Consider the following 115,343-nt stretch of genomic DNA (forward strand, 5'->3'; position numbering starts at 1 on the left):
CGGGGACTAAAATCACGGGCAACGAAGTGGTCGGGGAGGTTGAATCCACCAAAAGCGTTAGTGATATCTATGCTCCGGTTACGGGCGAGGTCACAGAGCGCAATGACGCCCTGGACTCTGATCCCGCACTCATTAACTCGGACCCGTACGGAGAAGGTTGGCTTATTGAAATAAAGCTGGCGGAGGCTGACGCAATGGAGTCGCTGCTCAGTGCATCGGAGTACGAACAACAGGTAGGCTAAAGTTATCTGGCCCGCCAGGCTGTTTTCCCATATCAGGAAAGGGTGCGGCGGGCCAGCAACCGATTTGCCCGGCGGTACCGGGAGGTGGACGTGGCCGGCGGGGTTTGGAACTGCCGGCAGATGAGGAGGAAATCCCATGGTTGGCGATGAACAGGATCAAGCCAATGTCGGAAACGGCGCGGAGGAACAGCCGACGTCGGAGACCACCTCCATCAGCATCACCCCAACTTGGGACGAGCCAAGCATCACCCCGAGGCTCGGTGCCGAAGAGCGGGCGTCCGTGGATGCGCTCCCGCCGAACTCTGCGTTGCTCATCGCGCACAGCGGACCGAACGCGGGAGCACGGTTCTTGCTGGATGCGGACACCACCACGGCCGGCCGTCACCCCGATGCCGATATCTTCCTCGATGACGTCACGGTGTCGCGCAAGCATGTGCAGTTCAACCGGTCGGGAACCGGCTTCGAGCTGGTGGACATGGGGAGCCTCAACGGCACCTACGTGAACCATGACCGGGTGGACCGCGTGCAGCTGAAAAGCGGTAACGAAGTCCAGATCGGCAAGTTCCGCCTCACTTACTACCTGAGCCCTGCTCGCGCAGCAGGCCAAGTCTGACCCCGGGGATTCTTCCTGTGGCTATGGCCCAGCCGGACCGTCGCGGACCACAAGTCCTCAACATCGGGGAGGTCCTCGCACAACTCAGCGAGGACTTCCCTGGGATGACTGCGTCCAAGATCCGCTTTCTTGAGGAAAAGGGACTCATCAATCCCAAGCGGACTCCTGCCGGGTACCGGCAGTACGCGGACAGCGACGTCGAACGGCTGCGGTTTGTCCTCGGGCTGCAACGGGACCAGTATCTCCCGTTGAAAGTGATCAAGGACTACCTCGATGCCATTGACCGTGGCGAGCGTCCTGAAAACCTGCCCCCCGGGGTCACTGTATCCCCTAGGGTGGTTTCCGCGGAGATGGCCGCCGAGATCCAAGGCCGTGCGCGTGCGTTGACGGAAGAACAGCTCCGTGCCGAGTCGGGAGCGAGTGTTCCACTGTTGGAATCTTTGCTCAGTTTCGGACTCATCAGCCACGTGGGCGGCAAGTTCGATGAGCATGCACTCCAGGTGGCCCGGGCATGCGTGCAACTGGAAGGTCACGGCCTTGAGCCACGGCATTTGCGTCCCTTCCAAGCGGCAGCCGAGCGGGAGTTCGGGCTCGTTGAACGGGCTGTTGCACCGTTGGCATCCCGCCGGGACGCGGCATCCCAAGCGCGCGCAGCGGAGGCTGCGCGTGAAATCAGCGAGCTCTGCCTGACCTTGCATCGAGCGCTTGTTCATGACCGGATCGCGCGGATGGACAGCTGATGATCGAAGTTGAAATTGTAGGCGTTCGAATCGAACTGCCGTCCAATCAGCCGTTGGTCCTGCTCAGGGAGATTAAAGGCGAGCGTCACGTTCCCATCTGGATTGGAACCCCCGAGGCCAGCGCCATCGCTTTGGCCCAACAAGGAGTGGTCCCACCCCGGCCGATGACCCATGACCTGTTGGTGGATGTGATTGAGTCGCTCGGGCACTCCATCATCAGCGTCAATATCGTCGCGGTGGAAGACAACATTTTTTACGGCCAGTTGCAGTTCGACGACGGCACCGTGGTGAGTTCACGGGCCTCGGATGCCTTGGCCCTGGCTTTGCGGGCGAAATGCCGAATCTGGTGCGCCGATGCTGTCATGGAAGAGGCCGGCGTCCGCATCACTGAACATGACGAAGGCGAAGATTCGGAGCCGGATCCCGTGGATGAAGAGCGGGAAATGCGCCGTTTCAGGGAGTTTTTGGACGATGTAGAGCCCGAAGATTTCGAAGGCTGAAGCACTTAAGCTTGAAGTTGAGGGTGAAACTTTCGACACGACTGGAATTTGCTGTCAACGTCTTTGACCTCGCCGCTTTGCGGGCCTAACGTCAGAGGTATCGAGTTCCCGTTGCATACCCTGCCTGCGCAAGTCACACTGAGAGTGCGGACTTGCGGGAATGACGCTGCTGCGTTCGGCGTTTTGACCAGGGTAGGCACCGTCCCCAAGGGAACTGAGAACAAGGAGGTCACGTGAGTCCGAAAGGCGAAGCAGGCGAGCTGAAGCATGCCTCGACCGGCATTGCTGCGCCCGCATCCGGCGCCCAAGGTCTACTCTTCACGGAGGACCTTCCGGTACTGGACGAGGACGCGGGATACCGCGGCCCTACCGCCTGTAAAGCGGCAGGAATCACCTACCGGCAACTGGACTATTGGGCCCGCACTGGCCTGGTGGAGCCGGCGGTTCGCGGCGCGGCCGGTTCCGGCTCGCAGCGACTCTACGGCTTCCGCGACATCTTGGTACTCAAAGTGGTCAAGCGTCTTTTGGATACCGGAGTTTCCCTGCAACAGATCCGCACCGCCGTCGAACACCTCCGCGAGCGTGGAGTTGAAGACCTGGCGCAAATCACGCTGATGAGCGATGGCGCAAGTGTCTACGAATGTACCTCTGCTGACGAGGTGATCGATCTCGTTCAAGGCGGTCAAGGCGTCTTCGGCATAGCCGTGGGCCGGGTATGGAGGGAAGTCGAGGGGAGCCTGGCCGCACTGCCAAGCGAACATGCAGCGGAGCAGTCCTTTCCCGACGACGAACTGACCAAGCGTCGCGCAGCGCGCCGCATCAGCTAGGGCCCGCGCCATAAAGTTGTGAAAAAAGCCTCTTCCCATCAGGGAGGAGGCTTTTCACGTCAGGCCATGCTTATCCGGAGATTCCTTAGCGTTGCCGACGGTCCCGGAGAGCCGGCTGATGGGCCAAGAGTTTCTGGAGCAGGGCGTCGAACAGCTTGGCTGAGTTCTTGGCTGAGTCTCCGGGCCAGTGATGCACTGAATGGGCTGCGCCCTGGATTTGTTGCCAGTTGGCTTGCTCCGGAATGTGCGGTGAAAGCAGGAGTTCGCCGAACATGGACTCCATCTCGGCGAGCCGATAGGCGTGCTCAGCTGATCCGGATCGGACCCGGTTCGCAATGATTCCGGCAGGGGCCAGATTGGGCGCAAACTCCTGCCGAAACAGTTGGATGGCCCGCATGGTCCGTTCCGTACCGGCAACGGAGAACAGGCCGGGCTCCGCGACGAGGACAACCCTGTCGCTGGCACTCCACGCCATACGGGTCAACCCGTTCAGGGAAGGAGGGCAATCTATGAGGACCAACTCGTAATTGGTGGTGGTGCCCCCCAAGACCGTGGTGAGCCGCCGAAGGTCCCGGCGGCCAAGGTCGGGGCGATCGTAGATCCCGGTGAACGCAGAACCGATAGCGACATCCAAAGTGCCGTTGCTGGACCCGTTGGACACCCAGCTGCTGCCGGCCACGTTTTCCTGGATCCGGGCCTTCCTGGGGTTCTTGAGCATCCTGCCGATGTCCAGTTGGGACTCAGGCTGCACGCCGAGCGCCGTGGTGGCGTCGGCATGCGGATCGAGGTCCACAACGAGAGTAGGAATGCCTGCCGCGAGGGCGGCCGACGCCAGACCGGTAGTCACGGACGTCTTGCCCACTCCACCTTTGAGGCTGCTGATGCTCACTACTTGCACTTGAAAACCCAAAACCTTACGCCGATTGCCGTATCGCGCTGATTCGGCTCCGGGAGCACCGGAGCCGGGGCTTGCCGAAGCCCCCTCAACATCATATGGTGCCGGGCCTGGGTTTCCCGCTTTCTACGCGCCAGCCGCGGGGCCTCGGCAGCAATAGCATGGTGTTGGATCGCGCGTACGCATATACAGCCCAGATGACGTTTCCATTGTGATGGTTGCCACAAAGATTTGTGTTTGATGCTGGCGGCACTACACACTGTGACCACCGACCGATCCACCCGCAATGATGCAGGAGAAGTATGTTTTCGAAAATTCTGGTGGCCAATCGCGGCGAGATCGCGATCAGGGCGTTTCGCGCTGGTTATGAACTGGGCGCCAAGACAGTAGCTGTCTTTCCGCATGAGGATCGCAACTCGATCCACCGGCAGAAGGCTGACGAAGCTTATTTGATCGGCGAGGCGGGCCACCCCGTCCGCGCCTACCTGGACGTAGAGGAGGTTGTCCGCGTCGCCAAGGAAGCCGGCGCGGACGCCATTTACCCCGGCTATGGATTCCTCTCCGAAAACCCTGACTTGGCACGCGCAGCGAAAGCAGCAGGAATCACGTTTGTGGGCCCGCCCGCAGAGGTGCTGGAGCTCGCGGGCAATAAAGTCGCAGCCCTTGAGGCAGCCCGTAAGGCCGGCGTCCCCGTCCTGAAGTCGAGCCAACCCTCCAAGGACATCGACGAACTGATTGCCGCTGCAGACGAGATTGGCTTTCCTATCTTCGCCAAGGCCGTTGCCGGTGGTGGTGGTCGTGGCATGCGCCGTGTCGAGACACGCGAAGCCCTCCCCGAGGCACTGCAGTCCGCGATGCGGGAAGCCGATGCCGCTTTCGGTGACCCCACGATGTTCCTTGAACAGGCAGTACTGCGCCCGCGCCACATTGAGGTCCAGATCCTGGCTGATGCCGAGGGCAACGTCATGCACCTCTTCGAGCGCGACTGTTCGCTCCAGCGGCGCCACCAGAAAGTCATCGAGATTGCTCCTGCGCCGAACTTGGATGAGAACATCCGGCAGGCGCTATACCGCGATGCCGTCGCTTTCGCCAAGGCCTTGAACTACGTGAACGCGGGAACGGTAGAGTTCCTCGTGGACACCGAGGGAGAACGAGCCGGCCAGCACGTCTTCATTGAGATGAATCCGCGCATCCAGGTGGAGCACACCGTCACGGAAGAGATCACCGACGTCGACCTCGTCCAGGCGCAGATGCGGATCGCCTCGGGCGAGACGCTGGCGGACCTCGGACTGAGCCAGGAATCGGTCGCCATCAAGGGCGCGGCCCTTCAGTGCCGTATCACCACCGAGGATCCTGCGAACGGATTCCGCCCTGACGTTGGAAAGATCACGGGTTACCGTTCCGCCGGTGGTGCCGGTGTCAGGCTCGACGGCGGTACGGTCTACTCGGGCGCCGAGATCAGCCCGCACTTTGACTCCATGCTGGTGAAGCTCACCTGCCGCGGCCGTGATTACCCTGCTGCTGTAGCCCGCGCGCGCCGTGGTTTGGCTGAGTTCCGTATCCGTGGCGTGTCCACCAACATCCCGTTCCTCCAGGCTGTCCTGGCCGATCCGGACTTCAACGCCGGCAACGTGGCAACGGACTTCATCGACAAGCGCCCCGAGCTGCTGACGTCCCACATCTCTGCTGACCGCGGCACCAAGCTGCTCACGTGGCTTGCAGACGTTACCGTCAACAAACCGAACGGCGAGCTCAAGGTCCACTCCGACCCGGCAAGCAAGCTTCCCGTCATCGAAGGTCCTGTCCCGACGTCGGGTTCCCGCCAGAAGCTGCGGGAGCTCGGTCCCGAAGGTTTCGCGAAGGCGCTGCGCGAGCAGCAGGCCGTCGCAGTCACGGACACGACGTTCCGCGACGCCCATCAGTCGCTGCTGGCTACCCGGGTCCGCACCCGCGACCTCGTGGCTGCCGGTCCGGCCGTCACGGCGCTCTTGCCGGAGTTGCTCTCGGTGGAAGCCTGGGGCGGTGCGACGTACGATGTGGCGCTGCGGTTCCTCGGCGAAGATCCGTGGGATCGTTTGGCCGCGCTGCGCCAGGCCCTGCCGAATACCTGTATCCAAATGCTCCTGCGAGGACGCAACACCGTTGGTTACACTCCGTACCCGGAAGAGGTGACCGAGGCTTTCGTCAATGAAGCAGCGGCAACGGGTATCGACATCTTCCGTATCTTCGATGCGTTGAACGACGTCAACCAGATGGCGCCTGCGATCCGCGCGGTTCGTGCAACCGGTACCGCCGTGGCCGAAGTCGCTTTGTGCTACACCGGCAACCTCCTGGACCCCAACGAGGACCTCTACACGCTCGATTACTACCTGGACCTCGCCCAGAAGATCGTCGACGCCGGAGCGCACATCCTCGCCATCAAGGACATGGCGGGCCTCTTGCGTCCTGCGGCCGCCGCAAAGCTGGTGTCGGCCCTGCGTGAGCGCTTCGACCTGCCTGTTCACCTGCACACCCACGACACCGCCGGCGGCCAACTCGCCACCTTGCTGGCTGCCGTAGACGCAGGAGTCGACGCCGTCGACGTCGCCGCAGCATCGCTGGCCGGCACCACCAGCCAGCCAGCAGCGTCCGCGCTTGTCGCCGCCTTGGCCAACACGCCTCGGGACACTGGCCTCAGCCTGACAAATGTGGGTGCCTTGGAGCCCTACTGGGAAGCTGTTCGCCGAGTGTACGCACCGTTCGAATCCGGCCTGCCGGGCCCCACAGGGCGCGTCTACCAGCACGAAATCCCCGGCGGCCAGCTATCCAACCTTCGCCAGCAGGCAATCGCCTTGGGGCTGGGGGAGCAGTTTGAGGCCATCGAGGACATGTACACCGCTGCGGACCGCATCCTCGGCCGCTTGGTCAAGGTGACGCCGTCCTCCAAGGTGGTGGGCGACCTCGCATTGCACCTCGTAGGGCTCAATGCCGATCCGGCCGACTTCAACGAGAACCCGCAGAACTACGACATCCCGGACTCCGTCATCGGCTTCCTCTCGGGCGAGCTCGGTGATCCTCCCGGAGGCTGGCCGGAGCCGTTCCGCACCAAGGCCCTGCAGGGCCGCAGCGTGAAGGTGCGCGACGTCGAGATCAGTGCAGAGGATAGTGCGGCGCTCAAGGGTGACTCCAAGACACGTCAGCACACGTTGAACCGCCTGCTCTTTGCTGGCCCTACCAAGGACTACCTGAAGAGCGTCGACACTTACGGAAACATCTCGGTGCTCGACACCCGTGACTACCTTTACGGCTTGCAGCGCGGGTCCGAGCATGTGATCGAACTGGAGAAGGGCGTGCGCCTTATCGCCCAGCTCGAAGCCGTTTCCGAACCGGACGAGAAGGGCATGCGCACGGTCATGTGCACGCTCAACGGACAGTCACGCCCGGTGGTGGTCCGTGACCGCTCGGTTGTCAGCAATGTCAAAGCCGCGGAGAAGGCGGATTCTGCGCAGCCGGGCCAGATCGCCGCACCATTCGCTGGTGCCGTCACGGTGGTCGTCAAGGCCGGCGACGAGGTCAAAGCCGGAGACACAGTTGCAACCATTGAGGCCATGAAGATGGAGGCGTCCATCACGACGCCGGTGGCCGGCACTGTCTCACGTTTGGCGATCTCATCGGTTGAGCAAGTCCAGGGTGGGGATTTGCTGCTGGTGGTCGGCTAGCGGTCCCTGAGGGCCAGATGTAATAGGAGGACCCCGTCCGGATGTTTCCGGACGGGGTCCTCCTTGGTTAGCGGGAGCTAGGACGCGCGGGGCGCTGTATACATTTCCTCGATGACGGCGTCGAAGTCTTTCATCACTTGGGCTCTCTTGACCTTCAGCGACGGAGTGAGGTGCCCGGAAGCTTCCGTGAAGTCTGCCGGGACGATGCGGAACGACTTGATGGACTCCGCCTGGGACACCGTTTGGTTCGCTTTGTTGATGAGATCCTGGACCGCTGCCTTTACTGCCGGGTGGTCGGAGGCCTCTTTGAGGGTGGTCTTGGGAGGCAGTCCGTGGCGTTCCAGCCAACCGGGGAGGGCTTCGTCGTCCAAGGTCACGAGGGCGCCAATGAATGGACGGTTATCGCCCACCACCAGGACTTGGGACACAAGTGCGTCCGCGCGGATCTGGTCTTCAAGCAGGGCCGGAACCACGTTCTTTCCGCCGGCAGTGACAATGATTTCCTTTTTCCTGCCGGTGATCTTGAGGAAGCCGTTGGAGTCGAGTTCCCCGATATCACCCGTGCGGAACCAGCCGTCCACGAAGGTATCGGCGGTGAGGTCTTCGCGCTTATAGTAGCCGCGCATCACGCAGACACCCTTGGCGAGGATTTCGCCGTCGTCCGCTATCTTGACTGAGTTACCGGGCAGCGGAGCGCCCACGGTGCCGATCCTGATCATCGACGGCGTGTTCACGGAAATCGGTGCCGTGGTCTCGGTCAGTCCGTACCCTTCAAGGATCTGCAGGCCGATTCCTTGGAAGAAGTGCCCCAGGCGTTCGCCCAGGGGGCCGCCGCCGGAAACGGCGTGCGAGACATGGCCGCCCATGGCAGCACGCAGCTTGCCGTAGACGAGCTTGTCGAACACGGCGTGCTTGACCTTCAGTCCGATGCCCAGCGTTCCCGATTGCCGGGCCTTGGAGTACGCGATGGCCGTCTCGGCAGCCCGGTGGAAGATGGCCCCCTTGCCGCCATCTTCCGCCTTGGTCAGCGCCGAGTTGTACACCTTCTCGAACACGCGGGGCACGGCAAGGATGAAGCTCGGCTGGAAGCTTTGGAGGTCACCGAGCAGGTTCTTGATGTCTGGTGTGTGGGCAACCTTGACGCCCCCTGCAACCGCCAGCACGGAGATGAAGCGGGCAAAGACGTGGGCCAGCGGCAGGAACATGATGGTGGTTGCTGATTCGTTAATGATCTCCGCCAGCGACGCGCGGGCGTTCTCGGACAGTTCCACGAAATTGCCGTGGGTCAGCTCGCAACCCTTAGGGCGACCCGTGGTGCCTGAGGTGTAGATAATGGTTGCCACATCCGTGAGACCGGCCAGCGTCCGGCGGCCCTCGAGCTCTTCATCCGAGACATTTGCTCCTGCTGCGCGCAGGGCGTCCAAGCCCGCACCTTCGAGCTGCCAGACGTTGGCTACGGAGCCGAGGTCCTCGGTTTGCACGGCCTGGCGGATGACGGACTCGTGGTGGGCCTGCTCACCGAAGGCCGCTACCGCTCCGGAGTCGCCCAGGTTCCATGCAACCTGGGACGGGGAGGAAGTCTCGTAGATGGGGACCGAGACCGCGCCGGCGCACCAGATGGCGAAATCCACGAGGGACCATTCATAGCGTGTGCGGGACATGATGGCTACGCGATCGCCCGGGCCTACCCCGCTGGCTATGAGCCCCTTGGCCAAGGCATTGACATCGGCGAGGAAATCCCTGGCGCTAATGTCCTGCCAGACGCCGCTGCTGTCCCGCTTTGCAAACAAGGGTGGGTTGGACGCCTTGGCGGCTTCGCGGATCAGGAGGTCCGTGATGTTGGTTTCGGGGGCGACGTTTACGAGGGGAGGAACACTGAATTCGCGCAAGGTAGCTCCTTTGATATCCACGGGCCGCGAGGGGCTGGTTCCACTCTAGTATGCTCACTCGCGGGGGTGCGCTGCATTAACCTACTGGCGAGTAACTTTACGGAGTTTGCGGCTCTTCGGGCAACTCCGGGCGGTACTGGCAGCTTCAATACCGTCTTGCGGCGGCCCGATGCTGGCGGGAATCGGTAGTCCGAATACGATGGTGGGATGCCCACCATCCGGTTCAGCTCCCAGCCCCGTCGCCGGCCCCCGGGCTCCGTGCGGAAGGACCTTCCATGGGTTCCGCGGCGAAGCCATCTGGGCAGGCGCGGCCTGGCCATTGGTATCGACATCGGCGGAACCAAAGTGGCCGCCGGTGTGGTGGATGCCGAAGGCAGGGTGCTCGCCGACGCGCGCCGCTCCACCCCCGGCGCGGACCCGCGGGCCGTGGAGCAGACCATAGTGGAGCTGGTGCAAGAACTCAGCGCCGGCCATCGTGTCTCCTCCGTCGGCATTGGGGCCGCAGGGTGGATGGACCTCGACGGCGGGACCGTGCTGTTCAGTCCGCACCTTGCCTGGCGTCATGAGCCGCTGCGCGAGAGCCTTGAGAAGCTGCTTCGGAGACCGGTCCTGTTGACCAACGATGCCGACGCCGCCGCCTGGGCCGAGTGGCGATTCGGAGCCGGCCAAGGTGAAAGCCGCCTAGTGTGCATCACATTGGGCACGGGAATCGGCGGCGCCATGGTCATGGATGGCCGTGTGGAGCGGGGGCGGTACGGGGTGGCCGGCGAATTCGGGCACCAGATCATCGTCCCCGGCGGGCACCGCTGCGAATGCGGCAACCGCGGTTGCTGGGAACAATATGCCTCGGGCAACGCCTTGGGCCGCGAAGCGCGTCAATTGGTCCGCACCAATTCGCCTGAGGGCCGTGGGCTCCTTGAAAAGTCCGGCGGGGTTGAAAGCGACATCACTGGGGCCACCGTAACGGCTCTGGCACTCGCCGGGGACGCCACGTCGCAGGAACTCCTTGCCGATCAGGGCGAATGGCTGGGTCTGGGACTCGCCAACCTCGCTGCGGCCCTGGACCCAGGACTCTTCGTGATCGGTGGCGGGCTCTGCGATGCGGGAGACTTGCTCGCAGAACCGGCGCGCGCCACGTTTGCCAAGAACCTGACCGGCAGGGGATTCCGCCCCATGGCGCGGATCGAGTTGGCTGCACTGGGCCCGCGGGCCGGCATGATCGGCGCGGCGGACCTCTCACGGGTCAGCGGCAGGGCGTACAGCTAGGGCGATAGCGCCGAGGCTCAGATGCGTGCGCCGTCGTCGTCGTCATCCTTTTCTTGCGGCAGGCGCATGATCAGGTAGATGACTGAGGCGACGAACACGGCAACGATGCCCAGGATTGCCGTGAGCGGCGCGGAACGCCAGAACATTGCGGTGAAAAGCAAAGCGACGGGGCCACCGACGGCTCCGATCCACGACAACATGGTCAGGGGTTCAGTGCCAGCCAGGCTCGGCGGCTCCTCGGGCACGAAAGGCTCGTCGTCAGGGCCTTCATAGTCGCGCGGTCCCGTGGGCGGTTCGTCAGTGGACGGACGGTCAGTGATGCCACCAGGGGAGGCGGGCTCCACGGGCGGGTTGGCGAGTCCTAAGGGATCGAAGTCCTTGAACGATGGGCCGGGTTCGGCTTGGCCGGGTTCCGATCCCTCCGACTCCGATGGTTCGGCCTGCGCGGACGAATCTGTAGCTTCCAAGCGCGCCACCAGATCCAACCACACGGCGTCGTCATCCTTGTTGGCGCTTTGATCGGGTGAGTTGGGATCAGGCCTGTTCATCGGCTGCATCCTTTTCGGAGGAACGTCCATCGTCGGAAGAAAGTCCATCGCCGGAAGAAAGTCCATCGCCGGCCATTGCAGCCAGAGTACGTTGGATGAACTCAACGGTCCCGGCGAAAATCTCCGGCGCATCGTTGTCCATGGTTGCCACGTGATAGCTATTCCTGAGGTATCTGACATCCACCGGTGCCTGGACTTTGGCGCGCAGGAAATCCAGGCTGGCGTTGGATATTACGTTGTCCACGGTTGATCGGTACACACGCACCGGGGTGCTGATGCGGGGGAGAAGGCCGGCGGTGTCCCGGTACATTTTCTTGAGCTCGTGGGCTGCCGCCACCGGCGTGCGCGAGTAGGCACCTTCGTCCTGGTCCGGTTTGAGGATGTCGTTGGCAATCGCAGGTGTTGATTTCAGAACGTACTTGAGTGCCGCCACCATGACAGCCCGCGGGTCATCCAGCACGAGTCCCGGATTGACGACAACCGTTCCTGCCACCGGCCTCGTAGCCGCGATGCGCAACGCCAAGGTCCCGCCCATGGACAACCCGGTGGCGAAGACGAAATCACACTCGGAGGCAAGCTCCCTGTAGGCGTCGTCCACGGCTTGGTGCCATTCGCGCCACGAACGCTTGGACATGTCCTGCCACGTGGTTCCATGGCCGGGCAGGAGCGGCACCCTCACCGCATATCCCGCCGCAGCCAGGTGTTCGGCCCAAGGCCTCACGCTGTGCGGACTCCCGGTAAATCCATGGGACATGACGACGCCGACGCGCGGCCCGGTTCCATTCCAACTGCTAAGGAACGGCGAGAAGTCGGGAAGGATTTTCATGATGACTCTGAGGCTACCGTGTAGCTGGCGTGCTGGCGGAAAAACCCGGCAGATTCTTCGAAAATGGTGGGGGCGTCCGCATCCAACGTTGCCACATGGCCGCTGTGCGGAAGCGTGACGACTTTGAGCCTCCGCGCTCCGATGTGCCGGGTGATGCTTTCCACTGAAGTTGGCGGGACCACGGCATCCTCGGTGGACTTGAAGATCAGGGTAGGGGCCAGCACCTCGGGCAGGGCGCGTGTGGCGGAACGGAAGAGTTTCTTCAGCTCGTGGACCGACGCCAGCGGGGTCTGCGAATAGTCGCCGTCTTCGGTGGAAACCGGCGTCGGGCGGTCCTCGACAATAGGAGTGGTGGTGCGTTTGAAGTATTTCAGCGCAGCCACGTACTTTACACGCCGGTCGTAGAAACTCAGTCCCGGGTTCACCAGCACCACGCCGGGAACATCATGCAGGGCCGCCACTCGGAGAGCTACCGCACCACCCATGGACAAGCCGGCCACAAAGCAAGACCGGGTTCGCCTTGCCAAGTCCACATAACTGCCTTCGAACGTGGTGTACCAGTCCTGCCACTTGGTGGCTGAGAGATCATGCCAACTGGTTCCGTGGCCCGGGAGCAGCGGCACGGAGACGGCGAATCCCTGACCGGCGAGGTACTCCGCCCATGGCATTAAGCTCAACGGGCTGCCAGTGAACCCGTGGCAGATGGCCACTCCGATGGACGCGTTGCTTCCATGCCCGGGGTAGTGGAAAGCCAGCGGTGCCTTGGGTTCCGTCATGGCTCCATCGTGTCACTGTTCCGGACATTTCTCACTGGAGTAGGGTTGCTGATGAGTGCCGGCGGGGCAGTCCCGAAGCACGCCATGGATCCACCGCGGGAGGACAAGCGTGTTCTATTGGGTCATGAAACGGATCTTTCTAGGTCCCTTGGTGAAGCTCATCTTCAGGCCCTGGGTCAAGGGCTTGGATAACGTGCCGGAAAATGGTGCGGCAATATTGGCGTCGAACCACCTGTCCTTTTCCGATTCGATTTTCCTTCCCTTGATGTTGCCGCGGAAGGTGGTTTTCCTCGCCAAGGCTGAATACTTCACCGGCACCGGGCTCAAGGGCCGTCTCACAGCACTGTTCTTCAGGCTGAGCAGCCAGCTGCCTATGGACAGATCCGGAGGCGCCGCCTCCGAAACGTCCCTCCGGGCCGGCAAGGAGATCCTGGCCGCTGGCGGTCTCCTGGGTATCTACCCTGAAGGCACCCGCAGCCCGGATGCGCGTTTGTACCGGGGCAAGGTGGGCGTTGCCCGGATCGCGCTCCAAGCACGCGTCCCCGTGATACCCGTTGCGATGATCGGAACGGAGAAGGTGCAGCCGATCGGGAAGCGCCTGCCCAGCATTCGGCGCATAGGGATCATCTTTGGGCAGCCGCTGGACTTCAGCGAATACTACGCGCAGGAGGACGACCGCGACGTGCAGAGGGAGGTCACGGACCGGATTATGTACGAGCTCATGCGCCTGTCCGGCCAAGAATACGTCGATGAATACGCTGCCGTGGTGAAGGCCCGGTTGGCGGCCAAAGGCCCCATTCCCACAGCAGGCCCCATTCCGAAAGCAGCTGGTCCGGAGGCGGCCCCGGCTGAGTTCGGCAACGGAGCGGCTGAGTTCGGCAACGGTGCGGCCGACGATGGCCAGGACCCCGCCGCGACACTGTGACGCCTCCGCCGTCGAGGGTTACGGCAGCACTCTCGCAACCGCACCGAAGGCTACTAGTCTTGTAGGGTGACTGAGCTAACCGCGAACACCGCACCTTTCGTAGCAGATCCCCTCACGAGCACCGCCCAGAGCGGGGCTGCCGACTACCCGGGGCTCGATGCCTGGCGGGACTTGCCGGTCTCCCAGCAGCCCACGTGGTCTGACCAGAACGTCTTCAAGGCGTCCGTCAAGGAGCTCTCCGCGGTTCCGCCACTGGTTTTTGCCGGAGAGGTTGACGTTCTCCGTGAGCGCCTCGCCGCTGCTGCCCAGGGGAAAGCCTTCCTGCTGCAGGGAGGCGACTGTGCCGAGACCTTTGAAGCGGCAACGGCGGACAAGATCAGCGCTCGCGTCAAGACCATCCTGCAGATGGCCGTGGTCCTCACCTATGGCGCCGCCATGCCCGTCATCAAGATGGGGCGCATGGCCGGCCAGTTCGCGAAGCCCCGTTCGTCCAATGATGAAACGCGCGACGGCGTGACGCTTCCGGCCTACCGCGGTGACATCGTCAACGGTTACGACTTCACACCAGAGTCCCGGGCGCACGATGCCGGCCGGATGCTGAAGGCCTATCACACCTCGGCTTCAACGCTGAACCTCATCCGTGCCTTCACGCAAGGCGGTTTCGCCGACCTTCGGCTGGTCCACCAATGGAATAAAGGCTTCACGGAAAACCCGGCGCACGCGCGCTATGAGTCATTGGCCCGCGATATCGATCGCGCGATCAAGTTCATGGACTCATGCGGGGCTGACTTTGAAGCCCTCAAGCGGGTGGAGTTCTTTGCCAGCCACGAGGCTTTGCTGCTCGACTACGAACGTGCGCTGACCCGCATCGATTCCCGGACCGGCCTTCCCTACGACACGTCAGCGCACTTCCTCTGGATAGGGGAGCGGACCCGGGATCTCGATCATGCCCACGTGGACTTCCTTTCGCGCGTCCGGAACCCGATCGGCGTCAAGCTGGGCCCGACCACCAGCGGGGACGATGCCCTCCGGTTGATCGACAAACTCGATCCCAACCGCGAACCTGGCCGTCTGACATTCATCACCCGCATGGGCGCCAAGAACATCAGGGAAAAGCTGCCCGCCGTCGTCGAGCGCGTCACAGCCTCAGGTGCCCAGGTCCTGTGGGTGACGGACCCCATGCACGGCAATACCGTTACCTCGCCGAACGGCTACAAAACGCGGAACTTCGACGACGTGATCGATGAGGTCCGCGGGTTCTTCGAAGTGCATCATTCTTTGGGAACGGTGCCAGGCGGCCTCCACGTCGAGATGACGGGCGACGACGTCGCCGAGTGCCTTGGCGGTGCCGACCCTATCGACCAGGATGCCTTCCTTGACCGGTACGAGTCCGTTTGCGATCCGCGGCTGAATCACATGCAGTCCCTCGAGATGGCATTCCTGGTGGCCGGCGCACTCTCCAAGCGGTAGTGCTCCCTGGGCTCACACCACGGGCTCACAGTAACGCTCACACCACCGCTCACACCACCGTGAGCGTTACTGTGGAGCCCTCGGGAGCCTCAGTGTTCACAGGGTCCTGGTCGCGGACTGTGTTGAAGAATCCGCCCAGGACCTTGTTCAGCCGCACATCAAAGCCGAGCGCGCGGAGCTCCTTCTCGGCGGCGTTGGCTTGCTTGCCGATGAAGCTCGGAACCTTGACCATCTTGGGGCCCTTGGACACCGTAAGGGTCACTGTGCCGCCCTTGGCCAGCGTTCCATTGGCCGGGGACTGTGACACGACGGAGCCTTGCGGGACCTTTTTGTCGTTGACTGTTTCCGGAGCGACCACGGGCGTCAATCCTGCGTCCTTGAGCGCCTTAACGGCCTCATCCTGAGTGAGGTTGCGGACGTCCGGGACCGGGATAGGTTGCGGACCTTTGGAAACCACCAACGCCACAGGAGTTCCATGCCGCACAGCCGTGCCCTGCGCAGGATCCTGGGAGAGGACCGTGCCCGCAGGGGCATGATCATCGAAGGCTTCAGTGATGTTACCCAGCGTCATCCGGGCGGCGTTCAGGGCCGTCTTGGCGTCGGCCAAACTGGACCCGCTGAGCCCCGGAAGCGGGAAGAGTTGCGCGCCCTTGGAAACGAAGAGCTCTATGGGCTGGAACTTCCGAACCGTTTGACCCGATTCAGGCTTTGTCCCCACGGCAAGGCCGCTTGAGACGTCGTCGTCATAGACGTCCTCGGGCTCCGACTGGAACCCGGCCGTGCGCAGTAATTGCTGGGCTTCGGCCACTGTCTTGTTCTTGACATCCGGGACGGTTCCAGGCGAGCCCGGTCCCATGCCAAAAAACCAGCCGGCAGTCGCAGCGAGCAGTGCCAGGACCACGATGATGATGATCCAGATGACGGCTCGACGGCGTGGATTACCCTCCCGCAACTGACGAACGGGAGTTGCCGCCAACCGCGCCTGGTCCTTGGCCTCCTGGCGTTCGAGCCGTTTCAGCTGCCGTTTGCCGGGTGGACGAAGGTCTTTGTCCGCATCGATTTCCGCGAGTGAACCAAGCCCGGCATGCCGGCTCGGGCTGCCTGCAGGTGAGAGAACGGTGGTCGGGTTGCTCTGGCGCGGAATGAATTCGGTTGCCGAAGGCAGGTCCCGGGGTAGGGCTCGGGTGTGGTTGGTCCCTTCATTGGCCAATACCACCGTGGCGCCCGCTGGTGCCGACGCCTCCTGTGATGCAGGCCTGTGGTCCAATTGTTCGTCAGTCAGGGAGGTGCGGATGTGTCGGAGTTCGGTGAGGAGGGCTGTTCCGTCAACGGGCCTGTTCTCGGCTTCCGTTGCCGTGCACCACTGCACCAACTCATCGAGGTCCTCGGCGAGGCCCGGCGTCACCTCGGAGGGGCGGCCAACGGTCGAATTGACATGCTGGTATGCAACCTGGATGGGGGTATCACCCGCATACGGCTGCGTGCCGGTCAGCATCTCGTAGAGCATGATGCCCGTTGAGTAGATGTCGCTACGGGCATCTGCGGGCTGGCCAAGCACAAGCTCCGGGGCCAGGTAGGCGACAGTGCCGATCAGTGCGCCAGTGCTCGTATTAGCTGAGACTGCCCGCGCGAGGCCGAAGTCTCCGACTTTGATACGACCATCGGCAGCTATGAGGACATTCTCAGGTTTGACATCGCGGTGGATCAGCCCTGCGGCATGCGCGGCAGCCAGTCCCTCGATGAGCGGGTCGATGAGGGCGAGGGCCAGTCGGGGAGTGAGGGCGCCTTGCTCGGTCAGCACGTCGCGAAGGGTGTGCCCCTTGACGTACTCCATCACAAGGTACGCAAGGTGGCCGTCTTGGCCTTGGTCCAGGACTCCCACGATGTGCGGGTGGGACAAGCTTGCGGCCGCTTTTGCTTCCTGGCTCAGTCTTTGCAGGAAAACGGGGTCATCAGCCAGGTGCGGATGCAGCACCTTGAGGGCTACGTCACGTTCAAGCCGCCGGTCGGTGGCCAAATAAACCGTGGACATTCCGCCTCTGGCCACACGGGAGCGGACTTCGTAGCGGCCGTCCACGGTGGTCCCGATGAGGTGGTCCTGCGTTGCTTCTTGCACCATATGATCCTAAACGAGGCAGGGAAGGGACCCGAATCCCTCCGGATCCAGACCCCTTCCGGGTGCAGGGCAGTGCTTAGGCAAAAGTGCGCTGGCGCGCCTTGATTGACGCGACGTAGCGTTTGGTGTCGTCATACATTCCGTACTTGCTCACGGAATACGCGCCTTGGTAGTAGCCCGCGATCGCGGTGTCGACGTCCTTGCTGGTTGCGACCAAGGCCCGGATGATGGCCACCCCGGCCGTGGCGTTGTCGTAAGGATCGAGAAGGTTGAGCTTACGTCCCACCAGATCTGAGGCCCATTGTCCGGAGGACGGGATGACCTGCATGGTGCCAATGGCGTTGGCAGGGGAAACTGCCCGCTGGTCAAAGCCTGATTCCTGCTCGGCGAAGGCCAGGGCCAGCGAGGGGGTAACTCCCATGCGAACAGCGGTATCCCGCACGATGGTCTTCATCTCGGCCCGGGTAGGCACGGGGGCCGCATTGAGCAGGGCCTTGTTGGCGTTGGCGGAGCTGACAACCGCCGGCGGATAGGTGTAGCCCAGGAAGGTGCTGGGAACCAAGGGCTTGGTGTTTACTGCCGGCGGCGTGGCAGTGCCGGGAATGGTCAATTTCTGGCCAGGGTAGATGACGGTGGTGGCCGTGACGTTGTTAGCGGACATCAACGCTGCCAGGGAGACGCCGTTCCGCGAAGCGATGGAGCTCAGGGTGTCGCCGGCCTTGATGGTGTAGGAACCACCCGCCGTCGTCGTGGCCGGTGCCTGCGGGGCTGCTGGAGCCGCTGGTGCGGCTGGCGCCGCTGGAGCGGAGGAGCCTGCGCTGACGATAATCTTCTGCCCCGGGTAAATGATGGAGCTTCCATTGAGCCCGTTCCACCGGAAGACGTCGGACAGCGGGACACCGTACTTATAGGCGATCCCGCCCAGGGTATCGCCCGAAACCACTGTGTAGGTGGTCGCTCCGGTTGCGCCGCTGCTCGGAGCTGCCGGCGCGGCGGGCTGTGCCGGCGCCGCGGGCGCGGTTCCTGTGAGCTTGATGGTCTGGCCCGGGTAGATGAGCGTCGTGGCCGTCAGGTTGTTCAACCGCAGAACAGTGGAAGTGTCCAGGTTGAACCGTCGCGCAATGGCACTGATGGTATCGCCGCGGACGATCGTGTAGCTGCTCGGGACCGTCGGGGCCATGGGACGCAAGGCCGCGGGAATAGTCGAAGCAACCTCTTGTGCCGGGATGAAGGTTCCCAAGGCAGCTGCTTGCGCCTTCATGGCGGCCGCGAGGGTAGCCGGAATCTTGTTCACCTGGGGGGCAGGCATGGCCACGGACGGCTGGGCCAAGGCAAGGGAGGACAGGACAACGGCTGGGAGCGCAGCCGTTGTAGCCGCAATAACGGGCATGCTCATGGGTCTTTTTGGCGAGCGGGGCGTCGTCATGAAGGGGTTCCTCATCTCGAACAGCGGCGGGATTGTTATCGCTGTTATCAGTGTTATCAACGTTATCAGTGTTATCAATGTTACCGATGTTACAAATGTGATCTCTGCGAATCTCTCACACTTATGCACGCGGCACAACAATTCCGCACGTTCGGAAAGCCTTGCCTCATTTAGTGCAAAGAAAATGCTGCTTTTGTGCGCCGTATGAGCTCGCCCGCCGCCCCTCGGCTAGGCGCCAGGCCGGGCGACATGGCAACCTTGGTCTGTGAGTAATGTAGAAAGCCTTGTTTCCGAATGGCTGCCACTGCCGGATGTGGCTGAGCAACTGGACGTTTCCATCACCAAAGTTCACGGACTGTTGGACGAGCGCGCCATCGTCGCCGTCAGGCTGGGGGAGCGAAAGATACGCTCCGTCCCGGCACTGTTCTTACAGGACGGACACGTTGTGGACAGCTTGAAGGGGACTATCGCGGTTCTCGGCGACGCCGGTTACACCGACGAAGAGCTGATCACGTGGCTGTTTACAGCCGACGAATCATTGCGGGGACGGCCGATTGACGCCCTGCGCGAGGGGCGGAAGACCGAAATCCGGCGCCGGGCCCAGTCTTTGGCCTGGTAACTCTTTGGCCTGGTAACAGAAACGAGCGACGACGGCGGCCCCGGCCGCCGTCGTCGTCATCTCTAACTGGTGGGGTACTGACCCGTGATGCCTTAGGCCGCCCGGCTGACCGCCGCTTCGGCGAGTGCCCGCAACGCCGTCAACGGTAGTTCCTCCAGCGGGAGCCGGCCCAGCGCTTCGAAGGCCTGATCGCTCAACTCAGCAATGAGGGTCTCCGTGGCATCGAGCGCGCCGCTGTCCACGATGATGCTGCGGATCCGGGCAATGTCGTCCTCACCCAGGTCCGGGTTGCCCAGCTCGCGGTCGAGGTAGGCAGCCTGCTCCTCAGGGGCCCGATTGAGGGCAAAGCCCACTAACACAGTACGTTTGCCCTCCCGAAGGTCGTCACCGGCCGGCTTGCCGGTGGTCTCAGGGTCGCCAAAAACGCCGAGGATGTCGTCGCGCAATTGGAACGCTTCGCCAAGGGGCAGCGAGAATTCCGAATACCCCGCCAGCAAATCGGGCGACGCCCCAGCCAGTGCACCGCCCATGGCCAGCGGATGCTCCGTGGAGTATTTTGCCGACTTGTACCGAATGATCGACTTGGCCCTGTCAACGGCGCCCGCACGTTGGCGTACCGGGCCGGCTACCTCTTCCAAAATGTCGAGATACTGCCCGGCCATGACTTCTGCCCGCATGACGTTGAAGATCGCACGCGCGCTGGTCCCGGACCCGGCCCGCTGGCCGATCTCGGTGAAGGATTGCTCGCTGAAGGACAAGCAGAGATCTCCAGTGAGAATTGCTGCTGCGTGCCCGAACCTTTCGTTGTCCAATGCCCAGCCGCTGTCCTCGTGCAGCTGGCCGAATAGCCTATGCACGCTGGGTCCTCCCCGGCGCGTATCGGATCGGTCGATAATGTCATCGTGGATCAATGCAGCGGCCTGGAAGAGCTCCAAAGCGCACCCCGCTGTGACGATCGATGGGTCATTGGCAGATCCACCTGCCCCTCTCCACCCCCAGTAGCACATCAGTGCGCGCAGCCGCTTCCCGCCAGTTACCAACGTGGAGATGGACTCGATGAGCGGTGCGGCGTCCGGGGAGATTCCGGACATCAGGTTTTGCTGTTCCTGGAGGAAGCCCGTGAGTTTTTCGGCGACCCCTGCCCTGAATCGGTCCTGCTCGGATGCGACGAGGGGATTCAGTGTCACTTGAGAGACCCGGCGGCTACGTTCGCACCAATGGTGAACGTTGAGACGCCCTCCTTTTGCCTGATCGAGACGTTGACGGTCTCGTTGTCGCCGCGGATGAAGTTAATCGAGGTGACCGCTCCCACGGCCTCGGGGCCGGGTACCACCTTGAATCCCTGGGCCTCCAGGGAAGTCTTGTAGTAGTCCACCACACTCTCCGGGGGCGCCTTGACCGCACCAACCAGCGCCACCGTGGCGGGGGAGTTGGTCTTATCAAAGCTGCTGGAGCGGACGCTTGTGGCCGGCATCACGGGAATGAGTTGCTGGGGGAACCCTGCAACCAGGGCGCCGACAGTGGCCGTGGCACTTGGCACGGGCGAACCGGACGACGACGAACCCGGCGACGCCGAGCTGCTCGGGCTTGCCGACGCTGACGCTGAACCCGACGTCGTGCTCTTTGGAGAAGGCGATGACGTCGTCGCGCCCGCAGAGGAGGGTGCTGCTGAACCGCTGGGCTGGGGGGTGCAAGCAGCGACTGCCACCGCGAGGCTCGCTGCGAGCAGGGCAAACCCTCGCGCTTGAGGAGTTCCGAAGAGCTTCACAGGGGGTATCCTTCCTTGGGCTTTCGCCGGATCGTGCCTCCAGTTTAGTCAGTGGCCGGGCATAGTATTGCCGGTGTGAGTCAGGAAGCATCCAGCAGCGCCCCGGGCACCGGCGTCGTGCCCCCAAGCAGCGCCGGTGATGTCCTGCAAAAATGGCGGCGAACCAGCATTCTCCATGTGGATATGGACGCCTTTTTCGTTTCCGTGGAACTCCGCACCAGGCCCGAACTGATCGGCAAGCCCGTGATCGTGGGGTTCCCTGCTGAACGGTCCGTTGTCCTCTCTGCGTCTTATGAAGCCCGGGCCACCGGGGTGAAATCTGCGATGCCCATGGCCATTGCCATGCGCAGGTGTCCCTCCGCGATCATTATTAACCCGCGCCACTCAGAGTACTACGAGGTTTCAGCCCAGCTCATGGGGATTTTTGCCTCCATTACCGATCTCGTCGAGCCACTGAGCGTTGATGAAGCGTTCCTCGACGTCGGTGGTGCTATCCGGCGCTTGGGGTCGCCGCTGGACATTGGTCACCTCATCCGCCGCCGGGTGCGTGCCGAACTGGGAATCACGGCTTCAGTAGGGATTGCCAGTACCAAGTTCGTTGCCAAGATCGCATCCACCCGCTGCAAGCCCAACGGGATTCTGCAAATTGATGCCGAAGATACCATCGCGTACCTGCACAGCCTCCCGGTCAACGCTTTGTGGGGTGTTGGCGGCAAAACCGGCGAGGTCCTTGCCCGCTTGGGGATCCGTACTGTGGCGGACGTGGCGGCCACTCCCGTTGCCACGCTGAAACGAGTCCTGGGCGCAAGTGGAGAGCACGTGCACAGGCTCTCCATGGGTATTGATCCGCGGCCGGTGACGCCCACGAGGCTGGAAAAGAGCATCGGGGCGGAAGAGACATTTTCCTCGGATACAGCTGATGACGCAGTGTTGCGCAGGGAACTGCTGCGGCTTTCGCACCGGACCGCCGCCCGGTTGCGGAGTTCCGGCATGGTGGCCAGGACGGTGGCTTTAAAACTTCGGTATGCGGACTTTTCAACGGTGACGCGGAGCCGGACCGTCCACGTGGCGGTCGACAGCGCTCAACTGATCTACCAAGTCGCCGTGCAACTGATGGAGTCACTGGGCGCGCGGCCCATGTCTGTCCGCCTGGTGGGGATACGCGCGGAACAGCTTGAACCTGCCGAGGAGACCTCGCTCCAGTTAAGCCTTGACCGCCGGGACGACAACTGGCGGGCGGCTGAGCAGGCCTTGGACAGGGTCTCTGAGCGCTTCGGATCCAAGAAACTCCTGCCAGCCAGGCTCCTCGAGTCAGGGAAGCCGCCGGCCGAACAGTGACTTTCGGCCAAAGCGCCCAAGCCTTGGCGTGTCTTTCAGAACGGGGCCGGACAAACTATCCTATTTATTACAGAGATTTGATCGTCTGGACAAACTGCTTCCGGAACAGACGGCCCGGGTTCCACTGAAACCGTGCGGGTTTTTGGGGAACAAATCCGAAGGACCGATCGTTTTGGTTACAGATGCACAGGACGCGTTATGTCCAGACGCTGGCTGACTAAAGGAGGTCGCGATGCCCCTCTCGGAGCACGAACAGAAGCTGCTTGAGCAATTGGAGAAGCAACTTCACGAGGACGACCCAAAGTTCGCCAACACCATGGGATCGGACCCCATTCGGAGTTGGTCCACCAGACACGTGATCATAGGAATCCTCGGTGCCATCGCGGGCATCCTCTTGTTGCTTTTCGGAGTAACCGTCCAGGCGATCCCCGTGGGAGTTCTGGGATTCGTTGTGATGGGCGCAGGGGTCTATTTCGCCACGCTTCGAGGGTCAGCCTTCAGTAAGGGCCGCAAGGCAAAATCCGGAAAGACCAAGTCCAAGAGTTCGTTCATGAGCAGCTTGGAAGAACGCTGGGACGAACGTCGCCGGGACGAGAACTAAGTCCTTCCCGGGCCGGACCTTCATTCCCATAAACACGCGGCTCGTAGGTAGCCCGCTCCTCCCAGTGGCAGCGCTCCTTAGGAACCGCCGTCGCCACGCGTGAGCGTCAATCGTCGAACACGCTGTAGCCATCAAGACCCGCCTTGGCGGGTCTTTTCGGGTTTAAAGGGCAGGCGGCGTCTTGAAGCACACCACCCGCTCCCAGGGCCGGGCCCGGGCCACCGCATCTGGTGATTTCCCTCCACTTTCCACCCCGCGCCACTGATTCGGGACTATTCAGCGCTATGCCGGACCGAATCGAAGCGACTGAAAACTCAAAGTGGTGGAGAAACGGCCCGCTATGCGTTGACTGTGGGGTGTTGTGGAGTAAAGTGGAGCGCATAAGAGGGTAGTGGCAGCGTTGGGTATGTGAGGCACCTTTACTGAGGGGCGGTGGGCAGGTGTTTCTTGGCACTCACTCTCCGCGTCTGGACGAAAAGGGGCGGATCATCCTGCCAGCCAAATTCCGCGAGGAACTCGCGGAAGGCCTGGTGCTTACAAGGGGCCAGGAACGCTGTATCTACGTCTTCAGCCAGAAAGAATTCGAGCGTATTCACGAGTCCATGCGGGAGGCTCCACTTTCCTCCAAGCAGGCTCGGGACTACATGCGGGTCTTCCTGTCTGGGGCCTCTGATGAGGTACCTGACAAGCAAGGGCGCGTGACGATTCCGCCAGCGCTCCGTTCGTATGCAGGGCTCGGCAGGGAACTGGCAGTGATTGGTGCCGGCACCCGCGCGGAGATCTGGGACGCCGAGGCTTGGGATACGTACCTCAGCGAGAAGGAAGCAGCCTTCTCGGAAACGGATGACGACAATCTGCCCGGTTTCATCTAACCGGTCAGTGGGGCAGCAGCCCCGGTTCTTGGATGGGATCTCCAGCCGCCCATTGAACTGTCTTCCTGGCTCAACTTCCCCTGAGCCAGGCCGGCGGTCCGATAGGCGCGGATGGGGATCCGATCCAAGGAACAGCGCGAAGAAACTGAGGAAAGAGGAGGCAGTGTGGAAGAGCAGGACGCGGCAAAGCCCACATCCGAGCGCCACGTACCCGTCCTGAAGGACCGCTGCATCAACCTCCTCGCGCCAGGTTTCGAGGCTGCTCGCAGCCGCGGTGAAACTCCCGTGGCAATCGACGCCACGCTCGGCATGGGCGGACACTCGGAGGCGATGCTGCAGCGCTTTCCGGACCTGCATCTGGTGGGCATAGACCGGGACGAGGAAGCACTTGCCCTGGCCGGCGCCCGACTCGAGGCCTTCTCCAGCAGGACTGATTTGGTCCACGCGGTGTATGACGAAATTGAGGACGTCCTGGCGGACCTCGGTATCCGTGAAGTCCATGGAATCCTCATGGACCTGGGCGTCTCCTCGCTGCAGTTGGACGAACGCGAGCGGGGTTTCGCATATTCCTATGACGCTCCGCTGGACATGCGCATGGACACCAGCCGGGGTCAAACAGCTGCAGATGTGGTCAACAACTACAGCGAAGAGGAATTGGTACGGATCATCCGGAAGTGGGGCGAGGAGAAGTTCGCCGGGCGCATTGCCCACCGTATTGTCAGTGCCCGTGCCCAAAAGCCTTTCGCCACCACCGGTGAACTCGTGGAACAGATTCGGAGCGTCGTTCCAGCCGCCGCGGCGAAGAGCGGGGGACATCCGGCCAAACGCACTTTCCAAGCCCTCAGGATCGAAGTCAATGAAGAGCTTGAGGTGCTGGAGCGCGCAGTTCCCGCTGCGGTAGCTGCCACCGCACTGGGCGGACGGGTGGTCGTGATGTCGTATCACTCGCTTGAGGACAAGATCGTGAAGTCGGTTTTCCAGTCCGGCTCCAAATCCTCGGCACCGCTCGGATTCCCGGTGGAACTCGAGGAACACAAGGCCGAGTTGAAGACCATCACGAAGGGCACCGAAGTCCCAACAGCAGCAGAAATTGCTGAAAATCCCCGCGCGGCGTCAGCCCGATTGAGGGCCGTGGAGCGCATCAAACCAAGGAGACAAGCATGAGCAACGCCGCAGCGACCACACGGCCCTCCGTAGTGGGGCATTCTGTTGTGGGCAATACTGCCAGGCAACTCCCGCTCCCGGGCGGGAAGCCCGACGTCGACCGTAAGGCCCGCACGCCCCTCTCCTTGGTGCGCAGTGTCCCGGTCCGCCGTCGGACGCCGTTTGTGGTCCTATGCTTCGCCGCGATGGCTGCTGCACTCCTCACGGTTCTTGTCTTGAACATCTCCGTGTCCACAGCCCAGTACCAGTTGGTCCAGCTCAAGGCCCAGGCTGCGACCCTGGACAAAGAAAACCAGGATCTGACACAGCAGAAGCAAAGCTTCGAAGCTCCACAGAATTTGGCCGCCAAAGCTGCAGAATTGGGAATGGTAGCTTCCACGGTCAAAGGCCAGATTGATGTGAATACGATGACGGTGACCGGCAAGGCAGTTCCTGCGGTTAAGGGAGACGCTCCGGGAGCGGTTATCGCTCCTCCTGCACTCTCAGGGCAAGCGCCGTCGGCGGCCGCCAAGGATGCCACGGCAGCTGCCTCGACGGCAACGACGTCCAAATCTTCAGCGGCCGCGACGCCGGCACCCGCAACCTCGCAGGCTGCGACACCCAGCCCCGCGCCGACGGCATCCGTGCCTGCCGCCGCGCCTCCGGTCGACCTCAACGGGGGATCCGTCCCGGCGCCTTTGCAGAAGGTACCGGGGCAGTAGCCAACCCGTCCACTGAAGCAAGTCCAGCAGCAAGGAAATAACGTGGCGCAGAACCCCGGCAAATCGAACAAGGCGAAGGTGCCGGTAGCCAGGAAACGGCTGCGGCTTGGTCTCGGCATCATGTTGACGCTTCTGCTGGTGGTGGGCGGCAAGCTCTTCATGGTGCAAGGGCTCGACGTCGGCGGCATGGCCGAAGCCGCGCTGGCGAAACGCCTGACTCCCATGGTTCTGCCCGCTCAGCGGGGGAAGATCCTTGATGCCAATGGCGCCGTCCTGGCCAGCAGCATCATCGCGTACAACATCGTGGTAGATCAGACGGTCAATACGAATACGGCAACGTTCCACCGGTACGACGACGCCACCGGAAAGCTTAATGAGATCTCCCGGGACCAAGGCATCACGGAACTTGCCGGACTCCTGGGTATGGACGTGAACCAAGTGCGGGCATCCCTGACCGGCGAAAAGAAGTACTTCGTTGTGGCCAAAGACATCAAGCCGGAGCTTGAGGACCGAATCTCCAAGCTCTACATTCCCGGCCTTAGCTCCGAGGGAGTCAGCAAACGCGTTTATCCCAACGGGAGCGTAGCCGGAGGGGTGATCGGCTTCCTGCAGGACGGCACCACGGGCCAGGCGGGCATCGAACAAACACAGGACCAGATCCTCCGCGGAACGGCAGGAAAGCGTGTGTTCGAGATTGGTGCCGATGGCCTGAGGATTCCAGTGGCTACCGACGAGCTGACCCCAGCCGTGGACGGCAGCGACGTCAAGTTGACCCTCAACACCGACATCCAGTACTTCGCGCAGCAGGCCATTCAAAGCCAGGTCAACAAGCTCAACGCCGAGTGGGGATCAATCGTGGTGATGGACACCAAGACCGGCAACCTGGTTGCCATGGCGGATACCAATGCGCCCGATCCCAATGACCCAGGCAAAGTCGATGCCAAGGACCGTGGTGTCCGCTCCGTGACGGCAGCGTACGAACCGGGCTCGGTGGAGAAGATGATTACGGCTGCGGCCGTTATCCAAGAGGGCAAGTCGAGCCCACTGGACCACTTCACTGTTCCGCCAGCACTGACCATCGATGGCCAGACCTTCACCGACGCTTTTGAGCACGGCACCGAGGAGCGTACCTTGGCAGGCATCGTGGGCTGGTCCATGAACACCGGAACGGTGATGGCAGGCAGCAGGCTTACCAAAGAACAGCGGTACAACTGGTTGAAGAACTTCGGCATTGGCGAACAGCCTGACATCGGCCTGCCGGGTGAAGCCACGGGAATCCTGGCCACGCCGGACAAGTGGGATGACCGCCAGCAGTACACGGTGCTGTTCGGCCAAGGCGTATCGCAGTCCACGCTGCAAACCGTCCGCGCCTATCAGAGTATTGCCAACGACGGACTCATGCTCCAGCCCCGGCTGATTGACTCGTACATCAACCCCAAGGGCGAAGAGCAAAAAGTGCCCGCAAAGGACTCCCGTCAGGTGGTGTCGAAGGAAACTGCCCAGCAGGTACGCGACATCCTGGAGAGCGCGGTGACCGAAGGCGAAATCAAGGACGCTGGCATCGATGGCTATCGGGTGGGCGCGAAGACCGGAACCTCCGAGGCGCCGCGGGAGGATGGACTGCCTGGATTCGACGGCTACACCGCCTCCATGGTGGGCATGGCTCCCATGGATAACCCGCGTTTCATCGTGCAGGTGGTGGTGCAGCGGCCCAAGGGGAACATCTATGGAATCACCAACGGTCCGGTCTTCCGGTCCGTGATGTCGCAGGTCCTCAGGGCCTACAACGTGGCTCCCTCCACGGGAACCGCCGCGCACCTACCGCAATTCGTCAAGTAAGCTTTTTGGGCGTCTGTTTCGGCGAAACCAAGATTTACCCATACCGGCCCAGGACGACGCAAGCCCCGGCCGGGTCGTTCCACGAGCACCAACGGAGAACCACGTGTCAGAGCACCATCAGGCAGTTTCCCATGCCGCGCAGCCAGGGGCAGTGCGTTCCGGCTTCCGGCCTGAGTCCGTGGCGGCCGTGCCTTTGGCCAGCATCGCCAAAGCTTTAGGAATATCCCTGCCCAGCGATGAGCATGCGACGGGGGTGACCGGAATTACGCTCAATTCCAAGGCAGTGGAGCCGGGTGATCTCTACGTCGCTTTGCCAGGGTCTTCCCGCCACGGAGCAGATTTTGTGCCCCAGGCTGTGGATGCCGGAGCCGTCGCCATCGTGACGGACGACGCCGGTGCCCGCCAGCTTGCCCTGGCCGGTGACCAGGCTGTCCCGGTGCTGATCGTGGAGAACCCACGAGCCGTCGTCGGGCGTTTGGCCTCCCTGATTTACCGAAGCCAGCCAGCCGACGGCGGTTCGCCCTCCCTGTTCGGCGTCACCGGAACCAACGGCAAGACCACAACTACCTACTTCGTTAACTCGTTGCTGCGGGCTTTGGGCAAGAAACCCGGGCTTATTGGAACCATCGAGATCCTGGCCGGCGGTGAGCCGATCCCGAGCGTGCTCACGACGCCGGAGTCGACTGATGTCCATGCACTGCTGGCCCTCATGCGTGAGCGTGGGCTGGATGCGGCGTCCATGGAAGTTTCCTCCCACGCACTTTCCTACCACCGTGTGGACGGGGTGATGTTCGACGTCGTGGGGTTCACCAACCTCACACAGGACCATCTGGATCTGCACGGCAGCATGGAGGAGTACTTCCAGACCAAGGCGGAGCTCTTCACCTCCGGAAGGGCACGCCGCGCCGTTGTCACAGTGGACGACGAGTGGGGTCGGCGTCTTGCCGGGCAGGCCGATATCCCTGTCACGACACTGTCCACCACCACGCCGTCCACCACTGCGCCCTCTAATGCCGACTGGGAGGTGGCCTCGACGTCACCGCGTGGGCTTGGTACCGAATTTGAGTTGAAGCACAGGGACGGGCGTAGCCTGCGCGTCCATACCGGCCTCCCCGGGGACTTCAATGTGGCCAATGCGGCGCTGGCCGTCGTCATGCTCTTGACGTCCGGTGTGGCCCCGGAAGCGGTACAAGAGGCGTTGGACGCCAAGGACCCATTGACGGTGGCTGTTCCCGGACGTATGCAATTGATCTCCACTGAACCTGCCGCGGTTGTTGATTTTGCCCACAATCCGGATGCCTTGGCACGCGCACTGGAGGCAGTCCGTTCACCCCAAGAGGGGTCCCGCGTGATTGTCGTCTTTGGCGCCACGGGGCAGCGCGACCAAAGCAAGCGTCCCACCATGGGCGCGATCGCTGCCCGCTTGGCTGATGTGGTGATCGTCAGCGATGATGATCCCCACGACGAGGACGCGGCCGCTATCCGTGCCGACGTCCTGCGGGGGGCACAGGCGGCCCGGGAGAGCGAAAACCTCCCCTGCGAGATCATTGAGTCGCATCCAAGGGACGTGGCCATCAGGCTGGCGGTGGACCTGGCCACCGCGAAGGACACCATCCTCGTTGCGGGCCGGGGCCACGAGGTGTGGCAAGAGGTCCAAGGGGTGAACCTGGCGCTCGACGACAGGGTGGAGTTGCGTGCGGCCTTGACATCCAAGGGATTCAGCGTTTCAACGGACCAGCGGATAGAGTCCTAAACCGAGATGATTTCATTGACTGCGGCGGAGATCGCCGACCTTACCCATGGCCGACTGACCGTACAAACGGACGTCGTGCCCAGCTCTGTCGTCACTGATTCGCGGGAAGTTTCCCCCGGTTCGCTGTACGTCGCCAAGCGCGGCGAGTACGCTGACGGCCACGACTTCGTAGCTGCCGCGTTCGAACGCGGCGCCGTGCTTGTCCTGGCTGAACGCGAAGTGACCGATGCGGACGGAAACCCGTACCCCGCCGTCGTCGTGAAAGACGCCGTGCTGGCGATGGGCGCCTTGGCAGCGGAATGCGTTCGGCGCATCCGTTCAGGCCGTGAGCAGCGCGGCGAGGACTTCACGGTGGTCGGTATCACCGGCTCCGCCGGCAAGACAACCACCAAAGACCTCCTGGCCGGAGTCTTCTCCGCCGCCGGGAATACCATTGCCCCCCAAGGCTCCTACAACGGCGAGGTCGGCGTCCCGCTCACTGTTTTTTCCGCTGACGAGGACACGCGTTTCCTCGTCATCGAGATGGGTGCCACCGGGATCGGCCACATCAAGTACCTCGCGGACCTGGTCAAGCCGGACATCGGGGTGGTCCTGATGGTGGGTACCGCCCATGCCGGCGAGTTTGGCGGCGTGGAGAACATCGCCAAAACCAAGGGTGAACTCGTTGAGGCCCTCAGTGAGCAGGGCACGGCCGTGATCAATCTTGACGACGGCCGCGTGGCTGCCATGCGCACCCGCACCAAGGCCAAGGTCCTCGGCTTTACTGCTGCCCCTGCCACCACCGAAGAGGTGGAGGCGCGCAACGTCGTCGTGACCGATGAGGGACACCCCACCTTCGATCTCGTATTGCCCGACGGCGGTCCGTCCGTTCGCGTCCGCAGTCGCCTGATCGGTGGTCACCACGTCACCAACCTCTTGGCCGCAGCGGCCGCCGCGTTCGCAGCAGGCATACCGGCCGACGACATTGCAACGGCATTGAGCTCCCAGTCGGCCGCCAGTCGCTGGCGGATGGAACGCATTGAGCGCGAAGATGGCGTGACCATCATCAATGATGCGTTCAACGCCAACCCCGAATCCATGAGGGCCGCGCTGCGTACACTTGCCGATCTTGGCCAGGGAAGACGCACCTGGGCTGTCCTGGGCGCCATGCTGGAACTCGGCAAAGACTCGATCCGCGAGCACACCGCCGTGGGTACCCAGGTTGTCCGATTGAACATTTCCAGGCTCGTGGTGGTGGGCCGCGAAGCCCGTGCACTCTATGTATCAGCCATCCAGGAAGGCTCCTGGGGTGACGAGTGTTCCTTCACGAAGACCGTGGATGAAGCCTATGAGCTGCTGCAGAATGAGCTCCGGCCAGGTGATCTTGTTTTGTTCAAGTCCTCCAAAGCAGTGGGGCTGCGGCATTTGGGTGATCGGATAGCATTACCCCCACGGGCTGGCTCCGCAGGGGACAGTGCGGCAGGAGATGCCGCAAACGAAGGGAACGATCTGCAGTGATTGCACTTTTGATCGGCGCAGGCGTCGCCCTTCTGGTGGCCTTGACAGGCACCCCTGTGTTTATCAGGTTTCTCGTTGCCAAGAGCTATGGGCAATTCATCCGGGATGACGGGCCCACCTCCCATCACACGAAGCGAGGTACGCCCACCATGGGCGGCGCTGTTGTGGTGGTGGCGGTCCTCCTCAGCTATTTCCTGACGCACCTGGTGATGTGGATGTTGAATCCGCATTCGCCCGGTCCCTCCGCTTCAGGACTCCTGCTGCTCTTCCTCATGGTCGGCATGGGTTTTGTTGGGTTCCTGGACGATTTCATCAAGATTTCGAACAAGCGAAGCCTCGGCCTGAACGCCCGTGCGAAGCTGATCCTGCAGGCCGCCGTCGGCATCATTTTCGCCGTGCTGGTCCTGCAGTTCCCTAACAACGACGGCTTGCGTCCTGCGTCCACGCAAATCTCGCTGGTTCGCGACATTCCTTGGCTCAACCTTGCCTTTGGCGGTACGGTCCTGGGCGCGATTCTCTTCATCGTGTGGTCCAACCTGATCATCACGGCGGCCACCAATGGCGTTAACCTCACAGACGGCTTGGACGGTCTGGCCGCAGGTGCGTCCGTCATGGTCTTCGGTGCCTACACCATCATGGGAATCTGGCAGAACAACCAGGCCTGCGGCTCTCCCCGGGAAGCAGGCAGCGGGTGCTACCAGGTGCGCGATCCCTTGGATTTGGCACTCCTGGCAGCAATCCTGAGCGCGGCTTTGGTGGGTTTCCTGTGGTGGAACACGTCGCCGGCGAAGATTTTCATGGGGGACACGGGGTCCTTGGCCATCGGCGGTGCGGTGGCAGGATTCGCCATCCTTTCCCGGACGGAACTGCTCCTTGCGTTCATCGGTGGTCTCTTTGTCCTGATCACCCTGTCAGTGATTATCCAGGTGGGCTTTTTCAAACTCAGCGGCGGCAAACGTGTCTTCAAGATGGCGCCGCTGCAACATCACTTCGAACTAAAAGGCTGGGCCGAGGTCACGGTGGTGGTCCGCTTCTGGATCCTGGCGGGGCTGTTCGTGGCTGCGGGCCTGGGAATCTTCTACGCTGAATGGGTGGTGCTGCTGTGAACGGGAGTCCCGGGAACGATCCCCAAGCCGGTGACCGGCTCAAGGACCTGAACAGTTGGGACTCCGACTGGAGCGGATTGCGCGTTGTGGTTACCGGGATCGGGGTCTCCGGCTTCGCGGCCGCGGACACCTTGATCGAACTCGGCGCCAAAGTGGTGGTTGTCGATGCTGCGACCACTTCCAAGGCCCAAGCCCAGGCAGACACACTGAAGATCGTGGGCGCCGTGGACGTTCTCCTCGGGGCGGAAGCCGTTGAAGCCCTGCCCCTCATTGAAGGAAACCTCCCCGAATTGGTGGTGACCTCGCCTGGGTGGCGTCCGGACCAAGCTCTGCTGGCCGCGGCAAAGCGCAAGCGCATCCCGGTGTGGGGCGACGTTGAATTGGCGTGGCGTCTCAGGGTAAGGGCCGGCCGCAAGACTGCCGACTGGCTGGCGATCACGGGCACCAATGGCAAGACCACTACGGTTGGAATGACCGAGTCCATGTTGCAGGCGGCGGGCCTGAAGGCAATCGCCGTCGGGAACGTCGGCACACCAATCCTTGACGCGCTGCGCGACCCCGTGGACTACGATGCCTTCGCCGTGGAGCTTTCCAGCTTCCAGTTGCACTGGAGCCACTCGTTATCGCCCGTGGCCAGCGTGTGCCTCAACGTCGCAGAGGACCACGTGGATTGGCACGGGTCCTATGCCTCGTATTTGGCTGACAAGGCCAAGGTGTACCAAAACACCCAGCGCGCGGCAATTTACAACGCGGAACAGATCGAAACCGAACGCATGGTGGAGAACGCGGACGTCGTCGAAGGTTGCCGGGCCATTGGTTTCACCACCAACACACCGGCGATCAGCATGGTGGGGGTGGTGGATGGTTTGCTCGTTGACCGTGCTTTCATTGCGGAGCGCAAGGACTCCGCAGCCGAACTCGCTTCCATGACGGATCTCGGACCTGTGGCCCCGCGCCACATGGTCGCCAACGCCTTGGCCGCTGCGGCTTTGGTTCGGGCATATGGAGTTGAGCCATCAGCCGTGAAGCAGGGCCTGGCCAATTACCTTCCGGGCGCGCACCGCATCCAGTTGGTGGCCAAGCATGAGGACATCCTGTGGGTCAATGACTCCAAAGCGACCAATCCGCATGCAGCCTCTGCAGCCCTTTCCGCCTTCCAGCAGGTGATCTGGATTGCCGGCGGCCTGTCCAAAGGTGTCCATTACGACGACCTCGTGAAGGAGCATGCGGCCCGCCTGAAAGCTGTTGTCCTCATCGGCACGGATACTGCGGATCTGGAGTCGGCCCTCCAACGACACGCGCCCAATGTCCCCGTGATCGCACAAGCGAAGGGTGACACTGAAGAGGTGGACAACGCAGCCGCTGATGTCGCTTCGCCGCTTTCCGGTGAGGCCGTCATGGCGCAAGCAGTGGCATCGGCTGCCCGGCTGGCATCGGGCGGGGACACCGTGCTCATGGCCCCGGCTGCCGCATCCATGGATCAGTTCTCTTCCTACGCTCACCGTGGCGACGCTTTCGTCCAGGCGGTACGCGAGCTTGTGGAAGGGCAGGCACAGACCGCCAAGGAGTAGCAATGGTCAGCACGCCCACCCGCGGCACGATACCGCGGGCGTCCAAGCGTCCGTCGCCACCTCCAGGTCACGACGGCGGCGGTCTCCGTAGCCGCCTCCGTCGCCTTTGGGACTACATCGAAGGCAAAGACAAGGCCCCCAACAGCTCCACCTACTACCTGATTCTGGGTTGTGCCGTGGCGCTTACGGCCATTGGCGTCATGATGGTGCTCTCGGCGTCGAGCGTTGAAGCGATCTCGGTTGGCAAGTCGCCGTACGGTGATGCGCTCAAGCAGGCCATGTTCGGCGTGTTCGGGCTGATTGCCATGTACGTGATCTCCAGGACCAATGTCATCTGGATGAAGAAGTTGTCATGGTGGGCGATGGGCGTCGTCATCATGCTGCTGGCACTAGTCCCGGTGTTGGGCCGCAGCGCATTGGGCAACCAAAACTGGCTGGATATCGGTGGCATCAGCATCCAGCCATCCGAGATTTCCAAGTTGGTGCTGTGCGTCTGGATTGCCGCCGTGCTGGCGCGCAAAGAGAAGTACCTCAACCGCTGGATGCACGTGATGATTCCCGTCTTCCCCGGGGCGGGGGCCGTTCTTGGGCTGATCTTGGTGGGAAACGACTTGGGTACCGCCATCGTCGTGATGTCCATCGTGGCGGCAGGGCTTTACTTTGCAGGGGTCCCTGGCAGGATGCTGGCGATCGTGGCTGCCATAGGGGCCATTGGGGCTACGGCGATGACGCTCATCAGCCCCAACCGCATTTGCCGCGTCACCGCTTGGCTGGGCATGGCCAACCCGTCCTGCACGGCTGATTCGGACTTCACCTACCAGTCGACGAATGGAATGTACGGGCTGGCGCAGGGAAGCTGGACAGGCTTGGGACTGGGCCAGAGCCGGCAAAAGTACAACTGGCTTCCCGAGGCGCACAACGACTTCATTTTTGCCATCATCGGCGAGGAACTGGGCCTCGTGGGCACAGTGGTGGTGTTGGTCCTGTTCGCCATCCTCGGCATCGCGATATTCCGTGTTGTGGTGCGGCAAACGGACCCGTTCCAGCGCACCCTCGCCGGTGGGATCATGGTGTGGCTACTGGGCCAAGCCAGCATGAACATGGCAGTGGTCACGCAGTTGTTGCCGGTGATCGGTGTACCGCTGCCCTTTATTTCGGCAGGTGGTTCAGCGCTTGTGATGTCGCTGTGCGGTGTGGGCGTAGTCTTGTCTTTGGCCCGCAGCCAACTGCCACCGCAGGAGCGTCCCAGGTTCCTCCCGCGCCGTTCTCCCAAGACCACACGAAAGCGTACATAGCACTTCATGACGTCTGCCTCTTCCCATGTCACCAAGCCCCTTTCAGTCGTCCTTGCCGGCGGCGGAACGGCCGGGCACGTCAGTCCGCTGCTGGCGATCGCCGACGCCATCAAGGAACAACGGCCGGATGCTGCCATCTTGACCGTTGGAACGTCCTCGGGCATGGAGACCCGGCTGGTGCCTGCTGCCGGCTACGAGCTTGTCACCATTGACCGCGTTCCGTTTCCGCGGCGGCCATCCGCCGATCTCCTCAGGCTTCCAGGGAGGCTGAGCGGCGCCGTCGCGCAAGCACGCAAGATCTTGCGGGAGGCAGACGCCGACGTCTTGATTGGAGTCGGCGGTTATGTGTGCACGCCCATGTACCTGGCTGCACGCCGGTTGCGGATCCCCATTGTTATCCACGAGGCAAACGCCCGGCCCGGTTTGGCCAACCGGGTGGGAGCGCGTTTCACCAACCGCGTGGCAGTGGCATTCCCGGGCACGCGGCTCCGGGGTGCCCGGCACGTAGGCATGCCTATGCGCCGGGCGGTCTCAGCCCTTGACCGCTCAGTTGCCGGTCCAGCTGCCAAGGCCGCCCTCGGGTTGGATGCGGACAAGCCGACCCTGATCGTCACTGGTGGGTCCTCGGGCGCGTTGAGCATCAACCGCTCCATCACTGCTGCCCTCCCGGCCTTGGCCGCAGCGGGCATTCAAACCTTGCACATCACCGGCCGCGGTAAAGCTGTCCACGATGGCGACGGCGGTGTACTCACGGCCGAGGGCTACCACCAGGTCGAATACGTGGACGGTATGGAGAACGTGTACGCAGCTGCCGACGTACTCCTGGCCCGCGCCGGCGCCGGTACGGTCAGCGAAGTCGCTGCAGTGGGTGTCCCGGCAGTGTTCGTGCCCCTGCCTATCGGCAATGGCGAGCAGGCACTGAACGCGGCCGCCCTCGTTGGAGCTGGAGGAGCACTCCTGGTGGACGACAGGGACCTGACCCCGCAATGGATCGAAACCCAGCTGATTCCGCTGTTGACGGACAGGGAAAGGCTTGCAGACATGGGCCGCCGTTCCGAAGCCCTTGGAGTGAGAAACGCCGATCAGCGAATGGCTGATCTTGTCTTGGAAGCGGTGTCCGCATGAACCAGAGCAGTGATTCCCTTCAAACCCTTGGCAGGGTCCATTTCATCGGTATCGGTGGTGTTGGGATGTCTGCCGTTGCCCGGATCATGGTCTCGCGCGGCGTGCCCGTGAGCGGCAGCGACGCCAAAGACCTGCCGGTGATGGGTGACCTTTCATCGGCCGGCGCGCGCATCGCCGTCGGATATGACGCCGCCAACCTCGGCGATGCGGAGACCGTCGTCGCCGGCTCTGCGATCCGTCCCGACAATCCGGAACTGTCCGCGGCGCGCGCCAAGGGTCTGCCCGTGTTGCACCGTTCCGAGGCGCTGGCGGCCGCCATGGCGGACCACCGCGTTGTCCTCGTCGCCGGTACGCACGGCAAGTCGACCACCACATCCATGGTGGCGGTCCTGTTGAAGGAATCGGGGGGAGATCCCACCTTCGCGATCGGCGCGAACGTCCCCGCGCTAGGGGTCAATGCAGCGCACGGGTCTTCTGACATTTTCGTGGCCGAAGCCGACGAATCCGATGGCTCCTTCCTGAACTACAAGCCGCTGGTTGCTGTCGTCACCAACGTGGAAGCCGACCACCTGGACCACTATGGGACCCCGGAGGCTGTGTTCGCCTCCTTCGATAACTTCGCTGCGCTACTTCCGTCCGAGGGCGTCCTGTTCGCATGCGCGGACGATGCGGGGGCGCGGGCATTGGCGGAGCGGACAGCGGCGAAGGGCACCACACGCGTGGTCACCTACGGCACAGCGGACGACGCCGACATCCGGCTCTACGACGACGGCCCGGGCAACGTGTCCGTGGCAATAGGGGAGGACCGGCACGCCCTGGATTTGCAGGTTCCGGGGCGCCACAATGCCCTCAATGCGACGGCGGCGTTCGCAGTTGCCGTGGAACTCGGTGTGCTGCCCGAGGTCGCAGCAGAAGCCCTTGCCCACTTCACAGGCGCATCGCGGCGCTTTGAGCTCAAGGGCCAAGCCAGGGGAGTGCGTGTCTATGACGATTATGCACACCACCCCACGGAGGTCCGGGCGGCCTTGTCTGCTGCCCGTTCGGTGGCCGCTGGCAAGAAAGTCCATGTCCTCTTCCAGCCCCACCTGTTCTCCAGGACACGTGAGTTCGCCCCCGAGTTTGCGGCAGCGCTGGACACCGCAGATACGGCACTGGTACTGGATATCTACCCCGCCCGCGAGGACCCCATTCCAGGAGTCACCAGCGCGCTGATCGCCGATCGGCTGGCCAAGGGTCGTTTGGTCAGCGGTAACGAAGCCGTTGACGCTATTGCGGCGGTGGCGAAGGACGGCGACGTCGTGCTGACCGTGGGCGCCGGTGACGTGACCGCATACGGTCCCGTGATCGTGGAGGCCCTGGGTGGCTAGCACACGCAAGCCGGGCCCCATTCGCGGTGGCGCCGACGTCATCAGTGCCCAACGCTCCGTGGAAGTTCCACGCCCTGCCGAACCGGGTGGCAAACAGGCTAAGGCGGAGGCGCCTGCCAACGTCATCGTCTTTCCGGAGCCAAAGGGCAAGCGAAAGCGGCGGCTCATCGGATGGACACTGGCGATCATCGTTGTGCTGGTGGCGGCTATTGTGGCTGGAGCCGTGTACTCGCCTGTCCTTGCGGTCCGTTCCATCGCCGTGGACGGCACCAAGCTCGTGACGCCGGACGCTGTTCAAAAAGCGTTGTCGGGCCTTCAGGGAAAGCCATTGCCGCAGGTCAGCGAACAGCAGGTCAACGATCTCTTGAAGCCGTTGGTTCAGGTCCGTTCGGCCACGGTGGAAGCACGGCCGCCGTCGGAATTGCTGGTCCACATCGATGAACGGGTACCCGTCGCGCTCTTGAAGCAAGGCGACGCATACGTGATGGTGGATGTCGACGGCGTCCAACTCGGGGTAACCAAGGACCCAGCGGGAGCTGCTCTGCCTCTGATCGACCCGGGCGCGGGAACGGTGAACACGGATCTGTTCAAGGCTATTGCGGCCGTTCTGGACACCCTGCCCGCAGACGTTTTGGCTAAAATGGCTACGGCCTCCGCAACCTCGCCGGATGCGGTGGAACTAAAACTCGTTGACGGAAAGACTGTAGTGTGGGGCAATGCTGAGGACAGGGAATTGAAGGCCAAAGCACTCCAGGCATTATTGAACATGCCGCCCAACCCGAAGGACCCGATCAACGTCTACGACGTCAGCGTCCCGAGGCACCCTTTCACAAAATAACTACTTCCACCCGTAACCCTCCAGCGACGGGACACGACTTTCCGACTCGGAACAGGACATTCGGACGACACGCGCAAGCGGTCATTGCATGTGCGAACCAGAGGAAATACCGTCGCAGTAGAGTTACTTGACATAACTATAACCTTCAACTAGAGGGTTAAGGTCCAAGGATTCACGTTGGACTCGATCAGTTTCGCTATAGGACACAAGCAAGGGGCACGAAACGTGGCAGCACCGCAGAATTACTTGGCCGTCATCAAGGTCGTCGGCATCGGCGGCGGTGGCGTGAACGCAGTCAACCGCATGATCGAGGTGGGTCTCCGGGGTGTCGAGTTCATCGCCATCAACACGGACGCGCAAGCCTTGCTGATGAGCGACGCTGACGTCAAGCTCGACGTCGGACGTGAACTCACCCGTGGCCTTGGCGCCGGCGCCAACCCCGAAGTTGGCAAGCAGGCCGCCGAGGATCACGCCGACGAGATCGAGGAAGTCCTGCGTGGTGCTGACATGGTCTTCGTCACGGCCGGCGAAGGCGGCGGTACGGGCACCGGCGGCGCTCCGGTCGTTGCCCGCATTGCCCGTTCCCTCGGTGCGCTGACCATCGGCGTCGTCACCCGCCCCTTCACCTTCGAAGGCCGGCGTCGCGCCGGCTCGGCTGAAGCCGGAATCGATGCGCTTCGTGACGAGGTGGACACGCTGATCGTCATCCCGAACGATCGCCTTCTGTCCATCAGCGACCGCAATGTCTCGGTTCTGGACGCTTTCCGCTCGGCGGACCAGGTCCTTCTTTCCGGTGTCCAGGGCATCACCGACCTCATCACCACGCCGGGCCTGATCAACCTGGACTTTGCGGACGTGAAGTCCGTCATGCAAGGGGCAGGGTCTGCCTTGATGGGTATCGGTTCGGCACGCGGTGAGGACCGCGCTGTCAAGGCCGCCGAACTCGCCATTGCCTCGCCCTTGCTGGAAGCCTCGATCGATGGTGCACACGGTGTGCTGCTCTCCATTCAGGGTGGCTCCGATCTCGGTTTGTTCGAAATCAACGAGGCAGCCCGCCTGGTGCAGGAAGTTGCGCACCCGGAGGCCAACATCATCTTCGGTGCAGTTATCGATGACGCCTTGGGCGATGAAGCCCGCGTCACCGTTATTGCCGCAGGCTTCGACGACGTCAAGGCTACGTCGCCGTCCATGGACCAGTCGCGCCCCGCGCAGCACCCGGCCACCCCGGACCGCCCGGCTCCCGGCGCGGCTCCCTCCAATGCTGCCGCACCGCAGCATGCGACGGCAGGTATCGGCGCTGCCGGCCTGAGCAACTGGGGCCAGCAGCGCCCGTCCGCGTTGCCTGCGGACTCAGGCTTCGACGTCGATCTTCCGGCAGTAGTGGAGCCTGACCTTTCGGGCAGCCGTTCGGACGACCTCGACGTTCCTGACTTCCTCAAGTAAGTCGCGTTCGGAGACTTAGCTCGGTGTTTTGGTGGCGCAATGAAGTGAGACCCGGCGTTTCTGTAGCCTTTACGGATACGGGCGCTGGGAATCTGGCCCTTCACGTAGGGGATGACCCCGCACAGGTGGCGGCTCGCCGGGCCCGTTTGGCCAGGGCGGCCGGCCTTGGCGCAGGCAACTTCCAATACGCGGGGAACTTCCAATATATGAATCAAGTCCACGGCAATACCGTGGCGCCCATCGACGCCTTGGGGCCTGGCCCCACTGCCGATGCCATGGTGTCCGGGGGGCTTCCAGTATCAGGGTTCTCCCGCCGTGCCCAGCCGCTTGCTGTCATGGTGGCCGACTGTGTCCCTGTGGTGCTCGTCGGTGACGGCGCCGATGGGAGCGTCGTCCTTGCTGTGGCGCATGCCGGACGCCCCGGCGTGGCCTCCGGCGTCGTTCCGTCGACTGTCGCCGAAATGCGCAACCGCGGAGCCGTCCGCATCCGTGCCTGGGTGGGGCCGTCCATTTGCGGCTCCTGCTATGAGGTCCCGGAGCAGCTTCGGGCGGAAGTCGCCGCGCAGGTACCGGGTACGTGGTCAACCACCTCGTGGGGTACGGCCGCCCTGGATCTTCCAGCAGGGGTACGCGAACAATTGACCGCCGCAGATGTTGCCGTGGAGTACTCGGGGGAGTGCACGTTGGAAAATGACGCGCTCTTCTCCTACCGACGGGACACACAGACTGGTCGGTTCGCTGGTTTGGTGTGGATGCATGACTGACGACGCGCGGACACGAACGCTTGCGGAACGCCTGGACACCGTTAGGCACCGGATTTCGGCTGCCGCCCTTGCTGCGGGGCGGGGCGACCAACCCAAGCTGATTGTGGTGACGAAGTTCCACCCTGCCGATGACGTCCGCCGACTGGTTTCCCTAGGTGTCACGGATGTTGGGGAGAACCGTGACCAGGAAGCGGCAGCCAAGTCGGCCGAGTTGGCAGATGTTGACGTCCGCTGGCACTTCATCGGGCAGCTTCAGAGCAACAAAGCAAAGTCGGTCGTCAAGTATGCAGCCTCCGTTCAGTCGATCGACAGGCCGCAACTCGTGGCGGCCTTGGAAAAGGCCATCGAACGGGAGCAAGACGCCACGGGACGCACCGACCTGCAGTGCTTCATCCAAGTCAGCCTTGACTCCGGCGCTGGAGGACATCGCGGCGGCGCTGACCCGTCCGACGTCGAAGATATCGCCGACAGGATCCAAGCCGCCCAGGGCCTGGGCCTCGCAGGAATCATGGCTGTGGCTCCGCTGGGTGCCGATCCGGAACGTTCGTTTGAAAAACTCGCCCGAATTTCCGAGGCCCTCCGCGCCGTGCACCCCGCAGCCACAGGTATATCTGCCGGCATGAGCCAGGACTTGGAAGCTGCCGTGAAGTTCGGGGCGACACACCTGAGAATTGGCTCCGATATTCTCGGATCACGTCCGGCCGTGGGGTAGCGTCGAATTATTGGAACGATGGGCCGGGGTTCTGATACTTGCATGTCATGGCGGCCCGCCTACTGCAAAAACGATAAGGAGTGCACCATGGCTGGCGCTCTGCGCAAGACAATGATCTATCTTGGGCTCGCCGACGGCGATGAACACTACCAATCTGAGCAGCCCGTGGCACAGCATGATGAAGAACGCCCCCAGGAGCAGGAGCGGGAAGAGCGCCGGGCGCCCGCTCCCGTCCGGGAAGTAGTCCGTGAATTGCCCGTTGTTGACGCCGAAGAGGAATACCGCGCACCCGTGACACCCATCAAGCGTGCGGCCTCCAGCCGCGAGGATGCCTCTGGCCTGAGGCAGATCACCACCGTTCATCCCCGTTCCTACAATGATGCCAAGCTCATCGGTGAAAGCTTCAGGGATGGCATTCCGGTCATCATGAACGTCACCGACATGGGTGAAGCCGATGCCAAGCGATTGGTTGACTTCTCTGCCGGCTTGGTCTTCGGACTCCATGGAAGCATTGAGAGGGTCACCAACAAAGTCTTCTTGTTGTCGCCGTCGTACGTTGAAGTCATCGGAGATGACAAGAAGGCCAGCGAAACGCAGGCCAGTTTCTTCAACCAAAGCTGACACTACCGGTTCGGGCAGATGCCAGGCGGGGAAACCTGCCTGGCATCTGTGTTGAAATGGTAGCGACGGCATTCGGAAGTATTCGGGAGATTTGAGCTAACCTGTGGGCATTGTTTTCGGCCTTATCTACATCGTGTTGTTGCTGTTTTTCATTGCCCTGATCATCCGCCTCATTTTTGACTGGGTGCAGATGTTTGCCCGGCAATGGCGGCCACGGGGTGCGGCCTTGGTAACTGCCCACGTGGTCTACTCCGTGACGGACCCACCGCTTGGGAGGCTCCGCAAGCTGATTCCGCCCCTGCAAATGGGTGGCGTGTCCTTGGACCTGGGCTTCCTGATCCTCATCATTGCAGTGAGCATCGCCATGGCAGTGACCAGCAGCTTGGCCTAGCCCGCCGGGTCACCGAGGGCTCCAACAGGGGCCTGACGTGCGCAAATTCTCCAAATCAACACGATGGTGTTGAATTAGAGTAACCAGATGATATTTAGGTACCGTAGTTTTGAACGGCCGGAAGGCCTACTGACTAACTAGACCAATGAGGTGACCAGATGGCTTTGACGCCAGAAGACGTTGTCAACAAGCGCTTTCAGCCGACCAAGTTCCGCGAAGGCTACGACCAAGACGAGGTCGATGACTTCCTTGACGAGATCGTTGTTGAACTCCGCCGCTTGAACCAGGAGAACGACGAACTTCGCAAGAAGCTTGGCGAGGCCGGTGCTGCCGTTCCTGCAGCCGCTGCTGCTGCCCCGGTCGTGGAGAAGGTTCCTGCTCCGGCTAAGGCTGATAAGGAAGCTGAAGCTAAGGCCGAAGCTGAAGCCAAGGCCGCGGAAGCTGCTAAGAAGAAGGCTGCCGACGACGCCGCCGCTGCCGCAGCGAAGGCTCCGGCGCCGAGCAACAACCTCACTCCTTCCGCTGAATCCGCTGCAGGCCTGCTGGCCATGGCCCAGCAGATGCACGACAAGCACGTCGCCGACGGTGCACAGCAGAAGGAAAAGATCATTGCTGAGGCACAGATCGAGGCCTCCAGCTTGGTCAACGACGCACAAGAGAAGTCCCGCAAGATCTTGGGCGCCCTGGAGCAGCAGCGTTCTGTCCTCGAACGCAAGGTCGAGCAGCTCCGTGGCTTCGAGCGTGACTACCGTTCACGCCTGAAGGCTTACATCGAAGGCCAGCTCCGCGATCTCGACGCCCGCGGCTCGGTTGCTGCCCCTGAGGTCGGCGAAGCAACCGCCGACGTTTAGCAAGTATTCTGAAAGCCGGTGGCTGGGGTTTCCTCGGTCACCGGCTTTTGCTGTTAACGCCTGACGGCAACGCACCAAGCCTCCCGAATGAAAGCACAATGACCGACGATCTTACCGATGACGCCCTGACGCCCATGCCTGCACGAGATCGCAAGTGGCGTCCGGCAAAGCTCTGGCTCTTCGCAGCCTTCGCTGCCTTCGCCTACGCCTTGGACCAATTCACCAAACTCTGGGTCACCAGCACCATGGAGGAAGGCGAACGGATTGCTGTCCTCCCGCCGCTGCTGCATTGGTATTACATCCGCAACTCGGGTGCAGCCTTCTCCATTGGAGAGAACGTTACGTGGATCTTCACCATCATCATGGCAGTGGTCGTCGTCGCTATCCTCTTCCAACTCCGCCGACTTGGGTCTGCGTGGTGGGCGCTGTCACTGGGCTTGCTGTTGGGAGGCGCGCTCGGTAACCTGACGGACCGTCTTTTCCGCGAACCGTCGTTCGGTATGGGGCACGTTGTGGACTTTATCCAGTTCCCCAACTTCGCGATCTTCAACATTGCGGATTCTGCGGTGGTGTCCGGGGTCGCGATCGTTTGTATCTTGACGCTGCGCGGCATAGCCATGGACGGTTCGCGCCACGGTGCACCGAGTGAGCGAACCGCTGACGCGGGCAACGCGCAAGGTCCCGCTCCGGAGGCGCCCGGTGAGTAGGGAGCTGAGCATTCCAGAGGAGTTGGGTGGAGTCCGGGCCGATGCAGGCATAGCGAAACTGCTGGATGTTTCCCGGTCGGCGGCCGCGTTGCTCCTCTCGGAGGGCAACGTCACCAGCGGGGGAGCAACGCTTGAGAAATCGGCCAAGCTTACAGCTGGCGCAGTTGTGCACGTCACGATTCCGGAACGCCGGGATCCATTGGAGGTGGTGGAGGAAGTCGTGGAAGGCCTGAATATCCTGCTCGATGATGAGGATTTCGTTGTCATCGACAAACCCGTGGGTGTTGCTGCCCATCCGTCGCCGGGATGGGTTGGGCCCACGGTGGTCGGTGGCTTGGCAGGTGCCGGTTTTAGGATTTCGACGTCGGGTGCTCCGGAGCGTGCAGGCATCGTGCACAGGCTCGACGTCGGCACCTCCGGCGTCATGGTGGTGGCGAAGACGGAGAACGCCTACACGGTGCTGAAACGGGCCTTCAAGGAACGAACGGTGGACAAGGTGTACCACGCAGTGGTTCAAGGGCTTCCCGATCCGCTGCAGGGAACCATCGACGCTCCGATTGGACGTCACCCAGGGCATGACTGGAGGTTCGCCGTTATCGAAGACGGTCGGCCGTCAGTGACGCACTACGAGGTGTTGGAAGCTTTCGGCAAGGCCACCTTGGTGGAGGTGCATCTGGAAACCGGGCGAACCCACCAGATCAGGGTCCACTTCTCCGCGTTGCGGCACCCCTGTGCCGGTGATCTAACCTACGGGGCGGATCCTCGCCTCGCTGCGACTTTGGGCCTCACACGTCAGTGGCTGCACGCCCGCCAGCTTGGCTTTACGCACCCGCGCACCGGCGAATGGGTGGAAGTCACCAGCGAGTATCCGGAAGATCTGCAGTTCGCTTTGGACCTGCTGGCAACCGGGGCGGCGTAGGAAGCACGTGCCTCGCACGTTCCTATCCTGTCGGACCCTGGACGGTAGACTGTCCGGGTGACTTCCAGCAATGATTCGTTCGTCCACCTGCACACCCACACCGAATACTCCATGCTGGATGGAGCAGCCAGGTTGGGTGAGTTGTTTGATGAAACGGAACGGCTCGGCATGCCCGCCCTGGCGACCACTGACCACGGGTACCTGTTCGGCGCATTCGACTTCTGGCGTAAAGCCACGGACAAAGGCATCAAGCCGATCATCGGCGTCGAAGCCTACGTAACTCCCGGAACCGCGCGCGGTGACAAGGAGCGTGTGCGTTGGGGCGATGAGAGCCAACGCAAGGACGACGTCTCCGGTGGTGGCTCGTACACACACATGACGCTCCTGAGCTACAACAACGTGGGCATGCGCAATTTGTTCCGGGCTTCATCGATTGCTTCCCTCGATTCCGTGTTCGGCAAATGGCCCCGGCTCGATCGTGAACTCCTCAATACCTACTCCGAAGGCTTGATTGCCACCACAGGGTGTCCTTCCGGGGAGGTTCAAACCAAGCTCCGGCTGGGACTGTACCGGGAGGCGGTCGAAGCGGCCGCCGAGTTCCGGGACATCTTCGGTGCGGAGAACTACTTCTGTGAGTTGATGGACCACGGACTGGATATTGAACGCCGCGTCACGGGCGACCTCCTGCGGTTGGCGAAGGAACTGAATCTTCCCCTCGTAGCCACCAATGACCTGCATTACACGCACGAGCACGACGCCAAGGCCCATGAGGCCCTGCTGGCGATCCAATCAGGCTCTACCCTGCTGGAGCCAACGTACGACAACGGCGGCTCCCGCTTTGCGTTCTCCGGCAGCGGCTACTACTTGAAGTCTCCCCAAGAGATGCGCGAATTGTTCCGCGACCACCCCGAGGCTTGCGACAACACTCTCCTGATCGCTGAACGTTGCGAGGTATCCTTCAACACCGGTGCCAACTACATGCCCAGGTTCCCTTGCCCGCCCGGGGAAGACGAGACCTCGTGGCTGGTTAAGGAAGTGGATACGGGTCTCAAGTACCGCTATCCGCAAGGCATTCCGGACAAGGTGCGCGCCCAGGCCGATTACGAACTCGGCGTCATCACATCCATGGGCTTCCCCGGCTACTTCCTGGTGGTGGCCGACTTCATCAACTGGGCAAAGAACAACGGAATCCGCGTGGGCCCCGGCCGTGGTTCCGGTGCAGGTTCCATGGTTGCCTATGCCATGCGCATTACGGATCTCGATCCCCTGCAGCACGGACTGATCTTCGAACGCTTCCTCAACCCGGACCGCGTTTCCATGCCTGACTTCGACGTCGATTTCGATGATCGGCGCCGCTCCGAGGTCATCGACTACGTCACCAAAAAGTACGGCGACGAGCGCGTAGCCATGATCGTCACCTACGGAACGATCAAGACCAAGCAGGCGCTGAAGGACTCCTCGCGCGTATTGGGTTACCCATTCAGCATGGGCGAGCAGTTGACCAAAGCCCTCCCGCCTGCTGTGATGGCCAAGGACATCCCGCTCGCGGACATCCAAAACCCGGAGTCCAAGCGCTACAGCGAAGCCGCGGACTTCCGCCAGCTCATCGCCACAGATCCCGAGGCCGCGAAGGTCTTCGAGACGGCATTGGGCATTGAGGGACTGAAACGCCAATGGGGTGTCCACGCCGCTGGTGTGATCATGTCCTCGGACCCCATCATCGATGTCATCCCCGTGATGCGCCGTTTCCAGGACGGCCAGGTCATCACGCAGTTCGATTACCCAACGTCCGAAGGCCTCGGCCTGATCAAGATGGACTTCCTGGGACTCCGGAACCTGACGATCATTTCTGATGCACTTGAGAACATCAAGATGAACCGCGGCGTGGACCTGGACCTGGAAAACCTGGAACTGGACGACGCGGCGTCGTACGAACTTCTGGCACGCGGCGACACCCTGGGCGTGTTCCAGCTCGACGGCGGCCCCATGCGCTCCCTGTTGAAGCTCATGAAGCCCGACAACTTCGAAGACATTTCGGCAGTTCTCGCGCTGTACCGCCCCGGGCCCATGGGCGCCAACGCCCACACCGACTACGCACTGCGGAAGAACGGGATCCAGGAAGTGATCCCCATCCACCCGGAGTTGGAAGAACCCCTGAGGGAGATCCTTGGCGGCACTTTCGGCCTGATCGTGTACCAAGAGCAAGTCATGGCCGTGGCGCAAAAGCTGGCCGGCTACTCACTTGGCCAGGCAGATATCCTTCGCCGCGCCATGGGTAAGAAAAAGAAATCCGAGCTGGACAAGCAATTTGCCGGCTTCTCCCAAGGCATGCAGGACAACGGTTACTCCATGGCCGCTGTCAAGACGCTGTGGGACATCCTGCTTCCGTTCTCCGACTACGCCTTCAACAAAGCGCACTCGGCTGCCTATGGCGTGATTTCGTACTGGACGGCCTACCTGAAGGCGCACTATGCGCCGGAGTACATGGCTGCCCTGCTGACATCGGTGGGTGACGATAAGGACAAATCCGCTATCTACCTCAACGAATGCCGGCGGATGGGCATCACGGTCCTGCCTCCGGATGTGAACGAATCATCGTTGAACTTCACGCCAGTGGGCCACGACATCCGCTTCGGCATGGGCGCTATCCGCAACGTTGGCGTCAACGTGGTGGACGCCATGGTCTCGGCCCGCACCACCGAGGGCAAATACACCTCTTTCAAGGACTTCCTACTGAAGGTGCCTGCCGTGGTGTGCAACAAGCGTACGATCGAGTCCTTGATCAAGGCTGGAGCGTTCGATTCGCTCGGGCATCACCGCCGCGCGCTGGCGATGATCCACGAGGAAGCCATCGATTCGGTCATCACCCTTAAGCGGAATGAGGCCATTGGCCAGTTCGACCTCTTTGCTGGCTTTGAAGACCAAGAACCTGAAGCGTCCTTGACCACTGAGATCCCGGACCTGCCGGAATGGGAAAAGAAGGACAAGTTGTCCTTTGAACGGGACATGCTGGGGCTCTACGTATCGGACCATCCGTTGCAGGGCCTCGAAGGCGTCCTCAACCAGCACGCGGAACAGTCCATTGCGTCGATTATCGCCGAGGATGGGCCGCACGACGGCGCGATAGTCACCATTGCGGGCATGATTACCTCCCTCAGCCGCAGGATCGCCAAGGCCAGCGGCAATGCCTATGCCCGCGCGGAGATCGAGGACCTTGGTGCGTCCATTGAGGTTATGTTCTTTGGCCAGGTATACGGTCCCATAGCTTCTGTGCTGGCCGAGGACCTGATCGTGGTTGTTAAAGGCCGCTTGCAGCGCCGGGACGATGGTGCGGTGACGCTGAACTGCATGGAACTATCGGTACCGGACCTGAGCGAAAGCGTGAACGGTCCGGTGGTCATCACTCTTCCCACCTATAAAGCCACAGAGACGGTGGTGACGGATTTGCGCGACGTTCTTCGAACGCACCGCGGAAATTCCGAGGTGCGCCTCAAGCTCACCGGTGATACCAAAGTCGAAGTCATGGGCCTGCCCGTACATCTGCGGGTAAATCCCAGCCCATCACTCTTTGGCGACCTCAAGGTCCTCCTGGGGCCGGCCTGCCTTGACACCTAGACGACAGCTGAGGAGTACTTGCTAGCTACACCTATTGCTAGCTAGCGTGTTCAGATCTCATAATCCAAGGGTGTTGGCTTGCTGTAGGCTCCGCCGTGGTACAGCAGGGGAGTGCCGTCCTCGCCCACTTGGCCGTCGATGACCTCTACCACCACCACGGCATTGTTCTCGAAGGAAAGCCGCATCTGTATCCGTCCCACCAGCCACCCGCTGACGTCTTTGAGGATCGGAACGTCGTGGGGACCGGGCTCCCAGTGGTCGCCCTCGAAGCGGTTGCGGGTCCTTGCGAAACGGTTGGCCAGAGCCTGGTTCTCAAGGCCCAACATGTGCACGCCGATGAATTCGGAGTTGGCCACAGCAGGCCATGAACTCGAGCTCCGGGCCATGTTGAACGTAAAGCGAGGCGGCTCAGCGGATAGCGAGGCCACTGACGTGGCGGTGAACCCGAACGGGTGCCCGTTGAGGTTGGCGGTGATAATCGCCACCCCTGCCGCGTGCCGGCGGAACATTTCCCTGAAGGTTTGCTGAAAGCCAGTCGGCTCGGTGGACACGGGGTGTTTCTCCTCCATGGTGCGGGTAGGTACTCCCTTCAGCGTATTCCCCTTCTGGTGCGGCTCCTTACTTTGTTGAGGTGGCATGAACCTTTGTTAATGTGGGAGCATGACCGATCCCACTGTAGAGATTTCCGCGGAAGCCACAGCCGGCCCCGCCTCCCACCGCCCAGGGCGGCGGGACATAGCCTGGCTGGTTCTCCCGGCGGCTTCGGGGATTGCTGTGGGCCTCCTCTGGTGGCTGTTGGCCCCGGGGGGAGGCAATCTGCTGTCCGGAAATCCGGCGTTGGCCAACCCCTCAGTTCCAGCATCGTGGTTGCCGCGTGACTTGGTCCTTGGCGGTTTGGCATTGGTTGCCGGAGTGGTGACGGGTTTCCTTTTGGACGGGAAACTGAACACACGGGGAGCAGGCCGGCGCTTTGCGTTTGCGCTCCTCGGTGGGGCCGCAGGTGCCGTTGTCTCCTGGTCGATCGGCCTGCTGGCCGCGCAGTTGTGGGGTCCCGCCGTGGATCCAGCGCTCGGGTCCGACTATGGATTCACGCTGCGCTCCTATTCGGTGCTGGCCTTATGGCCAGGTGCTACGGCATTTGTCACGTTCGTCCTTTCCTTGTTCGGGGTTCTTTCCGGGAAGCCCGTAAAATAGGGCGGTGACCACTTCTCCCGATACCTCCGCACCCGCCGTCTCCCTGGCCTTCCGAACCATTGATTTCCGGGGGCGCAGCCTTTCCCTGGCGGAATTGCGTGCGGCTGTGCCGAGGGCGAAGCATCAAACGATGGCGGACGCGGAACAAAAGGTCCTTGATATCATTTCCGCCGTACGCAGCCGCGGCTTTGAGGCGTTGTCAGCACTGGCAAAGACGTTCGACGGCGTGGAACAGTCCCATCCCAGGGTGCCTGCAGAGGCGCTCGCCCAAGCGCTGGCAGGCTTGGAGCCGAACGTCCGCGCTGCGCTGGAGGAATCGATCAGCAGGGCCAAGCAGTTCGCCCGGCAGCAACGGCCAGCCGACGTCGACGTCGCATTGGCGGACGGCGCCGTCGTCAGCCAAAACTGGATTCCCGTAGGCCGGGTTGGGTTGTATGTTCCTGGCGGTCTTGCGCCCCTTGCTTCTTCGGTGATCATGAATGTCGTGCCCGCAGCGGCTGCCGGCGTCGAATCCATCGCCTTGGCTTCGCCGCCACAGAAGGAATTCGGCGGCTTGCCACACCCAACCATCCTGGCGGCAGCGGCGCTGCTCGGTATAGAAGAGGTGTACGCCATTGGCGGAGCCCAAGCGATCGCTTCCTTTGCCTACGGAGTCCCCGGGGGTGACGGGCAATTACCGATCGAGCCCGTTGACGTTGTCACAGGGCCGGGCAACATCTTCGTAGCCACCGCCAAGAGGCTCGTCAGGGGAGTGGTAGGCATCGACTCGGAGGCGGGCACCACGGAGATCGCGATCTTGGCAGACTCCTCCGCACAGGCCCCCTTGGTGGCGGCGGACCTCATCAGCCAAGCAGAGCACGATCCCAAGGCTGCGTCCGTGTTGGTGACCGACTCAGCGGAACTCGCTGACGCCGTCGTGGGTGAATTGAAGAAGCAGGCGGCAGCGACCAAGCACAGCGAACGCGTGGTGGAGGCGCTGTCCGGGCCCCAGTCCGGCGTGGTGTTGGTGGATGACTTGGAACAGGGCATCGCGGTCTGCAACGCCTACGCCGCCGAGCACCTGGAAATCATGACCAAGGACGCAGCCTCCGTGGCGGCACGGATCCGAAATGCCGGAGCGATATTCGTTGGCGACTACAGCCCGGTCAGCCTGGGTGACTACTGTGCCGGGTCCAACCACGTGCTTCCGACCAGCGGGACGGCGGCTTTCTCGTCGGGGCTGAATGTGACCACGTTCTTGCGTGCAGTCCAAGTCATCAATTACAACCGTGCCGCCCTGGAGCAGGTCAGCAGCCATATCGTGAGCCTGTCCGGCGCGGAGAACCTTCCCGGGCACGGAGACGCTGTCAGGATCCGTTTCCAACCGGACGCCAACCACAACATGTAAGGGTTGCTGGCACTACATGTAGTAATGACAAGCTTGTCATTACGGTGCCCGCGACCGTAAACTGAAGTCGGAAGTGAATCCTCCGGCACGCTCGCGGCGCCCTGCCCACAGACGTCCGGAACTGTGGGGGAGGCCCAGCATGTATTGCCCGTTCTGCCGGAACCCCGACTCCCGCGTCGTGGACAGCCGTATGGCGGACGACGGTACTTCCATTCGACGTCGGCGGCAATGCCCTGAATGCGGCCGTCGGTTTACAACGGTGGAGACCACCAGCCTGTCCGTTATCAAACGCTCCGGTGTTGGCGAGCCCTTCAGTAGGATCAAGGTCATCAGTGGCGTCCGGAAGGCGTGCCAAGGGCGTCCCGTCACCGAAGACGATCTGGCCATGCTGGCCCAAGAGGTCGAAGAAAACATCCGCTCATCGGGTGCAGCCGAAATCGACGCGCACGAAGTAGGCCTGGCCATCCTGGGCCCGCTCCGGAAGCTCGATGAAGTCGCCTACCTCCGGTTCGCCAGCGTCTACCAGGCATTTGAGTCCTTGGAGGACTTTGAGTCGGCGATCTCCTTGTTGCGGCACGAGGCCCAAGACCATGCCAAAGCGGTGAACTCAGAAGCAAAAGGTACTGAGAAAAGCCAGCTTTAGCTCCGGGCGGCCGCGGACACGAATCCGCAGCCGCCGGAGAAGTATCCGAAGCCTACTTGGCGAGCTTGTGATGCAGGGCCACCTCGAGCGCTGCACCCACGATGCCGGCATCGTTTTTCAACTCTGCAGTGACGATCTTGGTCCGCAGATCCAAGTGCGGGAAGTACTCATCGGAGCGCTTGGAGATGCCGCCTCCAATGATGAAAAGCTCAGGGGAGAACAGGAACTCGACGTGCTGGAGGTACCGGTTCAGAAGAACTCCGTACTGGTCCCAGGTCAGCCCATCCCGCTCCCGGGCGACGGCGGATGCCTTGGTTTCGGCGTCGACACCGTCCACTTCGAGGTGGCCAAGCTCGGCGTTGGGAACCAGATGGCCATTGAAGATGAAGGCCGATCCAATGCCGGTGCCCAGCGTGATCACCAGGACCGTGCCGTCCACGCCTTCGCCGGCGCCATAGCGGGCCTCGGCCAGCCCGGCGGCGTCGGCGTCGTTAATCACCTCTACAGGGCGGCCAAGCCGCTTGGTGAACGCCTTGTCGATGTCGGCTTCAAGCCAGGACTTGTCCACGTTAGCCGCTGAGTGAACCACACCATGTTGGATGATGCCGGGAAAGGTGACTCCTACGGGTGATGAGGCGTCGGGTGCGTCGGGTCGGCTCGAGAGCTCGGCGACTATCTCGGCCACGACCTCCGCAACGGCCTCCGGCGTCGCCGGTTGAGGCGTCGGAACCCGGAACCGGTCACCGATCAGCTTGCCCTTTTTCAGGTCGACGATGCCGCCCTTGATTCCGGTGCCGCCGATGTCGATACCGATCAGCGGGGCGTGCTTGTGGTTTTTCTCATCCTTTTTGGACAATGCATTTCCGATCATGGCAGGAGGGATGGGCGGCGGCAGCCCCTGGGCTGCAGACACATTTCGGTAACTCAGGGAAGGGTTAAGATTTCCGCGCCGGTTTCAGTGACCAGCAGCGTGTGTTCGAATTGGGCCGTACGTTTGCGGTCTTTGGTAACCACTGTCCAGTCATCAGACCACATGTCCCATTCGATGCTGCCGAGCGTGAGCATGGGTTCGATGGTGAAAACCATGCCCGTTTCGATCACTGTGTTGTACGCCGGTGCGGCGTCGTAATGCGGAATGATGAGGCCTGTATGGAAGGCTTCACCTACACCGTGGCCAGTGAAATCCCGGACCACGCCGTAGCCGAAGCGTTTGGCGTACGACTGGATGGCTCGGCCGATTACGTTGATCTCGCGGCCCGGAGCCACGGCCTTGATGGCCCGGTTGAGCGACTCCTGCGTACGCTCAACCAACAGACGGGATTCTTCATCCACATCGCCAACAAGGAAGGTGTAGTTGGTGTCCCCATGCACCCCGCCGATGAAGGCCGTGATGTCGATGTTCACGATGTCGCCGTCTTGAACCACCGTTGAGTCCGGGATTCCATGGCAGATGACCTCGTTCAGGGACGAGCAAATCGACTTCGGAAAGCCGCGGTAGCCCAGCGTGGATGGGTAGGCCTTGTGATCGAGGAGGAACTCATGGCCAACCTCGTCCAACCGGTCCGTGGTGACGCCGGGGACAATGTACTTGCCAACTTCGACAATCGCCTGTGCGGCTATTTTGCTGGCAATCCGGATCTTCTCAATGGTCTCGGCGGACTTGACCTCGGAACCGGTGAACTTGCTGGGCGCCTTCTTGCCAACGTATTCGGGCCTGGCGATCGACGCCGGAACAGCTCGCTCAGGGCTGATGGTTCCAGGGGTGAGCGTGCCGGTAGGTGCAGTGGAAGCTGGAGAAGGCATAGATTGATCATATAAGGCCCAAGAGACGTAAGTAACAATGCCCGGCGGGGCTTCCACAGGTCCGCCGAACGTTACGCGTGCACCAACTACTGATGGAGGAGGAAAAGTGCCGGAGTACTGGTACAACGTCAACACCCACGAGATCGAAGAGGACGCCATGTCCGACTGGTCTCAGCTCATCGGCCCCTACAAAACCAGGGAAGAAGCCGAACACGCCCTGGAAAAGGTCAAGGCCCGCAATGATGCGTGGGACGCGCAGGACGAGGACTAGCCGAAACGAAGACGGGCGGGGCCCGGACTAGAAGGAGTGCTCGGGTCCAGGGAACTGGCCGGACCTTACGTCTTCCCCATAGGCCGCGGCGGCGTCGCTCAGCGTTGACCGCAGGTCCGCGTATTGCTTGACGAATTTTGCCATTTTGCCGCCGCGGAGACCGGCCATGTCCTGCCACACCAAAACTTGTCCCGTGGTGCTTTTGCCCGCGCCGATGCCAACCGTCGGCACCCGCAACGCAGCGTCGACGGCAGCGGCAGTGTCTGCCGGGACCATCTCCATGAGGACACTGAAAGCACCGGCGTCCTGCAACGCGATCGCGTCGTCAATCAGTCGCTGGGCGTCATCGCCACGTCCTTGGACGCGGTAGCCCCCGAGGGAATGCTCACTCTGGGGCGTGAATCCGATGTGCGCCATGACGGGGATGCCGGCCTGCACCATCGCAGTGACAGTATCAGCGTAGTAAGCGGTGCCCTCGATCTTAACGGCGTGGGCCAGGCCTTCCTTGAGGAACCGGACACCAGTGGCCACGGCCTGTTCGGCGGAAACTTCGTAGCTGCCGAATGGGAGATCCGCAACAATCAGCGCCCTCTTGGCCGAGCGGCTGACGGCCCTGCACAGCGGAAGGAGCTCGTCCACCGTGACGGGAAGGCTGGTCTCATTGCCGAAGACGTTATTCGAGGCTGAGTCGCCCACTAAGAGGACTTCAATGCCGGCTTGGTCGAAGATCTCGGCAGTGTACTGCTCGTACGCCGTCAGCATGGCAAAACGGGCACCGTTGTCCTTGGCCTGCTGAAGGTGGTGGATCCGGACCCGTCCGGCGGGCTTGGCGCTAGCCGCCGTCGAGCTGCTGCTTGTAGCGGCTGGGCCCGAACCGTAAGGTGCGGATACTTCGCTGGGCGTGCTGGATTCTGGAAAGTTGCTCGGGGCCATGGATAGAGCCTATGCCGTGCGTGCGGTGCCTGCCACCAGCGGGGACGCCGTCGTCGTATGTAAACGCTGTGTTACGCGAAGCCGCCAGCACCACATTGGCACTGAACTCTTAGTAGAGTGAAGGCTGAGCTGTCCTGGCTCCAATCACTGGAACCAGAGGCATGGACAATGAATTGGAAATGAGGCCCCATGGACCGCCAGCAAGAGTTCGTTCTGCGGACGATCGAAGAGCGTGACGTGCGCTTCGTACGCTTGTGGTTCACCGACGTCGTGGGTTCCCTTAAATCGGTAGCCTTGGCGCCGGCGGAAGTTGAGGGCGCTTTCGAAGAGGGCCTCGGTTTTGATGGATCGGCCATCGAAGGGCTCGCCAGGGTCTTCGAATCGGACATGCTTGCCCAGCCCGACCCGTCCACATTCCAGATACTTCCTTGGCGGGGCGAAACCGAACAGACCTCAAGGATGTTCTGCGACATCCTGACGCCCGACGGCGAGCCGTCGGCCGCTGATCCCCGCAACGTGCTCAAGAGGGCGCTCGCCAAAGCAGCTGATATGGGATTCACCTGCTATACGCATCCCGAGATCGAGTTCTACCTGTTGAAGTCCCAGGACCTGGGTTCGAACGGTGCGCCGGTGCCTGTGGACGAGGGCGGCTACTTTGACCACGTGCCAGGTGGGGTGGCCCAAGACTTCCGCCGTACTGCCGTGACCATGCTGGAATCTGTGGGTATCTCCGTGGAGTTCAGCCACCACGAAGGCGGGCCCGGCCAAAACGAAATCGACCTCCGCTATGCCGATGCCCTCCAGACCGCGGACAACATCATGACGTTCCGCACTGTGATCAAGGAAGTTGCCTTGCAGCAAGGCACCTACGCCACGTTCATGCCCAAGCCGTTCACGGACCACCCGGGTTCAGGCATGCACACGCACTTCTCGTTGTTCGAGGGGGACACCAACGCGTTCTTCGAAGCCGGTGCCGAGTTCCAGCTCTCCAAGACCGCACGCCAGTTCATTGCCGGAATCCTCAAACACGCCCCGGAATTCACGGCCGTCACCAACCAGTTCGTGAACTCGTATAAGCGGCTCTGGGGTGGCGGCGAAGCACCAAGCTACCTGAGCTGGGGCCACAACAACCGCTCCGCACTGGTGCGGGTTCCGCTGTACAAGCCGGGGAAGGGCCAGTCCGCCCGCATCGAATACCGGGGCATCGACTCCGCCACCAATCCATACTTGGCGTACGCCGTGCTTTTGGGCGCCGGTTTGAAAGGCATCGAGGAAGGCTACGACCTCCCGGCTGCAGCGGAAGATGATGTATGGTCGCTGACCACGGCCGAACGCAAGGCGATGGGACACGCCCCCTTGCCGGCAAGCCTCCACGACGCCATACGGGCCATGGAGGAATCGGAACTGGTTGCCGAAATCCTCGGCGAGCAGGTGTTTGAGCACTTCCTGCGCAACAAGCGTGCGGAGTGGCAGGACTACCGCCTGCAGGTCACCCCGTACGAGTTGCAGCGCAACCTCGGCATCCTCTAGGCAGGGCCAGTGAGCCTTGCACGTCGGCTCATTTCGGCCGGGTTCAGCGATCTTGACAAGGGCGAACGGTTCCTTGCTGCCCCCGAACTGGACGGGATCGACCAAGATGCACTCTTTGCCGGGCTCTCCGTAGCTGCCAGCCCGGATACGGCCTTGCAGTCGTTGGTCAGGCTGATCGAGAAAAGCCCCGGCCTGAAGAAGCTGGCGGCAGCCGATCTGGACACCAGTGAGCCGCTCTACCGTCTTTTGGGTGCATCCGAAGCTTTGGGGGAGTTCCTCATACGGCACCCCGAGCATCTGGACGTCTTCAACGTCCGGGTGAGCCCTGAACCGATGAGCGCCCAAGGTGCTGAGCTCCGTTCAACGATCCTCCGTTCGGTGAAAGCGGAGCCCGGTTCGCAGCGGCCCGTCGCCGGCATAACCGGCCAGCCTGCCTATGCCGCATTACGCACTGCCTACAGGCGGGGGCTGACGGAACTTGCCATCAAGGACCTGTGCGCGGCTTCTCCCCAGGACTTCATGCCAGCCGTTGGCGCGGAACTGGCGGACCTCGCCGGAGCTGCGATCGAGGCGGCCCTCGCCGTATCCCGTGCCGAGGCGGCAGAACAGTTCGACGTCGGTGATGTCGCCGACGTCGGGCTCGCTGTGATCGGCATGGGTAAGTGCGGCGCCCGCGAGCTGAACTACATCTCCGACGTCGACGTCATTTACGTTATCGAGTCCGGAACATTGGATGACGCCCGCGCTGCCACGATCGGTACCGCCTTGGCCTCGGGGCTCTCGCGCGCGATTTCTTCGCCGGCGCCTGAACCGGGGCTGTGGGAGGTCGACGCGAACCTCCGTCCCGAAGGTAAGTCGGGGCCGTTGGTTCGCACACTGCCCTCGCATCTGAGCTATTACGCTCGGTGGGCCCAAAGCTGGGAGTTCCAGGCTTTGCTCAAGGCCCGCACCATTGCCGGAGACCGGGAGCTCGGAAGCCGGTACGAGGAAGCGGTGGCTCCACTTGTCTGGGCATCGGCGGGTCGGGAAGGGTTCGTTGAGTCCGTTCAGGCCATGCGGCGACGGGTCACGGACCACATTCCGCCGGCCGAGGAGCAGCGCCAGATTAAGCTGGGCCGCGGCGGCCTCCGCGATGTCGAATTCACTGTCCAACTACTGCAGTTGGTGCACGGCAAATCAGACGAGTCGCTCCGGTGCCGGGACACCACCTCCGCCATTGCTGCGTTGTCCGCCGGTGGTTACATCGGACGGGCGGACGCCGCAGCTTTCGACGACGCATACCGTTACCTGAGATTACTGGAGCACCGCATCCAGCTGTTCCAGCTCAGACGGACACACCTGATGCCTGCGGCCGAAGATGCCCAGCGGTTCCTTGCCAAAGCCGTGCTGGGACCGTTCTCCCTGGAGCGCCCACACCCCGATCAGTTGATGGGAACCTGGCAAAAGACCAAAAGGTCCGTGCGTGAACTCCACGACCGGATTTTCTATCGCCCTTTGCTCAACACAGCCGCCAAACTCAGCAGTGAAGATGCCAAGCTCACCCCCGAGGCTGCGCAAGGCCGCTTGGCCGCCCTGGGTTACCTCGATCCGCGGGGGGCGCTCCGGCACATTGAGGCTTTGACGGCGGGCGTCAGCAGACGGGCTGCCTTGCAGCGCCAGCTCCTGCCCATACTTCTCGGCTGGCTGGCCGAAGGAGTGGATCCCGACGCCGGGCTCCTCGCTTTCCGCCGCGTCAGCGAGGCGTTGGGCACTACCCACTGGTACCTTGGCATGCTCCGTGATTCCCAGGCCGCAGCCGAACGCCTGTGCCAGGTACTGGCCAATTCCCGGCTCATATCGGACCTTTTGGAGGTATCTCCGGAATCGGTTGCCTGGCTCGGTAACGACAAGGAACTTGTACCGGTCCCCTTCGAGGCGCAGTGGCAGGAGATCAAGTCCAAACTCTCCAGGCATCCGGATCCGGAAAGTGCCATGCGGTTGGTCCGGCTCATCCGAAGGCGGGAAATCCTCAGGACAGCCATCGCGGACAGTGCCGGGTTGGTCGATCAAGACGCAGTGGGTCATGCCTTGGCTGAAACCGACCGTGCTGCAGTCCTCGGCGCCTTGCACGTTGCGGAGTCGGCAGTGGCGGGTTCGGAGCCGTTGAAGACAGATGTTCTCGTCGTCGCCATGGGACGCCAGGGCGGCCGGGAAATCGGCTACGGATCTGATGCAGACGTCATCTACGTCCATCGCGCGCGGCCGGGGTTCACCGACGCGGAAGCGCAGGAACAGGCCTCCGCAGTGGTTGCGCGGATTTCCAGTTTCCTCACTCAGCCGCTAAAGCCTGCCATCCTGGCCGAGCGGGTCCTGGTCCTCGACGCAGATCTCCGGCCGGAGGGCAAGAACGGGGCCATGGTCCGCTCCTTGGACTCCTATGCGGAGTACTACCGCCGGTGGTCACTGACCTGGGAGGCGCAGGCACTGCTGCGAGCCCGTCCGATGGCTGGTTCCGACGAATTGGCCGCGGACTTTGTGAAGTTGATAGATCCCATCCGGTACCCGGCAGAGTTGGCCGAAACTGACGTGCGGGAAATTCGCAGGATCAAGGCCCGCGTGGAGTCGGAGCGTCTTCCAAGGGGTGCCGATCCGGCCAGGCACGTGAAGCTCGGCCGTGGAGGACTCAGCGACGTGGAGTGGCTGGTGCAGCTCTTGCAGCTTCAGCACGCGGGGAAGCATCCTGACCTGCGGACCACTTCCACCATGGAAGCGCTCGCCGCAGCGGTCAAGCTTGGTTTGGTGGGCGACGACGACGCGGCGCTCCTGGAGGAGGCCTGGCAGTTGGCCAGCCGGATCCGTTCGGCAAATGTGATCGACACCGGGCGGGCCTCGGACCTGCTGCCTTCCTCCCGAAGGGACCTGGAAGCCGCAGCCAGATGGTGTGGCTACGCTCCCGGGAATGCCGGTCAGTTCGAGGAAGACTACTTGCGGGTGAGCCGCCGCGCACGCAGCGTCTTCGAGAGACTGTTCTACGGTTACTAAACGCTGTAGCCGTTGACCACAGAGGAAGACCATCATGACCGCCCATGGACCGGAATACCCACAAGACCCGCTGTACGTCGCTGACGTTGGTCTGCCGTGGGGCGATATCTGGTTGATCCCGCTAAAACTGCTCGACGACGACTCCCGGGCGATTCACCTGGGTGCGGTGGCCGAGATGGCGGTGGGGCTTCACCAACGAGCTTTTGTAGGGGACCCGTTGCGGATGATGCTCGTGGGCCTGCATGAGGCGTCAAGGCTGCCTTATGTCATTGAGGCGGAGGGCAAAACTGTTGGCGTGCTGACGTTGCAGCATGGGGCAGCGCGGATGGCGGGATGGGCCGACGACGATTCGGCCTGGTTGCTGCGGGGTTTCCTCATTGACTATGCGAGCCAGGGAAGGCGTTTGGGCTCCCGGGCAGCCGTCGCGGCAGTTGCAGAAGCGCGCAAGGTGACGGACAGGTTGCAAGGCGGGCAGGCCGGCGTCGTGCTTTCTGTCAATGAGGCCAATCCGGCGGCGTTGTCTGCCTACCGCAATGCCGGTTTCATTGACCGGGGCCAATACCTTGGCGGTAATGCTGGACCGCAACGGACTATGTACGTTCCTTTCCGTGCGTGTGGCGTCAACTCAGGTTGACGTCAGTTTGATCGTCAACTAGCGTTGACGACATGGAGGAGTATCGCATGAAGACGCTGGTGGGATCGATGGACGGCATGGGACCGGCCGAGGCCTTGTATGCAGTGGCGGAGCTGCACAAGGAAGTTGGGCGTACTGAAGCGGCTCTGGTGCGATCGGCGCGCCGGGCGGGGCTTTCCTGGGAAGCGATCGCACTCTGCCTCGGCGTCAGCAAACAGGCCGTGCACAAGAAGTACGGGAAGCAGTAGCCTTCCTGCCGGGTGCCTGCACCGGGAGGGGCGCTGACCCCCTTGTTGGTCGGCGTCACGCTCATCTAAGCTGACCTCGTGACGGTCATGCGCGACTCGGACGGTGCGGCATTCTCGAATGCCTGCTGCTTCCGCTGCGAGCAGGCGGGACCGCATTGGGCATCCCGGCACGGACAACCTGGATTCTTCGCCTGCCGGCGATGCTTTGCTACTTTTGCCGACCACGATTCCGCTGCAGGGCCGGATAACGACAGCGGCCTGACGGGCTATTCATCCACACACCGGCTCGCCGCATACACGTAGTGCCCGGAGCGGGACGACGAAAATACGAGTACACACTACTCGTGTCCCGGAAAGACGGCGCGGGCACCATGGAGGTATGACAGCCTATGTGATTGAATCCGCAGCATTGATCCACCGCTGTCAGTGCTGCGGTGAAGAAACCGAGACCCTGTTTTGCAAGGACTGCGCTACCGACGACGCGGTGGATCAGGCGCACGCAGAAAGGCCAGCCACGGTTCGTTGAACCGTGACTGGCCTTTTCGACATACGTGGCTGCTAGACGCCGTAGTAGAGCTCGAACTCGTAAGGGTTCGGGCGCAGTGACAGCGGGCGGATTTCGTTCTCGTACTTGTAGTCAATCCATGTGTCGATCAGGTCCTGGGTGAAGACGCCACCGGCCTGGAGGAATTCGTTGTCCTCGCGCAGGGCCTCGAGGGCCTCTTCCAAGGAACCCGGAGCCTTCGGAATGTCCTTGGCTTCTTCGGCGGGGAGCTCGTAGAGGTCCTTGTCGATCGGTGCCGGCGGCTCGATGCGGTTGCGGATGCCGTCAATACCGGCCATCAGCTGGGCAGCGAACGCCAGGTACGGGTTGGAGGACGGGTCCGGAGCGCGGAATTCGATGCGCTTGGCCTTCGGGTTGGTTCCCGTGATCGGGATACGGATACCTGCAGAGCGGTTGCCCTGCGAGTAGACCATGTTCACGGGGGCTTCGAAGCCCTTGACCAGTCGACGGTAGGAGTTCACGGTCGGGTTCGTGAAGGCCAGGACTGCCGAGGAGTGCTTGAGCAGGCCGCCGATGTACCAGCGCGCGGTGTCGGAGAGCCCCGCGTAGCCCTTCTCGTCGTAGAACAGCGGGTCGCCGTTGTTCCACAGCGACTGGTGGCAGTGCATGCCTGAGCCGTTGTCACCGAAGACCGGCTTCGGCATGAACGTCACAGACTTGCCCCAAGCGTCCGCGGTGTTCTTGATGACGTACTTGAACTTCTGGAGGTCATCTGCCGCGTGCGTCAGCGTAGTGAACTTGTAGTTGATCTCGGCCTGGCCGGCAGATCCAACTTCGTGGTGGGAGCGCTCGACCTCGAGGCCGGCCTTGTCCAGTTCGACGCACATGGCGTCGCGGAGGTCAGCCTGCTTATCGGTGGGGGAGACCGGGAAGTAACCGCCCTTGACGGGGGTCTTGTATCCGAGGTTTCCGCCTTCTTCCTTGCGGCCCGTGTTCCAGTGTGCTTCTTCGGAGTCGATCTTGTAGAAGCTGCCCTGCGGTGAGGACTGGTACTGGATGTTGTCGAAGACGAAGAACTCGGCCTCGGGAGCGAAGAACGCGGTATCGGCGATGCCTGTGGAAGCCAGGTAGGCCTCTGCCTTCTCAGCCACGCCGCGGGGGTCGCGGTGGTACGGGTCACCCGTGCGCGGGTTCACGATGGAGAAGTTCAGCGCGAGGGTCTTTTCAATGCGGAAGGTGTCGACGAACGCCGAGGTCACATCCGGGATGAGCTGCATGTCGGACTCGGCGATGCCCTGGAAACCGCGGATGGAGGATCCATCAAACAGTTGACCGTTGACGAAGAAGTCGAGGTCGACGCTCTTGGCAGGCACGTTGAAGTGCTGCTGAACACCAGGGAGATCGGTGAAGCGGATATCGACGAATTTGACGTCTTCGTCTTTGATGAACTTGAGGACTTCGTCCGCAGTCTTGAACATCTATGCTCCTTATGCATGTCAAGTAACAGGCCCGGAAGGCCCCGTGGTCCAGCCAAACCATAGTCCCGGGGACAAGAAATCTCCCGGGGCAATGGTTGCTGGCAACTCACACCACCATAGGGAGAAGGGATTTCCCGGGGGTGTCGGTATTGTTTCCGGCAAGTTACAGAATCGTCTGTCAGGTAAACGGTAGTTGGCTTTCCCGCGTCAGGTCCACGCGGGTCCAACCAGCGAACGCCCCACGACGCCGGTGCACGCGACTGAGCGGCTGCCGACGTCGGACGCCTGGCGTGCAGCCATTAGGCTTGGAGGGTGGTTGACAGAAAAGACATTGGCTCCTGGCTGAGTGGCCCGGACACCTCGGGCATCTCCAAATATCCCGGCGAGCGGCTCGGCCTGCCCGAGGCCGGCCCGGGCTCCATGGCGAGGGCCGGGCGGCGGATACTTGGCATCTGCATTGACTGGGCTATCGCCTTGGTGATCAGCAACTTCGCCTTCAGCGGAAATCCGTGGGCTACGCTGGCAGTTTTCGCCGTGGAACAGATCCTCCTGATCGGAACCTTGGGCTACAGCATCGGCCATAGGGTGGCGGGAATCCATGTGGTGCGCCTCGGCGGCGGCCCCGCTGGTCCCTTGGCAGCTGTCGTGCGGACTGTTCTCCTGTGTCTGGTCATCCCTGCTGTGGTCTTTGATCCTGATCAGCGAGGCTTGCATGACAAAGCCTTCAACACCATACTCATCCGGATGTAGTCGCGCGCTAAACGGCGAACAGCCCCTGATCCTCTAAGAGGGTCAGGGGCTGTTCGCTTGTGTCCTGTAAGTCTTCCGGCGTGTCAGCGCCCGCGCGCGGCCTTGCGGTCGGGCCTGGCTTTGTAAGGATCGATGCCCTTGGGGATTGGCAGCCTGTTACCCAGGGAGCTGATTCGCTTGCTGACCGCGTTCACTTCGTTTTTGGTGAGCTCGTTTTTCATCTTGCCCATGGTCTTGGCTACCTTGTTCAGCGGGACCTGGCCCTCGCCGCGTCCGGACTCAAGGACGTGGATGGTGACGTTGGGAAGGATGCGGTTGAGCCGCTTCCGCTCGGCATCCACGAGGGTTTTGACGCGGTGGGATGGGCCTTCGCTGACCAGTACCACTCCCGGACGGCCAATGGCCATGAACACCGCATCCTGGGTGCGGGGGTTGACGGCTACCGGCTGGTCCTGGGTGATCCAGCCGCGGCGGAGGGTTCCCAGCGCTGCCCCTGAGGCTCCGGGCTGATTCTCGATCTGCGCGAACGCGGCACGTTCTGCCCTGCGTGAGAGGAGGAAGATCGCCGCCAGGAGTCCCAGCGGGATTCCGATGATCAGGCCGGTTACCCAGTTCTCCAACAGATAGCCGATGACGAACGCCACAGCCACCACGGCAAGGAATGCCAGCAGCATGATCCAGACGACCTGCGGATCACTCTTGCGGGTCATGGTGAAGACTTCGGCGATCTGCTTTAGCTGGCTGGGCTTTTTGGCCTTAACCTCTTTTGGCTTTCGCTGGAAAAGCCCACGCTTTGGTGCGTCGGCCGATGAAGTCGATTTGCTGGAATCAGGGGAGTTCGCCATAGTGCCTCAATTCTACGTGATCCCAGCCCGCTGGGTGAGCGGGTCACTGTGACGCAGAAGAGTATGTGGAAGCAGAAACGGCCACGACACCAGGGTGTCGTGGCCGCCTCGATGTTTAGCTGTGTGCTGCGAGGATGGTGGAGGCTTCCTGGCGGGTGGTGCCGGAAGATTCAATGTGGGCCAGCGCCGCGGGGATCTCCCAGCCCTTCTTGCGCATCGCGGTGGCCCACAAACGCCCCGCCCGGTACGAGGACCGGACCAGCGGCCCGGACATGACACCGAGGAATCCGATCTCTTCGGCCTCGTGCTGCAGATCCACGAACTCCTGCGGCTTGACCCACCGGTCCACGGGCAAATGCCGTTCCGACGGGCGGAGGTACTGGGTAATCGTGATCAGGTCGCAGCCAGCTGCGTGCAGGTCCCGCAGGGCCTCGGAAATCTCTTCGCGGGTCTCGCCCATCCCCAGGATCAAGTTGGACTTGGTCACCATGCCCAAGTCGCGGCCCTGGGTGATGACATCGAGGGACCGCTCATACCGGAAAGCCGGACGGATCCGCTTGAAAATCCTCGGCACGGTTTCAACGTTATGGGCGAACACCTCGGGCTTGGAATCACAAATAGCCGCGATGTGCTCGGGTTTGCCCGAGAAGTCAGGGATCAGCAGTTCAACGCCGGTTCCGGGATTCAGTTCGTGAATCTTCCGGACCGTCTCGGCGTACAACCACACGCCTTCATCGGCGAGGTCGTCACGGGCTACCCCGGTCACAGTGGCGTACCGCAACTGCATCGCCTGCACGGACCGTGCCACCTTGGTGGGTTCGAACATGTCCACCGGGGACGGCTTGCCCGTATCGATCTGGCAGAAATCACAGCGCCGGGTGCACTCGGACCCGCCAATCAGGAACGTGGCCTCTTTGTCTTCCCAGCACTCGAAAATGTTGGGACAACCGGCCTCCTCACACACAGTGTGCAGGCCTTCCTTCTTCACCAGGTTCTTCAGGCCGACAAATTCCGGACCCATCTGGACCTTGGCCTTGATCCACTCGGGCTTCCGCTCAACCGGGACCGCCGCGTTACGCTGCTCAACACGCAGCAACTTACGGCCTTCAGGTGCAAGTGTCACTGGAGGGCTCCTTCTGGCGCTGATACGAGGGCGTCCTCGTGCTTGCGGAACTCTTCCACGAAGCGGTCAATAATGTCGGCCGGATTGATGGTCTTTCCGGTTTCGATCGACATGGTGGTCACGCTGGCGTCGGTGATGCCGCAGGCGATGATCTGTTCATACGGGGCGAGGTCGTTGCTGCAGTTGATGGCGACGCCATGCATAGTGACCCCCTCCAACACGCGAATGCCTATGGCCGCGATTTTCCGGTCAGGGCCCTTGTCATCAGCGAGTACCCAGACGCCGGCCCGCCCCTTGACCGTCACCGCTTTGATCCCGTAGTCGGTCATCACAGCAATCATGATGGCCTCGAGGCGCTCCACGTAGTCACGGATACCGGCCCGGTTCTTCAGTTTGAGGATGGGATACGCGATGAGTTGGCCAGGTCCGTGCCACGTCAACTTTCCGCCCCGGTCCACGGGAACCACAGGAGTCCCGTCAAAGGGACGTTCGTGGTCCTCGGTGAGTTTGCCGGCCGTATAAACGGCGGCATGTTCAAGGAGGAGGACAGTGTTGTCATTCTCGCCCGCAACAACCTTGTTGTGGATCTCGCGCTGCAGGTCCCAGCCCTGCATGTAATCCACGAAATCCGGGGCAAGACCCAGCTGTGAAAACTCAAGAGTCATGCGTCCAAGCTTAGACCCAGCAGCGGAGTCGCCATGGTTTTGTGGTGAACCTCTCAGTCGCATCCAGCCGGGCCCTGTTCTGATGACGGGCACAGAGCGGCGCCTGTGGATAACTTCTGCGCGAGATCAGGCGGTCCGGTAAACCTTGACCATGGACAATGTGGATTCTGCCGCTGGCGCGGCGCCCATACTGCCGGGCTATTCGGTGTCGCGCCGATTGGGTCAGGGCGGCCAATCGTCAGTGTGGCTTGCCACCAGGGACAGGGACCGGTTCCCGTTCGCGGTCAAATACTCCCGTGCCGGTACTCACGACCCAGATTCGGCGGGGAACGCGGGTGACCTTGACGCTGTGCTCGGTGAAGCGCGGCTCCTCTCTCGAGTTCAGCACGACCACTTGGTCCGGATACACGATGTCCTTGAGATTAACGATGACCTCGAGCCAGGGCCCAGGCCCGGAACCGCCCTGGCCGTCGTCATGGATTACGCGGCGGGTGGCTCGCTGGCCAATCTGGTGGCAAGTCGAGGGAAGCTCACCATCGGCGAAACAGTCACGGTGCTGGTTCCTGTCGCCCAGGTTCTGTCTTTCCTCCATGCGCAGGGGATCGTCCACGGAGACGTTTCGCCGGGCAATGTTCTCTTCAGCGCCTCAGGTAAGCCGCTGCTTGCAGACTTGGGCCTGGCCCGGGTATTGGGAGGCTCCGAGCGGGATTCCGACGTCGGTACAGCGGGCTTCATTGACGTTCCTGAAGCAGCGCGCCGTCAGGAACCGTACATCGGGGCTTTGCGGCCTCATCGGGACATCTACTCATTGGGCGCCCTTGCTTGGTTCTGCCTGACGGGAAGAAGCCCGGAGTCCACGATGCACCGCCCGCCGTTATCCCTCCTGGTACCCGATGTGCCGAAGGCTTTGGCGAGTGTTGTGGAGAGCGCCCTGAACGAGGATCCCAGCGCACGCCCCGAGGGCCGGGAATTCGCGACGGCGGTCTTCCGGACTGCGGCGCCCGAGCCGTTGGATTTATCAGGAGTGGTCCACTCGTCCGTCCTCCCCGATTTAGTGACCAGCCGCCAAGCTGTGGCTCGCTCCGGGGCAATGGTCTCATCAGTATCAAGACTGCTGCTCCGCTTCCGCAGCCTGCCCCTGTCGCGAGGTCTGCCCCAGTGGCGAAGCCTTTCCCAGTCGCTGAGCCGGACGCCGGTTGCCGGAGCGGGACGGCGGATTGATACAGACGCGAAGGTGGGGACGAAGCAGGAGGGCGCCGAGGGGCGGCCCGTTGACCGACGTAGGCGCCACCTGCAACGGCGGTGGTACCACCCCCGGAGTTTTCGAGTGATGCTTGGCTTGCTCGTGGCTGCCGTGCTCACTGTAGGGACAGTCGCGTGGGCTTCTGCGCAGGGGGACCGGTTTCCAGCACGTGAACCGCAGGCCAGCGCCCTGCAAACCGGGGCAGCCGCGGAGTCGAAGGCCAACGGCATTCCGGAGCTGCTGGAAACGCAACGTCGTTCCGAGGATCCCGTCATTGCCGTGCAGGCGCTGTCCGCGCTGCGCGACCTTGCTTTGAGCCAACAGCGGCCCGAACTGTTAGGGCTGGTCAACGCGCCCGGGTCCACCGCCCAAAGTGCCGATTCCGCGCTGGCAGCGCGACTCGCCAATGACGGCACCCGGCTTACGGGTCTCACGACGGCGGTCACTGACGCAGCCGTCGTCGGAACGCCCAGGCCGGACGACGCCGTGGTCACCCTGACCACGGCTCTGTCCGGCTATCAGGAAACGACCGGTGCCGGCGTCGTCGTCGCGACGCACGGCGCTGGGTCGCGGCAGCATCTTCGACTGCATCTGGTGCGCTCCGCCAACCTTTGGTATGTGGCGGATGTAGAGGATCCTCTCCCCGGCGGTTGACTGGCCGGACTACGTTCTTGGGCTAAGTTCTCGGTTCTTGGGCTAGGGTCTCGGTTCTTGGGCTGGGGTCTTCCTGCCCGTCAGTGCGTCGACGCCGTGCTCAACCAAGACATCGCGTCTGCCAAGGAAGGGTGCTGCCACTGGAATCCAGCCTCGGCCAGCCGGGCTGGCTCCATCCGCTGGTTGGCCAAAACCAGCTCATTCGCAAGCTGCCCCAGAACGAGCCGAAGTACTGTCCGGGGTACCCGCAGAAAGGCCGGGCGGTGGAAGGTTTTTGCGAGCTGGGAAACGATAGTGTTGACGTCCGCGCTTTCCGGCGCGCAGAGATTGACGGGCCCCTCAAGGTCCGAGGTGAGGAGGTAGGCCAGACCAGCCACCTCATCAGCCAAGGTAATCCAAGGCCAGTACTGGCACCCGTCGCCGAAAGGCCCTCCGATACCTAGCTTCAAGAGCGGCAGGAGCGGGCCAAGTGCGCCGCCGTGGGTGCTGAGCACCACGCCCGTGCGCGGGGTGGCAACTCGCACGCCCGTCGGCGCCGTGTGGGCCGCGCGTTCCCAGTCCACGCACAAGGGGCCCAATACTCCACCACCGGGGCCAGCGTCTTCGCGCAGCACACCCTCGCTGGAAGCTCCGTAATACCCGGAAGCTGACTGGCTGATAAAGGCCGCCGGCGGGTTGCTGAGTTGGCGCATGGCAGCGGTGAGGGTGTTCGTGGGCTGAAGGCGCGAGTCGCGGAGGACCTGGATACGATGCTTTGTCCAAGGCCGGTCCCCGATGCCGGCGCCCGAGAGGTTGACCACCGCATCAGCCCCGTCGAGGGCGGAGGGGTCGAGCTCTCCTTTGGCCGGATCCCACGTTCGTTCCCCTGATGAGCGGGCAGGGCGCCGCACCAAGCAGATGACCTCGTGGCCGATCGCGGTTAACTGTTCCGACAAGGCCGTGCCGATCAGTCCGGAAGCTCCTGACACTACTATTCGCATGACCCATCTCACCATGTGTGTGGCCCGTGGCCGAAACGCCTCCGCGTGCGGCGGGCGTTAGGCGTGTCGTGACTATGATCGAACAATGACCTCCTCCAGCTACCTTCGTTTCCCGCATGTGTTCGGCGACCTGGTCACCTTCGTGGCCGAGGACGACGTCTGGATAGCGCCAAGCTCCGGCGGCCGCGCCTGGCGGGTCTCCTCCCAACAGTTGCCAGCACGGAACCCACGGTTCAGCCCGGACGGGAAGCAACTCGTGTGGACGGCTGTGGTGGGCACCTCGCCGGAGGTTGTCACTGCCAACGTCGACGGCGGCGGTTACAGGCAGTTGAGCTACTTCGGCCACAGCACGACGAAAGTCAGGGGATTCACATCCTCCGGCGATGTAGTGGTGACCAGCGCGTTCCAGCAGGCGGAGAGCCGCCACACGCATGCATACAGCCTGCCCCTCACCGGTGGTGCCGCCGTCGAGCTTCCCTTCGGTCCGGTTGAGTCGGTCGCGTTCGGGCCCGAGGTTGGCGACGAGAAGCCAGTGGTGCTGGCCAGCGTCCTGTCACGTGAGCCCGCGTGGTGGAAGCGCTACCGCGGCGGCACTGCCGGCAAGTTGTGGATCGACGCCGACGGCAACGGCGAATTCGAACGCCTCGTGCCCGAACTTGACGGCAACCTGACCGATCCGCTGTGGGTCAGGGGACGGATCGCGTTTCTTTCGGACCATGAGGGATACGGCAACCTCTATTCCGTGCTGCCGGATGGTTCGGACCTGCGCAGACACACCGACCACCAGGACTTTTACGTCCGGCACGCCAGCACTGATGGCACCCGTGTCATCTTCGAGTCCGCTGGCCAACTGTGGATGCTTCCTTCCCTTGAACCTGGTGTGGAAGCGGCGCGCATAGAGGTAAATCTGGGCTCGGCTTCGCCGGGCCGTCGTCCCGCTCCGTTGAAGGTACAGGCACATCTCGGCGACGTCGTTCCGAGCCACGCAGGTACGGCAAGCGCCGTGGAGACGCATGGAACCCTTCACTGGCTCCGTCACAAGGACGGCCCATCACGGGTGGTTGAAGCAACCCCGGGGGTCCGCGCCCGCCTGCCACGACCACTGAACGACGGCCGGATCGCCTATGTCGCTGACCACGGGGGAGTGGAAGCCCTCTACATCAAGCCGGTCATTTCCCGGCCGGTGGCAGCAGCACCGGAGCGGCCGCCCGTGGAGGCCGCTGCTTCCTCGCCCGCTGTTTCGGGGGTAGCGGCAGAGCAGTTGCCCAAGCCGGTCTCTGCGTCCAATGTGCTGGGACAGAAGGGGCCGGAACAAAAGGGGCTGGAACAAAACGGGCCCCGACGGGACGCCGCGAACGTTCCGGCGTCAGAATCCGGCGGGAACGTCAACCAATCGGCAGACTCCGACTCGGCAAACGCCGACTCGGCAAGCAACATACCAGCCAGCAACGAACCGTCCGCGGACACCTCCAGTGGAGCCGCAGGCGGTCAGGCGACCGAGAACCGTTATCCCACACCCGGTGTCGACACTTCGGAAGGTCTCCGGATCGAGTTCCCGACTCCTACCCGCACCAGCGCGCTCGCAGCCAGCCCTGACGGTCGTTGGTTGGCGGTCGGCACCTCCTTCGGCGATGTCTTTGTTGCCAATACTTTGACCGGCGAACTTTCCAGCCTGATCAGCGTGGGCGAAGGGAGCATAGACCAACTCGCTTGGTCCGGGGACTCACAGTGGCTGGCGTGGGCTGAACCGGTGACGTCCTTCGGATCACGCACGAAGCTGCGCATGACCCGCCCGGCCGATCCGGACTCCGTCATCGTCGATGTGACCGATGGTCGCTTCTGTGATGACTCGCCGAGCTTCACGCCGGATGGAAAGTTCCTTGCGTTCCTTTCCAACCGGAGCTTCGACCCCGTTTATGACGGACATGCTTTTGATCTGTCTTTCCCCAGCCCTATCAAGCCGTATCTTGTGGCCCTGGCCGCCGATACACCTTCCCCGTTCGGGCCAAGCGTTGACACGCTCGACGCTACCGAAGCGCCGGAGCCTGAAGGGCAGGAGCCGTCCGACGACGGTACTCCCGCGGTGAAGGTCGACGCCGAAGGGCTGGCCCACCGCGTCATCACGGTCCCCGTGCCCCAGGGCAACTATTCCGACTTGGCAGCTGTAGAGGGCGCCCTGCTGTGGCTCGACAACGAACTCTCCGGTGTGACCGGTGAAGGCAAGGGATCCCTGCAGGACAAGGCCTCCCCGCCGTCGCTGGTCCGCTACGACCTTGGCAAACGTAAACCAGCCACGCTCGTATCCGCGGTGGACAGGTACCGTGTGTCCGGAGACGGTCAGCGGGTAGTTTTTGTCCTTGGCCAGCAGGTCAGCTCCGTGCCTGCCGACAGCAAGGTCGACGACGATTCCGAAGAGCTGGTCAAGGTGGATCTCACCCGGATACGGGTGATTCTGGATCCGGTGTCCACCTGGAAACAGGCCTTCGATGAAGCATGGCGTTTGCAGCGTGACTTCTTTTGGGCCCCCGACATGGCAGGACTGGATTGGGGCTCCATTCATCAGAGGTACAGGCCAATTGTGGACCGCCTTGGCTCCCATGATGACCTCGTTGACCTCCTGTGGGAGATCCACGGCGAGCTCGGGACCTCCCACGCGTATGTGAAACCCGCACTTGTCACCGAACCGGGCTGCACCGGCCAAGGAAGGCTCGGTGCCGAATTCCGGTTCGGCTCCCTGGGCTGGGAGATCACACGTATTTTGGCAGGTGAGTCCTCGGACCCCCTAGCGACCTCGCCCCTGACGCGACCGGGAGTCAACGCCAAGGTGGGCGACGTCTTGCTGGCGATCGACGGCGTCGAACTTTCCGCGGCTGTGACACCGGCCATGCAGTTGGTGGGAGCGGCAAGCCGTAGCGTCGAGTTGACGTTGTTGAACGGCGACGAGCACGGTTCAGATGCCCGGGCTCAACGTCGTGTTGCTGTGGTGCCTATCCGTGACGAAGAACGGCTCCGCTACCAGGAGTGGGTCCGCGGTAACCGACGCACTGTCCGTGAAGCGTCTGAAGGTAAATTCGGTTACCTCCACATCCCGGACATGATGGCCCACGGTTGGGCGCAGCTGCACCGGGACCTCGACACGGAAACGTCCATGGATGGCTTGATCGTGGATGTCCGCCGCAACCGCGGCGGCCACACCTCGCAGCTCGTGGCCGAACTCATTGGCCGCAAGGTGACGGGTTGGAGCATGCCTCGCGGCGAGAAGCCGCGGACCTACCCGCACCATGCACCGCGGGGACCGGTGATCATTCTTGCTGACGAGTTTGCCGGCTCCGACGGCGACATCATCACGCAAGTTTCCAAACTGCGCGGAATCGGCCCAGTGATCGGCACACGGACGTGGGGCGGCGTAGTGGGCATCGATAACAGGTTTGCCTTGGCCGATGGAACGGGAGTCACCCAGCCACGCTACGCAACGTGGTTTTCCGGGGGCATCGGGTGGGACGTCGAAAACAGGGGTGTCGACCCGGACATTGAGGTACTTTTCCCGCCACACGCTTACGCCGCAGGGACTGATCCCCAGCTTGAATACGGCATAGGCGCACTGAAGGAAATGGTCCAGGAATTGCCTACCGACCGTCCTCCGGTCCGTGAGGGATACCGTCGCGTCCGTCCGGAACCGTTGCCTTCCCGTCCCCAGAACGGCTAGGTTTCAACGTTCCAACAAAAGAGCCCCGCATTTTCCCTGAGGGAAATGCGGGGCTCTTTGATGTGGCTCGTGTTGAACCGGCTGGTTACTATGCCGCGAGGGTGGCGTCCAGAGTGATCTCGATGCTGGCCAGCGCGCCTGATACGGGGCAGCCGGTTTTTGCATCTTCGGAGATGCGACGGAAGTCCTCTTCAGAGAGGCCCGGAACCTTGGCTGTCATGGTGAGGTGGCTGCCTGTGATTCCGGTTCCCGGAACAAAGGTGACCTCAGCCTTGGTGTTAACTTCCTCCGCGGTGAAGCCTTCTCCGGCGAGGGCGTGGCTGAAGGCCATGGAGAAGCAAGCGGAGTGGGCAGCAGCAATGAGTTCCTCGGGGCTCGTCTTCCCACCGGACTGCTCGGTACGTGCCTTCCAGGTGACATCGAACGTCCCCAAGCCCGAGCTGTCCAGTGTGGTGTTGCCAGCGCCCTCGATCAGGTTGCCGTTCCAAACCGTGTGTGCGGTGCGTGTTGCTGCCATGTCCACTCCTTTGGGTCGTTGTGAGTCGGCAACCGGCTTTGCCGGATGCCACCGGAATCCATCCTAGGGATTAGGCCAGCCGACTGCACGATCATTCCGCTGTCGGTGGATTGTGACCCCTGGACACGTTGGGCCTCCGACGGCGGGCCGGCAGGGACTAGTTCCAGATGGTGGCGATAGCGATATTCACTAAGGCTAGTCCGCCAACGCCGTGTGCCAGGCCGGTGGATACTTCTTCGCCCTTTTTGACCTTCCGTGTACCGATGACGGCAAGCACGGCCACGGCTACGCCGATGGCAAACTTGATACCTAGTTTGAAGTAGTTGGGGTCCGCGTCCGGGAGCAAGGGGAGGATCCCCATCATGGCGATGCCCGTCACGAGCTGAACGAAGGCGCCATCCCGCTGGCGGGGGTGAACTGTGGGCTGTTTCATGGTGGCGATCCAGTAGCCAACGATCATGGCCGCGCCAACGATGTGCAGGAACAGCAAAATGCTGAAGAGAATACTCATGATCACAGCCTATCCAGTTACTTCTACGTAACGTAGCAAAGCCACGCTGCGGGAAGCACAACAGCTGCAGGAAGCACAGCAAAAGGGCAGGCAACCGGTTGACGGTTGCCTGCCCCTAAGGTCTGGCTGGGTGCTGTCTGGCTAGTCCCTTGGTGGGAGAGGAGACGTTAGAGGCCGAGGTCGGCTTCGAATGCGCCCTCTTCAAGGCGGGCCTTGAGGGTCTGCAGGAAGCGTCCGGCGTCCGCGCCGTCCACCAGGCGGTGGTCATACGTCAGCGACAGGTACATCATGGACCGGATAGCGATCGAATCGTCGCCGTTTTCGTCTGCAACCACGACTGCACGCTTGACGATCGCGCCGGTGCCCAGGATGCCGACCTGGGGCTGGTTGATGATCGGGGTGTCGAAAAGCGCTCCAACAGAGCCGATGTTGGTGATGCTGAACGTGCCACCGGAGAGCTCGTCAGGACCGATCTTTCCGTCGCGGGTGCGTCCTGCGACGTCGGCGATCTTGCTGGCCAGGCCAGCAAGGTTGAGGTTTCCGGCGTCGGAAATGACCGGCACCAGAAGGCCCTTGTCGGTGTCGACTGCAATCGCCAGGTGTTCGGCGTTGTGGTAGGTGATCTCCTGCTTCGCTTCGTCATAAGCAGCGTTCAGCTTGGGGTGCTGCTTCAACGCTTCAGCCACTGCCTTGGCGATAAACGGCAGGAAGGTCAGCTTGACGCCGTTCTGGGCCTGGAACGAGTTCTTGGCCTTGAGGCGCAGCTTGGCGATCTTGGTCATGTCGACCTCGTGCACCTGCGTCAGCTGGGTGGAAATCTCCAGTGATTCGCGCATGCGACGGGCGATGACCTGACGGATACGGGGTGCCTTTTCCGTTGTGCCACGCTTGGAAGATGCCACAACAGGGGCAGCGGTCTTGGCGGGGGGAGCCGCGGCAGGTGCCTGTGCAGCGGGTGCTGCGGCAGCCTGCTTGGCTTCAGCGGCGGCGAGGACGTCCTGCTTGCGGATGCGTCCTCCGACGCCGGTGCCGGAGACTGAGGCGATGTCCACGCCGTGCTGGTTGGCGAGCTTACGAACCAGGGGAGTAACGTAGCCGGACTCGGAGGCAGGAGCCTCAGCTGCTGCAGGAGCCTCAGCTGCCTGAGCAGCGGGGGCCGGTGCGGCGGGGGCCGGTGCGGCGGCAGGGGCTGGAGCAGCAGGTGCCGGGGCCGGTGCGGCCGCAGGGGCTGGAGCAGCAGGCGCAGCCGCGGGAGCAGCAGGAGCTGGTGCGGCGGCCGGCGCTGGAGCGGCGGGTGCTGCGGCAGGAGCCGCGGCTGCTGCTCCGGAACCGATAACTGCCAGGACCGAACCGACTTCGGCGGTCTCGTCCTCGTTGACGCGGATTTCCTGCAGTGTTCCCGCAACAGGAGACGGAATCTCGGTGTCTACCTTGTCCGTGGAGACTTCCAGGAGCGGCTCGTCGACCTCGACGGTGTCTCCCACAGCTTTCAGCCAACGGTTGACGGTACCTTCGGTGACGCTTTCGCCCAAAGCAGGGAGGGTGACTTCGTGGCTGTCACCTGATGCGGCGGGCGCTTCGGCGGCCGGTGCTTCCTGTTCTGCGGGAGCTGCAGGCGCTTCTGCGGCGGGAGCCTGCTGTTCTGCGGCAGCGGGAGCCTCAGCGGCAGGGGCTTCCTGTTCTGCGGGAGCTGCAGAGCCGGAGCCGTCGCCGATGCGGACCAAGGGGGCGCCAACTTCGGCCGTCTCGTCTTCAGCGACGAGGATTTCTTCGATGACGCCTGAGATCGGAGAAGGGATTTCGGTGTCTACTTTGTCGGTTGAAACCTCGAGCAACGGCTCGTCGATCTCCACCCGGTCACCAACCTGCTTGAGCCAGCGGGTGACGGTTCCTTCGGTGACACTCTCACCGAGGGCGGGCAAGTTAACGGATTCAGACATGTCGTCCCCGTTCTCCTTATTGATCTATGTGCGGATGAATGCTGCTGGTCCGGACTGGTGCATGCGGCATATCCCGCGGCACGCACCAGTCCGTTTGTCTTGGGTGAAGACTTAGCCGTGGAGCGGCTTGCCCGCGAGGGCGAGGTGGGCTTCGCCCATTGCTTCGTTCTGGGTGGGGTGTGCGTGGACCAGCTGGGCCACGTCCTCCGGGTATGCTTCCCAGTTCACGATCAGCTGGGCCTCGCCGATCTGCTCACCCATGCGCGAGCCGATCATGTGAACGCCGACGACGGGGCCGTCCTTCTGGCGCACCAGCTTGACGAGGCCGCCCGTGCCGAGGATGGAACTCTTGCCGTTGCCCGCAAGGTTGTATTCCTGTGTCTGCACCTGGTCGTCGCCGAACTTCTCCTTGGCGGCCTTTTCGGTGTAACCGACCGTGGCGATTTCAGGCTCGCAGTAGGTGACCTTGGGGATGTTGATGTCCTCGACGATCACCGGGTTGAGGCCGGCGATTTCTTCCGCAACAAAAATGCCCTGCTGGTAGCCGCGGTGTGCGAGCTGGACGCCGGGAACGATGTCGCCCACTGCGTAGATGTTGCCGACGCCGGTGTGCAGGCGCTCGTTGGTGATGACAAAGCCGCGGTCGATGGTGATGCCCGCTTCTTCGTAGCCCAGGTTGGCGGTCACAGGACCGCGGCCAACGGCAACGAGGAGGAGGTCGGCTTCGAACGTCTGCCCGTCAACCAAGGTGACCTTGACGCCGTCGTCGTTCTGTTCCACTCCCTGGAAGAAGATTCCGGTGGTGAACTTGATGCCGCGCTTCTTGAATGCACGCTCAAGGTTCTTGACGATCGCGGCGTCCTCGTTGGGAACCAAGGAGGGAAGGCCTTCGATGATGGTCACGTCGACGCCGAAGGACTTCCACACGGAAGCGAATTCGACGCCGATGACGCCGCCACCGAGGACGATCGCGCTCTTGGGGATGTAGTCCATGGTGAGGGCTTGGTCGGAAGTGATGACCTTGCCGCCGATTTCCAGGCCGGGCAGGGAGCGGGAGTAGGAACCCGTTGCCAGGACGATGTTCTTGCCTGTGTAGGACGTGCCGTTCACGACGACGGTGTTGTTGCCCTGGAGCTTGCCTTCGCCCTCAATGACCGTGATGCCCTTGGACTTGATCAGTCCTTGGAGGCCTTTGAACTTGCCGGCGATGATGCCGTCCTTGTACGCGTTGACCGCCGACATGTCGATGCTGTCGAGCGTGACGTTGACGCCGTACTTAGCGGAATCGCGTGCGTGGTCGGCCAGTTCGGCCGAGTGCAGGAGTGCCTTGGTGGGGATACAGCCATTGTGCAGGCAAGTCCCGCCGAGTTTTCCTTTTTCCACCAGCCCAACGGTGAACCCAAGCTGAACGGCCCGAAGGGCAGTCGCGTAGCCGCCGCTGCCGCCACCGAGTACCAGGATGTCGAATTCTTGCGCAGTTGCCTGATCGGCCACTAAAACGCTCCCTCGCGTGAACGATGGCACGGGACTACATGCCATCTGGTCTTTGGAACTTGTTCTGCCGTGATTATGCCAGCACCTAAGTTCTCTTGCATTTGTGACTATCGAGTTCACCTTAGCGAACCACCTACCCATGCTCCACCCTCCGCGGGCGTTTGTGGAGCGCTTGTGTCCAGACTCACGTTAGCTTGTGACGCAGCCCTTCACCCCGCATAATTCCGGGGTTGCACAGGCAGGCGAACACGTTCGCCTGCCTGTGCAACCCCGGGGACCCGTAGGTCCAGGGAGCCTTGCCTAGGCAGTGGCTCCCAAGAGGTCCTCGGCGTAGGCCACCAAGGTGCGTACCGTGCACCCGGTTCCCTGCTTGGGTGTGTATCCGTAGGGGCTCCCGTTGTTGAACGAGGGACCCGCGATGTCCACGTGGGCCCACGGAATCTGCTGGCCTTCGCCGTCGCGGCCCACGAATTCCCGCAGGAACACGGCCGCGGTCATCATGCCGCCATGGCGCTCACCAATGTTCGCGAGGTCCGCAACCTGCGAATCGAGGCTCGGGCGCAGTTCTTCGGGCAGCGGCATCGGCCAGACGAGCTCGCCCGCCCGATCAGCTGCGGCTTTAAGTGCCGAGGTAACCGAATCCGAACCCATGACACCTGCGGTGCGCATACCGAGCGCGACCAACTGTGCACCGGTCAGCGTGGCGACGTCGATAATCGCATCGGGCTTCTCCTGGCTGGCGGCTACGATGCCGTCGGCCATGACGAGGCGCCCTTCGGCGTCGGTGTTGAGGACCTCCACCGTCTTGCCGCCATAGATGGTCAGGACGTCCGCCGGCCGCTGGGCCGCACCCGAGGGCATGTTCTCGGCAATGCAGAGCCATGCGGTTGCCTTGACGGGCAGACCCAGGGAAGCAATGGCCAGCACGGCATTCAGCACGACGGCGGCCCCTGCCATATCGCTCTTCATGTCTCCCATGCCCAAGGCTGGCTTGATCGAAATTCCACCGGAATCGAACGTGATGCCCTTACCCACCAGCGCGATCTTGCGGGTGGCTTTTGCCGGGGCGTACTCGACTTTCACCAACCGGGGCTGCCGGGTGGAACCCTTTCCGACCCCGAGGATTCCGCCAAATCCTTCCTTTTCCAGCCGCTTCTCATCCCACACGGTCACCTTGACGGGGAGCCCCTTGGCAAGTTCCTTGGCGGACTCCGCGAAGGACTCGGGGTAGAGATGGCTCGGTGGCTGGTTCACCAGGGTGCGGGTGGCGTTGACTGCACGGGCCAAAACGACGGCGCGGTCCAGCGCGGGCTGAGCAGCTTTGGCATCAACGTCCGAAAGGATGAGGGCCTTGGCTACCGGCGTCTTCAGCCCATCCGTGCTGGATCGGTGCTCCGTGTAAGAGTAGGAACCAAGAGCGGCACCCTCCGCCACGGCCGCGACGTCGCCAATGGCCGCCGTCGGAAGTGCCAAAGTCACCGACGACAAGCCAGCGAGCTGGCGGACGGCCGAGCCGGCGGCGCGCCGCAACGACTCCTCCGAAAGTGATTCGGTGGCGGCGAGCTTACCGACACCGGCCAGCACCAGGATTCCGGAGCCTGTCTCCGGAAGGCCCGGAAGCCTGTGGACCTGGTCCGGGGCGCCCGTGATGCCCAGAAGCTGAAGGGAATTCTGCAGTGACTCGGCGGCCTTGGCACTCAGGGGGTTGGCCAGGAGGGCCGGCCCGTCCGTACCTTGCGCAACTCCGATGACGAGTGCGTCGCTGGAGGCCTTTTTCAGGTCCTTAGCGATGATGCCCAGGATGATGTCAGTAGTCTTGACCACGAGGATGTTTCCTCACTTCTCTCTGCATTGCTTGGCGGCGCCGCATGTTTGGCGGCCTGCACGGTACACGTCCGGCGTCTTCTTGCGACGGCGGTCTTGGTCTTCGGGCCGCCAGGGCGGTCCGTTTCGATCGTAGTCTCTCAGGTGCCGGGGACAGCAATTAAATGAGAGCTGCGGCACACCGGAGGCAGGAATGCCAAGACGCGCCGCAGCGTTGCACTACTACAGAGAATCCCATTGTCCTGCCCCGTGAAAGGAAACGCCGTGTTTGAACGGATATCCGGCTCGCTCCTCAGCCCGGAATCGCTCTATGCGAGCAACATCGAAACCTTCCACAGCCCCGAATTGCGTGGTCTGAACATGGTCATGGGGTTCACGGGCTTTGCCGACGCCGGAAATGTTGTTCGCCAAATCAACGCCGAACTGCTGGACCAGCTCGACGTCGAGGTGGTGGCCATGTTCGACGCTGACCAACTCATCGACTACCGATCACGTCGACCCCACATCAGCTTCGTGGAAGACCACGTGCAGGACTATCAGCCGCCGCAGCTGGGCCTGTACAAGCTCAAGGATGGGCTCGGCCAGCCGTTTTTGCTGCTTGCCGGATTTGAGCCCGACCTGCAGTGGGAGCGATTTGCAAGGGCCGTTGTCGGAATAGTGGAAAAGCTCGACGTCAACCTGGTGACCTGGATCCACTCGATTCCCATGCCCGTCCCTCACACGCGGCCGATCGGGGTCACGGTACACGGCAATCGCCCGGAACTCATTGAAGGCATATCCAGTTGGAAACCCACGGTGGAAGTGCCCGCTGCCATCGGCCACATCTTGGAACTGCGTCTCACAGAGGCCGAGCGCAACGTTGCCGGCTATGTGATGCACGTGCCGCACTATCTCTCGGAGGCTGAATACCCGCCTGCCGCTGTTGCCGGACTGGAGTACTTGGGGGCCGCAACGTCCCTCATGCTGCCAACTGACCGGCTGCGGGAAGCGGGGCGGGAAGTCGGCCGACAGATCGCCGAACAGATCGAGTCGTCCGAAGAAGTCCAAGCCGTCGTCGCCAATCTTGAAATGCGCTACGACGAGAAGTCCGAAGGTGTGGTGCGGCGGTCCCTTCTCGCTGACGAGAACGATGAGCTCCCCAACGCAGAGGACATCGGTGCAGCGGTGGAAGCGTACCTGGCACGGAAAGACTCGCCTCAATAAATCATCTTTGAGGAGCTACCGGGCATAATCGAAGGGTGAATTCTCCCCGCGCATGGCTCATCTGGACGATCGGCGTTTTTGCGTACTTGGTGGCCGTAGCGCAACGAACCTCGTTCGGTGTGGCCGGACTGGAGGCCACTGAACGGTTCCACGCCAGTGCCTCGGCCATCTCCTTTTTCACCGTCTTGCAGCTGTTGGTCTACGCGGGGCTGCAGATTCCGGTCGGCGTGCTGGTGGACAGGTTCGGCTCCCGGGCCATGGTTGCCGGCGGCGCAGTGCTCATGGGGCTCGGTCAGTTACAGCTGGCCTTTGCAGACAGCGTGCCCGGCGGTGTTCTGGGCAGGGTTCTGGTCGGCGCGGGGGACGCGATGACCTTCATCTCCGTGGTGCGCCTCGTGCCGCTGTGGTTTGCTCCGTCAAAGGTTCCACTGGTTACGCAACTCACGGGCATGTGCGGGCAACTGGGTCAACTCTTTAGCGTTGTGCCGTTTGCCCTGCTTCTCCACTCAGCCGGATGGACGCCGGCATTCCTGACGCTGGCCTCCATGTCCGTTCTTGCTGTTGTCTTGGTGGTTGTCATGCTCAGGGACGCGCCTCCAGGCCATCCGGCTCCGGCAACCGGGCAAGGAATGCGGGCTACCGCCGTGTCCTTGTCCCGAGCTTGGAAACAGCCCGGGACGCGCTTGGGGTTGTGGAGTCACTTTACGGTCCAGTTCAGTGGGAACCTGTTCGCAATGACGTGGGGCTACCCGTTCCTGCTGTCCGCGCAGGGTTTGGATGCCGGAACTGTATCGGCACTCATGGCACTTTTTGTGGCGACGGCGATCATCTCCGGTCCCGGCGTGGGACGCTTCGTATCGAGGCACCCCATGCGCCGATCTGCGATGGTCCTCCTGATCACCACGGCCACAGCATTGGTCTGGGCTGTTGTATTGCTTCTGCCTGAACGGGCACCCCTGTGGCTCTTGGTGGTGTTGGTGGTGGTGCTCGCCTTGGGCGGTCCGGGATCGATGATCGGTTTTGACTTCGCCCGTACGTTCAATCCGTCGCACAGGATCGGCACGGCCACAGGGATCGTCAACGTCGGCGGCTTTATCGCAGCGCTGGTGGCCATCTATCTCATAGGCCTTGTTCTCGATGTACTCAACGCCAGCGGATTCTCCGGCGGCAACCTGTACGGCCTGGCACCCTTCCGGGTAGCCCTCAGCGTTCAATTTGTTTTGCTGGGCTTGGGAACGGTCCTCATCCTGGCTTCCCGTCGGAAGGTCCGGCGACAGATGGCAGCGCAGGGAACGCACGTTCCGCCGCTGGTAACGGTCTTGGTGCGGCAGCAGCGGGAACGCGCAGAGAGGCGACGTGCAGCTCGCTCGGCCGACCGCGAGCGGGACAACAATCGCTAAGCTGCTTGCTGCGGCCGGCGTCTTATCCACATAGGGTCATTTGCCGCTGTCCGCTCACGCCGCGGTGGCCGAAGGTGGGGTTATGACCACCAACGAGACGCTGAGCATCCAGCAACCAGAAGACATCCTCGGCTATGTTCCCCACATGCTGGGCTACTGCCCGGAAGACAGCCTTGTCGCCATCACCATGCAAGGCAAGGCTCTTGGGGCTACGCTGCGGGTGGACCTGCCACAACGGACACCGAGCTCATCGCGACTGGCGGCATGGCTTGCGGCATTTTCGGACCAGATCCGGGGCTACCTCATTTCGGACAGGGATGCCGACGGCGTGCTGCTGGTTGTGTACACCGATCACGGTTGGAGCGATCACACAGTGACCAGCGCCGCAACGCCGTTGCTGGAGGCCCTCCAGCACAGCCTCGACGAGGTTGGTTTGCCAGTGCGGGATGCGTGGTTGGTCGGGTCGGAGTATTGGCGCAGCGCGTATTGCTCCGATGAACAATGCTGCCCGCAGCCGGGATTGCCGGTGGCGATGATCACCAACAGCCACCTAAGCGCCGAGATGGTATTCCGCGGCAGCAGCATCGGGCCGTCTCCAAGAAGCGAGCATCAACGGCGGAACTCCTCTGACGCTATTTGCTTGGGCCCCAAGGTAGAGGCTGCCGAAGCCCGTTTTTCACTTTCGTTGTCAGGAAGATGGCGCAGCGAACGTTGTTTCGACGCCGTCCTTGACGTGTGGCGCGGCGTGCTGGCCGGAAGCCGCCATCAGGTCCACCTGTGTGCGGAAACCGATGAGGACCTCATCGGCTTCCTGAGGGCTACGCTCAAAGTGCCCGCATGGAGGGACGCAGTGGTGGTGATGTCGGCCGCTGGCTCCGAGTGCGCCAAGTCCGGTGCAGAAGCCTTTGGGCTGTTTAGCGGTGACGATTCAGATCCGCTCCCTTTCGACCCCTACCTGTTGGGTGGGCAGTGCTTCGGCGCTCCGAGTGGCGCCGCGGGGACAGAAGAGGATGCGCGGCGTCGTGGTGGCGTCGGCGGGGATAGCGAACGTGCCCGAGGCGGCGACCCCGTTAGGGGTGAGGACATGGACCGGCCTGGTGTCTACACCTACGGCGATGTCTTGCTGGGCGAACAACCCGACATCCCTGATTGGAGCTGCATGGACGCACTTCAGCGCCTGCTCGGCGTGCTCTGCGGTGACGGAGAACAGGGAGAAGCATCAGCTGCGGCGTTGACGCTGCAAGCATGGGTGGCCTGGTGCAAGGGGAGAGGCTCTCATGCTCACGCCTGCCTGGTTCGGGCACTGGAAGCCTGCCCCGGCTATCGCTTCGCGGAGTTGTTCACGGGCATCCTCGGCGAAGGGAGCCTATGTGGGTGGGCTCGGAGTCCGGAGTCTGCGTGGCGACGAGGCAGCGGCGTCGCTTCCTAAGGAAGAGGAGTGTTCCCTCAAGCGAACTCAGGCGAACTCTTTCAGGCGAACTCAGCTGGTTTAGACGCCACAACGTGCCACAACGGCGTTGGTTTGGCGAAACCGTGAGACAATGGATGCCGAGACCCGGTTGGGTCCGCGTTCGAATGCCTGTTGTGGCCCCTGATTCGGGAACATATCAGTGTCGTCCGGAGTTCTACTTAAGGACTCTGCAGACGGCGATCGCATTTGAAATTGATCGCGGACTTGACAGGGTCATAGTGGTGTTGCCCGCATGGTGATTCCACAGACCGCCGCTAGAAAGGTTTTCTGTGACTCCGTCTTCCGTCGAGAAGGAACCCGCCGCCCAGGCTGAATTGACCGCTGAAGAAAAGAAAGCGGCCACGTCAGCGAAACGCGCGGCCACTCGTGCTGCCAACAAGGCCTCTGATACTGAGAAGCCGGCGCCGAAGAAGCGTGGGCCCAAGCCCGGCGCCAAGGCTGCCGCGGAAGCTGCGAACAAGTCCTCGGACGCGGACTCAGACGACAGCGCCGAAGATGAAGACTTCGACCCTGCAGCCGCCGAGGAGGTTGAAGTTGGGGACGATGACGCTGAGGATGGTTCCGTAGCAGCCAAGGACAAGGCCGCCCCGTCCGGCTCCGGTTTCGTCTACTCTGACGCGGACGACGACGATGCCCCCGTGCAGCAAGTCATGTCAGCCGGTGCCACCGCGGACCCCGTCAAGGACTACCTCAAGCAGATCGGTAAGGTCGCCCTGCTGAACGCAGAGCAGGAAGTCGACCTCGCCCTCCGGATTGAAGCCGGACTCTTCGCGGAAGAGAAAATCAACGCGGACGATGGATCCATGGATCCCAAGCTCAAGCGTGAACTCGAGTTCGTCATCCACGATGGGAAGCGCGCCAAGAACCACCTCTTGGAAGCCAACCTTCGCTTGGTTGTTTCCTTGGCCAAGCGCTACACGGGCCGCGGAATGCTGTTCCTGGACCTGATTCAGGAAGGCAACCTGGGTTTGATCCGCGCGGTCGAGAAGTTTGATTACACCAAGGGATTCAAGTTCTCCACCTACGCCACATGGTGGATCCGCCAGGCAATCACCCGCGCCATGGCAGACCAGGCCCGTACCATCCGCATCCCGGTGCACATGGTGGAAGTCATCAACAAGTTGGCGCGCGTCCAACGCCAAATGCTCCAGGACTTGGGCCGCGAACCCACTCCCGAAGAACTGGCCCTCGAACTCGACATGACCCCTGAAAAGGTTGTTGAAGTCCAGAAGTATGGCCGCGAGCCGATTTCGTTGCACACGCCCCTGGGTGAGGACGGCGACTCGGAGTTCGGTGACCTCATCGAAGACTCCGAAGCAGTGGTTCCCGCTGACGCTGTCAGCTTCACGTTGCTCCAGGAGCAATTGCACTCGGTTCTGGACACGTTGTCTGAACGGGAGGCCGGTGTCGTGGCGATGCGATTCGGCCTGACCGATGGCCAGCCGAAGACTTTAGACGAAATCGGCAAGGTCTACGGTGTAACGCGTGAGCGTATCCGTCAGATCGAATCCAAGACCATGTCCAAGCTTCGCCACCCATCGCGGTCGCAGGTCCTCAGGGACTACCTGGACTAGGAACCGCTTTCAGCAAGAGCACAGAGCGATCCGGCCGTGTCTTCGGCCGGGTCGCTTTTTGCTTCTCTGGGCTGAGCGGGTTTGGTAAGCCCATACGCAACAAGGCCCCTCCCGGAGGGAGGAGCCTTGCGATGCGTCGGATGTTGCTTACCGAGACCCAGAGACCGGGCTGTTCCGGTCAGTCGACCGGAACAGGGGCCTTCTCGTTGAGGCGTTCGGTTTCATCGTGCCAGTCCGAGGTCAGGGGACGAAGCGTAGCCTCGACTGCACGTGCGTGGTGGCCGCAGAAGAGCAGTTCACCGCCGGAGGTCTCGAGTACAGCGCGGACATATGCTTGGGCTCCGCAACGATCGCACCGGTCAGCGGCGTTGAGCGTGCGGGCTGCAACTGCTGTTGTCATGTCGGCCTCCTTAGTAGTTCTGTATATCCATATAACCAGTATTCGATGCAGAACCATGGCAAGGATGGGTGACTTTCGCTGTCCGCGTATCACATGTGAGTAACGTAACGGCGCATCGGATGGCTATAGGGAGTGGCTGCGCGTACCGGAACCGAGCGGCGGCTAGCCTAGTAGGGGCAGTGTTATGCGGTTTCACGGTGTCGCGGTGACTACCCGCGCAGATGCGCCCGACAAGTACGTTTGAGCTACACCTGAAGGAGCACACTGCGAGTGGCACCGAATTCTGAATACAACGCCCGGCATCTTTCCGTCCTTGAGGGCCTCGAAGCTGTCCGCAAGCGCCCGGGTATGTATATCGGATCCACCGACTCCCGTGGCCTGATGCATTGCCTGTGGGAGATCATCGACAACGCCGTTGATGAGGCCCTGGCCGGTTTCGGCCATGACATCAAGGTCATTTTGCACGCGGACAACTCCGTGGAAGTACACGACGACGGCCGTGGCATTCCCGTGGACATCGAACCGAAAACGGGCTTGTCCGGCGTTGAAGTTGTGTTCACCAAACTGCATGCCGGCGGTAAGTTCGGTGGCGGTTCGTACACTGCCTCCGGTGGCCTGCACGGCGTGGGAGCTTCCGTGGTCAATGCGCTCTCCAGCCGCCTGGATGTGCAGGTGGACCGGGGGAGCAAGACCTATCAGATGTCCTTCCGCCGTGGAGAGCCGGGCCGGTTCCTTGACTCCGGAGCCAAACCAGGTCCGGCTGCACCCTTTGAGCCGTTCGTGGAGAACTCAGTGCTGGACGTGGTGGGTAAGGCAAAACGGGGAGTCACAGGGACCCGCGTCCGCTACTGGGCGGATCGGCAGATCTTTACACCGGACGCAAAGTTCTCCTATGACGATCTGGCCGCGCGGGCTCGGCAGACGTCCTTCCTGGTACCCGGCCTGAGGATCACGGTCCGTGATGAGCGCAAGCTTGCCGGTACCCCAGGCGAGAACGGCGTCCACGAGGAAGTGTTCCACCACGACGGCGGCATCTCGGAGTTCGTTGAGTTCCTGGCCGCTGATTCCGGAGTAACCGATGTGTGGCGTTTGCACGGCTCCGGAAAGTTCAAGGAAACCGTTCCCGTCCTGGACGAAAACGGTCACAGCAAAATAGCGGAAGTGGACCGCGACTGCGAAGTGGACATCGCCCTGCGGTGGGGCATTGGCTATGAGACCACCACGCGTAGTTTCGTCAACATTATCGCTACGCCCAAGGGCGGTACCCACCAGGCGGGCTTCGAAGCAGCATTGCTCAAGACCTTCCGTAAAGCTGTTGAAACCAACGCGCGGAAGCTCAAAGCGGGCAACGACAAGATCGAGAAAGACGATGTCCTGGCCGGTCTTACAGCAGTTCTGACGGTCCGGCTTGCGGAACCGCAGTTCGAGGGACAAACCAAGGAGATCCTGGGTACATCCGCGGTGCGGGCCATAGTGGCCAAGGTGGTGGAGAAGGAAATCACCGACAGGCTCAACTCGGCCAACCGCAATGACAAGGCGCAATCCGCTCTGCTGCTCGAGAAGATCGTCAGCGAGATGAAATCCCGCATCTCCGCTCGCGTCCACAAAGAAACCCAGCGCCGGAAGAACGCCCTTGAGACGTCCTCCATGCCCACTAAGCTCGCGGATTGCCGCACGGATGACGTTGCCCGTTCGGAGCTTTTCATCGTGGAGGGCGACTCTGCGCTGGGTACCGCGAAACTGGCCCGCTCCTCCGACTTCCAGGCGTTGTTGCCAATCCGCGGCAAGATCCTCAACGTTCAAAAGGCATCGGTGGGAGACATGCTTTCCAACGCCGAGTGCGCCGCACTCATCCAGGTGGTGGGGGCAGGCTCCGGGCGCAGTTTCGATATTGAAGCAGCCCGCTACGGCAAGGTCATTCTCATGACGGACGCCGACGTCGATGGTGCCCACATCCGGACGCTACTGCTGACCCTCTTCTTCCGCTACATGAGGCCCATGGTTGAGCAAGGGCGCGTCTTTGCGGCCGTGCCCCCCTTGCACCGGGTGGAAGTCATCAATCCCGGGCAGAAGGCCAACGAGATGGTCTACACGTACTCGGAAGTTGAACTTCACGTCCTGCTGGCCAACCTCGCCAAGGAGGGTAAGCGCTACAAAGAGCCCATCCAGCGCTACAAGGGCCTGGGGGAAATGGATGCCCAGCAGCTGGCCGAAACAACCATGGACCCGCGGCACAGGACGCTGCGTAAAGTGGGCATCGACAGCGCCCAGCGTGCAGAGGAAGTCTTTGATCTCCTCATGGGATCGGACGTTGCGCCGCGCAAGGAGTTCATCATCGCCGGTGCCGCCACCTTGGACAGGGAGCGCATTGACGCGTAACGGGGAACGCCGCGCCTAGCCGAAAAGTCCCGGCAAGATCAGCAGCGCGGTAGGAACGGCCAGCAGCATGGCCGACGCCGCCAGTACTGTAGCGCGGGCGCCGCGGGTCAGTTCCGGCTGTGGTGAGAGTAACCGGCTGACGCGTGACGCCGTCGTGCGCGGGGAGTCAGCGCCGCCCATGGCGCTCACTTGGTTGCCTTCGACGACGACGCCGCCCTCGCTCAGGGCGCCGGTCCCTATCGCGGGCTTCGATGTGCCGCTGGCCACGATGGCGATCGCCTTGATGAGCGTCCCTGTACTTTCGGAGCGGAGTGCGACGTCGTCGGCCAGCATTTCGATCAGGGAGTTCACCGCTGTTTGGGCGAGCCGTGTTGTGGGGAACCAGGGCAGGGCTTGCCGCCAAGCAGCAAAAGCCCACAGCAGCAGATCATGCCGTTGCGAGAGGTGGGCGTTTTCGTGGATGAGTACCGCCCGGAGTTCGGCGGGTTCCAATGCGGCCATCAGGCCATCAGATAGTACGGTCACGGAGCGGGCGCCACCGGGCAGGCAGTAGGCCACAGGGGAGTCGTGGTTGATGACCACGGTGCGGGGACCGTCGTCGGACGGGGACGCCAAAAGGGCCAGCAATTCGCGGTGCCGGCGGCGTTGGCGCTCAATTTTGTAGTAGGTCAGCAACAACGTGAACACCAAGTGGGCGGTCAGCAGGGCAGCCGCGGACAAGGCGAAAACGTGCCAGAAGCCCAGCGCCGTGGTGGGTTCGTTGTTGAAGACCATTCCGGCCAAGCGCTTGAGCCCGGCAATGAGGTTATCGCCGATGGGCTCGAGCCCGTAAACGAGCATGGCCCCGATCATCGAGAGGCCACCGGCAAGGGCGATGGCCTGCCAGAGAACCATGGCCGTGAATGGTGAGCGTGCCGGCCATTGTGCGCGCGAGAGGAGTACCGGTACCGGCCACGCCAAAATCAGTGCAAGGACCGCAAGCAGGTATGAGGTCCAGAACATAGTGGCTAATTGTAGCCGAGCAGTTTGCGCAGGGTAGCGGCTTCACTCTCTGTGACGGAACCAATGAAGCGTGCCAGCACTGCTTCGCGGTCCGGGGCCGAGCCAAGGACCTCGTGCATGAGTTCGGCGGTGTGGTCGGCACGGCTGGAGACCGCTTGGTAACGGTGGGGGCGCGTTCCGCGCTCACGCTCCACGAGGCCCTTCTTCTCCAGGCGCGAAAGCACCGTGAGGACCGTGGTAACTGCCAGGTCCTTACCTTGGTGTCCGGCTGTGCCGTCCGAGGCAGCAGAATCCTGTGCCAAAAGGTCACGCAACGTGTTGGCAGTTGCTGCTTGCTGGCCTGCCCAGAGCAAATCCATCACTGCTCGCTCGAGTTCCCCAAGACTTGCCATCAAAACTTCCCTACCTTCCGCATCCCGGTTCCCATGCAAGAGTGCCGACGGGAGCGATGATCCAACATTCCATCACTAATTTACTGCTTTTCAACTTCTCATTCTACGCCAAGTAGAACTATTAGTGCGTCGACACCCGGAGCGAGTCGTACTGCGCTGGGGCGCGTGTGTGACTTCACTTGAAGAAGCGGCGTGGGCGGGCAGCGTTTGTTCTACACTGTGTAGAAGACAGAGTTTTCTACGGTACGTAGAAGTCAGTCTCCACTTCGGTCCACCGCACAAAGGACAGCCATGGACGCCTTGGAAATCGCACGCTGGCAATTCGGCATCACCACCGTGTACCACTTCATGATGGTGCCGCTCACTATCGGCCTGGGCATGGTGGTAGCCGTCATCCAGACACTGTGGTTCCGCACCGGGAAACCCGAATATCTCCGTATGACCAAGTTCTGGGGGAAGCTGTTCCTCATTAACTTCATCATGGGTGTGGCCACAGGCATCGTGCAAGAATTTCAGTTCGGCATGGCATGGAGCCAGTACAGCCGCTTCGTGGGAGACGTTTTCGGTGCGCCGCTGGCCTTGGAAGCATTGCTGGCCTTCTTCGTCGAATCAACGTTCCTGGGGCTCTGGATCTTCGGTTGGAAGCAACTGAAGCGCGGTGTCCACCTCGCTTGCCTGTGGATCGCCGTCATCGGCTCGGTTTTCTCCGCCTACTTCATCATCGTGGCGAACTCCTGGATGCAGCACCCCGTCGGTGTCACCATGATTAATGGCCGGCCGGTGATGACTGACGCGTGGGCCGTCTTCACCAACAACACCGCCCTGGTGGCCGTTCCGCACACCCTTCTGGGCGCTCTTGGCGTCGCGGGAGCCTTCCTGCTGGGCATTTCCTGGTACCACCTGTGGCGCCGCAGGAAGGACGGCATCGATGTTGTGGGCTCGGACGGCACATTGGTTGTCGGCGAAGCAACCATCCCCGGGCGCGACAAAGGCGATTACTCCGTATGGCTGAGGTCCTTGCGGATCGGGGCCGTGGTTGCCATGATCTCCTTCGCAGGAACCGCTGTCACCGGTGACCTCCAAGGCAAACTCATGTTCGTGCAGCAGCCCATGAAGATGGCAGCTGCCGAGGCTGCGTGCCATGACGGCACCGGCTTTTCCGTCCTCAGTGTGGGCAACCTGGGTTCCACCAACTGTGACGACATCAAGGCCGTCATCGAAGTACCGGGAATCCTGTCCTTCCTTGCAAAAGGCGACTTCTCCACCGAAGTCAAGGGAGTGAACAGCCTCCTCGGCGAGTACCAAGCAAAGTACGGCACCCATGTGCCGAACAACCCGCTCTACGGTGACCGCGCCGGTCAGGAAATCCAGTACGTTCCCGTCATGCAGGTTACCTACTGGGGCTTCCGGATGATGATTGGCTTTGGTGGACTGGCGGCACTCGCCGCGCTGGTGGCCTTGTGGGTGACCCGCAAAGGCATCGTGCCGCAGTCCACATGGCTGATGCGACTCGCAGTGCTAGGGATCCTCGCACCGTTCGGTGCCAACGCAGCCGGATGGATCTTCACCGAGATGGGGCGCCAGCCGTTCGTGGTTGCCCCGAACCCGGACATGAACGGGATCGATCAGGTCTTCATGTTTACGGCCGCCGCCGTCTCGCCTGGAGTCAGTGCGGGAGAGCTCCTGACGTCCCTCATCGTGTTGTCCGCGATTTACGCGGTCCTGCTCGTGGTGGAGGTGAAGCTGCTGGTCAAGTACGTCCGCGGCGGCGTGGCCTCTGCCATGCCGGAACTGGGCAGGCACACAAAAGACAGTGACGCAAAAGACAGTGACGCAAAAGACAACGACGACGACGGCGGTCACCGCGGGACCCCGGACGACGTTCTGGCCTTCGCCTACTAGGAAGCAGGGAGACTGACAATGGAACTGTTGCCAACCATCTGGTTCATCGCGATCGCTGTGCTCTGGACCGGCTACCTCTTCCTTGAGGGTTTTGACCTCGGGGTCGGCATGCTGATGAAGCTGTTTGCCCGCACCAACACTGAACGCCGCGTGTTGCTCAATACCATCGGGCCTGTCTGGGACGGGAACGAGGTGTGGCTACTGACGGCAGCAGGGGCCACGTTTGCAGCCTTCCCGCTCTGGTACGCCTCGCTGTTCTCTGCGCTGTACCTGCCTTTGCTCGCTGTCCTGGTGGCCCTGATCTTCCGCGCCGTCGCCTTCGAATACCGCGGCAAAGTGGATTCCGAGAAGTGGCGCCGGGGCTGGGACTGGGCGATCGCCGTCGGATCCTTCCTCGCTGCCTTTGGCGTCGGCGCAGCTTTGGCGCTCACCACCACTGGCCTGCCCCTGAACGCCAACGGCGACCGCACGGGCGGACCCATGTCCTGGTTCAGCGGTTACGCACTCCTGGGGGGCTTCGGCGTCGTGGCGTTCGCCCTGGTCCATGCGCTGGCATTCCTCGCGTTGAAGACCGACGGCGAGGTGCGGCACCGGGCCCGGCGCTGGTTTGTGCGGCTGCTTCCGGTGGCCGTACTGCCGATGATCGGTTGGATGGTGGCCCTGCAGGTCCTTGCGGGCAAACCCTGGACATGGGTGATCGCTTCAGCAGGTGTGGTGGCGGCGGTGTTGGCTTGGCGTATGGCCCGCACAGGGTCGGAGGGGCGGGCTTTCAGCGCCCTTGGCGGGTTCCTCGTCTGCGCTACGGCTTCAATTTTCGGAGCAGCGTTCCCGGTGGTCGTTCCGTCCACCATTGATCCCGCGTTCAACCTGACCATCTCCAACGCCTCGTCCTCGAACTACACCCTCGGCCTGATGAGCATCGTCGCAGCCATCGGATTGCCGCTGGTGATTGCGTACCAAGCATGGACCTATTGGGTCTTCAGGCGGCGTGTCAGTGCAGCACATATCCCTGAAGCGCACGGATTTCTGCCCGCAATCGCCGCCAAGGTGCTGGTCTCGACCAAAGCGGCTCCCGGCAGTGCAGCTCCCGACGACGCAGCTCGGCCCGGCGATCACCGGCCTCTGGCCTAGTGACCCCGATGAAGCCCGTCTTTCCCTCAGGCCCCACCACCCGCTCCGCCCTTTACTGGATCGGCCTGCTCTCGGCCCTGAAGGCACTTTCGCTCGTACTCATTGCCCAAGCGGCGGCCGGCTTGCTCGCCCACCTCGCGTCCGGAACCGCCGACGCGAACACCGGGCTTTTCTGGGGCGCCGTCGGGGCCGTCCTTCGCTCCCTGACGGTCTGGGGCCAAGGAGTTGCCTCCCGCCGCGCCGCCTTGGGCGTCAAAGAGGAAATTCGGGCGAGCTTGCTCAAGCGCTCGCTTGCCGGGGACATCGCAGGGCCGGAAAAGCCAATGAACGACGGCGGCCTTGCGGTCCTTGCCACGCGAGGCCTGGACGCGCTGGACGACTACTACACCCAATACCTTCCCGCACTCATCAACTGCGCCACCGTGCCGTTGCTGATCGGGGCGCGGATACTCTTCGCGGACTGGGTCAGTGCCGTGGTGATCGTCCTGACGGTGCCACTGGTGCCACTCTTCATGGTGCTGATTGGCCGCCACACAGAGGACACCGTTCGTGCTGCCCAGACCACCCTCCGCAAACTGTCCGGGCACATCCTGGAACTTGCCAAGGGACTGCCCGTCCTGGTGGGCCTCGGCCGGGCCAGCGAACAGCGTGCAGCGCTGGAAGAAATCTCTGAGGAGTACCGTCGGCGAACCATGGGTACGCTCCGCACGGCTTTCCTTTCGGCGCTGGTTCTCGAGCTCATAGCAACCATCTCGGTGGCCGTGGTTGCCGTGTTCATCGGTGTGCGGCTCGTGTCGGGCGATATGCCGCTCGAGGCGGGCCTGCTGGCGTTGATCCTCGCTCCCGAGTGCTACCTTCCCCTCCGGGAGTTGGGCACCGCCCACCACGCCAGTGATGACGGGCGTGCAGCGCTGGAAACAACCAACGCTGTACTCAACGCTCCCAGCCAGCACCCCGTGACCGCTGCCGAGAACGGTGCGCCGCTCGCCGACGTCGTAGTGACAGGGCTGTCGGTCACCTACGCCGGCATGAGCCAGGCCGCCGTCGGGCCGCTGACCTTCACCGCCCCCCGAGGTGCCATAACAGCGCTCGACGGCGAGAGCGGCGCCGGGAAAAGTACCATCCTGCGCGTCCTGGCGGGACTCATTGGGTCCGGGCAGGGTACAAGCGTCACCGGGACCGTCACAGGAGTCCACCCGGAATCCGTCGCATGGGTACCGCAGCACCCGGTCATGGCCTCGGACACCGTGCGGGAAGAAATAGGGCTCTATCTGGGGGAGACCGAACTCGACACCGCTGAGGCCGTTGCCCGCGTACTTCGTTTGGCCTCGGCAAGCCACCTCGCAAGCAAAGTACCCGCCGAACTGAGCCCCGGCGAGCTGCGCCGGGTGGCGCTTGCCCGAGGACTTGCCAGACTCGAGGCCGGAGCGAAAATCCTCTTGCTCGACGAGCCGACCGCCCACCTGGACCTCTCTGCCGCCGGCGCGGTTCGCAACGCCATTGAATCGCTGCGCGGCACCACAACCATTCTCTTGGTTGCCCATGACGCGCAGACCAGGGCGCTCGCAGACCACGTCGTGTCCGTGGGCCGGCCCCGCTTGCCGGGGGCTGGCGGCACAGTCCGGGCGCCTGCCGTGCCGTATCTCGCGGAGTTGGATCCCGTCAGGGCCACCGAGGCGGCTGCAGCGTACGGGCAGGCGGACACGGACGAGGTTCCTGAAGGCGCCAGCGCGTCGACGCAAGCGAGTATCAGAGGCTTGTTGAGGGTCCTTGCACCGGTTCGCGGAAAGTTCCTGGCCGCAGGCGCCCTGGCTATCCTGGCGGCCCTGTTTGCTGTGGCCCTGTCCGGCTTGTCCGGTTGGCTGATCATCAGGGCCAGCCAGCAACCGCCCATTCTTTACCTGTTGGGCGCGATCGTGGGAGTGCGGTTCTTCGGCCTCGGACGTGCCGTTTTGCGTTACTCCGAGCGGCTCCTCACCCATGACGCCGTCTTCGCGGCCATGACGCGACTCCGCGGTGCCCTGTGGGCAACCCTGAGCCGCCGTGCCCTGTCCCTGCGGAGACTCCTGCAGGGCGGCAATGTACTTGGTTCAATCGTGGATGACGTGGACACCCTCCGCGACCTCCTGCCACGAGTGGTCCTGCCTCCGGTCACTGCGGTGGGAGTGGGCGCGGCGGCTATCTGCGCGACCGCCATCATCGCGCCGCCGGCGCTGCCCGCCACGATGCTTGCCACTGTGATGGGGCTGGTACTCGCACCGATCGGAGCCGTCCTGGCCGACCGGAACGCCACCACATCTGAGCAGAAGGTCCGCGCGGTGGTCCTCCGGGGAGTCGCGGTGGCGCTAAATGCCCGCGAGGATCTCAGCGCCAACCGGGTGAGTGAACCCGTCCTCTCCGCCCTGCGCGCCAAGGACCGCGAGGCCACGGCTTCCGCCCAGCGCTCCGCTTGGGCGGAAGGACTGGGCCAGGGCTTGATTGTGCTCGGCTGCTCCCTTGGTGCTTTGTGGGCCGGAGTCCTTTGTGCACAGCCTCTACATGGCGGCCTGCCTCCGGAACTCACGGCCGTGGTTGTCCTGGTGCTGCTGGCTCTGGTGGAACCCTTCAGCGGGGTTGCTTCCGCAGCCCGTCTGGCCCCGGCGTTGAGGGCGGTCCTGGGCCGGGTTGGAACTTCGGGCGCCTTGGACGCCACCGCCGACGGCGACACGAAACAGGCCGGGAAGATGCTCGACGCCGGTGTCCGTTACCTGCCCGACCGTCCCGGCAAGGCCGCGGGTGGGCCTGCTCAACCTGGCCTTGAACTCGTTGGCGCGGCGGCAGCATGGCCCGGTGGTCCGACCGTGTTTTCCGGGCTTACGGCTGAAGCTGGCCCTGGGCGTTGGCTAGTTGTCACGGGACCCTCGGGTGCGGGGAAGTCAACGCTCTTATCCGTGCTGCTCGGATTCCTGCCACTGACTGAAGGCGTGGCGCGTGTGACGGGCGTCGCCGCTTGGTGCCCCCAAGAGGCTCACCTCTTCGACTCCACCATTCGGGGAAACCTGCTCCTGAGCCGGCCTACGGGAGCGAAGCCCAGCGAGGCCGAGATGCAGAAGGCGCTGGCCGACGTCGGACTTCACAGTCTGGTGCAGGCTTTGCCTGGGGGCTTGGACGCTCGGATTGGCCCGGGCGGCACTTTCCTCAGTGGCGGCGAGAGGCAGCGCCTAGCCATGGCACGGACGCTCTTGACAGGTGCATCGGTGCTCTTGCTGGACGAGCCAACTGCCCATCTGGATTCGGCCTCGGCTCGGGAGATGATGGCGATCCTGAGGGCCGGACTTCGGGATGTCACCGTAGTGCTCGTGACCCACAATCCGGAGGACATCGACCCATCTGACGTGCGGCTCGAGTTGTCCGGAAGAGCAGCGGCCATAGTGACAGGAGAGCTGTTGGCTACCGAGGCGTAGATCAGCCATCCACGTCGTGGAGGTGATGGACGACGTCGTGCAGGAAATACCGCGAAAACGTCAGCACCGTGAACTCTGATCCGTTGCTGCGGATCCCGGTGCGCTGCCAGTCGTCCTCCACTACCCGGGCAAAGGACTCTGCGATCTGCTCGCCTTCTGCCTGAAGCTCGTCGGCAACGGTCTGCGGGTCCGAGGACCCGTAGTCGCCGTCCACCGCGGCCTGGTCCTGATCCCAATTCCCGAACCTTGCGTCGTCCTCGGTCAGCATGAGGTTAAGCCGCTGGTCGAAGAGGCTAAAGACGTCGCGCACATGGCACGCGTACTCCAGATTGGACCACGTATGGTCGTTTGGGCGCTCCGATGCTTCTCCCCGGCGCAGGACCGCGCGCCATCTGGGCAGCATGTTCAGTACTACGCCCGGGACTACCGAGGGAGTGACGGTGGAGGGATCAAAACCACAGTCGGGGCAGGGCTCGGAGAGCACCCACGTCCAGTCTTTTTCATCAGGGATGATCGGCATGCCGCCAGTCTAAGCTGATCCCGTTCACATGCCCTGCCAGACGCGGGCTGCCGGGCCGGAAACAGGTACCTGACCCCTGTTACTTCCGAACCTCTCCGAGAGTAAAGTTCGTCCCGGGAGGAGAGCCGGAAAGAGAAAGATATGCTCAAAGATCTGCAAGTTGGTGCCGTTCTACCGGCACAGGACATCGGCCGGGCACGCGCGTTTTACAGCGAGAAGCTCGGGCTGGAACCGGAGAACCCGGACGCCGAGGACAACCTCATGTACAAGTGCGGCGACGAAACCGGATTCTTCATCTACCAGACGTCGAACGCTGGTACGGCAAAGAACACACAAATGGGCTGGATGGTCAGCGACGTTGATGCCGCTGTTGCGGAGTTGCGGGAGAAGGGAGTGGTCTTTGAGGACTACGACTTCCCCGGGCTGAAGACCGAGAACAGCGTGGCAAGGATGCCGGACGGAAGCGCTGCTGCGTGGTTCCTGGACAGTGAGGGCAACATCCTGAGCCTCAACCAAACCCCATAAGGAAGCACTGGAGGAAGCACAGCAGGAAGGAAGGGCAGCCAGGCCAGGCGTCCAGCTTGGCCTTACTGCCTTTCGCCAACAATGCGGCCCTTCGGCAAGATGCCGTTAGCGGCTAGTCCTCCTGCGCCCAGGCCATGCTTGGGCCCACAGCCTCGACTGGTTGCGATAACGGAACACCCGAGCCGTCACGGCGTCCGTGCTCCTGCGGCAGCGACCTTGCCACCCCCGCTGCGGACGATGCCTTCGCCGGGCCATGTCCTGCCCACGCAAGAAGCAAAGTGTCCTCGCCTTTGAGGAACCGGTGCACGCGCACGCCCCCGGTGGCCCGTCCCTTGACGGGATACTCCTCAAAGGCAGTTACCTTGGCGGTTCCCGGTGCCGTGCCCGGCAGGGCGCCTGAAGTCCCGGCGATGGTAACGACGACGGCCGCGGCATCATCGGCACGGACGGCACCGAAGTGGATGACTTCGTCGCCCGCGGCAAGCTTGATGCCAGCCATTCCGCCTGCTGTCCGTCCCTGCGGGCGGACGTTGGAGGCACTGAACCGCAGCAATTGTGCCTGTTTGGTCACGAACACGAGGTCGACGTCGTCCTCTTGGGCCGGTTCCACGGCGAGGACTGAATCCTTGTCCTTCAAGGCGATGATGTCCCAGTCTTCGCGGTTCAACGGATACTCGGGCTGGACGCGTTTGACCACGCCCTGAACGGTGCCTATGGCCAGAACCGCATCCAATGGGACGAATGCCACCAGCGACTCACCCTTGAGCAACGTGATGAAGTCCTTCGCCGGGACGCCGCCGGCCAGGTTCGGAAGGCCGGAGACCGGCGGCAGGACGGGCATGTCCATGACCTGCAACCGCAACATGCGGCCTTGGGAGGTGACCGCGCCGATTTCTCCCCGGGCCGTGGTTTTTACCGCGGAGCGGAAGACATCATGCTTTGTCCGGGGTCCGGATTCAGCGAGCGGCTCCTGGTTGGATGTCCTGGCGATCTGGCCCGAAACGCTCAGCAACGCCCAGCAGGGGTCGTCCGGGATTTCCAGGGCCAGCGCCGCACCTTTGCCCTTGGGACCAGGCGCAGCAGCGGCGAGGGCTGCAGCCACCGTGGGGGAGACCGCCTCTGATTCCAGCAGCACCGTGCGCCGGGGCGTGCCGTACTTTTCGGCGACGGTGGCGAGTTCGCCGGACACCACGTCGCGGAGCAGCTCGTCAGAGGCAAGGATGGCCTCAAGGGCTTCGATTTCGCGGCGGAGCTCGTCCTGCTCTTTCTCCAACTCAAGGCGGGAGTACTTGGTCAACTGCCGGAGCCGCAGTTCCAAGATGTAGTTGGCCTGGATCTCGGTGAGATCGTAGATGGACATAAGCCGTTCCCGTGCAGCCGAGGCTTCGTCGGACGAACGGATGATCTGGATAACTTCATCGATGTCCACGATCGCGATCAGCAGGCCCTCCACCAAGTGGAGGCGGTCCTTCTTTTTGCCCAAGCGGAACGAGGTGCGGCGCCGCACCACATTCAGGCGATGTTCCACATAGACCTGCAGCAACTGCAGCAGCCCGAGAGTCTGCGGCTGGCCGTCAACAAGAGTGACGTTGTTGATGCCGAAGGAATCTTCCATGGGGGAGTAGCGGTACAGCTGCTGCAGCACGGCGTTCGGATTGAAGCCGTTCTTCAACTCGATAACGAGCCGCAGGCCGTGGTTACGGTCCGTTAGGTCCACGACGTCGCTGATGCCCGTTAGTTTCTTGGCGTTGACGGCGTCCTTGATTTTCTCAATGACCTTCTCCGGCCCCACCATGTAGGGGAGTTCGGTAACCACCAAGCCGGTCCGCCGCGCCGAAAGCTGTTCCACCTCGACTTTTGCCCTGGTTTTGAACGAGCCCCGGCCGGTGGCGTAGGCATCGCGGATTCCGTCAAGGCCCACAATACGGCCGCCCGTTGGCAGGTCCGGGCCGGGGATGAAACGCATGATCTCGTCCAGCGTGGCGTCCGGCTTCGCAATGAGGTGGCGTGCCGCGGCGATGACCTCCACCAAGTTGTGCGGAGCCATGTTGGTTGCCATGCCCACGGCGATTCCGGTGGTTCCGTTCACCAACAGGTTGGGGAACGCTGCGGGGAGGACCTCCGGCTGGGTCAGCTGGTTGTCGTAGTTCGGAACGAAGTCCACCACGTCTTCATCCAGGTGGTCCGTCATGGTCAACGCGGCGGCGGCGAGTCGTGCTTCCGTGTAGCGCGGGGCGGCCGGGCCGTCGTCGAGCGAGCCGAAGTTGCCGTGGCCATCAATCAAAGGCAACCGCAGCGAGAAGTCCTGGGCCATGCGCACCATGGCGTCGTAAATGGCAGCGTCACCGTGGGGATGGAGCTTACCCATGACCTCACCCACCACGCGCGCGCTCTTGACATGTCCACGGTCCGGGCGCAGTCCCATGTCGGCCATCATGTACAGGATGCGCCGCTGGACGGGCTTGAGGCCGTCGCGTGCGTCCGGGAGGGCGCGCGAATAGATGACCGAGTAGGCGTACTCCAGGAAGGAGCCTTCCATCTCGGAAGTGACGTCGATATCAACGATGTTTTCGGTGAAGTCGCCGAGGGGCTCGCCCTTGCGTGCGGAAGTTTGGCTGCGGGCCATGGGGTCGGTGAATCCTTGAAAGTTGTACTGCGGATGTTTTAGCTAGGCTAAGCCTATGGTGGATCAGCCCGGCGTCGGCATTTATCCGGAATATTGGGAGGCCGATGTCGTCCTGCGCGACGGCGGGACCGCCCACCTCCGCCCTATCAGGCCCCAGGATGCCGATGCTTTGCAGGCGTTCCACGCGGCCCAGTCCCAAGCTTCCATCTATATGCGGTTCTTCTCATTCAAGCCCAAGCTCTCGGGCAAGGAAGTGCGGCGGTTCACTGAAGTGGACCACGTCAGCCGGGTGGCTTTCGTTATCACCATCGGGGGCGAGATTATCGGGATCGGCCGCTATGACCGGCTCGATGACCCGCTGGAGGCTGAAGTCGCCTTCAACATTTCAGACGCCCACCAAGGCCGCGGAATTGGCTCCATTCTGTTGGAGCATTTGGCTGTGGCCGCCCGTGAAAACGGGATCCGCCGCTTCACGGCCGAAGTGCTGCCGGACAACAGGAAGATGCTCATGGTCTTTGCCGATGCCGGCTATGACCTCAAACGGCAATTCGACGACGGCGTGGTCTCAGTCGAGTTCAACATCGACCCCACGGAGAAATCCCGTGCGGTCATGGAATCCCGGGAACACCGCGCGGAGGCTCGCAGCGTCCGCGACCTGTTGTCGCCGTCGTCGGTGGCTGTGATCGGTGCCAGCCGTAAATGGGGAAGCATCGGCCACCAACTGCTCGAACACATCATCGAGGGCGGGTTCAAAGGCCCGGTGTACGCCGTCAATCCGGAGGCCTTTGAACTGGCGGGCATGATCTCGTTCGCCAAACTCTCGGACATACCCGGGCCGGTCCAGTTGGCCATCATCGCTGTTCCCTACGATGAGGTTCCCAAAGTGGTGGAGGACTGCATCGGCGCCGGACTCAAGGGAATTGTGGTCGCGACGGCGGGATTTGCCGACGACGGCGAACGCGGCCTTGCGCGTCAACACGACTTGGTTCGGCGCGCCAGAGCTAACGGGATGCGGGTCATCGGCCCCGAATCGTTGGGGATCGTCAATACACACCCGGCAACTTCCCTTAATGCATCCATGGCCCCCACCATGCCCCGGCGAGGCAGCCTGGGCCTCTTCAGCCAGTCCGCGGCCGTGGGTGTGTCCGTCTATGCTGCCGCAAGTCGGCGGCGGCTGGGTTTGTCCTCGGTGCTGTCCGCCGGGAACCGCGCCGACATCTCGGGCAACGACGCGATGCAGTTTTGGGAGGACGACGCCGATACCTCTGCGGTGGGTTTGTACCTCGAATCAATCGGCAATCCACGCAAATTCTCGCGGTTGGCACGGCGATTGTCGCGGAACAAGCCCGTCATTGTTGCCAAGTCCGACGTCACGGGCCTTAGCCTGCCGCCCGGTCATGCCGTCCGGACCACCCAGGCTCCACCGGCTGCGTTGGATGCCATGTTGCGCCAAGCCGGGGTTATCCGGGTGGACACCATCGAAGAACTGATGGACATCGCGCAAGTGGTTTCCACGCAGGCTTTGCCCAGCGGTCCGGGTGTGGCCGTGTTTTCCAACTCCACGGCCCTGGCCAAAGTGGTCGCCGACAGTGCCGGTCCGCTCGGGCTGGACGTAAAGCGCTTTGTCACTGATGTGGACCTTGAAGCCGGCATGTCCGTTGCCCTGCCCGCACTGCGGGCCCGCCTGCAGGAAACTTTGGCAGAGGAGACGGTGCACGCAGTAGTGGCAGCTCTCCTGCCCGTCCGAGGCCTCACTGTTGAAGCCTTGGCCGGCGTTCTTGCCGAGTGCGCCTCCCGGGCCGGGAAACCGGTGGTTGCCGCATTCACGGGCATCCTTGATCCCTCGATCCAGGTGGAAGGCTTGGTCGGGGGCGAAGGAGGGGTGTATCTGCCCTGTTATTCCAGCGCCGGGACCGCTGTTGCGGCGCTGGCTGCGACCGTCCGGTATGCCCAGTGGCGTGATCGCGACCAAGGGCTCTTCCTTGACCCGGAGGGGTGCGATGTAGATGGGACGGGGGACCTTCTGGCGTCGATGCTGGCCGACCTCGAAGGCGATGAGCTCAGGAAGCTCGACGCCGGTGCTGCCGCGACGTTGCTGTCCGGCTACGGCATCGATGTCCTGCCGTCTGTGGGCTTCGCAACCCCGGATGAAGCGGTGGTGGCAGCAGAGGAAATGGGCTGGCCCGTGGTCCTGAAAACCACGGAACCTTCCCTTCGGCACCGGCTTGACCTTGGCGGCGTCCGGCTTGATATCCAGGATGCCGAATCCCTGCGGCAAAACGTCGCCCAGATGCGCAGGGCTTTGGCACCGTACGGGTCCCCATCCCTTGAAGTGCAGGCAATGGCACCAGTGGGACAAGCCTGCACGCTCCGCGCCATGGAGGACCCGCTGCTGGGGCCGGTGGTCTCCTTTGGGCTGGCAGGGGATGCCGTGAACCTCTTGGATGACTGGGCCCATCGGGTTCCGCCCCTCTCCACAGCGGACTTGCATGATGTGATCCGGTCTCCCCGGGCATCACGGAAGCTTTTCGGCTACCAAGGCTTGCCGGCCGTGGACGTTGCAGCCTTGGAAGACATTGCAGCTCGGCTGGCGAAGCTTAAGGACGACCACCCGGGCATTGCCTTGGTGGAGTTCAACCCGGTCCTCGCCGGCTCGTCAGGAGCGGCAATCCTTGGCGCGGAAGTCTGGATCGGGAACGCGGCGCAGCGGACTGACAGTGCCCGCCGGGCCATGCGTGGCTAGCCGCCGAGTTCCGTCCACAGGGCAGGGATGCGGTTAGGAAGTCACCGGGCGATCTGTGAAAATGGGGGAATGAGCACGCAGTCTCCGACGCCCCACTCGGGTCCGTCCAACACCGGGTCCCACACTTCCCACCACCACACCTCCCAAGGGCAGAGCTTGGCCCAAGCCCTGGAACAGGCGGGTTTCTACCCACGGTTGGTGTCCGACGTCGTGGATGATGCCCTGGACGGTCGCGAATGCTTGTCGCACCTCGTGCATCTGGAGACCCATTTCGACCGGGCTGAGGTACGCCGGCACATTACCGTCCTGGTGCTCACCGAGGACATGCTGGTGATCACCCACGTGGATGACCAGCAACTGGACGAGGCAGGCGAACAGATCGTCGCGCAAATCTCCACCGAGTCGGTGCCAGTGGCCCAGATCCGTTCAGTCGTGCTGAGCTACATCTATGCCCAGCCGCAGGATTACAAGCCGTCGGACCCGGTACGCGAGCTGACGGTCTCCATCGCTTGGTCCGGTGGCCAGCGGCTGGATATGGGACCTGCCAGCTGCGGTGATCCACAGTGCGAAGCCGATCATGGCTACAGCGGCACAATCGCCCAGGAAGACATTGTGTTGCGCATCAGTGCTGAGGCAGACGGGCTCCAGGCCGTTCAAGACGCAAAAACGTTTGCCCGCGCTCTGCGTGCGGTCAATACCGGCAACGCGGCTCCTCTCCAGCACTCGGCCGTTCCGGCGCCCCGGCCCCGTTCAGGCGTTTTCAGTAACCGCTTGAACCGTGGACACCAGCGTTGAGCGATCCGCAAACGGACGTACCTTCAGCGCCACTGTTCGGAAGCAGGTCGATCGCCGAAGTCATGACCAGTTCCGCCGCGGCTTTGGGTGTGCCTGGTTTTGACAACCGCCTTGGGCTGCTCCCCACGCAGCGTGTCTGCGTGGTCCTCGCCGATGGCCTGGGACGGAACCTGCTCAAACAAAAGGCTTCACATACGCCCTTTTTGCGCTCTGTCGCTGCAGCAGGGCAAGGGAACATTCCGGTGTGGATAGACTCGGCTTTCCCCAGTACGACGGCGGCGTCCCTCGCCAGCCTGGGCACCGGCCTTCCCGCCGGTCAGCACGGGATGGTGGGCTACGACGTCCTCGATCCTGCCCAGGACAAAGTAGTGAACCTGCTTGGCAACTGGGACGCAGGGGTGGACCCGCAACAATGGCAGCCCTGCCCCACTGTCTTTGAGCGGGTTGCGGCGGAGCTTGACGTCATCACTGTCAGCCTGCCGCAGTTCGGGAATTCCCCCATGACGCAAGCAGCCCTGCGGGGTAGCCGCTTCGCGGGTGGAACCACCCTCCACGCGCGCACGGCTGCTGCTGCCGAAGCCATGTCCGGGTCCCAGAGGTCCCTCATGTACTTCTACGTCAACGAACTGGACAAAGCGGGCCACCGGTACGGATCCCAGTCGGAGCGGTGGGAGCATCAGCTGGAAGAGCTCGATTTCACCATCAAACGCCTCGCCGCCACCCTGCCCGCCGGGACCACGATCGTCGTGACAGGGGACCACGGGATGCTGGATGTTCCCGAGTCCCAGCGCATCGACTACTCCGCCGATGCGTCGCTGGTCTCCGGTGTACGGCACACCGCGGGGGAACCCCGCATGGTTCATCTTTACTTGGAACCGGACACCAATGAGACCCACCGGGAGGCTCTCATTGCTGCCTGGCGCCAGCGTTTTGGCGAACGTATTTGGGCCTTCACGCGGGAGCAAGCAGTAAACGCCGGATTGTTCGGCGCCGTCCGCCCGGAGGTCGCCTCGAGGATTGGTGACGTCATGATCGCGGCCCGGGATACCTTAGCCCTCTATGACACCCGAAGGGTGAGGCCGGCGTCCCTGGAAGTGGTAGGACAGCACGGATCACTGACCAAGGCCGAGCGCGAGATCCCGCTGCTTTGTTTCACGGCTACGGGCAAGCGCGGCTGACCGAGGTTTCGGGGGTGTGCGTTCCGGGGTTGTGCCTTCGGTGATTGGTGCGCGTTCGGGGATCAGGCCCGAACAGGGATGCTAGTCTCCGCGGGCACCAAAAACGATTTCGTCCCAGCTGGGAATGCTTGAGCGTTTAGGCCGGGACGGTTGCCGCTCCGCGGAAACATCTGGCTCTTTATGCTTGGCAGGGGCCTTTGAATCCGGTGTGTCTGAGCTTGGTGTCTCTGAGCTTGGTGGCTCGGGGTCGGCGGCTTTTGTCCCTTGAACCTTGGTCCCTTGAATCTGTATCTCGGCAGTGTGCGTGTCAGCATGGTCGGTATCGGATGGATCCACAGCTGAGGCTCCATCACCGCCGCTGCCGAGAAGCTCATCCAGGCCGGCGGGCTTCCGTGCGCCCGGCCCCGAGACTGTCCGCAGGGGACTGGCCACCACCGTGATTTCCCGCGTGTCCGTGCTGACGCCCTCATGGAGCCGCAAGGAAGCGTCGCCGTCGTCGCCCGTGTCTGTGTGCATCGGCGCCAAGCTGAGCCGCGAAAGTATCGAGGGCCTGCCGTCCCTGCGGGAGCGCGTGGCAGGCGTCGGATCGGTCTCCGGGTCCGCGCTGGCGGGTTCCTCGATTGCGTCGACGTCCTCGGGCCTCGGGTGGGCAGCGGGAACATTGGTCAAGAGGACCGCTAAGGCGTCGTCCGCCTCTTCGTCCACGCCCAATCGCTGGCCGCGCCGGGAACGCAGCATCTCCAGCAGGCTGTCCGAGTCCTTGGCTGACGTGCGCGCAGCGGTCTCGGCGTCGGTTTCGAAGTCGAAGGGCCGATCGGACACGGCGGTGAGGCGCCGTGCAGGCACTGGGCCGTCCAAGGGCTCGAGTTCGCTCAACTGCTGGGCCCAGCGGTTGGCGTTCTGCAGGGATTTCCGTTGCGGACTGAACGTCCACATAGCCGGTGGCTCCTCGCCGATGCTGCCCTGGGCGCCCGGAATGGTTTCGAAGCGCGCCACGACCGTCCACGTACCGTCAGCGCGACGCCAAGAGTCCCACTCCACCGTTGAGGAATCGATGCCGTGCGCTGCGAGCCGGTGGTTCACCATCTCGCCGAGGCTCGCCGGGTTGTCGCCGAACGCCGAACGGTAGACGTCGTGGCCGGGGACAGGAGAAGCGATCTCGATATTGCGTGCCTGCCGAGCCACATATTCACGTTCGGCAAGGACGGGACCTTCATACCGTTGCACGCTGGCAAGCGGCAGTCCCGAGAGTTCAGCGACTTCTGCGGCGGTTGCTCCGCCGCGGATCCGCGCCTGGATGTCCCGTGGTGACATGGCGATGGGGGAGTTGGCGGCTCGTGCCGCCACTTGGGCGGGGGTCCGGCTGGTGGCAGCCCTCAGGGCCTCGTCGATCGGAAGCTGGAACATCGCACCGCCGGGTCCGCTGAGAAGCAGATGGCCGCCGTCGTCGTGGACGCCTACCAGTCGTAGATCCTGCATAACACCCTCCACCACATGGCATAACTGACATTCGAAACTCTGCCACCCACGCGGGCCTTTTCCTATTAGGACAAGGGGCGTGCCGTGATATTCCGGCAAAACATCCGGGTTAATATCTTGGCTGGCGTCCGGCTGGCGTTGTGGCGAAGGTCCGCCTGAAGAAGTGAGGCCCTGGCGAAGCTCTGGACTTTTGCGGTACGGCGGAGGAAAATCTGGCCGGTATCGGGCACAAATCCGCGTACCCCGGCGTTGGACCCGTACACCGGAAACAAAGGTTTTGCGCCAGTCCGGCAATCTATCCATTGCAGGTTCGGAGGACGAAAAAGACGATGGCCACGGATTACGATGCCCCTCGGAAAACTGAGGAAGACGTCAGCGAAGACTCCATTGAGGAGCTCAAGACGCGCCAGCCAGGGAGTCAGTCCTCAGCGGTGGACGTGGACGAAGCAGATTTAGCTGATGCTTTCGAGTTGCCGGGAGCCGATCTCTCCGGAGAAGAGCTCCTCATCCAGGTTACGCCGCCCCAAGCTGACGAATTCACGTGCTTCAACTGTTTCCTGGTCAAGCACAGATCGCAGATTGCGGCAGAGCGGGATGGCCACCTGTACTGCACCGAATGCGAAAGCTAGATTGGGCGAGCGTCAGGCTCTGGGGGAGGTCAACGCAGAAACAAGTGCGTCCGGCCTTCGGGTGGACGTCAGCCAGTACGGGGTGCGGTCCGCAGGGTCGGTGATCTCGATCTTGACCACAGGGTCCACCCATCCTCGGAAGCACATGTAGGCGAGGCCGTTCAGGCGTGTGCCGCGCTCGGCGGAAGCATCGCTTTTTTCGAAGCCCTCCACGGTGCCCACGAACTCGCGGTCGATGGTTGCGCGTCCCACGCGGAGGGTGTCTTGGGTGACCGAGATGGTGGGCGTTGAGAGCAGCAGCATGGTTGTCATGAGCGCAAAAAGGACAAGGGCCGCAATGATGGCAGCGGCCGTGCTGATGGGTCCGAACATCAAGAGTCCTGCACTCGACAGCCCTACCACCACAATCCAGATCCACGCCGACGGCCACAGCTTCTCTGTATAGATGGGCTGGGAGGATGAGGCGGTGTTTCCGGCGGGCATGGAGGCGGAAGGGTCAGGCGTAGGCATGGATCCAGCTTATCGGTCCACGCCAAATCGGGACGCCCCGGCGGTGGAGGGCAACGTAGAATAAACCACTGTGAGCAACGAGACCGCAGTACTAAGGACAGAGGCCGGACCCGCGAACGCGGATGGCGCGGATACCCCGGCAAGCTATGGGACCCCTACCGTTAACGTCCAGTTGAAAATGCTCGACGACGGCCTTGAAGCGCCGTCGTACGCGCACCCTGGCGACGCCGGGGCGGACCTGCGCGCACGCGAAGATGTGCACTTGGCCCCGGGCGAGCGGAAGTTGGTTCCAACAGGCGTTTCCATCGCGTTGCCGAATGGCTTCGTTGCCCTCATCCACCCCCGCTCGGGCTTGGCAACCAAGCACGGCTTGACCGTGGTCAACGCACCGGGAACGGTGGACGCCGGGTACCGCGGGGAGATCGCCGTGACCCTCCTCAATACGGACACAACCCAGCCCATAGAGCTCAAGCGCGGCGATAGAATTGCACAGATGGTGATTCAGCGCGTGGAGTATGCACAGTTCGTCAACGTCGACCAGTTGTCCGATTCCATACGCGGTACCGGCGGCTTCGGTTCCACAGGCGGCTTCACCACACCACAGGCGTAAATAGTCCACCCTCACGGCGGGCGGCACCCATGAAAGGGATGCCGCATTGCCGTTGTTGACTGTGGTTGCGGTTTACTTGGGGACAGACCACTACTAAGGAGAAAACCCGATGCTTTTTGGGCGCGGCAAGAAGTCCAAGGCCGAGAAGACCGGTACCGCTGGAACGCTCGGCGAATCCGACTCCGCTGAAGTACAAAGTTCCGGGGCTGCCGGGACAGCAGCCAAAGGGGACTTCCGGGGGAGCAAGGGTCCTTTGGACATTAGCGAAATCGAGAGCCAGGACGGCTACGTTGACCTTGGGGCGCTGCTAATTGCACCGGCCGATGGCCTCCAGTTGCGGCTCGAAGTCGAAGAGGCCACGCAGCGCGTTGTGGCGGTCACCATGGATCTGGGCGGTTCCAGCCTCCAACTCCAGGCGTTTGCCGCCCCGCGCTCAGAGGGTCTCTGGGACGAGATTCGCGAGCAAATCAGTGAGTCGGTAGCGAGCCAGAGCGGAGAAACCGAAGAAATTTCGGGGAGCTTCGGACCCGAGTTGGTGGCGAAACTGCCCGCAGAAGCCACAGATGGAAGCCGGGGTTTCCGCGCGGCCCGATTCATCGGCGTCGACGGTCCCCGTTGGTTCCTTCGGGGCGTTCTGGGCGGGGAGGCTGCGTTGAATCGCGAGGCCGCGGCCGACCTGGAGGAGTTGTTCCGGCGCGTAGTGGTGGTTCGCGGTGAAAGCCCGATGCCGCCGCGGGAACTCCTGCAGCTGCGGGTACCCAAGGATGCTGCCGTTCCAGGACAGGCAGGCGCCCCCGCCGGTGAGGCCGCGATGCACCAGCCCGAACGAGGACCGGAGATCACCCAGATTGGCTGACGCGACGGCAGGGAATGGATCCCTCCAGCAGCAAGGGCATGGAGTCAAGGACCTCCCTGCCCGTGGCCGGGCAGAATGCTACGGATTCGTCGATTCGGTGACACATCAACCACCCAGCCCGCAGCCTTTCTTTTCTGCGCTGGTAGTCGACCACGTCCAGACCGGATCCCCGGCAGCCGGCGGCGCCAGAAAGCCAAATCCACGGCTACGCGTCATTTGGCTTGGCCGGGATCGGGTGCCGGGCATCAAGGCCGGGGTGGAGGTCCATCTCAAAGGCATGGTCACCGAGGTCGAAGGTCTTCCGGCCATGTTCAATCCCCGTTACGAGATACTTTCCACCCAGGAGCACTAAAAACGTGGCCAACGGATCAGAACCGACAGACCCAGCCAACCCAACAGGTGCCCCGAACCCAGCGGTGGTTCCCCCAACGACTGGGCCAACGATGTCCGAATTGGCTGCCGGGTACGCCGAGCGGGCCGGTATCCAGCGGAACAGCTCAGGGCACGTAGACATGCTGAAGTCCGCCGGCGGAGTGCAAGGCATCGCCGAGAGCATCCTGCCGGGGCTTGTTTTCCTCGTGGCATTCACCATGTCCAGGGACCTGACAGTGTCGCTGGTGGCTGCCTTGGCTGCTGCCGCAATCTTTACGGTCATCCGGATCGTCCAGCGACGTCCGCTGACCCAAGCCTTGGCAGGCGTGGTGGGCGTTGGCATCTCGGCGTGGTTGGCCAATACGACAGGCAGGGCTGAGGACTTTTACGTTCTGGGATTCTTTACCAACGTCGCCTACATAGCTGCAATGGCGTTGTCGGTGGTGGTGAAATGGCCTATCGCCGGACTCCTCTTCGGGTTCGTCCGCAATGAAGGCTTCGACTGGCGAAAAAATCCAGTGCGCCTCCGGACCTACGCCAACGGCACCTGGATCGTGGTCGCTGTCCTTGCCTTGCGGCTCGTGGTCCAGGTGCCGTTGTACCTTATGGGTGAGCCAGGGTTGACCGCGTTGGCAACCACACGGATCCTGATGGGTGCTCCGCTGTACATCCTCGGCTTGTGGGTCGCTTGGCTTGTCACCAAGCCCGCGCCTCAGCCGTCGAAGCCGTCGTCGTCCGCAGCCTGATCGGGTGACTCCTGGTCGTCGTCGCGGGGTCCATGTCCGGCAACGGAGGCTGGAGACAGCAGGCCCCTGAGGTCGTCTTCGGCGGCAAGGGTGGTCACGAAGAACAGTTCGTCACCGCCGTCGAGAACATCGTCCCGCGTAGGCGTGATCGGCACGTGGTCCCGCAGGATAGCAACCAAAGTAGCGTCCTCAGGCCATTCGATGGCACCTACCGTGCTGCCGATAATGTGCGAGTCATGTGGAACGGTGAATTCCACGATGGACGCCACACCGGTCTGCAGGGTCAGCAGGCGCACGATGTCACCGATCTCAACCGCTTCCTCCACCAAGGCCGTCATGAGTTGGGGTGTGTTGACTGCCACGTCGACACCCCAGGAGTCGTTGAACATCCAATCGTTCTTGGGATTGTTGACCCGCCCGACGGTACGGCCTACGCCGAATTCCGTCTTGGCCAGCAGCGAAACCACGAGGTTGACCTTGTCGTCACCGGTGGCTGAAACCACGACGTCGGCATCCTCCAGTTTCGCGTCCTGCAGGGTGCTCAACTCGCAGGCGTCTCCAACCAACCAGCGGGCTCCCCGCAAGCCGCTGCGACCAATGACTTCGGGCTTCAGGTCGATCAGGAGAATCTGGTGGTTGTGGGCCAGGAGCTCACGCGCGATGGACGAGCCGACGCTGCCTGCGCCAACTATGACAACTTTCACTACAACTCCTTGATGGGTGCTTTGGCGAGGATCCGGCTGATCTCCGTTGTCCGGTCCAGGCTCAGCATCGCGTGGACTGTGTCGCCTTGCTGGTAAGCCGTTCCGGTTTGCGGCAGCATTCCTTCGCCAAACCGGGTCAGGAACGCGATACGGATACCAGCAGCGGCCTCGATGGAACTGAGGCTGTGCCCGATCCAGCCTTCATGAAGATCGATTTCAGCCAAGACCAAACGTCCCGACGGCTCCCGGTAATCGCCCGCAAGGTGCTGTTCGGGGAGGATGCGGCGCAGGACTTGGTCAGCGCTCCAGCGGACAGCCGCAACCGTGGGAATGCCCAGGCGCTGGTAGATTTCGGCCCGTCCGGGATCGTAGATTCGAGCCACCACGTGGCCCACGTGGAAAGTTTCACGGGCGACGCGTGTGGCGAGGATGTTCGAGTTGTCTCCACTGGAGACCGCAGCGAATGCGTAGGCCTCCTCCACGCCGGCCCTCTTAAGGGTGTCCCGGTCAAATCCTACGCCCGTGACCTTGCGTCCCGAGAAAGTGTTGCGCAGGCGCCGGAAGGCACGTTCGTCCTGATCGATCACCGCCACGGAATGGCCTGCGTCCTCCAGGGTGTGTGCCAGGGTTGCGCCAACACGGCCGCAACCCATGATCACGAAGTGAGCCACCATGTCTCCTAAAAAGTATCGTCCTGCCGCTTGTGCTGCCGCTTCGTAAGACTTTACCGTCGCAGTGCCCGTACGGCGGCGACCACCGTCATGACATCGCCGTGGATTCAGAGTAGTTTTGCGGGGTGCTGACTATTCTCAACGCCGCAAAGCGGATATTGGTAGGCAAGCCGGTCCGGAACGACCGCTTGGCCCACACCTTGCTGCCCAAACGCATCGCTTTGCCGATTTTCGCTTCTGACGCCCTTTCCTCAGTGGCCTATGCCCCTGATGAAATCCTGCTGACATTGGCGTTGGCCGGGGTGAGCGCCGTGACTATCTCACCGCTGGTCGGCCTCGCCGTCATGGTGGTGTTGCTCACAGTTGTTGCTTCCTACCGGCAAAACGTCCACGCATATCCCTCCGGCGGCGGGGACTATGAAATCGCGAACGTGAACCTCGGGAAATACGCAGGCCTCACGGTTGCTGCCGCACTGTTGGTGGACTACGTGCTCACGGTCGCCGTGTCGATGTCATCTGCGGCCGCGTATGTGACAACTGCCATACCGTCGATGCACGGACAGCAGGCTGTCATCGCCACCGTTGGCGTCGTGGTCCTTGCGTTGGTTAACCTCCGCGGCATTAAAGAAGCGGGTTCGGTGTTCGCCGTTCCTACCTATATCTTCATGGCTTCCATCCTGGGCATGACCGCCGTCGGTATCTTCCAATTCGTTACCGGGCAGTTGGGGCAGGCTCCGTCGGCTAACTTCACCATCGTCCCGCAGCAGGGTTTCGACCAAGGCCTGGTAGGGCTGGCCGGTGGATTCCTGCTGTTGCGTGCGTTCTCCTCCGGCGCCGCTGCACTGACCGGCGTCGAGGCCATCAGCAACGGCGTGCCGAACTTCAAGAAGCCCAAGAGCAAAAACGCGGCTACTACATTGCTGCTGCTCGGTGCCATCGCGGCTGCAATGCTTGCCGGGATACTCTTCCTGGCCAACGCCACCAAGGTGCATATCGTCCAGGACCCGGCCACGGAATTCCTCGTTGACGGCAAACCGTTGCCGGACGGCTATGTCCAGAACCCTGCAATCAGCCAGATCGCCGACACCATATTCGGGGCCGGATCGATTCCTTTCTACATCGTGGTGGCGGCCACGGGCGTCATCCTCGTTTTCGCGTCCAACACTGCGTTCAACGGTTTTCCGGTGTTGGGATCCATCCTCGCCCAAGACGGATACTTGCCCCGGCAACTCCGCACCCGTGGTGACAGGCTTGCTTTCAGTAACGGCGTGCTGGCCCTGGCGGCGGGGGCGCTGGTTCTGATCCTGTCGTTCAACGCAGACGTCACCAAACTCATCCAGCTGTACATTGTGGGCGTTTTTATCTCCTTCACCGCCAGCCAGCTCGGCATGATCCGGCACTGGGGCCGGCAACTGAAACTGGCCAAGGACAAAGCCGTCCGCCGGCGCATCATCAAATCCCGAACCATCAACATGGTCGGTTTCGGCATGACGGCCTTGGTTCTGGCTATTGTCCTGATCACCAAGTTCGAACAGGGTGCATGGATCGCCCTGTTGGCGATGTTCGTTCTGTTCCTGATCATGTGGAGCATTCGCGCCCACTATGACAACGTGGCCAAGGAACTCGCGGTGGATGAGGACTCCTCACCCAGGGCCCTGCCGACACGCGTCCACGCCGTGCTGCTTGTCTCGCACGTCCGCAAACCCGTACTGCGCGCTTTGGCCTACGCACGGGCCTCACGCCCCTCGCGTTTGGATGCCGTGACGGTCGATATCAACCCCGAGGACACGGAACACACCGTCCGTGATTGGGAGAAGCTCGAGATTCCGGTGCCGTTGACGGTCTTGGCCAGTCCGTACCGCGAGACGGTGACGCCCATCATGGACTACATCAAGAACATGCGGCGCGACTCCCCACGGGACCTGATCGTGGTCTATATCCCTGAATATGTTGTGGGTAAATGGTGGGAGCAACTTGTCCACAACCAGACGGCCCTGAGAATCAAGACCCGGCTCCACTTCGAGCCCGGTGTGATGGTGGCCAGCGTCCCGTGGCAGTTGAAGTCCTCCGAAGAAGCAAAGGCACTGCAGGATACCAAATGACCTTCCACAGCACTTCCACCCCGGCCGCCGGCAGCGTAGGGAACGACGAGCCAGGGGCTGAACTCGTCGTAGATGTAGGGCCGATCGCCCACGGTGGCCATTTCGTCGCTCGGCACGAAGGCCGCGTGATTTTCGTCCGCCACGCGATCCCGGGGGAAAAGGTCCGGATCAGGTTGACCGATTCCGGCGAGGCCTCGCACTTCTGGCGTGCCGACGTCGTCGAGGTCCTCGATGCTTCACCGCACCGCGTCCGCCACTTTTGGAAACTTGCCGATTCTCTGGACTCCTGGCGCCACGGCGGCCCTCCGGTTGGTGGTGCCGAGCTCGGCCATATTGACCTGCCGTGGCAGCGGGAGCTGAAGGGCCAGGTTCTAGCCGAGCAGCTCAAGCGTCTTGCCGGCATCGAGCGGGTGACCGACGTTGAGGCCGTAGGGGATGACGACGGCGGCCTCGGCTGGCGCACGCGCGTCGGCTTCGCCGTGACCTCCAAGGGACGGTTGGGCATGCACGCGCATCGTTCCGACCTCGTCATCCCGGTGAAGGACATGCCTCTGGCACTTCCTGCCATCAATGAGTTGCGGCTATGGGACGTGGATTGGACCGGGATTGCGCGGGTGGAAGTTGCAGCACCCGCGAACAGTACGCGACCCCTGGTTCTTGTGGCTCCGGAGGAATCGACGAGCCCCAAGCGAATCCATAGCGTGGTGGCGCAGTTGCCGCCCGACGTATCCGTGGCCAGCTTTGAGCCTGGCACTGGCCATGCCGTCCAGCTCCGGGGGAGGACCTGGGTGCAGGAAACAGCTGCGGGTCACGAGTACCGCGTCAGTGGCGAGGGGTTCTGGCAGATCCACCGGGCCGCGCCAGACACCCTCACCGCAGCAATGACAGGATTCCTCGCCCACGGTGGGTTCCTTGAGCCCGGCGCAACTGTGGCGGATCTGTACGCCGGCGCCGGCCTTTTCTCGGCTCCCTTGGCTGAAGCCGTGGGAGTCACCGGATCGGTGCTCTCTGTTGAGGGCGCTCCGGGTGCCAGCCGGGACGCTAGGAAAAACCTTCACGGCGAGTCGAATGTGGAGATCGTCCAAGGCCGGGTGGAGCGGGTACTCCGTCAGCGTGCACGCAGTTTTGACGCCGTGGTCCTCGACCCTCCCCGGGCCGGGGCGGGTAAGGCCGTGGTCCAGCAGCTCATCGATACCCAACCACGCGCCATTGCCTATATATCCTGCGACCCCGCATCGTTCGCCCGCGATCTGGGTTACTTCCAGCAGGGTGGATGGCGGCTGGAATCGCTGCGCGCCTTCGATCTCTACCCGCATACCCACCACCTCGAAACGGTGGCGCTGATCGTACCGGCTTCCTAGCCGCCCCACGGGAGGCCAATGCCACTACGATGGCTTTAGTAGTCCCGCCCCGATCTGCCGTCCTGCGGTATGAACTGCCGACGGGGCGACCAAGAGAGAAACGTCGCCGGCTAAGTAAGGCGTGCCTAACTGGCTAGCGGCCAACCACGCGACAAAGATGAAACTGTTGCGAGAGGAGTCCTGCCATGAGCACTGTGGACAGCTTCGGTTCCAAAGGCGTACTTAATGTAGCCGGCACCGATTATGAGATTTTCCGGTTGAACTCCGTAGAGGGCGCAGACAGCCTTCCGTTCAGCCTTAAAGTATTGCTTGAAAACCTCCTGCGGACTGAGGATGGCGCCAATATCACGGCCGACCACGTCCGCGCCCTGGCCGGTTGGGATCCCAACGCGGAGCCCGACACGGAAATCCAGTTCACCCCGGCCCGCGTCATCATGCAGGACTTCACTGGTGTTCCCTGCATCGTCGACCTCGCCACCATGCGCGAGGCCGTCAAGGAACTCGGCGGGGATCCCAAGCGAGTCAACCCGCTGGCGCCGGCTGAAATGGTCATCGACCACTCGGTGCAGATCGATGTTTTCGGTAACTCCGGCGCGCTGGAGCGCAACATGGAGATCGAATACCAGCGCAATGGCGAGCGTTACCAGTTCCTTCGTTGGGGCCAGACGGCTTTCAACGACTTCAAGGTAGTTCCCCCCGGAACCGGCATTGTGCACCAGGTCAACATTGAGTACTTGGCCCGCACCGTCATGACCCGCGAGGTCGACGGCGTTTTGCGCGCCTACCCGGACACCTGCGTTGGCACCGACTCGCACACCACCATGGTCAACGGCTTGGGCATCCTGGGCTGGGGCGTTGGCGGCATCGAAGCCGAGGCAGCCATGTTGGGCCAGCCCGTCTCCATGCTGATTCCCCGCGTCGTCGGCTTCAAGCTCACGGGCAGCATCCCCGCGGGCGCTACCGCTACCGACGTCGTCCTGACCATCACCGAAATGCTGCGCAAGCACGGCGTCGTGGGCAAGTTTGTCGAATTCTACGGTGAGGGCGTTGCCGCTGTGCCGCTCGCCAACCGCGCAACCATCGGCAACATGAGCCCGGAGTTCGGCTCCACGGCTGCCATGTTCCCGATCGACGACGTCACGCTTGAGTACCTCCGCTTGACCGGCCGCTCCGAGGCGAATGTCGCCCTCGTTGAGGCCTACGCCAAGGAACAGGGCCTTTGGCACAATCCTTCCCGCGAACTGCGCTTCTCCGAGTTCCTGGAACTGGATCTGTCCACCGTTGTTCCTTCGATTTCCGGCCCCAAGCGTCCCCAGGACCGCATCATCCTCACGGAGTCCAAGGCCCAGTTCCGCGAAGACCTGCGCAACTACGTCAAGGAGGACCTGGCCGGCGGAAGCCTGGACGAGGCGATTGACGAGAGCTTCCCGGCCTCGGACTCGCCGTCGTACACCAGCTCCGCGACCCACATTGCCGACGTTGCGCCGCACCCGCACGGCCCCAAGTCGAACGGCCGACCCTCCACCAAGGTGAACGTCACAACCGCTGATGGCCGCGAGTTCGAACTGGACCACGGTGCAGTGTCGATCGCTTCGATCACCTCATGCACCAACACGTCCAACCCGTCGGTCATGCTGGCAGCTGCGTTGCTGGCACGCAACGCCGTGGAGAAGGGCCTCACCTCCAAGCCGTGGGTCAAGACCTCAGTTGCTCCCGGCTCCAAGGTCGTCACGGACTACTACGAAAAGTCCGGCCTGACCCCGTACCTGGAGAAGCTGGGCTTCTACATCGTGGGTTATGGTTGCGCCACCTGCATTGGCAACTCCGGCCCGCTTGAGCCGGAGATCTCCGAAGCGATCCAGGCCAACGATCTTTCGGTCGCGGCGGTCCTTTCGGGTAACCGTAACTTTGAAGGCCGCATCAACCCGGACGTCAAGATGAACTACCTGGCGTCCCCGCCCTTGGTCATCGCCTACGCACTGGCTGGCACCATGGACTTCGATTTCGACGCCGACGCCCTGGGTACGGACTCCGAAGGCAATGAGGTCTTCCTGAAGGACATCTGGCCGAACCCCACGGAGGTGCAGGAAGTCATCGACTCCTCCATCGACGAGGCAATGTTCGTCAAGGGTTATGAAGGCGTCTTCGAGGGCGACGACCGCTGGAAGGCGTTGGACACCCCTGCCGGAGACACCTTCGTTTGGGCCGAGGACTCCACGTACGTGCGCAAACCTCCATACTTCGAGGGCATGAAGGCCCAGCCGGAGCCCGTCCAGGACATCTCGGGCGCCCGCGTGCTCCTGAAGCTTGGCGATTCGGTTACCACGGACCACATCTCCCCGGCCGGCTCATTCAAGTCGGACACCCCCGCTGGTCAATACTTGCTGGCTAACGGCGTGGAGCGCAAGGACTTCAACTCCTACGGCTCACGCCGTGGTAACCACGAGGTCATGATCCGCGGTACCTTCGCCAACATCCGCATCAAG

At 62.4% G+C, this 115,343-nt stretch carries 96 protein-coding genes (2 of these 96 cut by a window edge); 64 read left to right on the top strand and 32 right to left on the bottom strand.

Going from position 1 to position 115,343, the window contains the following annotated elements; translation table 11 throughout:
- The 5 genes from gcvH to QRN42_RS12650 all read left to right on the top strand — a co-directional run.
- Positions 1-242 carry the 3' portion of a glycine cleavage system protein GcvH gene (gene gcvH / locus QRN42_RS12630; RefSeq protein WP_284976147.1) on the top strand. It extends 145 nt beyond the left edge of the window, so the window shows 242 of its 387 coding nt (coding positions 146-387); the start codon falls outside the window, past its left edge; its stop codon occupies positions 240-242.
- Between the two features lie 136 nt (positions 243-378).
- Entirely contained in the window at positions 379-855 is a 477-nt protein-coding gene (locus tag QRN42_RS12635; protein ID WP_284979514.1) for an FHA domain-containing protein, read from the top strand.
- A gap of 23 nt (positions 856-878) precedes the next feature.
- Complete coding sequence (gene ftsR / locus QRN42_RS12640; protein WP_284979515.1) at positions 879-1,595, top strand: transcriptional regulator FtsR; 717 nt, start codon at positions 879-881, stop codon at positions 1,593-1,595.
- On the top strand, positions 1,595-2,095 hold the full coding sequence (locus tag QRN42_RS12645) for a bifunctional nuclease family protein (protein WP_284976145.1): 501 nt from the start codon (positions 1,595-1,597) through the stop codon (positions 2,093-2,095). Before ftsR ends, QRN42_RS12645 begins: the two co-directional genes overlap by 1 nt.
- 233 nt (positions 2,096-2,328) lie before the next feature.
- A complete protein-coding gene (locus QRN42_RS12650) occupies positions 2,329-2,922 on the top strand; it encodes a MerR family transcriptional regulator (protein WP_284976144.1) in 594 nt (197 codons plus the stop codon).
- An 85-nt stretch (positions 2,923-3,007) separates the two neighbouring features.
- Here the strand turns inward: QRN42_RS12650 and QRN42_RS12655 are convergent, their stop codons facing one another.
- Entirely contained in the window at positions 3,008-3,820 is an 813-nt protein-coding gene (locus QRN42_RS12655; RefSeq protein WP_284979517.1) for a ParA family protein, read from the bottom strand.
- A gap of 299 nt (positions 3,821-4,119) precedes the next feature.
- Between QRN42_RS12655 and QRN42_RS12660 the strand changes: the two genes are divergently transcribed.
- On the top strand, positions 4,120-7,515 hold the full coding sequence (locus tag QRN42_RS12660) for a pyruvate carboxylase (RefSeq protein WP_284979518.1): 3,396 nt from the start codon (positions 4,120-4,122) through the stop codon (positions 7,513-7,515).
- Between the two features lie 77 nt (positions 7,516-7,592).
- On the opposite strand, the gene QRN42_RS12665 is transcribed toward QRN42_RS12660, so the two are convergent.
- Positions 7,593-9,404, bottom strand: a complete 1,812-nt coding sequence (locus QRN42_RS12665; RefSeq protein ID WP_284979519.1) for an AMP-dependent synthetase/ligase — start codon at positions 9,402-9,404, stop codon at positions 7,593-7,595.
- 207 nt (positions 9,405-9,611) lie between these two features.
- On the opposite strand from QRN42_RS12665, the gene QRN42_RS12670 reads away from it, so the two are divergent.
- On the top strand, positions 9,612-10,670 hold the full coding sequence (locus QRN42_RS12670; RefSeq protein WP_284979520.1) for an ROK family protein: 1,059 nt from the start codon (positions 9,612-9,614) through the stop codon (positions 10,668-10,670).
- A 17-nt stretch (positions 10,671-10,687) separates the two neighbouring features.
- Here QRN42_RS12670 and QRN42_RS12675 read toward each other — a convergent pair whose 3' ends face one another.
- From QRN42_RS12675 to QRN42_RS12685, 3 genes are read right to left on the bottom strand one after another with little or no spacing between them, the layout of a single operon-like run.
- Entirely contained in the window at positions 10,688-11,218 is a 531-nt protein-coding gene (locus QRN42_RS12675; RefSeq protein ID WP_284979521.1) for a hypothetical protein, read from the bottom strand.
- Positions 11,205-12,044 carry an alpha/beta hydrolase gene (locus QRN42_RS12680; protein ID WP_284979522.1) on the bottom strand — a complete coding sequence of 280 codons (840 nt, stop codon included), beginning with the start codon at positions 12,042-12,044 and terminating at the stop codon, positions 11,205-11,207. Before QRN42_RS12680 ends, QRN42_RS12675 begins: the two co-directional genes overlap by 14 nt.
- Positions 12,041-12,820 (bottom strand): alpha/beta hydrolase, encoded by a 780-nt coding sequence (locus tag QRN42_RS12685; RefSeq protein ID WP_284979524.1) that lies wholly within the window; start codon positions 12,818-12,820, stop codon positions 12,041-12,043. Before QRN42_RS12685 ends, QRN42_RS12680 begins: the two co-directional genes overlap by 4 nt.
- A 109-nt stretch (positions 12,821-12,929) precedes the next feature.
- On the opposite strand from QRN42_RS12685, the gene QRN42_RS12690 reads away from it, so the two are divergent.
- Positions 12,930-13,745, top strand: coding sequence for a lysophospholipid acyltransferase family protein (locus tag QRN42_RS12690; RefSeq protein WP_284979525.1), 816 nt, complete (start codon positions 12,930-12,932; stop codon positions 13,743-13,745).
- A 66-nt stretch (positions 13,746-13,811) separates the two neighbouring features.
- Positions 13,812-15,215, top strand: coding sequence for a class II 3-deoxy-7-phosphoheptulonate synthase (locus QRN42_RS12695; protein ID WP_284979526.1), 1,404 nt, complete (start codon positions 13,812-13,814; stop codon positions 15,213-15,215).
- A gap of 49 nt (positions 15,216-15,264) precedes the next feature.
- Here the strand turns inward: QRN42_RS12695 and pknB are convergent, their stop codons facing one another.
- Positions 15,265-17,334, bottom strand: a complete 2,070-nt coding sequence (gene pknB, locus QRN42_RS12700; protein ID WP_284979527.1) for a Stk1 family PASTA domain-containing Ser/Thr kinase — start codon at positions 17,332-17,334, stop codon at positions 15,265-15,267.
- A 73-nt stretch (positions 17,335-17,407) separates the two neighbouring features.
- Positions 17,408-18,757, bottom strand: coding sequence for a lytic transglycosylase domain-containing protein (locus QRN42_RS12705; protein WP_284979528.1), 1,350 nt, complete (start codon positions 18,755-18,757; stop codon positions 17,408-17,410).
- A 265-nt stretch (positions 18,758-19,022) separates the two neighbouring features.
- Here QRN42_RS12705 and QRN42_RS12710 point away from each other — a divergent pair, with 265 nt between their 5' ends.
- Positions 19,023-19,376 carry an Rv2175c family DNA-binding protein gene (locus QRN42_RS12710; protein ID WP_284979529.1) on the top strand — a complete coding sequence of 118 codons (354 nt, stop codon included), beginning with the start codon at positions 19,023-19,025 and terminating at the stop codon, positions 19,374-19,376.
- Positions 19,377-19,468: 92 nt separating this feature from the next.
- On the opposite strand, the gene QRN42_RS12715 is transcribed toward QRN42_RS12710, so the two are convergent.
- Both QRN42_RS12715 and QRN42_RS18080 read right to left on the bottom strand, forming a co-directional pair.
- Positions 19,469-20,563, bottom strand: coding sequence for a polyprenyl synthetase family protein (locus QRN42_RS12715; RefSeq protein WP_284979530.1), 1,095 nt, complete (start codon positions 20,561-20,563; stop codon positions 19,469-19,471).
- Positions 20,560-21,144 (bottom strand): hypothetical protein, encoded by a 585-nt coding sequence (locus tag QRN42_RS18080; RefSeq protein WP_284979531.1) that lies wholly within the window; start codon positions 21,142-21,144, stop codon positions 20,560-20,562. Before QRN42_RS18080 ends, QRN42_RS12715 begins: the two co-directional genes overlap by 4 nt.
- Positions 21,145-21,261: 117 nt before the next feature.
- On the opposite strand from QRN42_RS18080, the gene dinB reads away from it, so the two are divergent.
- The 23 genes from dinB to dnaE all read left to right on the top strand — a co-directional run bounded on the left by dinB (position 21,262) and on the right by dnaE (position 48,234).
- On the top strand, positions 21,262-22,482 hold the full coding sequence (gene dinB, locus QRN42_RS12725; RefSeq protein WP_350224882.1) for a DNA polymerase IV: 1,221 nt from the start codon (positions 21,262-21,264) through the stop codon (positions 22,480-22,482).
- 232 nt (positions 22,483-22,714) lie between these two features.
- Complete coding sequence (locus QRN42_RS12730; RefSeq protein WP_284979533.1) at positions 22,715-23,083, top strand: SCO2097 family morphological protein; 369 nt, start codon at positions 22,715-22,717, stop codon at positions 23,081-23,083.
- Positions 23,084-23,523: 440 nt separating this feature from the next.
- Positions 23,524-23,955 carry a division/cell wall cluster transcriptional repressor MraZ gene (gene mraZ, locus QRN42_RS12735; RefSeq protein ID WP_284979534.1) on the top strand — a complete coding sequence of 144 codons (432 nt, stop codon included), beginning with the start codon at positions 23,524-23,526 and terminating at the stop codon, positions 23,953-23,955.
- A gap of 165 nt (positions 23,956-24,120) precedes the next feature.
- A complete protein-coding gene (gene rsmH / locus QRN42_RS12740) occupies positions 24,121-25,119 on the top strand; it encodes a 16S rRNA (cytosine(1402)-N(4))-methyltransferase RsmH (RefSeq protein ID WP_284979535.1) in 999 nt (332 codons plus the stop codon).
- Complete coding sequence (ftsL, locus tag QRN42_RS12745; RefSeq protein WP_284979536.1) at positions 25,116-25,820, top strand: cell division protein FtsL; 705 nt, start codon at positions 25,116-25,118, stop codon at positions 25,818-25,820. The genes rsmH and ftsL overlap by 4 nt, the downstream gene beginning before the upstream one ends.
- A gap of 42 nt (positions 25,821-25,862) precedes the next feature.
- Positions 25,863-27,659 (top strand): peptidoglycan D,D-transpeptidase FtsI family protein, encoded by a 1,797-nt coding sequence (locus QRN42_RS12750; RefSeq protein WP_284979537.1) that lies wholly within the window; start codon positions 25,863-25,865, stop codon positions 27,657-27,659.
- A 103-nt stretch (positions 27,660-27,762) separates the two neighbouring features.
- The gene (locus QRN42_RS12755; RefSeq protein WP_284979538.1) at positions 27,763-29,412 is read left to right on the top strand and encodes a UDP-N-acetylmuramoyl-L-alanyl-D-glutamate--2,6-diaminopimelate ligase; all 1,650 of its coding nucleotides are present in this window, start codon (positions 27,763-27,765) and stop codon (positions 29,410-29,412) included.
- A 6-nt stretch (positions 29,413-29,418) separates the two neighbouring features.
- Entirely contained in the window at positions 29,419-30,909 is a 1,491-nt protein-coding gene (locus tag QRN42_RS12760) for a UDP-N-acetylmuramoyl-tripeptide--D-alanyl-D-alanine ligase (protein WP_284979540.1), read from the top strand.
- Positions 30,906-32,015 carry a phospho-N-acetylmuramoyl-pentapeptide-transferase gene (gene mraY, locus QRN42_RS12765; protein WP_284979541.1) on the top strand — a complete coding sequence of 370 codons (1,110 nt, stop codon included), beginning with the start codon at positions 30,906-30,908 and terminating at the stop codon, positions 32,013-32,015. Before QRN42_RS12760 ends, mraY begins: the two co-directional genes overlap by 4 nt.
- Complete coding sequence (murD, locus tag QRN42_RS12770) at positions 31,997-33,586, top strand: UDP-N-acetylmuramoyl-L-alanine--D-glutamate ligase (RefSeq protein WP_284979542.1); 1,590 nt, start codon at positions 31,997-31,999, stop codon at positions 33,584-33,586. The genes mraY and murD overlap by 19 nt, the downstream gene beginning before the upstream one ends.
- 2 nt (positions 33,587-33,588) lie before the next feature.
- The gene (ftsW, locus tag QRN42_RS12775; protein WP_284979543.1) at positions 33,589-34,881 is read left to right on the top strand and encodes a putative lipid II flippase FtsW; all 1,293 of its coding nucleotides are present in this window, start codon (positions 33,589-33,591) and stop codon (positions 34,879-34,881) included.
- Between the two features lie 6 nt (positions 34,882-34,887).
- Positions 34,888-36,006, top strand: a complete 1,119-nt coding sequence (murG, locus tag QRN42_RS12780) for an undecaprenyldiphospho-muramoylpentapeptide beta-N-acetylglucosaminyltransferase (RefSeq protein WP_284979544.1) — start codon at positions 34,888-34,890, stop codon at positions 36,004-36,006.
- Entirely contained in the window at positions 36,003-37,373 is a 1,371-nt protein-coding gene (murC, locus tag QRN42_RS12785; RefSeq protein ID WP_284979545.1) for a UDP-N-acetylmuramate--L-alanine ligase, read from the top strand. The genes murG and murC overlap by 4 nt, the downstream gene beginning before the upstream one ends.
- On the top strand, positions 37,366-38,211 hold the full coding sequence (locus tag QRN42_RS12790; RefSeq protein ID WP_284979546.1) for a cell division protein FtsQ/DivIB: 846 nt from the start codon (positions 37,366-37,368) through the stop codon (positions 38,209-38,211). Before murC ends, QRN42_RS12790 begins: the two co-directional genes overlap by 8 nt.
- 225 nt (positions 38,212-38,436) lie before the next feature.
- Positions 38,437-39,654 carry a cell division protein FtsZ gene (ftsZ, locus tag QRN42_RS12795; protein WP_284979547.1) on the top strand — a complete coding sequence of 406 codons (1,218 nt, stop codon included), beginning with the start codon at positions 38,437-38,439 and terminating at the stop codon, positions 39,652-39,654.
- Positions 39,655-39,677: 23 nt separating this feature from the next.
- Entirely contained in the window at positions 39,678-40,418 is a 741-nt protein-coding gene (locus QRN42_RS12800; protein WP_284979548.1) for a purine nucleoside phosphorylase YfiH/LACC1 family protein, read from the top strand.
- Entirely contained in the window at positions 40,411-41,130 is a 720-nt protein-coding gene (locus tag QRN42_RS12805) for a YggS family pyridoxal phosphate-dependent enzyme (protein WP_284979549.1), read from the top strand. Before QRN42_RS12800 ends, QRN42_RS12805 begins: the two co-directional genes overlap by 8 nt.
- An 87-nt stretch (positions 41,131-41,217) precedes the next feature.
- Positions 41,218-41,751, top strand: a complete 534-nt coding sequence (locus tag QRN42_RS12810) for a cell division protein SepF (protein WP_284976114.1) — start codon at positions 41,218-41,220, stop codon at positions 41,749-41,751.
- A 103-nt stretch (positions 41,752-41,854) separates the two neighbouring features.
- Positions 41,855-42,142: a YggT family protein gene (locus QRN42_RS12815; RefSeq protein ID WP_284976113.1), complete on the top strand. Its 288-nt coding sequence runs from the start codon at positions 41,855-41,857 to the stop codon at positions 42,140-42,142.
- A 158-nt stretch (positions 42,143-42,300) separates the two neighbouring features.
- The gene (locus QRN42_RS12820) at positions 42,301-42,993 is read left to right on the top strand and encodes a DivIVA domain-containing protein (protein ID WP_284979550.1); all 693 of its coding nucleotides are present in this window, start codon (positions 42,301-42,303) and stop codon (positions 42,991-42,993) included.
- Positions 42,994-43,091: 98 nt separating this feature from the next.
- Positions 43,092-43,700, top strand: coding sequence for a signal peptidase II (gene lspA, locus QRN42_RS12825; protein WP_284979551.1), 609 nt, complete (start codon positions 43,092-43,094; stop codon positions 43,698-43,700).
- Entirely contained in the window at positions 43,693-44,619 is a 927-nt protein-coding gene (locus QRN42_RS12830; RefSeq protein ID WP_284976110.1) for an RluA family pseudouridine synthase, read from the top strand. Before lspA ends, QRN42_RS12830 begins: the two co-directional genes overlap by 8 nt.
- A 57-nt stretch (positions 44,620-44,676) precedes the next feature.
- Positions 44,677-48,234 carry a DNA polymerase III subunit alpha gene (dnaE, locus tag QRN42_RS12835; protein WP_284979552.1) on the top strand — a complete coding sequence of 1,186 codons (3,558 nt, stop codon included), beginning with the start codon at positions 44,677-44,679 and terminating at the stop codon, positions 48,232-48,234.
- A gap of 50 nt (positions 48,235-48,284) precedes the next feature.
- On the opposite strand, the gene QRN42_RS12840 is transcribed toward dnaE, so the two are convergent.
- The gene (locus QRN42_RS12840) at positions 48,285-48,785 is read right to left on the bottom strand and encodes a flavin reductase family protein (protein ID WP_284979553.1); all 501 of its coding nucleotides are present in this window, start codon (positions 48,783-48,785) and stop codon (positions 48,285-48,287) included.
- 109 nt (positions 48,786-48,894) lie between these two features.
- Here QRN42_RS12840 and QRN42_RS12845 point away from each other — a divergent pair, with 109 nt between their 5' ends.
- The 3 genes from QRN42_RS12845 (at position 48,895) to nrdR (ending at position 51,458) form a co-directional block, all read left to right on the top strand.
- Positions 48,895-49,428: a hypothetical protein gene (locus QRN42_RS12845; RefSeq protein WP_284976107.1), complete on the top strand. Its 534-nt coding sequence runs from the start codon at positions 48,895-48,897 to the stop codon at positions 49,426-49,428.
- 4 nt (positions 49,429-49,432) lie between these two features.
- Positions 49,433-50,815 (top strand): histidinol dehydrogenase, encoded by a 1,383-nt coding sequence (gene hisD, locus QRN42_RS12850; RefSeq protein WP_284979554.1) that lies wholly within the window; start codon positions 49,433-49,435, stop codon positions 50,813-50,815.
- Positions 50,816-50,954: 139 nt separating this feature from the next.
- Entirely contained in the window at positions 50,955-51,458 is a 504-nt protein-coding gene (gene nrdR, locus QRN42_RS12855; protein WP_284976105.1) for a transcriptional regulator NrdR, read from the top strand.
- A gap of 52 nt (positions 51,459-51,510) precedes the next feature.
- On the opposite strand, the gene ppgK is transcribed toward nrdR, so the two are convergent.
- The gene (gene ppgK, locus QRN42_RS12860; protein ID WP_410550077.1) at positions 51,511-52,314 is read right to left on the bottom strand and encodes a polyphosphate--glucose phosphotransferase; all 804 of its coding nucleotides are present in this window, start codon (positions 52,312-52,314) and stop codon (positions 51,511-51,513) included.
- Between the two features lie 68 nt (positions 52,315-52,382).
- Complete coding sequence (gene map, locus QRN42_RS12865; RefSeq protein WP_284979556.1) at positions 52,383-53,261, bottom strand: type I methionyl aminopeptidase; 879 nt, start codon at positions 53,259-53,261, stop codon at positions 52,383-52,385.
- Between the two features lie 106 nt (positions 53,262-53,367).
- Between map and QRN42_RS12870 the strand changes: the two genes are divergently transcribed.
- A complete protein-coding gene (locus tag QRN42_RS12870; protein WP_284976102.1) occupies positions 53,368-53,532 on the top strand; it encodes an SPOR domain-containing protein in 165 nt (54 codons plus the stop codon).
- Positions 53,533-53,559: 27 nt separating this feature from the next.
- Here the strand turns inward: QRN42_RS12870 and panB are convergent, their stop codons facing one another.
- On the bottom strand, positions 53,560-54,465 hold the full coding sequence (gene panB / locus QRN42_RS12875; RefSeq protein WP_284979558.1) for a 3-methyl-2-oxobutanoate hydroxymethyltransferase: 906 nt from the start codon (positions 54,463-54,465) through the stop codon (positions 53,560-53,562).
- A gap of 189 nt (positions 54,466-54,654) precedes the next feature.
- Between panB and glnA (QRN42_RS12880) the strand changes: the two genes are divergently transcribed.
- The 4 genes from glnA (QRN42_RS12880) to QRN42_RS12895 are packed head-to-tail and all read left to right on the top strand — an operon-like array spanning position 54,655 to position 59,898.
- Positions 54,655-55,995: a type I glutamate--ammonia ligase gene (gene glnA, locus QRN42_RS12880; protein WP_284979559.1), complete on the top strand. Its 1,341-nt coding sequence runs from the start codon at positions 54,655-54,657 to the stop codon at positions 55,993-55,995.
- Positions 55,996-56,004: 9 nt separating this feature from the next.
- Positions 56,005-59,016: a bifunctional [glutamine synthetase] adenylyltransferase/[glutamine synthetase]-adenylyl-L-tyrosine phosphorylase gene (locus tag QRN42_RS12885; protein WP_284979560.1), complete on the top strand. Its 3,012-nt coding sequence runs from the start codon at positions 56,005-56,007 to the stop codon at positions 59,014-59,016.
- 34 nt (positions 59,017-59,050) lie between these two features.
- A complete protein-coding gene (locus QRN42_RS12890) occupies positions 59,051-59,650 on the top strand; it encodes a GNAT family N-acetyltransferase (RefSeq protein ID WP_284979561.1) in 600 nt (199 codons plus the stop codon).
- A gap of 32 nt (positions 59,651-59,682) precedes the next feature.
- Positions 59,683-59,898: a death domain-containing protein gene (locus tag QRN42_RS12895; RefSeq protein ID WP_284979562.1), complete on the top strand. Its 216-nt coding sequence runs from the start codon at positions 59,683-59,685 to the stop codon at positions 59,896-59,898.
- Positions 59,899-60,456: 558 nt separating this feature from the next.
- Here the strand turns inward: QRN42_RS12895 and glnA (QRN42_RS12900) are convergent.
- Positions 60,457-61,881 (bottom strand): type I glutamate--ammonia ligase, encoded by a 1,425-nt coding sequence (gene glnA / locus QRN42_RS12900; RefSeq protein ID WP_284979563.1) that lies wholly within the window; start codon positions 61,879-61,881, stop codon positions 60,457-60,459.
- A gap of 312 nt (positions 61,882-62,193) precedes the next feature.
- Here glnA (QRN42_RS12900) and QRN42_RS12905 point away from each other — a divergent pair, with 312 nt between their 5' ends.
- Positions 62,194-62,631: an RDD family protein gene (locus QRN42_RS12905; RefSeq protein ID WP_284979564.1), complete on the top strand. Its 438-nt coding sequence runs from the start codon at positions 62,194-62,196 to the stop codon at positions 62,629-62,631.
- Positions 62,632-62,714: 83 nt separating this feature from the next.
- Here QRN42_RS12905 and QRN42_RS12910 read toward each other — a convergent pair whose 3' ends face one another.
- The 3 genes from QRN42_RS12910 to lipB form a co-directional block, all read right to left on the bottom strand.
- Entirely contained in the window at positions 62,715-63,476 is a 762-nt protein-coding gene (locus QRN42_RS12910) for a DUF4191 domain-containing protein (protein WP_284976077.1), read from the bottom strand.
- A 115-nt stretch (positions 63,477-63,591) separates the two neighbouring features.
- Complete coding sequence (lipA, locus tag QRN42_RS12915; protein WP_284979565.1) at positions 63,592-64,599, bottom strand: lipoyl synthase; 1,008 nt, start codon at positions 64,597-64,599, stop codon at positions 63,592-63,594.
- On the bottom strand, positions 64,596-65,264 hold the full coding sequence (gene lipB, locus QRN42_RS12920) for a lipoyl(octanoyl) transferase LipB (protein WP_284976075.1): 669 nt from the start codon (positions 65,262-65,264) through the stop codon (positions 64,596-64,598). Before lipB ends, lipA begins: the two co-directional genes overlap by 4 nt.
- A gap of 151 nt (positions 65,265-65,415) precedes the next feature.
- Between lipB and QRN42_RS12925 the strand changes: the two genes are divergently transcribed.
- Positions 65,416-67,161 (top strand): serine/threonine-protein kinase, encoded by a 1,746-nt coding sequence (locus QRN42_RS12925; protein WP_284979566.1) that lies wholly within the window; start codon positions 65,416-65,418, stop codon positions 67,159-67,161.
- 80 nt (positions 67,162-67,241) lie between these two features.
- Here the strand turns inward: QRN42_RS12925 and QRN42_RS12930 are convergent, their stop codons facing one another.
- Complete coding sequence (locus QRN42_RS12930; RefSeq protein WP_284979567.1) at positions 67,242-68,141, bottom strand: TIGR01777 family oxidoreductase; 900 nt, start codon at positions 68,139-68,141, stop codon at positions 67,242-67,244.
- A gap of 85 nt (positions 68,142-68,226) precedes the next feature.
- On the opposite strand from QRN42_RS12930, the gene QRN42_RS12935 reads away from it, so the two are divergent.
- Positions 68,227-71,847: a S41 family peptidase gene (locus QRN42_RS12935; RefSeq protein ID WP_284979568.1), complete on the top strand. Its 3,621-nt coding sequence runs from the start codon at positions 68,227-68,229 to the stop codon at positions 71,845-71,847.
- An 88-nt stretch (positions 71,848-71,935) separates the two neighbouring features.
- Here QRN42_RS12935 and QRN42_RS12940 read toward each other — a convergent pair whose 3' ends face one another.
- The 5 genes from QRN42_RS12940 to QRN42_RS12960 all read right to left on the bottom strand — a co-directional run bounded on the left by QRN42_RS12940 (position 71,936) and on the right by QRN42_RS12960 (position 78,133).
- Positions 71,936-72,364, bottom strand: a complete 429-nt coding sequence (locus QRN42_RS12940) for an OsmC family protein (RefSeq protein ID WP_284979569.1) — start codon at positions 72,362-72,364, stop codon at positions 71,936-71,938.
- 157 nt (positions 72,365-72,521) lie between these two features.
- Entirely contained in the window at positions 72,522-72,875 is a 354-nt protein-coding gene (locus QRN42_RS12945; protein WP_284979570.1) for a hypothetical protein, read from the bottom strand.
- 167 nt (positions 72,876-73,042) lie between these two features.
- Complete coding sequence (gene sucB, locus QRN42_RS12950) at positions 73,043-74,815, bottom strand: 2-oxoglutarate dehydrogenase, E2 component, dihydrolipoamide succinyltransferase (protein WP_284979571.1); 1,773 nt, start codon at positions 74,813-74,815, stop codon at positions 73,043-73,045.
- Between the two features lie 111 nt (positions 74,816-74,926).
- A complete protein-coding gene (gene lpdA, locus QRN42_RS12955) occupies positions 74,927-76,309 on the bottom strand; it encodes a dihydrolipoyl dehydrogenase (protein ID WP_284976068.1) in 1,383 nt (460 codons plus the stop codon).
- Positions 76,310-76,609: 300 nt separating this feature from the next.
- Positions 76,610-78,133 (bottom strand): leucyl aminopeptidase, encoded by a 1,524-nt coding sequence (locus QRN42_RS12960; RefSeq protein ID WP_284979572.1) that lies wholly within the window; start codon positions 78,131-78,133, stop codon positions 76,610-76,612.
- A gap of 264 nt (positions 78,134-78,397) precedes the next feature.
- On the opposite strand from QRN42_RS12960, the gene QRN42_RS12965 reads away from it, so the two are divergent.
- The 4 genes from QRN42_RS12965 (at position 78,398) to QRN42_RS12980 (ending at position 83,781) form a co-directional block, all read left to right on the top strand.
- Positions 78,398-79,336, top strand: coding sequence for a proteasome assembly chaperone family protein (locus QRN42_RS12965; RefSeq protein WP_284979573.1), 939 nt, complete (start codon positions 78,398-78,400; stop codon positions 79,334-79,336).
- 35 nt (positions 79,337-79,371) lie between these two features.
- Positions 79,372-80,736, top strand: coding sequence for an MFS transporter (locus tag QRN42_RS12970; protein ID WP_284979574.1), 1,365 nt, complete (start codon positions 79,372-79,374; stop codon positions 80,734-80,736).
- Between the two features lie 82 nt (positions 80,737-80,818).
- Positions 80,819-82,165: a DUF4192 domain-containing protein gene (locus QRN42_RS12975; RefSeq protein WP_284979575.1), complete on the top strand. Its 1,347-nt coding sequence runs from the start codon at positions 80,819-80,821 to the stop codon at positions 82,163-82,165.
- 311 nt (positions 82,166-82,476) lie between these two features.
- Entirely contained in the window at positions 82,477-83,781 is a 1,305-nt protein-coding gene (locus QRN42_RS12980; RefSeq protein ID WP_284979576.1) for an RNA polymerase sigma factor, read from the top strand.
- Between the two features lie 178 nt (positions 83,782-83,959).
- Here QRN42_RS12980 and QRN42_RS12985 read toward each other — a convergent pair whose 3' ends face one another.
- Positions 83,960-84,181 carry a DUF7455 domain-containing protein gene (locus tag QRN42_RS12985; protein WP_284979577.1) on the bottom strand — a complete coding sequence of 74 codons (222 nt, stop codon included), beginning with the start codon at positions 84,179-84,181 and terminating at the stop codon, positions 83,960-83,962.
- 270 nt (positions 84,182-84,451) lie between these two features.
- Between QRN42_RS12985 and QRN42_RS12990 the strand changes: the two genes are divergently transcribed.
- Positions 84,452-86,560 (top strand): DNA gyrase/topoisomerase IV subunit B, encoded by a 2,109-nt coding sequence (locus QRN42_RS12990; RefSeq protein ID WP_284979578.1) that lies wholly within the window; start codon positions 84,452-84,454, stop codon positions 86,558-86,560.
- 15 nt (positions 86,561-86,575) lie between these two features.
- On the opposite strand, the gene QRN42_RS12995 is transcribed toward QRN42_RS12990, so the two are convergent.
- Together QRN42_RS12995 and QRN42_RS13000 are read right to left on the bottom strand one after the other, a co-directional pair.
- Positions 86,576-87,562, bottom strand: a complete 987-nt coding sequence (locus tag QRN42_RS12995) for a M56 family metallopeptidase (protein WP_284979579.1) — start codon at positions 87,560-87,562, stop codon at positions 86,576-86,578.
- 5 nt (positions 87,563-87,567) lie between these two features.
- Positions 87,568-87,954: a BlaI/MecI/CopY family transcriptional regulator gene (locus QRN42_RS13000; RefSeq protein WP_284976059.1), complete on the bottom strand. Its 387-nt coding sequence runs from the start codon at positions 87,952-87,954 to the stop codon at positions 87,568-87,570.
- Between the two features lie 291 nt (positions 87,955-88,245).
- Here QRN42_RS13000 and QRN42_RS13005 point away from each other — a divergent pair, with 291 nt between their 5' ends.
- From QRN42_RS13005 to cydD, 3 genes are read left to right on the top strand one after another with little or no spacing between them, the layout of a single operon-like run.
- Positions 88,246-89,856, top strand: a complete 1,611-nt coding sequence (locus QRN42_RS13005; RefSeq protein ID WP_284979581.1) for a cytochrome ubiquinol oxidase subunit I — start codon at positions 88,246-88,248, stop codon at positions 89,854-89,856.
- 18 nt (positions 89,857-89,874) lie between these two features.
- The gene (gene cydB / locus QRN42_RS13010; protein ID WP_284979583.1) at positions 89,875-90,987 is read left to right on the top strand and encodes a cytochrome d ubiquinol oxidase subunit II; all 1,113 of its coding nucleotides are present in this window, start codon (positions 89,875-89,877) and stop codon (positions 90,985-90,987) included.
- Between the two features lie 8 nt (positions 90,988-90,995).
- A complete protein-coding gene (gene cydD, locus QRN42_RS13015) occupies positions 90,996-94,430 on the top strand; it encodes a thiol reductant ABC exporter subunit CydD (protein ID WP_284979584.1) in 3,435 nt (1,144 codons plus the stop codon).
- A gap of 1 nt (position 94,431) precedes the next feature.
- Here cydD and QRN42_RS13020 read toward each other — a convergent pair whose 3' ends face one another.
- Entirely contained in the window at positions 94,432-94,950 is a 519-nt protein-coding gene (locus tag QRN42_RS13020) for a DinB family protein (RefSeq protein ID WP_284979585.1), read from the bottom strand.
- A 141-nt stretch (positions 94,951-95,091) separates the two neighbouring features.
- Here QRN42_RS13020 and QRN42_RS13025 point away from each other — a divergent pair, with 141 nt between their 5' ends.
- On the top strand, positions 95,092-95,475 hold the full coding sequence (locus QRN42_RS13025) for a VOC family protein (RefSeq protein WP_284979586.1): 384 nt from the start codon (positions 95,092-95,094) through the stop codon (positions 95,473-95,475).
- A gap of 112 nt (positions 95,476-95,587) precedes the next feature.
- Here QRN42_RS13025 and QRN42_RS13030 read toward each other — a convergent pair whose 3' ends face one another.
- Positions 95,588-98,101 carry a DNA gyrase/topoisomerase IV subunit A gene (locus QRN42_RS13030; RefSeq protein ID WP_284979587.1) on the bottom strand — a complete coding sequence of 838 codons (2,514 nt, stop codon included), beginning with the start codon at positions 98,099-98,101 and terminating at the stop codon, positions 95,588-95,590.
- A 55-nt stretch (positions 98,102-98,156) separates the two neighbouring features.
- On the opposite strand from QRN42_RS13030, the gene QRN42_RS13035 reads away from it, so the two are divergent.
- The 3 genes from QRN42_RS13035 to QRN42_RS13045 all read left to right on the top strand — a co-directional run bounded on the left by QRN42_RS13035 (position 98,157) and on the right by QRN42_RS13045 (position 102,817).
- Positions 98,157-100,844, top strand: coding sequence for a bifunctional acetate--CoA ligase family protein/GNAT family N-acetyltransferase (locus QRN42_RS13035; protein ID WP_284979589.1), 2,688 nt, complete (start codon positions 98,157-98,159; stop codon positions 100,842-100,844).
- Between the two features lie 69 nt (positions 100,845-100,913).
- Positions 100,914-101,639 (top strand): DUF5998 family protein, encoded by a 726-nt coding sequence (locus QRN42_RS13040; RefSeq protein ID WP_284979591.1) that lies wholly within the window; start codon positions 100,914-100,916, stop codon positions 101,637-101,639.
- Positions 101,636-102,817, top strand: a complete 1,182-nt coding sequence (locus QRN42_RS13045; RefSeq protein WP_284979592.1) for an alkaline phosphatase family protein — start codon at positions 101,636-101,638, stop codon at positions 102,815-102,817. Before QRN42_RS13040 ends, QRN42_RS13045 begins: the two co-directional genes overlap by 4 nt.
- A gap of 81 nt (positions 102,818-102,898) precedes the next feature.
- On the opposite strand, the gene sepH is transcribed toward QRN42_RS13045, so the two are convergent.
- Positions 102,899-104,296, bottom strand: coding sequence for a septation protein SepH (gene sepH / locus QRN42_RS13050; RefSeq protein WP_284979593.1), 1,398 nt, complete (start codon positions 104,294-104,296; stop codon positions 102,899-102,901).
- A 329-nt stretch (positions 104,297-104,625) separates the two neighbouring features.
- On the opposite strand from sepH, the gene QRN42_RS13055 reads away from it, so the two are divergent.
- Positions 104,626-104,925 (top strand): DUF4193 domain-containing protein, encoded by a 300-nt coding sequence (locus tag QRN42_RS13055; RefSeq protein ID WP_284979594.1) that lies wholly within the window; start codon positions 104,626-104,628, stop codon positions 104,923-104,925.
- A 12-nt stretch (positions 104,926-104,937) separates the two neighbouring features.
- Here QRN42_RS13055 and QRN42_RS13060 read toward each other — a convergent pair whose 3' ends face one another.
- A complete protein-coding gene (locus tag QRN42_RS13060) occupies positions 104,938-105,435 on the bottom strand; it encodes a DUF3093 domain-containing protein (protein ID WP_284979595.1) in 498 nt (165 codons plus the stop codon).
- A gap of 70 nt (positions 105,436-105,505) precedes the next feature.
- Between QRN42_RS13060 and dut the strand changes: the two genes are divergently transcribed.
- The 4 genes from dut (at position 105,506) to QRN42_RS13080 (ending at position 108,019) form a co-directional block, all read left to right on the top strand.
- Positions 105,506-106,045: a dUTP diphosphatase gene (gene dut / locus QRN42_RS13065; protein WP_284979596.1), complete on the top strand. Its 540-nt coding sequence runs from the start codon at positions 105,506-105,508 to the stop codon at positions 106,043-106,045.
- Positions 106,046-106,154: 109 nt separating this feature from the next.
- Entirely contained in the window at positions 106,155-106,901 is a 747-nt protein-coding gene (locus QRN42_RS13070; RefSeq protein WP_284979597.1) for a DUF3710 domain-containing protein, read from the top strand.
- Complete coding sequence (locus QRN42_RS13075) at positions 106,894-107,253, top strand: hypothetical protein (RefSeq protein WP_284979598.1); 360 nt, start codon at positions 106,894-106,896, stop codon at positions 107,251-107,253. Before QRN42_RS13070 ends, QRN42_RS13075 begins: the two co-directional genes overlap by 8 nt.
- A gap of 91 nt (positions 107,254-107,344) precedes the next feature.
- Entirely contained in the window at positions 107,345-108,019 is a 675-nt protein-coding gene (locus QRN42_RS13080; protein ID WP_502869500.1) for a DUF3159 domain-containing protein, read from the top strand.
- On the opposite strand, the gene QRN42_RS13085 is transcribed toward QRN42_RS13080, so the two are convergent.
- Together QRN42_RS13085 and QRN42_RS13090 are read right to left on the bottom strand one after the other, a co-directional pair.
- Positions 107,986-108,723, bottom strand: coding sequence for a potassium channel family protein (locus tag QRN42_RS13085; RefSeq protein ID WP_284976044.1), 738 nt, complete (start codon positions 108,721-108,723; stop codon positions 107,986-107,988). The two genes, QRN42_RS13080 and QRN42_RS13085, sit on opposite strands and share 34 nt — an antisense overlap.
- Complete coding sequence (locus QRN42_RS13090) at positions 108,723-109,394, bottom strand: potassium channel family protein (protein WP_284979627.1); 672 nt, start codon at positions 109,392-109,394, stop codon at positions 108,723-108,725. Before QRN42_RS13090 ends, QRN42_RS13085 begins: the two co-directional genes overlap by 1 nt.
- 125 nt (positions 109,395-109,519) lie before the next feature.
- Here QRN42_RS13090 and QRN42_RS13095 point away from each other — a divergent pair, with 125 nt between their 5' ends.
- The 3 genes from QRN42_RS13095 to QRN42_RS13105 all read left to right on the top strand — a co-directional run.
- Positions 109,520-111,496, top strand: a complete 1,977-nt coding sequence (locus tag QRN42_RS13095) for an APC family permease (protein WP_284979599.1) — start codon at positions 109,520-109,522, stop codon at positions 111,494-111,496.
- Positions 111,493-112,857 (top strand): class I SAM-dependent RNA methyltransferase, encoded by a 1,365-nt coding sequence (locus QRN42_RS13100; RefSeq protein ID WP_284979600.1) that lies wholly within the window; start codon positions 111,493-111,495, stop codon positions 112,855-112,857. Before QRN42_RS13095 ends, QRN42_RS13100 begins: the two co-directional genes overlap by 4 nt.
- A 185-nt stretch (positions 112,858-113,042) precedes the next feature.
- Positions 113,043-115,343 carry the 5' portion of an aconitate hydratase gene (locus QRN42_RS13105; RefSeq protein WP_284979601.1) on the top strand. 513 nt of this gene lie beyond the right edge of the window, so only the first 2,301 of its 2,814 coding nucleotides appear in the window; it begins with the start codon at positions 113,043-113,045; its stop codon lies beyond the right edge, outside the window.

This window comes from Arthrobacter sp. fls2-241-R2A-200 (genome assembly GCF_030209745.1).
GTDB lineage: Bacteria > Actinomycetota > Actinomycetes > Actinomycetales > Micrococcaceae > Arthrobacter.

Excerpts from the sequence above, each read along its gene's own strand:
- QRN42_RS12945 (WP_284979570.1), bottom strand. The coding sequence starts at position 72,875 with ATGAGTATTCTCTTCAGCATTTTGCTGTTCCTGCACATCGTTGGCGCG.
- ftsL (WP_284979536.1), top strand. The coding sequence starts at position 25,116 with ATGAGCAACGCCGCAGCGACCACACGGCCCTCCGTAGTGGGGCATTCT.
- QRN42_RS12975 (WP_284979575.1), top strand. The coding sequence starts at position 80,819 with ATGACCACCAACGAGACGCTGAGCATCCAGCAACCAGAAGACATCCTC.
- QRN42_RS12985 (WP_284979577.1), bottom strand. The coding sequence starts at position 84,181 with ATGACAACAGCAGTTGCAGCCCGCACGCTCAACGCCGCTGACCGGTGC.
- QRN42_RS13100 (WP_284979600.1), top strand. The coding sequence starts at position 111,493 with ATGACCTTCCACAGCACTTCCACCCCGGCCGCCGGCAGCGTAGGGAAC.
- cydD (WP_284979584.1), top strand. The coding sequence starts at position 90,996 with ATGAAGCCCGTCTTTCCCTCAGGCCCCACCACCCGCTCCGCCCTTTAC.
- cydB (WP_284979583.1), top strand. The coding sequence starts at position 89,875 with ATGGAACTGTTGCCAACCATCTGGTTCATCGCGATCGCTGTGCTCTGG.
- QRN42_RS13070 (WP_284979597.1), top strand. The coding sequence starts at position 106,155 with ATGCTTTTTGGGCGCGGCAAGAAGTCCAAGGCCGAGAAGACCGGTACC.
- QRN42_RS13005 (WP_284979581.1), top strand. The coding sequence starts at position 88,246 with ATGGACGCCTTGGAAATCGCACGCTGGCAATTCGGCATCACCACCGTG.
- pknB (WP_284979527.1), bottom strand. The coding sequence starts at position 17,334 with ATGGTGCAAGAAGCAACGCAGGACCACCTCATCGGGACCACCGTGGAC.
- QRN42_RS12810 (WP_284976114.1), top strand. The coding sequence starts at position 41,218 with ATGGCTGGCGCTCTGCGCAAGACAATGATCTATCTTGGGCTCGCCGAC.
- QRN42_RS12675 (WP_284979521.1), bottom strand. The coding sequence starts at position 11,218 with ATGAACAGGCCTGATCCCAACTCACCCGATCAAAGCGCCAACAAGGAT.
- map (WP_284979556.1), bottom strand. The coding sequence starts at position 53,261 with ATGCCTTCTCCAGCTTCCACTGCACCTACCGGCACGCTCACCCCTGGA.
- nrdR (WP_284976105.1), top strand. The coding sequence starts at position 50,955 with ATGTATTGCCCGTTCTGCCGGAACCCCGACTCCCGCGTCGTGGACAGC.
- QRN42_RS12925 (WP_284979566.1), top strand. The coding sequence starts at position 65,416 with ATGGACAATGTGGATTCTGCCGCTGGCGCGGCGCCCATACTGCCGGGC.
- QRN42_RS13025 (WP_284979586.1), top strand. The coding sequence starts at position 95,092 with ATGCTCAAAGATCTGCAAGTTGGTGCCGTTCTACCGGCACAGGACATC.
- QRN42_RS12730 (WP_284979533.1), top strand. The coding sequence starts at position 22,715 with ATGCCCCTCTCGGAGCACGAACAGAAGCTGCTTGAGCAATTGGAGAAG.
- QRN42_RS12635 (WP_284979514.1), top strand. The coding sequence starts at position 379 with ATGGTTGGCGATGAACAGGATCAAGCCAATGTCGGAAACGGCGCGGAG.
- lipB (WP_284976075.1), bottom strand. The coding sequence starts at position 65,264 with ATGACTCTTGAGTTTTCACAGCTGGGTCTTGCCCCGGATTTCGTGGAT.
- QRN42_RS12660 (WP_284979518.1), top strand. The coding sequence starts at position 4,120 with ATGTTTTCGAAAATTCTGGTGGCCAATCGCGGCGAGATCGCGATCAGG.
- murG (WP_284979544.1), top strand. The coding sequence starts at position 34,888 with ATGACGTCTGCCTCTTCCCATGTCACCAAGCCCCTTTCAGTCGTCCTT.
- ftsR (WP_284979515.1), top strand. The coding sequence starts at position 879 with ATGGCCCAGCCGGACCGTCGCGGACCACAAGTCCTCAACATCGGGGAG.
- ftsW (WP_284979543.1), top strand. The coding sequence starts at position 33,589 with ATGGTCAGCACGCCCACCCGCGGCACGATACCGCGGGCGTCCAAGCGT.
- QRN42_RS12670 (WP_284979520.1), top strand. The coding sequence starts at position 9,612 with ATGCCCACCATCCGGTTCAGCTCCCAGCCCCGTCGCCGGCCCCCGGGC.
- QRN42_RS12805 (WP_284979549.1), top strand. The coding sequence starts at position 40,411 with ATGACTGACGACGCGCGGACACGAACGCTTGCGGAACGCCTGGACACC.
- QRN42_RS12645 (WP_284976145.1), top strand. The coding sequence starts at position 1,595 with ATGATCGAAGTTGAAATTGTAGGCGTTCGAATCGAACTGCCGTCCAAT.
- QRN42_RS13040 (WP_284979591.1), top strand. The coding sequence starts at position 100,914 with ATGAGCACGCAGTCTCCGACGCCCCACTCGGGTCCGTCCAACACCGGG.
- QRN42_RS12760 (WP_284979540.1), top strand. The coding sequence starts at position 29,419 with ATGATTTCATTGACTGCGGCGGAGATCGCCGACCTTACCCATGGCCGA.
- sucB (WP_284979571.1), bottom strand. The coding sequence starts at position 74,815 with ATGTCTGAATCCGTTAACTTGCCCGCCCTCGGTGAGAGTGTCACCGAA.
- QRN42_RS13000 (WP_284976059.1), bottom strand. The coding sequence starts at position 87,954 with ATGGCAAGTCTTGGGGAACTCGAGCGAGCAGTGATGGATTTGCTCTGG.
- QRN42_RS12995 (WP_284979579.1), bottom strand. The coding sequence starts at position 87,562 with ATGTTCTGGACCTCATACCTGCTTGCGGTCCTTGCACTGATTTTGGCG.
- QRN42_RS13080 (WP_502869500.1), top strand. The coding sequence starts at position 107,345 with ATGTCCGAATTGGCTGCCGGGTACGCCGAGCGGGCCGGTATCCAGCGG.
- murD (WP_284979542.1), top strand. The coding sequence starts at position 31,997 with ATGGGTGGTGCTGCTGTGAACGGGAGTCCCGGGAACGATCCCCAAGCC.
- QRN42_RS13035 (WP_284979589.1), top strand. The coding sequence starts at position 98,157 with ATGGTGGATCAGCCCGGCGTCGGCATTTATCCGGAATATTGGGAGGCC.
- QRN42_RS13020 (WP_284979585.1), bottom strand. The coding sequence starts at position 94,950 with ATGCCGATCATCCCTGATGAAAAAGACTGGACGTGGGTGCTCTCCGAG.
- QRN42_RS13060 (WP_284979595.1), bottom strand. The coding sequence starts at position 105,435 with ATGCCTACGCCTGACCCTTCCGCCTCCATGCCCGCCGGAAACACCGCC.
- QRN42_RS13055 (WP_284979594.1), top strand. The coding sequence starts at position 104,626 with ATGGCCACGGATTACGATGCCCCTCGGAAAACTGAGGAAGACGTCAGC.
- QRN42_RS12940 (WP_284979569.1), bottom strand. The coding sequence starts at position 72,364 with ATGGCAGCAACACGCACCGCACACACGGTTTGGAACGGCAACCTGATC.
- QRN42_RS12845 (WP_284976107.1), top strand. The coding sequence starts at position 48,895 with ATGACCGATCCCACTGTAGAGATTTCCGCGGAAGCCACAGCCGGCCCC.
- glnA (WP_284979559.1), top strand. The coding sequence starts at position 54,655 with ATGGACCGCCAGCAAGAGTTCGTTCTGCGGACGATCGAAGAGCGTGAC.
- panB (WP_284979558.1), bottom strand. The coding sequence starts at position 54,465 with ATGGCCCCGAGCAACTTTCCAGAATCCAGCACGCCCAGCGAAGTATCC.
- sepH (WP_284979593.1), bottom strand. The coding sequence starts at position 104,296 with ATGCAGGATCTACGACTGGTAGGCGTCCACGACGACGGCGGCCATCTG.
- QRN42_RS12680 (WP_284979522.1), bottom strand. The coding sequence starts at position 12,044 with ATGAAAATCCTTCCCGACTTCTCGCCGTTCCTTAGCAGTTGGAATGGA.
- murC (WP_284979545.1), top strand. The coding sequence starts at position 36,003 with ATGAACCAGAGCAGTGATTCCCTTCAAACCCTTGGCAGGGTCCATTTC.
- QRN42_RS12910 (WP_284976077.1), bottom strand. The coding sequence starts at position 63,476 with ATGGCGAACTCCCCTGATTCCAGCAAATCGACTTCATCGGCCGACGCA.
- QRN42_RS12820 (WP_284979550.1), top strand. The coding sequence starts at position 42,301 with ATGGCTTTGACGCCAGAAGACGTTGTCAACAAGCGCTTTCAGCCGACC.
- QRN42_RS12705 (WP_284979528.1), bottom strand. The coding sequence starts at position 18,757 with ATGACGACGCCCCGCTCGCCAAAAAGACCCATGAGCATGCCCGTTATT.
- QRN42_RS12930 (WP_284979567.1), bottom strand. The coding sequence starts at position 68,141 with ATGCGAATAGTAGTGTCAGGAGCTTCCGGACTGATCGGCACGGCCTTG.
- QRN42_RS12685 (WP_284979524.1), bottom strand. The coding sequence starts at position 12,820 with ATGACGGAACCCAAGGCACCGCTGGCTTTCCACTACCCCGGGCATGGA.
- QRN42_RS13030 (WP_284979587.1), bottom strand. The coding sequence starts at position 98,101 with ATGGCCCGCAGCCAAACTTCCGCACGCAAGGGCGAGCCCCTCGGCGAC.
- QRN42_RS12895 (WP_284979562.1), top strand. The coding sequence starts at position 59,683 with ATGGAGGAGTATCGCATGAAGACGCTGGTGGGATCGATGGACGGCATG.
- lspA (WP_284979551.1), top strand. The coding sequence starts at position 43,092 with ATGACCGACGATCTTACCGATGACGCCCTGACGCCCATGCCTGCACGA.
- glnA (WP_284979563.1), bottom strand. The coding sequence starts at position 61,881 with ATGTTCAAGACTGCGGACGAAGTCCTCAAGTTCATCAAAGACGAAGAC.
- QRN42_RS12935 (WP_284979568.1), top strand. The coding sequence starts at position 68,227 with ATGACCTCCTCCAGCTACCTTCGTTTCCCGCATGTGTTCGGCGACCTG.
- QRN42_RS12890 (WP_284979561.1), top strand. The coding sequence starts at position 59,051 with ATGACCGCCCATGGACCGGAATACCCACAAGACCCGCTGTACGTCGCT.